Here is a 96,447-nt window from a genome sequence, read left to right on the forward strand (position 1 = left end):
CCCTAATTTATAAGACATTCCCCAGTGTCTTGAACAACTTCCATCCCTAATTAAATTGACATAAATTGTCCCCTTCCCTAGACCATCCTGTGTGATGGTCTATTTTGTTTTCTAAATAGTTTATTTAGCTTTTTCTGCTTACTTTCGTAAAAGCAATCTATATTTAAATAGATACTTTTCATGCAAAATATTCAGAAAATATTGTCAAAATAGGTAGTTTTTCGGTACAATTAATGTAGAAAGTAATTTCACAAAAATAAGGAGGGGGTTTTATTGAAACAAACAAAAGCAATCTTAATTGCATTATTTCTCGGTTTAGTTGTCGGACTCACTTTAAATTTAGCTGCACCATCCATTTTTGAACCATTAAATCAATATGTGTTCAATCCACTTGGTCAATTGTTTATTCGCCTCATTAAAATGCTAGTTGTCCCTGTTGTATTCATTTCTATCGTACTTGGAGCTGCTGGTCTTGGGGACCCGAAGCAACTTGGAAGAATCGGTTTAAAATCAATTTCATTCTTTCTTGTAACTACAGCCGTTGCCATCTCTATTGCAGTTACATTTGCACTGATTATACAACCAGGATCTGGTGGTAATTTTAAAACCGAAGGGCTTAAATATGAAGGTGCAAAAACCGAAACATCTTTCGTCGATACATTGCTAAATATCGTACCAGATAACCCAGCAAAAGCGATGGCTGATGGAAACATGTTACAAATTATTGCCTTTGCCGTATTAATTGGACTTGGTATAGCTATTTTAGGAAAACGTGTCCAAAGTATTCATTCATTACTTGAACAGGGCAACGAATTAATGATGTATCTCGTTAATCTCGTTATGAAATTAGCTCCAATCGGAACATTTGGGTTGCTTGCTTCATCCGTCGGTAAAATGGGTCTTGCAGGCGTCGCTGCGATGTTCAAGTATATGATTGTCGTTATGCTAGTACTTATTATTCACGGCGTCTTCGTATATGGTGGCTTATTAAAAGTATTAGCAAAAGAAAGCATTGTCCGTTTCTTTAAACATTTCGGACCAGTAATGGCGATTGGATTTAGTACATCTAGCTCTAATGCATCTCTTCCATTTGCAATGAAAACCGCACAAGAGAAGCTTGGTGTTCCAAAAGCAATCAGCTCTTTTGTACAACCACTAGGTGCAACAATTAATATGGATGGTACTGCCATTATGCAAGGTGTAGCAACTGTATTTATCGCTCAAGTATACGGCGTTGAACTTACTATTTCCCAACTAGCTGTAGTCGTATTAACTGCTGTACTAGCTAGTATCGGCACTGCTGGTGTACCAGGTGTTGGCCTTGTAATGCTGACGATGGTTTTAAATCAAGTCAATCTACCGGTAGAAGGTATTGCCTTAATTATCGGTATTGACCGCATTCTAGATATGTCAAGAACAGCTGTAAATATTTCTGGTGATGCAATTTGTGCAATGATTGTCGCAAAATCAGAAGAAAAATATAATACAGATCAATCTGCCGCATCTTAAATCAAAAAAAGGAGTGAAATGATTCACTCCTTTTTTGATTTACTTCCCTTTTTCGAACGATATTCTTTTCCTTTATTATCGTTACCAGTTTCAAATTCTGCACTAAACTCTTGTTGAAATTGCCCTGATTTCGGTGAGCTTTGATTTCCGCTCCCTTTACTACCATTTCGATTTGTCATATTTCTGCCCCCTTCCTTTATTAGTAGTATGTTACATATTTTCTTTTTTATAATCTTTTACATACGAAAAAAGACCTTCCTCATATAAGGAAAGTCTTCTTTTTCGGAGTGTAAGCGTTTTCTTACTTATAATAACTTAAATAAGTTTTTTAGAAATAGATATCATTATATTCATTTCTTCTTCTGAGAGCGTAGAAAATCTTTCTTGCAAATATTGTTTTTTTGCACCTTCCATTTTTGCAACTAAATCTTTTCCTTGTTCAGTAATCTCCAAATATACAACTCGGCGATCTGACGTAGAACGTGAACGAGTTACAAAACCTTTATTAATTAATTTTTCTGTAACAGCTGTAATATGACTATTCGACACATTTAACTCATTCGCCACACGTGATACCATTTCTTTATTCGTACGATTCAATATTCTAAGAACGATGAACTCATTCCACGGTATGTAACCACCAAATATTTTTCCAATATCATTACGCAACGTGCGGAACATAGCAAAAACATTTGTCGATAGTTCTTCCATTAATTGCTCTCGATTTTGAGACAACTTTGACAGCCCCTTTTATTTCATTTGATTAAATAAAAACCTTATTAATAATTTTACATGAAATCTTACTTTTTGTCACCTTATTTTCCCATAATTCGTAGTTTTTTAATAGATATTTCATGATAAAATGAAGTTGAATTTCCAAAAAAAGGAGTTAGGATAATGGGTGAAGAAGACAAATTTTCGAATTTCAATCTAAAAGATAAAACTTTGATTATTGGTTTTGTTATTCTGTTCCTCATTGTAATTTTTGCATTTATATTTTTTGTATATGTAGGAATCTTTCATATTACTGGTGTAGAGTATAGGTCGCGCACTGCCTTACTTCTATTTTTTTTATTAATTACTTTCTTAGACGGTATTACATTTTTCATCTTCGGTTTCTTCAAGGCACTGCTATATCCAATGACACAAAACATGCCAAATTGGCTTTCTATTACTCTTTTCGCAATCATTGAAATTACGCTAGATTGGTTCGTCATTCATACCGCTGACGATTGGATAGAGAGCGTGCAACTATCCAACATAGCTGAATTATGTGTCGTACTATTCTTTTTCCTATTAAGTAAATTATTAAGTGACAAGAAAGAGTAAGAATACAAGCTTTTCTATATAAAAATTGGTACAATGAAAACAAATCATACGAAAGAGGTGTTACTTATGAACTTACAAAAATGGGCTGATAAAGGTATGTCCTTTGATACATATGTGAATGAAATGAAAGTAAATCAATACGAGCTACTGCACATTTACAATAACTTTTTAATTCCAAATGAATTACTTCCTGTATTAGAAGAACGTCAAAATGATGGCTGGCGTGTTATCGTATTAACAGCTGATTGGTGTGGCGATGCTCTTTTATGCGTGCCTGTTATGAAACGAATTTCTGAAGTTGCAAATATTGATATGTCATTATTAATTCGCGATGAAAACTTAGAATTAATGGATCAATATTTAACAAACGGAACAGCACGTGCGATTCCAATCTTTATTTTCATTGATAAAGATGGAAACGAACAAGCCGTTTGGGGACCACGTGCTCCAAAAGTACAAGAGTTAGTAACTTCAATGCGCGCTACATTGCCTGAAAAAGAAGATCCAACATTCGAAGAGAAACAAAAAGAAATGTACGCTAATTTCCGTGCCACATTAGCTGATGACACTTCTCTTTGGGAACATGTAATGGAAAGTATGATTGAGAAAGTAGTAAAATAAAACCTGCCGATTTCGGCAGGTTTTTTATTAAGCAAAATTACAATCCTTTTTCTGAGAATATGCAGCATCTACGCACTCTGCTAACCGTTCCATTTCACCCATATATACTGCACGGGTCATCCATCCAGTCAACTTATACATAATCTTATATAAAAAATTCTTCGGTTCAAATTCTATAATTAAAGTAAGTGATGTACCTTCCTCATCCTCTTCTAACATATAAGTTGCGGCTGTATAGCCTTGCTTCATTTCACATCCAATTGATACGATATAAGGTGCTTCACACTCTAAAATTTCTGCCTCAAGCTCATATATTTTCTTCCCCATCTTTTGCACGGATATATATTTATCACCTTCACGAGGATTATTTACATCTACATGTGGAGGATACCTATTTTCCACCATAAAGGTACTCCATTCCATTATTTTCTCGTCATTATTTACATAATCAAATACAACATCAATTGGTGCTGGAATTACTATTTCTATTGCAAAACTCACTAAACTGCCCCTCTCAAATACACTATCGATTTCCTTAAAATTATTATATCGACATCATTATGTCATATTTCATATGGTGAAATACAAGTATATGAGAGTAAAAATTTTCTCTCACGATAAAAAACACCCTATAGAATAGACTTTTTTCAAATGTCTATTCTATAGGGTGTTACCAAGAATTTATTTCTTACATAATGAAGAAATAGAATACCGCAGCTAAAATGAAACGGTAGTAAGCAAACGGTGTTAGTTTTACACGAGATAATAATTTTAAGAATGAAACAATTGCAAGCATTGCAACAACGAACGCCGTAATAAATCCTGTTGCAAATAGCGGTATATCAGCCGCACTTAATATATCCCAGCTTTTAATTAAATCTAAGCCACTTGCAGCTACCATCATTGGTACTGCTAAAATGAATGTATATTCAGCTGCCGCTGTATGTGACACGCGAGCTAATAAACCACCACTTATTGTAGAACCAGAACGAGAAAATCCTGGCCAAAGCGCTAAACATTGGAACATTCCGATTGTAAATGCTTGCTTATATGTGATTTCATCTAATGTTCTTGCTGTACTTGGTTTTGAAAACTTCTCAGCAACAATCATTAAAATACCACCAGCCACTAAGCTAATGACAACTGGGCCTGGCCCAAATAAAACTTCTTTAATCGCACTATGGAACAATACGCCAAGTACGCCGGCAGGAATCATTCCGATAATAATATGTAATAAATTTAACGATGGTCCGTCTGTTACTTTCCCTATACCTACTAAAGACCATAGACGCTTCCAAAATATAACTACAACTGCTAAAATCGATCCCAATTGAATAACAACTTCGAAAACTTTCGCTCTCTCATCGTCAAATCCAAGTAAATGACCTGTTAAAATCATATGCCCTGTTGATGAAACTGGTAAAAACTCTGTTAAACCTTCAACAGCACCCATGATTATTCCAATTAACCAATCAGCCACGAGTAGTGCCTCCTTAATAACTAATAATATGTAATTTTTTCATACCTTACCATAATACCTTATCCCCTTTCAAAGTGCATCCTTTTTTATAGTCAAACCGTAGTTTTAATAAACTTATTCCTTTTCTATTTTTTGATTAAATTGTATGATAGTAAGAGTTTTCTTTTTTACGTAGAAAGGGGATTTTATGAAAGAAACTAGTACATTCTCACAAAAATTAAAACAATTTGTATTACTATTTTTCCCGATTTTTGTTACGCAAATGTCATTATTTGCAATGAGCTTTTTTGATACAACAATGTCAGGACATGCAAGCCCTATTGATTTAGCAGGGGTTGCTATCGGAACGAGTATATGGATTCCAGTTAGTACGGGATTAACAGGTATTTTGATGGCTACAACTCCAATTGTTGCGCAACTCGTTGGATCCAAGAAAAAAGAAGATGTTCCCCAAGTCGTCATACAAGCAGTCTATTTAGCAATTTGCGCTAGCTTCGTCGTTATACTTATTGGATTTTTCGCTGTTACACCCATTTTAAATGGCATGCGATTAGAAGAACCGGTAGAACGTATTGCAGCACAATTTTTAAGTATTATTGCAATTGGAATTATTCCTTTATTTACTTACACTGTTTTACGTGGATTTATTGATGCATTAGGAAAAACTCGCACAACGATGATTATTACGTTACTATCATTACCTATTAACGTAATATTAAATTATGTATTAATTTTTGGGCATTTCGGTTTTCCAAAACTCGGTGGTGTCGGAGCAGCAATTGCTTCTACAGCAACCTATTGGTGCATTTTAATTATTACCGTTATGATTATTCGTACGAAAGAGCCTTTTGCATCTTTCCATATTTTTAAACAGTTATATCACCCTTCTCTTTCTAGTTGGAAAGAGTTCTTAAAACTTGGCGTCCCTATCGGATTTGCTATCTTTTTTGAAACGAGTATTTTCGCTGCAGTAACACTTATGATGAGTAATTTTAGTACGACAACAATCGCAGCTCATCAAGCAGCTATGAACTTCGCTTCCTTGCTATATATGACGCCTTTAAGTTTAGCAATGGCAATGACTATCGCTGTTGGATTCGAAGTTGGAGCGAAACGATATAATAACGCAAAACAATATGGGTTTATTGGGATTGGCTTAGCACTTGCATTCGCCCTATTATATTCCATTCTTCTTTACTTCTTTGATGATGAAATTGCTTCTATTTATACGACAGATATACAAGTTCATCATTTAGCAAAAGAATTTCTTATATTTGCGATTTTATTTCAAATTTCAGATGCAATTGCAACTCCTGTACAAGGGGCACTACGTGGCTATAAAGACGTAAATGTTTCCTTAATTATGACATTAATCGCTTATTGGGTAATCGGTCTCCCTCTCGGTTACATATTAGCAACGTATACGGACTGGGCAGCAAAAGGATATTGGATTGGTCTTATTATCGGTTTAGCATTTGGCGCCACCTTCCTTCTTATCCGTCTCTTTCAAGTTCAAAGAAAATATACAATAGAAAACCGCCGCTCACGATAGAGGGCGGTTTTCTTTATGCATATTTTTTCTTTAAACGTATAACATAATGAAAAAGAAAGGTGGATACATATGGACGAAAAAGAAAAAAAGCAATCATTCGACGAAGAATTCGCCCCTGAAATTTCACCTGGATATCGGCAAGATGTACATAAGCCACCTAAATATAAAAACACTTCGTTTTTAATGGGTATTACCATTTTTGCTGCTGTATTACTCGTGCTTATCATTTTCGTTTATTTTTGATGAAAGGTGGTTTATTATATGAAGAAACAAAATTCCAATCGTTCAAAAAGAATTGTGAAAACAGAAAAAGGGTATGCAGGTGATTCGGTTCTTACTCAGAAACAAGTCGAGCAAGGAAATTTATATATTGCTCAAAAAGAAATTGGTCAACAAAATGAAAACCTTTAGAATCCCTCGAAGAACTGAGGGATTTTTTTATACCGCTATTTATGGTACTGGTTCATATTTCTCTTTATTGTACGTACTGTTTTTGTTCTAACACTTTAAATATATGATTAACCTTTACAATTTTCATTTCATAATTCAATTTCATTTCGCTTCTCTTACCATTTTCAGTACCCGCCACGTACGCTACAGTTTGATAGAGAAAATTTTCATCCGTCACTTCACGTATCTCCTCGTTTGTAAATTTATACTCTAAATCCTGAAAACGATTTGGATAATAATTTTTTATTAATTGCTCATACCCTCTATTTACAAATATTTCTTCACCTTTTCGTTTCACATCTTCTTTATTATGAATTTCAAAAACTGATAGTTGTTCTGCCGCAAAATGTTCTCCTACCTTTTTCATTTCATTATGAGTTAAAACTTCTATGCTTTTGTTCTTTAATTCCTTATTTAATCCGTACTGATCAATCGGTTTATAGCTAGCAAAAACTTCTTCTTTATATGACCAAAACAGTCCAAAAACGATACATAGAGAAATGATTACTATTCTTTTCTTCGTAATTCTCCCGCCCTTCTTCATAATGATAGTTATATTTTAACATATAGAAAGAAAATTCTGATATCATGGAGTGGAATAACTTAACTTAGAAACGAGGAACAATTATGGACTCTTACAAACAATATATTAAAGAAGCTCTACCTAATCTTTCTATACATTCCTATAAACAAAATGAGGAAGGATGGGATAATGTAGCGATTATAGTAAATGATGAGCTACTGTTTCGTTTCCCGCGAAAACAGGAATATGCAATGCGAATTCCATTAGAAAAAGAACTATGCACACTTCTCTCTTGTTCACTACATGAAATTGAAGTTCCAAAGTATCACCTATTCTATGAAAAGAATACTGATGCTATTCCGCTTTGTAGCTACTATACTCTCATTCATGGTGAACCTTTAAAAACAGAAATAGTTACTACACTAGAAAAACAAGAACGAAAAGCACTTATTACACAATTAGCAACTTTCCTTGCTGCTCTACATAGTATTCCTTTAAAAAGTGTTACAGCGTTAGGATTCCCTATTGAAAAAACACTTACCTACTGGAAAGAGCTACAAGCTAAATTAAATGAGTATGTTACTAACAGTCTAACTTCGTTCCAGAAATCAACCTTAAACCGTTTATTCGAGAATTTCTTTGCCTGTCTAGCTACATCTAAATTTCAAAATACAATCATTCACGCCGACTTTACACATCATCACATTTTATTTGATAAACAAAATAAAACCATTTCAGGGGTTATCGATTTTGGTGATGCTCAAATTGGAGATCCTGCCTTTGATTTTGCTGGGCTATATTATGATTTCGGACATAAATTTACTACATCAGTATATGAACAATACAGTACACTTACTTCACACCATGATCCATTACTCATTCACCGCATCACAAGTTTTTATCAATACAGTCCTTTACTACATAATATGATTTATAACTTTGAAACAAAGAATGAACTTGAATTTCTAGCAAGTATAGAACAACTGAAAGTAATACTGCAGGGATGAGATTACATTCTCTCCCTATATTCCCTCTCCTCATACATCATTAACTTTTTATCCATTTCAACAATGACTTTATATAGTTGAAATGCTTGTAAAATTTGCAGTTGAATCCCAAAAGGAGCATTCTGTTCTTTTAACCATTGAAATACTTGCGTTTCATCTTTCATTGATTATTCCTCCCTTTATTAAAATCTGCTACAAATATACGGTACATGATGAAAAGCTTTTCATGTCAATAACAAAAAAGAATGCAACATTGCATTCTTTAATGTACGATATTTTTCTTCTGTTTCGCTTCTTTCTTTACTTCTTCCCCTTGGCATTCACTACGAAATGCACAACTTATACACTCAGAACGAAAATGACGCTCTGTATAATGCTCAGGTTGCTGTAACATTTCTTTCATTCTAGATAAATGAGCCATTCCAGTTACAATATCTTCCGGTTTCGGAATGTAGTCATACGTAGTTCCTTCTATTAAATTAATAACTTCAATTTTCCCTGGAAGAATGCCGAAAGCTTTATAACTAAATACTGTCATTAACTTTTGACAAAGAGCAAGCATTTCCTCATCCGCATCGACAACATACTTTTTAATTACAAACGACTCAGTACTCCACTCACCAACTTCTAATGTCAATGACATGTGGACACCTAACTCTTCCATATATGTTTGAAATTTTTCATATAAAAATAACGGCGGTGTCTGACTATCATCTCTTTCAACAAACTGTAATAAGTGATCCGTTAGCTTCGCTAACACAATGTAATACTCCATCTTCGAAGCAAACATATTAATCCTTACTTTTTTCCAATACTTTTCTATTAATATTAAAAGTACAATTTTCGTTTGTTGGCCTGCCGGTAGTGTGTAATATTCGTTAATAATTCGATTCACAATCATTTGTGCGATTTGTTGCCATTCAAACGAAGAAGGTTCTCTTCTTTTTATATGACGAAAATAAAATTTATGCGGACAACGCATAAAATCATACAAATGATAATCTGTCATCGTTTTAATTGCGATTTTCTCATGCACTTGCTCTTCATCTCCCTTCTGCCATTAAGAAAGGTGTTTTACAAATTCAGCTCCAAACTGTAAACATTTCTCTACATCTTCATCTTCTGGCGTTAATTCTACTTTTAATCCTTCTAACACAACTTCTGCCCCGCGTTCTTTTAGCTTTTCTATTAAAATGTCAACTGCCACGCCATATTTTGGATAAGCCGAATCACATGATCCGAATACTGCCGCTTTTTTCCCAGTTAAATCAATAGAATCCATTGCGTCATAAAAATCTAAGAAATCATCAGGAAGGTCACCATCTCCCCAAGTGTATGCACCTAAAATAATTCCATCATACTGTTCTAACATAGAAGCTTCTGGTGAATCCATAATATCAATCACTTCAATTTCATTTTCAGTTTCACGAATCACGCCGGCAATATGATCAGCCATTTCCTCTGTATTTCCACTCATACTTGCAAAAATCATTACTAACTTACTCAACTGAACCTCTCCCTTTACTTTGTATCTCTTGTTCTGTTTGAATGCTCTTCTTCTCATCTACATATTCAGAACGAATTACATTTCGTTGCCATTCCATATGCTGATCAACTTCTTTATTTTTATCTTTTAATTCCCTCCGTAGAAGGTGAAATTTTTTTCTCATTAACATGTCGCATCCATCCTATTGATAATAATTATCAATTTCAACTACTTTTAGATTAATTGACATTGATTATCACTGTCAACAACTTTTTTAAAAAAAATGATTAAAATGTACAAGCTTGTCCGTTAGCTATTCATATACTATAAATAAGCATAGTTCTTTCTCAGCCCTCTCTGACGGAAAGAAATAAAAGCAACTGCGATAGAGCGCAGTTGCCTTTTTTTATCCCACTTTAATGGGCAGTAAAACCCCCACTGATTAAAGTTTCACTTTATACTTTTCTATGATTTCAATAATCTCATTGTTGTCTCTAAAAATAATTCCACTCCATAAATGAGAGCTGATTCATCTACATCAAATTTTGGATGATGATGCGGGTAGCAAGTATCTATCTTTTTATTACCAGTCCCTAATTTAATAAAACAACCAGGTGCTTTTCTTAAATATGCCGAAAAATCTTCTCCTCCCATAGAAGGTTCAAGCTTCACAACACGCTCATTTCCAAACAAATATAGTGCACTTTCTTCTACTACTTTCGTAATATATTCATCATTAATAACCGGATCATATCCATATCGATACGAATATGTATACGCCCCTCCATGTGCTTCTGTAATTCCTTTCACGATTTTCTCAATTTTCTCTTCGGCTTCTATCCTTAATGCTTGATTAAATGAACGAACAGTTCCCATTAAAGTTGCTGCACTAGGAATAATATTATCAGCCATCCCCCCATGAAACTGCGTAACCGAAACGACTCTTTGCATAAAAGCACTTGTATTTCTTGATACAATATGTTGTAAATTTGTAATAATCTGTGCTCCGATAGCAATAGGATCTATCGTTTCTTCTGGCCTCGCCGCGTGCCCTCCTTTCCCTTGAATTTCAACTGTAAATACGTCTGGTGCAGCCATCATCGGCCCATACGCAATGCCTATCTTCCCGCTCTCAAGTCCTGACATAACATGTAAACCTATTACATAATCAACACCATCCATTACGCCTGCTTCAACCATTTCTTGTCCCCCGCCGGGATACACCTCTTCTGCATGCTGAAAGAATAGACGAATCTCACCTACAAAATTTTCCTTTATATTTGATAGTACTTCTGCTGTACCCAACAAAATAGCCGCGTGAGCATCATGCCCACATGCATGCATTACACCTTTATTCACAGACGTATAAGATTTACTTGTCTCCTCTTGAATTGGCAACGCATCTATATCAGCTCGAATCGCAATCACTTTCCCTTGTTCGGTTCCTCTTTTAATTGCTAGTACACTATACTTCGTCGGTCTCGTTACTTCAAAAGAAGAAAATGAGCATACTGTATCATATATAAATTGCGAAGTTTCTTTTTCATGAAACGATAATTCTGGATACTTATGGAAATACCTTCTCCATTTCACGATATTTTCTTCCGAAATTAGATTCTTCCACACTCTATCCATGATAATTTCCTCCTTTTTAAAAGGGCTAAAAATGTAAAAGTTTACTTCGTCTCGAATGACTCATAAGCACAAATACTATATTTTACGTATTCTTCTAGTCCACTTTTATGTATTCACACAATCCACTTCCTATTTACATATCAAATCCATTACAAATTGATGCTGAATGTAATATAATTGCTAAGTTAGGGATTTTCTTTTTTAGTATTTAGTGCTAATATCAGAAAAGAGCCTTTTGACTTATTTTTACCTAAAATGTGGAATTTTGTTTTTTTCACAATAATGTAGGACATGATACCTACAAAGAGCTATTATTTCATTAAGAGAGGGAAAGACATGGAAAGATTAAAAGAGATATGGTCTCGACCACTCACACAATGGGTTGCAAAGACGGTTTATTACCTTGCAATTTTATTTGCATTACTTTGGTTGTATGGATTCCATGATACAAACACAAGTACATTTATTTACAATGAATTCTAGGGTGGGAACGTTATGAAGTTATTAGAACAAATTGAAAAGTGGGCTATTGAAACGCCTGATCAAACTGCTTTTGTTTGGCGAGATGCGAAAATTACGTACAAACAATTAAAGGAAGATTCTGATGCGTTAGCACATTGGATTTCTTCTGAGTATCCAGATGATCGTTCACCAATTATGGTGTATGGCCATATGCAACCTGAAATGATTATTAACTTTTTAGGATGTGTAAAAGCTGGACATGCTTATATTCCTGTAGATTTATCTATCCCAGCTGATCGTGTACAACGTATCGCTGAAAATTCTGGTGCGAAACTACTTTTATCAGGAACTGAAGTAACTGTAACTGATTTACCAGTTCGCATTGTAAGTGAGGACAACTTAAAAGATATTTTCTTTACTCATAAAGGGAACACTCCAAATCCTGAACATGCGGTAAAAGGTGATGAGAACTTCTACATTATTTACACATCAGGAAGCACAGGTAATCCGAAAGGGGTTCAGATTACTTATAACTGCCTTGTAAGTTTTACAAAATGGGCTGTAGAAGATTTCAACTTACAAACGGGGCAAGTATTCTTAAACCAAGCACCTTTCTCATTCGATTTATCTGTCATGGATATTTACCCATCATTAGTAACAGGTGGTACACTTTGGGCAATCGATAAAGATATGATTGCACGTCCAAAAGACTTGTTTGCTTCTTTAGAGCAATCGGATATACAAGTATGGACTTCCACACCATCTTTCGCAGAAATGTGTTTAATGGAAGCATCTTTCTCTGAGAGTATGCTACCGAACATGAAAACATTCTTATTCTGCGGTGAAGTGTTACCAAATGAAGTAGCTAGAAAATTAATTGAGCGTTTCCCAAAAGCAACAATTATGAATACGTACGGTCCAACAGAAGCTACTGTCGCTGTAACAGGTATTCACGTTACAGAAGAAGTGCTTGATCAATACAAATCACTTCCAGTTGGCTACTGTAAATCAGACTGCCGCCTTCTTATTATGAAAGAAGATGGAACGATTGCACCTGATGGTGAAAAAGGTGAAATCGTAATTGTCGGTCCAAGCGTAAGCGTTGGATATTTAGGAAGCCCTGAATTAACAGAAAAAGCATTTACTATGATTGACGGTGAGCGCGCCTATAAAACAGGCGATGCTGGCTATGTTGAAAATGGTCTTCTATTCTATAATGGTCGTCTTGATTTCCAAATTAAGCTGCATGGTTATCGAATGGAATTAGAAGAAATTGAGCATCATCTTCGTGCGTGTTCTTACGTAGAAGGAGCAGTTATCGTTCCAATTAAAAAAGGTGAGAAATACGATTATTTATTAGCGGTTGTTGTTCCTGGAGAACATTCATTTGAAAAAGAATTCAAATTAACATCTGCAATCAAAAAAGAACTCAATGAGCGATTACCAAACTACATGATTCCACGTAAATTCATGTATCAATCTTCTATTCCAATGACACCAAATGGAAAGGTAGATCGCAAAAAATTATTGAGTGAGGTTACAGCATGACCGCATATGGATCATTTTATTTTTTCGCTATAGTGGGCATTTTATTAATACCTACTATCATAGCTGGATTAAAAGGTAAAATGTTGCGTAAATATAATGCAGTATTAACATTAGTCATGATTGCTATTATCTTCTCAGATAAACCGAAGCAAGCGATTATGTTAGCCGCATTTATTATTTGGCAATATGCCCTAATTAAAGGCTATTTAATTTTAAGAAAACAAAATAATAGTACATTCATGTTTTGTATAGCTGTTATTTTATCGATTTTGCCACTTATTTTGGCGAAAATCGCACCATTTGTACCTGAATTGCATTTTATTGTTTTCGCAGGTATGTCTTATGTAACATTTAGAGCTGTACAAATGGTCTTTGAAGTTCGTGATAATTTAATTAAAGAACTTTCCTTCTTTAATTTCTGGGAATTCGTTTTATTCTTCCCTGCGATTTCAAGTGGACCTATCGATCGTTATCGTAGATTCCAAAAAGATATCCAAAAGCCACCTAGTGCTGAGGAATATCAAAATTTACTATATACAGGGCTTAATCGTATTTTCCAAGGTTTTCTGTATAAGTTTATAATCGCGCACTTGATAACAACATACCTTGTAAAGGCAGTATTCGCCAATCAAGATACACTTTTATCTAATGTGATTTTTATGTACGCTACTAGCATGCAGTTATTCTTTGACTTTGCAGGTTATAGTGCGTTCGTAATTGGTATCAGTTATATGATGGGAATTAAAACTCCTGAAAACTTTAATAAGCCATTCCTTAGTCGTAATATTAAAGACTTCTGGAACCGCTGGCACATGAGTTTATCATTCTGGTTCCGTGATTTTATTTACATGCGTTTCGTCTTTTTTGCAACGAAGAAAAAGTTAATTAAGAACCGTTACACTATTTCGTATATCGGGGCATTTTTAAACTTCTTCATTATGGGAATTTGGCACATCCAAGGAAGCGCTGTTGCGCAGTATGTTATTTATGGTCTATATCATGCCGCGCTGTTTATTTTATTCGATATTTTTGAACGAAAAAACAAGAAGCATAAGTTTTGGCCAAACAATAAATTTACACACGTCCTTGCGATTGTAATTACGTTCCACGTTGTATGTTTCGGTTTCCTCATTTTCTCTGGACACCTTAACAGATACTTTTAATGCACCCTTCTTATACCATTAAGAAGTTGCACATATAATATATTTCGGATATAAAGGAGATTTTAAAAATGGCAGAATTCAAAGAGCAAGTATTAGATATTTTAGAAGAAGTATGTGAAAACGATATTGTAAAAGAAAACTTAGATGTTCAATTATTTGAAGAAGGTATTCTTGATTCTTTCGCTGTAGTATCTTTATTAGTTGAATTCCAAGAGCGTTTAGATATTGAAGTTTCTATTTCTGATTTTGACCGTGACGAGTGGGCTACTCCAAACATGGTTATTAAGAAGTTGGAAGAAATCCGATGAACAAAGCAAAATTTGGTCCGATGCTTTTAGCATTGGCCCTTTTTGCTGTATTCTTACTTATTCCAACGCGCTTCCTACTTCCACTTTTAAGTGATGAAAAAGTAGAACAAGCTGCCACTTCTTTAAAAGAAGAAAAGATTCAAAGTATGATTTTACAGCAAAAGATGTTAGCAGACTCGAAATACCTTCCGATGTATGGTTCATCGGAATTCGCACGTATGGATGCTTACCATCCATCAAATTATTTCAAAGTAAAGCCTGAAGGATTCACACCATTCCTACTTGGACGTGGCGGAACACAAGACCTTGTACATGTATTAAACTTTGCATCTACGATGGATCAATTGAAGGATAAGAAAATGGTATTCGTTCTTTCTCCGCAATGGTTTGTGCCACAAGGTATTGATGAAACACACTTTGCACCTAACTTTTCAAAGCAACAAGGTTACCACTTCATTTTCAACGATGATGTAAAACCTGAAATGAAAAAGCAAATTGCAAAGCGTTTATTAAACTTTGAGATCGTTAAGAAAGAAACTTTACTTAAAATTTCGCTTGAAGGTATCGTTTACGATGATACAAAGCATAAAATAAAAGCACTTGCTGCTAAACCTTTCGCTTATATTTATCGTAACATTTTAGATCGTAAAGATTTATTTACAGCTATGTTTAATATTAAACCGCATAAAGAAAAACTTGACCCGTCATTAAAACAAATGAGCTGGGAAGAGGCTCGTAAACATGCAGATCAAACAGGTGCAGCAGAATCTGGATCTAACAATTACGGTATTGAAGATGGTTACTTCAACAGCAAAATCAAGAAGAAATTAAAGCAACGTGAAGGTTACTTAAAAAATGATGCTTATGATCAATCGCCAGAATATGAAGATTTACAAATTGCACTTGATTTATTAAAACAATCTGGTGCAAAACCACTCTTCATTTCTGTTCCTGTAAAAGGTCCTTGGTACGATTACGCTGGCTTCCCGAAAGAACGCCGAGAATTGTACTATAAGAAAGTTCATGAGCAAATTGAGAAAGCTGGCTATCCAATTGCCGACTTCTCAAATCATGAGTATGATAAATACTTCTTAAAAGATCACATGCACTTAGGTTGGAAAGGCTGGGTTTATATTGATGAAGCCATCCAACAATTTTATAAAGCAAACTAAAGAAAAGACCGCTTGAATTATTCAAGTGGTCTTTTTCTATATACATTTTGCAATTGTTCAATTACGTTATCTGCTTCTTTCATCACTCGCTCCACTACATGCTGAGCTGATTCTATTCTTGCTAATGATGACGCTTGTCCTGCCCAAAGTGACATATATTCTCCATTATTTTGCTTTGCTGCTTGTTGGCGTATTTTAGAGGTTAATACATTTTGCACCGGATACATCGGAAGGTCTTCTTCTTTCCCTTCATGCTTCTCTATAAATTCATTACGAATACCTCGTGCATATTTCCCGGAAAACGCACGAGTCACAGTTGTACTCGTATCTGTACTACGTAAAACCGCTTTTTTATACACGTCATGTGTAATACTCTCTTCACTCGTTAAAAAGGCTGATCCCATTTGAACAGCTTCTGCTCCCAGTGTAAATGCCGCAACAAGCCCTTGCCCGTTCATTACACCACCTGCTGCAACAATCGGGATATGCGGAACTGCTGCTACTAACTGCGGAATTAATGCGAACGTCCCAATCATAGCGTCCTGTTCTTTCCCGATAAACGTTCCTCTATGGCCCCCTGCCTCACTACCTTGACCGACAATAATATCTACTCCTAATTCAGCAAGTACTTTCGCCTCTGCCACATGAGTAGCTGTTCCGATGACTTTTATTCCGCTTCTTTTCAAGTCATTTATTTCTTCTTTTTCTAACGTTTGAAATGCAAAGCTAACGACTGGCACGTTTTCTTCTACTAATACTTGTAATTGTTCTTTATAACTTTTTGGAAGCTTTAACTGTTCTTCTTCCTCTATACCGAATTCTCTATTCACTCCGCTAAGTAATCCCTTGGCCAAGTTTATCTTCTCTTCTTCTATTTGTATCTCTTTCGTTAATAGTAAATTAACACCGAAAGGCTTATCTGTTCGTTCCCGTATTTTATAAATCGCTTCACGAATTTGTTCTGGGCTCATATAGCCTGCTCCAAGCGTTCCTAATCCTCCGCTATTACTCACAGCTGCAACGAGTTCTGGCGTCGTAATCGCACCCGCCATACCGGCTTGAATGATGGGATACTTAATTTGTAATGTATCTATAACTCGACTTGTAAACATCATTTCTCCTCCTATTCCCTTTATATCTTCTTTATTTGACAAACTTTCCCCTTCTTTTACAAGGATTGAACTTCCTATGAAGCGAATATATTGAAAGTGAAGGAGGCTGAAAACAATGATATATCCAAATGCATTACAACAAGGTGATACAGTAATGATTATTGCACCGTCCGGCCCACCAACAATTGAAAATGTATTAAAAGGTGTAAAGGTATTACAAGAAATGGGTTTATCTGTAGTAATCGGGAAGAGTGTCTATGAGAAATATGGATATTTAGCTGGAAGGGATCAAGTCCGGCTCAATGACATACATGAAGCATTTTCAAATCCTGAAGTAAAGGCTGTTTTCTGTGCACGAGGTGGTTACGGTAGCGCTCGTCTCCTCCCTCACATTCAATATGAAATCATTCGGCAAAATCCAAAAATCTTTTGGGGATATAGCGATATTACAGCTTTACATACTGCCTTTTCACGTTATGCAAAGCTTGTTACTTTTCATGGCCCAATGGTAGAAGAATTAGGGAAAGGTGTAGATTCTCTTTCTTTATCTTCTTTCAACCAACTATTTCACCCATATTCAACCATCTTATCTGCTTCAGAATGTATCGTACCTAGCTCTTCCCGTACAGTTACAGGTCAGTTAGTTGGAGGCAATTTAGCGGTGTTAACGAGTATCATTGGCTCCTCCTACGAGATAAATACAGCCAATAAACTTTTATTGCTTGAAGACATTGGGGAAGAACCATATCGCATTGACCGTATGTTAAATCAGCTACTTTTATCTGGAAAGTTTCATGAATGTAGTGGTGTTATTTTTACAAGTTGTCATGACTGCACTCCTTCTAAACCATCTCAATCATTGCAAACAATACTATATGAATATTTCACTTCATATGCTATACCTGTCCTATTCGGTTTACCGATTGGACATATAAGCCCAAACATTGGGATTCCTCTTGGAGCTACAGCGACAATAAATACAAATAATAAAACACTCTCTATTTCTTCTGGCATAGCCACTCCGTGTTCAAATTAAAAAGGAAAAGCGATTATGCTTTTCCTTTTATCCCGCTTTAATGGGCAGTAAGACCCCCACCTCAAAATGCAGCGAAAGCAAAGAAGTTAGGTGGGGGTCGGGCTGCCCATTAAAGCCCGATTGGTTCAACTAATAATCAGTGGGGGATGAAGAAAACCCCCACTGATTAAAGTTTCACTTTATTTATAATAGTTAAAAATTCGTCCAGATGCGATATCTGCAATTTCTTCTGGAATAAATGTTTTACTTATATCAGTACCGACATTTAATACTGCTGTAGCATCTTTCTCAATGCTACTAAATAATTCTTTCCCACGTATCGTAATAAGGGGTGTTCCTTCTGGCAACACGTCTTTTACAAATTCCATTTGTGTAAAGAACGGAACGATCCATCTACCCTCTCCTTGGAAATGACGCAAGCGAAGTATTCCTTCTGTTGCCCCTTCCTCTGCTTCTAGTGAGCCAGCAACATAAAACTCAGTAGATAAGAGCAATTCATAAAATTCCTTTTGCTTTTGTTTGTCATCCCCTGCTACAACAAGTACTTCTTCTATTCTCTTTACCGGAATTTGCTCCATATGATGCCACCCCTATTTTCAAAATGATTGTACTTAAATTATACGAAATATTCTTATTTTTTTCTACATAATTCGCAATTATTTTCTTAAAATAATTTTAATGCTTCGTTTGGCTGTAATTGAAATAGAAAACCAAGTTGTTGCGATGCAGTAATAAAACAAATATAAGCGCAAAGCTCTACAATTTCTTTTTCCGTCCAATATTGTTTCAATACATGAAACATATTATCATCTATCGCCTTTTTGTCATGAATAAATGTATGCGCAAAAGTTACTGCTACACCAATTTCTTCTACCTTTTGCATATCATCAGGCCTTCCCTTTGCCATACAGTACGGGCATTCATTCCCGTACGCTAATGTTCTCCTCACTTGTTCCTTCAGCTCTGCTGAAAGAGTTCCTTTATTGTACAGTGTATTTTCTAATGTACTCCACGAATGTAATATTTCCGGATTATGACCTAATAACTTTTGAAACTTTGTATCTCCTACATTTGATAATGAAATTCTCTCCATTATTTTCCCTCCTATTCCCTTCAGTTTTATTGTAAAATAAATAAAGTTCTCTTTACATTTCATATGAATCTTAATTTATATTTTTCCTTTACAAAAATTATCATTTTACTGGAGGTATATTTACAAATGCAACTAGACCGTGTTGATCGAAAAATTTTAAATGAATTATATAATGATAGTCGCCTTTCCATGCGTGAATTGGCGAAACGAGTAAACTTATCTGCTCCGTCTACTGCAGAGCGTGTTCGTAAACTCGAAAGTGAAGGCGTGATCCAAAAATACACAATCGATATCGATTATAAAAAAGCAGGACTTGTTTTAGACTGTATTTTAGAAATCACTTTAAAAAACGGGGATACAACACGTATGCAACAGTTTATTCAGTCCTATCCATCTGCAAGTTTTTGTTACCGCGTAACAGGAAGCTTATGCTACATTGTAAAAATTTCTGTTCCTTCACTCGTTGAACTTGAAGAATTTATTAATGATGTCTCTTCATATGCAACGACTGTTTCTCATATCGTATTATCAGAAATATCTCTTACCCCTGATATTGAACATATCTTCCCAGAAGATTAATTAATTTTTATTCATAAAATATATAAAAACCCCTTACAATAAGAATAAAAATGATATATTATGTATTAAAATACATAAAGTTCGAGAAAGGGGCTTTACATTGAAAATCTGGTTTTATGAAAAAACGGGACAATTAGATGACTTGCTTGGCATTTGGGATAATGTTCCGACTATCCCTCGAATTGGTGAAAAAGTTGAGATTTTAAAAGCAGTTCGTACTGTTACAGATATTAAATATGTAAAGAACGGCAATAATTTTCGTGTGGAAATTATTACAAAGTAAAAAGTAGCTCACAAAGAGCTACTTTTTACTTATCTATTATGTGCTTTCTTTATAACGATTTTATCGTCTTCTACAGATACTGTTACATAATCATTTTCTTCTAATTGGAGCTTATTTACAGCCTCATCTGGTAGCTCTACAGCCATCAATCTATCTGTTACAATCACTTGACTATACACTTCATTTCCTTCTGATGCACTCACTACTTTTTCCTTATTTATGAAGCGCACTGGTGGCACACCCACTTCTTTTACCATACGCCATTGTTTCCAAACGTAAGGAATTAACCAAAGTAATCCAACGACTGTAAGACCGATACCGATCCATAAATTACTTTGCGCTTGTAATTCAGGAATTGAAATGGCGCTGCTCTCTTCTCCGCCGACAAATTGCATACTTGTTGCAATGAAATTATTTAGAGCGTGTACAGCAATATTCGTCCATATATTTTTCGTCTTTATGTATAAAAGACACATTACAATACCAAACATGAACGCACCAATAACATCAAAATGCCCTAAGCCAAAAATAACGGAAGATATAATGACAGCTTTTTTAATACCCCATTTATAAGCCATTCGCTGTAAAAAGAAGCCTCTAAAAATAACCTCTTCCATAATAGGTGCTAACACACATGCTGAAATGAAAGTAAATATCGTCATATATATGTTACTCGTATTAATAACATTTCCATCTTCTAACATAGTAACTAAGAAATTCGGTAACGTATGTGCTAATATGTAAAATTGAATATGAGATATACCAACTGAAAAAATCATTCCCATTATCGTTGCTAATACAATTAACCCCCACGGTAAACGTCCTGGTTTATCAAAAAAACTGTTAAATATAACATTATTTTTATTGGTTTTTACGTATAACCAAAATAACGGAAATACAAAAAACACAGTTATTTGTGAAATAACCTCCGTCGTATTCTCAGAAACATTTGATAGACCTAATGGGATCATCGTAAGGAAGAGTCCTATAATCATCCATCCAAAAAAACTGCGTAGTCTTATGCGTGAAAATGCATCGTGCATATCGAACACCTCCAAAGATAGTAAAAGTACATGTTCAGATAACTAAATTATAATATGAATATAGTTGAAATTCTTCCTATTTTTCTCAAATACTTTTGAACACCATATATAGTAATCATTCTTTTCTTTCGGTTGAAATATACGAGAAAGTTATGTAATAAAAATCCCCGTTTTTACAAGCGGGGATTTCTTTTATTATAATACGTCACGTTTTTGGAATAATGCACTTGATGCTACAAGTAATACAACAAAGTATGCAGCTACAAGTAATAATGAAGTTGTAAATGTAAACTCTGTAAATGTTGGTTCTATTCCGCCACTTACTAGCTTATTGCTATCGTACACACTTAAATTTAAATGGAAGAACACTACAAACTTCGCTACACCTTTTGCAAACATCATCAGTACCATATTAATTGGTCCTTGTAAAAAGAAGAGGAACATCGTAATAATTAATGGTAAGACAGACTTTCTAAATACGTTTGCTAAGAAAAATGCAAGCGTCGCAAAGAAGAACGGTGAAAGTACTTGATATAAAGTAGATTTCATTACGATTCCTATCGTTAATTCTGTTTTACTACCATCCATTGCAATTCCGCCAATAATCATTGAAATAATCGTGTTAGCAAATATGATAAATACTATAGTAAGTAACACTGTAATATATTTAGAGAATAAAACTGTCATTCGTTTTCTTGGACGAATTAATAACTGCTTAATTGTACCTTTTTGGAATTCATCCGTAATTATACGAGAAGCAATCGTAATGCCAAAAATCGTTGCAAACAAAGTAATTAAACCAATCTCTGAACTTGCAAAATCTAAATATGATCCTTTAAATTCAGTTCCATCTCCCCATTTCAGCATCGCTAAAACTCCCAAAATTTCCAATACTGCAATAACACCAATTAAAATATACATACCTTTTTTCGCATGCAACTTTAAAAATTCATTTTGAATTAATTTAAACATTACGCTTTCACTCCCCCTGTAATCGCTAAGAACTCATCCTCTAACGTTTTATTTTGAACGGTAACTCCGTATACAAGCACATCTTCATTCACAAGTTTCTTTACAAGTTGTGGAATTTCTTCTTTCTTTACAGATACTACAATGACATTTCCTTGCGCCTTACCTGTAATGATTTCATTTGCTTTCTGAACTTTATCTACTTCAAACGCTACAACTACTGTCTCATCATGTTTTGCTTGTTCATGTAAGTTGTATTCTTGTACAAACTCACCTTGCTTAATAATAACGACGCGATCACACATAAGTTCAATTTCACTTAATAAGTGACTTGATACGATTACAGCAATATTCTCTTCTTTCGCTAAACGTTGTAAATAATCACGAATTTGGCGAATACCAGCTGGATCTAATCCATTTGTCGGCTCATCTAAAATTAAAATTTTCGGCTGATGCAGTAATGCCTGTGCAATTCCTAAACGTTGTTTCATACCAAGTGAATATGTTTTCACCTTTTTATGAATTGCATGCTCTAATTCAACCAGTTTTACAATTTCAGCAATGCGCTCTTTACTAATTGGTGTAATTGCCATGTTCGCAAAATGCTTCAAGTTTTGCATTCCTGTCATATAATCATATAGTTCAGGATTTTCTACAATCGCTCCAATTTGCTCTAGCGCCTTTTCACGCTCCGTACGAATACTATGACCACAAATTGTAATATCGCCCTCTGTCATTGAAATAAGACCTGTCATCATACGAATCGTTGTTGTCTTACCGCTACCGTTCGGTCCAAGGAACCCGTATACTTCCCCTTCACGAACTTCAAATGATAAACCACGAATAATTTCCGTTCCACCAATCCTTTTTCGAACATTCTCTAACTTTACTACTACGTTTCCCAATGCTGATTCCTCCTTTAGACTTCTAGTTTTTTATCGATAATGCGACCTGTTATATAAACAAGTAAAACAAATATACCGATTGAAAAAGCAATACTATATAAATTTATAAAATTTTCTGGATATAGTATAAGATTCATATCCACCGTTTCATCTATATAAACGATTTTTTTAATAATATTAGGTATAGGCGCAAGTCGACCCAGCATTTCATATATCAGATTGATTACTTTCGTTACTAGTAAAAATAAGAAGAAAATAATTACATACTCCATTTTTTTCTTTTTCAAAGAAAATACTTTCACACCAGCTACTGTAAAAAGTAAAACTAACAATATACTTGATAAATTAAATACATATAACACGCTACTAAATAACTGCTTTACCATATCTAGTGTAAGTGTACTTTCGGTGAATAACAATTCATGGAGTTCTGTACCTTTTATTACTTTCATCGAAATACCATAGAAAAACATAGCACCTATTAATTCAAAACACATTAAGCTAATTGCTGCATATGACAATATTGCTAAAACAATTTTTTTACCAGATATCGGTGTTAACCGAAATAATGTACTTTCAGTCATTTTCCCAAACGCAGACATCGCCTGCAGAAATACTAATACCGCAAAAATTAAATAAACTAAGAATACTAAAGCAATTGTAATCATTTGCCTTACTTCTCCTGATTCTTGTTTAATATAATTCCCCATACTTACAAAAGCGACAGCCGCAATAAATATGAATGACAATAACGAAATGAAAATTTGTTTTTTATTCGCATTGTACATATATATTAAACTGGCCTTCATCTACTAAACACCTCCTTAAACAAATCCGTAACAGCTTTCCCTCGTTGGAAACGTAATTCCTCTACATTTTCATGCAGTACACTTTCACCATCTTTTAAAAAGATTACTTCGTCAAAAATATTTTCCACTTCTCCAATTAAATGTGTTGCAATTAAAATGGTACAATCTTCGCGATAAAACTGTAAAATAAGTTCTAATATGTGTTCTCTAGAAACGAGATCAATTCCGCCCAGCGGTTCATCTAGTACGTATAACTTCGCTTTCCGAGAAAACGTTAAAATAATTTGTAGCTTTTCAACCATCCCTTTTGATAAAGCTGTAATTTTTTCTTCTAACGGTATTTTAAATTCCGCAACCGTATCTACCGCTTTTTGAATGTCGAAATCTTTATAAAAATCTCGATAGAAAAATAAAGAATCTTTTACCGTCATCCAATCATCAAATACTGGTTTATCCGACATAAAAGAAACAATTTCTTTCGTTTCTAATCCTACTTTTTTACCAGCGATTGTAATACTCCCTTCGGAAGGATGCTGCAAACCAGCAATCATTTTCAATAACGTCGTTTTCCCGCTCCCGTTATCTCCAACGAGTCCAACAATTTTCCCTTCCGTAATCTCAATGCTTAATTCACGGATTACTGCTTTTAACCCGTATCTCTTCCATAAGTTTTCTATTTTTAATAGCTCTGTCATTCGCTCTCCTCCCTTTTCTCATGTAATGAAGAACGAAGGATTGTAAGAATTTCTTCTTCTGAAAACCCTAAATTGTCCATTCCATCTATAAAAGAATGAAGTAATTCTTTCGCCATCTCTTTTCGCAGCTCCATAATTTTCTCCCCTTCATTCGTTACATATCTTCCCATTCCTCTACGTGTTACAACAACCCCATCTCGTTCGAGCTCTTGAAATGTACGCTGGATCGTATTTGGATTTACTTGTAATTCACTCGCTAATTCACGCACAGAGGGAATTTTATCACCAGGCAACAAATGTCCTGTTACAATTTCTTTTTTTATGTATTCCATTACCTGAATGTAAATTGGTATATTTGGAGAAAACTCTATTTTCATTTCTTCCCTCCTTTTGTATTGGTGTACTAGTTAAATAATACACTGATACAAAAGGGTTGTAAATACCCATTTACTTACAAAAAAATTCTATCCAGCTAACGGATAGAATTTTTCAACAGAAATCGTTATACGAAAATAATAGTGTTATGTAAACAAAACCATAAAGAAAAGCTGTCTTATCAATGAATAAGACAGCTTTTCTTTATGATCATATATTAAAAATTAAACACGAAATCATCGTCCGATAACTTTTCGACGTTCGTTGCTTTTACGTAACCATTTCCTTTTACAGAGAAGAAATCATGGTTTTTCGTATCTGTACGTAAACCATTTAAAACGATCGGGTTAATTTCTTCTTCTTCAAACTTCGGCTCAAGTCCTAAGTTCATAAGTCCTTTATTCGCATTGTAACGAACGAAACGATTTACATCCTCTACAAGACCGATAGAAGTGTAAATTTCTTCTGTGTATGCCATTTCGATTTCATATAGTTCCATTAATAACTCTTGTGTTTCTTTTTGCACTTCTTGTTGATCTTCTGCAGAAAGTTCCGCGAAGATTTGTTGTGCTAAAATACCAACGAATACGCCGTGAATTGACTCATCCTTTACCTTCACATAGATTCGCTACTCCTATGCCGTTTACACAGCTTACAGTTTCCTGCAAGAAGAGACTATATCATCTACCTTCTCAGGTAGCCCTCCATTTCGATTTAAGGGATTCTCACCCACCGCTTGGCCCTACTCCTATTGCGGAATTTCACCGCCATTGGGATAGTCGTTGAACGTTCCTTTATCTACGTATCGCACCCACCACTGTTTATACAGTTTTCGGTGTCTAATACTTCCGTACATGTTATCGCTAGATAAAGGCTTCGCTGCTGATTGCCCTATCAGCTATTCTCCTTTCCATCTATTGATAGTTAGAGAATAACCTGAATGTATATATTCATCAATAATAAAACAGATAAATTTACAATAGGGGTTCCCAGCAATTAAAAGGGTTTTTCAATTGGTATCTCTACCAAAAGCCGCTATTAGTTAACGGATAATAAGGTTAATAATCTCACCACTTGCTGTCAGTTTTCCTTGACCAGCTAAGTAAAGTGGATAAAAGAATCCACTATAGAATAGGTAACTTTCTAAGAACACACTTGCTACCATTGCCATATATAACTCTTTTTTCGTTACTTCAGGCTTTAATAAACGACGATAGTAACTTGTAATAATACCAGCCTTTTTCTCAAGTAACGGATGGTTGTCTACCCATTCGAAAATATCATCGATTTCTTCTTCAGTAGCTAACGTTGTGAAAATATGACTGTAACTCTTCGCATGTACTTCTTCCATAGCACCCATGAAAGCTAATACACTTTTTGCTTGTAAATTTTCAAGATGAACAAGTACAAGAGGCATACCTTCGCCACCTTGTTTCGTATCTAAAAGTGTTAAACCACCTAATACACGCTTATAAGCAATTTGCTCTTCTTTCGATAATTGCACCCAAGTATTTTTGTCAGACGAAACCGCAATTTCTTCTTCTGTCCAAAACTGAGCGATGTTTTGCTTCCAAAACATTAAACTGAAATCGTCTTCTTTTTTATTCCAGTTAACAGCGCGCATTGAATCACCCCTATATCTATTATTGTTCTACTGAACGGTTAAATTTCCATCTAATAATGAAAAGCTAACCGTTTAGTAGAACAAACCAAGTATGAGCAGGGTTCATAACCCTGCTCATACTGTTGGGTTATTCATTTAGTATGGCAATATGCCATTAAACGGTACAAGCCACGCACTCTTCCACGCTTAATTTACGCGTTCTCGTATAATACAGACTCTTTAAGCCTTTTTTATGTGCATAGATGTAGTAACGCGCTAATTCACGTGTTGAAATATCACTATTAACGTAAAGAATTGTACTAATTCCTTGGTCAATATGTTCTTGAATTTCTGCGATTAAATCAATTAATTTAAACTGATTCATATCGTAAGAAGATTTATAGTACCAGAACGTATCTTTTGATAAATATGGCATTGGATAATATGTTGTCGCATTCGCATACGTTCTTGATTCGATTTGACTTACAATCGGCATTACGCTTGAAGTTGCATTTTGAACGTAACTGATCGATTGCGTAGGAGCGATGGCAAGACGATATGAGTTGTATAAACCATTCTTCTGCACTTGCTCTTTTAAACTTGTCCAATCTTCTTTTGTTGGAATATGAATTCCTTTAAATAATTGCTGAACTTTTTCAGTTACTGGGCTGTAATCTGTCGTTTCATACTTTTCAAAGTATGTGCCATTCGCATAATCAGATTTATCGAAGTCTTTAAATGTTTCGCCTTTTTCTTTAGCGATTTCCATACTTTTCTCAATAGAGTAGTAATTTAACATCATAAAGAATGTACGAGCGAACTCTTTCGCTTCTGCACTTTCATAAGCGATTTTATTTTTTGCTAAATATCCGTGTAAGTTCATTGCGCCAAGCCCTACTGAATGAAGCTCATCATTTGCTTTTTTCACAGTTGGTGCATTCGGAATAATCGTCATATCAGAAACAGCTGTTAAAGCTTCCATTCCCGCATGAACTGCTTCACGAATTTCTTTATTTTCCATTACATTTACAATATTTAACGATCCTAAGTTACAGTTAATATCACGACGGATAATATCATCTGTACCATAATCGTTAATTTCAGAAGTTTCTTGAAGCTGGAAGATTTCTGTCTCGAATGTTCAACCGAGTTCGCTATTCCTCAGTCCGTTGCTCATGCAACTGCTGTATGTCACCATACAGGACAGACTATATCATCACCTACAGCATTACCTGATTAGGTGCTCCGCTTTTCGAACGCCAATCGCTTGCGCTCTACTCCCATAAGGGATAGTCGTTAGGCTTTTACTTATCTTAATATCTTTCAGAAAGTCTCTTATTACTTTATGTTGTCCCATAACTCTGCTATACAAAATAATAAGATACATTCTGAACTTTTATATTTTCATTCTAAGATAAGATTTAGCACGGTAGGTTACCTCAAATTTGAGGCTTTCCCCGTTTAACGGAGTTTTCGACTAGCATTTCTACTAGAAGGTGCTACATATTTAACACAAGTTCGACATCTTCACAGTTCCAATATCCTTCAATGGATGTTGGTTATTTGCATTTGATTTAAACATTAAGTACGGATAACCAGACTCAAGCTGAATCATAGCAATTTTAATCAGCATATCACGCGCACTAATATCTAGCGGCTTCTTCTTCACTTTCGGATTACTCATTAATTCATCGTACATTTCATCGATATCAATGTCATCTAAATGCTTTCCATATTCTTTATACACCGTATAAGGCGCGAAAACATGGAAAGGCTCGTTTTTCTCAGCAAGCTCAAAGAACTTACTTGGAACGATAATTCCGATTGATAGAGACTGAATACGGCTCTTCTCATCGGCATTTATTTTTTTTGTATCAAGGAATTCAATAATATCCCAATGGAAAATGTTTAAATATACAGCTCCGGCACCTTTTCGTTGGCCAAGCTGATTCGCATATGAAAACGAATCTTCAAGTAACTTCATAACAGGTACTACACCACTTGCAGCGTTGTCGATACCTTTAATTTGCTCACCGCGTGCGCGTAGCTTAGATAAGTTTAAAGCTACTCCACCGCCGATTTTTGATAATTGCATTGCAGTATTAATGTTAAAGCCAATTGAATTTAAGCTATCATCCATCTCTAACAAGAAACAAGACACCATTTCTCCTCTTCTGCTTCTTCCCGCATTTAAAAAGGTTGGTGTCGCTGGTTGGTAGTTTTGTTTGACAATCATGCTTGCGAATTGTTTTGCCTTCGCAACATCACCGCGTCCTAAGTATAATGACACAATTGCTACACGATCTTCATAGCTTTCTAAGTATTGTTTTTGATCATTTGTTTTTAACGCATAATCTTTGTAGAACTTAGATGCTGCCATATAAGATTGGAACTCGAAGTTTTCACCATAAGCGATGTTATATACCTCTTCTACTTCCTCCAAGTTATACTCGTCCAGAACGTTGTAATAGTAATCATGTTCTTTCATATACTCCATTCGCTCTGCCACGCTATTAAAATGAACGGTATTCTCTCTAGCTTCTTCCATAAAGACTTCTAATGCCTCTTTATCTTTATGAAGCTGATAAAAACCGTCCTGCATTTGCGTGATTTCATTATTCAGTTCAATGTGTCGCAATCTCCCGCACCCTTTCCTTAAAATATTCTACATCGTTATTTGTTCCTGATAACTCAAATTTTGATACAATAGGCACTTCATATTTAGCAGAAATTTTGTCAGCACTTGCACCGAACATGTCTCCCCAGTTACGATTGCCGCTTGCAGATACGCCTTTTAATTTTTCATTATTGCGCTCTAAAAATTCTAAAACACGTTCTGGTACATTGCCAAAACCTGTTGTATACGTAATTAAAATAAAGTCTTCATCTATTACTAGATCTTCACCAATTTGAACGGCCGGCATATTTAATTTGTGGATGAAACGCTTCACGTTTCCTGTCATAGAATCATATGCAACTAACATTTCCGACCCTCCCTTTTCAATCTATACTCTCTGTATGTTGTTTCTTGATTTCTCTATATATTGTATTACGTTTCAAAATAAGACACAAGATATATGTATAAATTCTTTCTTTTTTTAACTTTTACTTTTCGACAAGACCGTCGATTTTTTTCAATACAATGACTATGAAACAACATTCTAAAACTCATGTCAATAAAGTGCTTTTCAAAAAAGTTGTCAACGAATTTAACCTTATTTTTAAAAAAGTTACCAATATATTTTGTCATAAAACGGCAAATGCTGGAGGAATATATTTCTCCAGCATCACGCAAAAAAGAACAGACATGAAACGATAATCTGTTCTAAAAAACGATTACATTTATCAATTTTACTTTATTAAATATTATACATATACTTTCGGTTCGCGTTACATACTAAAAGATAACTATTATAGAAAAAGATTATTATTATGGAAATTCAGCTTATTTATGAAAAGATTATGCAGAGTGCTCAATACGCAAAATATCTTTTACAAATATATGATGTGGATTTTCATCTTTATCAATCATTGTACATACAGGAGCTTCTTCATCAAAGTATACAATCATTCCTTCTATGTACTGATACGTACGTTGAACTTGTACAGTTATTTTAATTTCTACAGCCTCTTCATATGCTCTTTTTATTTTCTGAAGCATTTTGGCCGAACACTTTCTTTTCTCTGGATATATGACCATTCCCATAAATCGGTTGCCGGCTCTATCTTTCCACATATAATCCCAATGCGGTAATATGCCTTGTTTAAAATCGCCCATAAGTCTCCTCCCCTATATTCTTCTAGTTACGAACGTGGCGTTTCTGAGTATGTATAAATGACCTGTCCGCCGCGCTGTGCGTTACCAATGAAATGTTTAAAGTCTTCTCGATTTACTAAAACTTCTCTGAACGTATAAAATACATCTTTCGTAACAACATACTCCTTTATTTCACCATTTTTCAGCTGATCCAAAATTGTATTTGCTAATTCTTTATCCATGTATTTCACCTCTATGCAATATTTTATTTTAACTTATATTCTATAGGTCAACAACTGTAAAATTATCCAGATGCTATACCTTCATTTCATTTTCATTATTTTTCAAAAGATATCTCTTAATTATATGTCCACTAAATATCATATACTAACATAGCTACTTCTCTATATCAAACATTTCGACATTCAATTATGCAAAGTTCCATACCACTATGCTACAATATATAAATAGAACTAGGAGGGATACTATGATTCGGAAAGCAAAAAAGACAGATGCGAAACTGGTAGCACCTTTATTGTATAACGCTCTGCACGAAATTGCTGAAAAAATCACAGGTAGCACAGTTGAGACAGAAGTATTACTAGGACTTGAAACATGGTTCTCAAAAGAGAGAAATCGACTGAGCTATGAAAACTGTTTTGTATATGAGCAAGACGGGGATGCAGTTGGAGTTATTGTCGCTTATCACGGTAGTGAAGCAGCAATGCTTGATGCACCAATTGTACATCACTTAAGAGAATTACATAAAGATGAATCGATTACGTTAGAAAAAGAAGCTGAACTTGATGAATATTACATTGATACATTATCCGTTTCAAGTGCATATGGCGGAAAAGGAATTGGTTCTAAATTAATTGAAGCTGCTGAAATTTATGCAACTGAAAAGAAGCATGAAAAAATCGCATTACTTGTTAATTTAGAAAACAAACGTGCCTATTCATTATACGAAAAACTAGGTTACAAAAAAGATCAAATCGTTATGCTTGTAGGCGAACCTTATGCGCATCTCGTAAAACCATTGAACATCAAAATTTCTATATCTTAAAAAGAAAGCACACGATTTATATAAATCGTGTGCTTTTATGTTAAATTCGTATTTAATACAGTTCCATTCATCGCCTCATGAAACGTATATGTTGTACATCCCCATGGCTCTCTGTGCAAAATAGGAGAACCAGACCATCCCATCGCTCTCAGTTCGGCACCAATCATTACATTCACATAATTATGACCTACAAGAGCAATACTTCCATGTACGAGAGCGTAACGATGTAATAAGTAAGCCGCTTGTCTTGCCCTCTCTCTTACTTCCTTATAAGACTCAACATCTTTATGGTAACCAAGTATCCATAATGTTCGTCCGATAAACATCCATACGTTAGGTTTACACTTCAACCATTTTGGAGCATAAAAGCTCGTCGGAACTGTAGCTTCTCTAAAGAGAGGATTTTGTATAAACGATAAAGAATCCATTAATTCAGCTGCTGACTGTACAGCACACTTTTGATCACTCGTTACAATCAATTTTGCCGCTTCAACCGCTTCCCTTGTTTCCGTTGGTATAGGTGCTTTTTTTGCTATAGTATGTAAGTCATACCCTTTCATCCATTCACGAAAGGATGTAACCGTCATTGGTTCTATAGTACGATCTAAGCGACCATGACGAATAAAAGAAATCTTCATTCTTTCCACTCTCCATTCATCACTTACGAACTCTATTATGTACTATTTTTACATATCATACCACGCAAAAAAAGAAAGTTATACACCTTTACATATCCCCGCCACTCTCATGTGTGCCCCCAGCATGTATACCATCCATCCCATCAAAATATGTAGTCGTTTCATGATGACGAATCTTTTTTAAATGTGTATAAGAAAATACAAATAAAATTAATGCTATAACACTCCCCATAAATTCAAACATCATTTTGCCGCCTCTAATTTCTCCCACTTTAGTAGGTTATTGTATATTTTTATTATACCCCTATATAAAGATGCACGCATTTAAACCTTTCTTTTTTTCAAAAAACATGGGATTCTTTCATATTTTCTTACAAAAAGTGAATATTTTTCGAATTTTTACTTTGAAAACATTTACAAAACAGGAAACATAGTTCAAAATAAAGGAAAATAAAAAATCCCAAATTATTCTTTTTTGGAAAAACTGTAACAAGGAGAGTTGCTTATGCAGATCGCAGAAACTGGAGATATCATTGAATTTAAAGGTGGAATGCAAGGCCGTGTTCAAAAAGTAAATCAAAACTCTGTTATTGTGGATATAACAATTATGGAGAATTTTAGAGAACTAGATATGGAACCTCTTACAGTTGTTAGTCATAAAAACTATACTGTCATTAATCAAAATGCATAATATAATAGAAAGAAAGGATCTGTATGTTATACAGATCCTTTCTTTCTATTATATATTAACGATTATCAATTGTTTCTGGATATAAATCATGGTTCATCATGCGGTAGTCAGCCATTTGTTCATACTTCGTTCCTGGGCGACCGTAGTTACAGTAAGGATCAATTGAAATCCCTCCACGTGGTGTGAATTTACCCCATACCTCGATGTAACGTGGATCCATTAATTTAATTAAGTCATTCATAATAACGTTCATACAATCTTCGTGGAAGTCACCATGATTGCGGAAACTAAATAAATATAGTTTTAAAGATTTACTCTCTACCATTCTTTGTTCTGGAATGTAGCTAATATAAATTGTCGCAAAATCTGGTTGGCCTGTTTTCGGACATAAGCTTGTAAATTCAGGACAATTGAATTTTACAAAATAATCACGGTTTGGATGATTATTATCAAAAACCTCTAAAATTTCTGGGCTATATTCAAATAAATATTTTGTATTTTGATTTCCTAATAATGTTACATCTTTTAAATCTTCATCTAATCTTCCTGCCATTTTAAACATCCCTTCTCATTATACTCCGCGTTTATTTCCCCATACTAACGCATGAAGCTGCGGCAATACTTTTGCATTATTCATTTCTTTACGGTTAACCGCTTTTTCAATAAGCCACTCATACTTATCTAATAACTTTTTAATCAACATCGTATCATCCACAGTTTTTGTATCATCATTCCCTACTTGTAAGAAAAATGGCACATCTGGATAACGTTCGTGCATCTTAACTGCATACTCGAAATCATAATCGTCAAATACTACTACCTTTAAACTAATATCTTTTCCTGATAGTTTCTGAATCATAGCATCTAACTTCTGAAAATCAGTTTTCATTGTCGAACTTGGTGGTTTTGGAGAAATCGTTATCTCATCAATTTGAAGTAACCAATCTTGCCATTTACTCCCTTGCGTTTCGATTGCCGTTCGCATTCCATTCTCTTTTAATATAGAAAGAAGAAACTCAATATTTTTCAGCAATGCCGGATTTCCACCTGAAATCGTAACATGAGAAAAATTTTCGCCGCCAACTTCTACAAGCTCATTCCAAACGTCTTCTGCTGTCATCTGTCTAATTTGATCTTTAGCAGATCCATCCCACGTAAAAGCAGAATCACACCAAGCGCAGCTATAATCACAGCCAGCTGTACGGATAAACATCGTCTTTTGTCCTACAACCATTCCTTCACCTTGAATAGTCGGACCAAATATTTCTAAGACCGGAATTTTACTCATCGAGCATCCACTCCCGTCTGACTTCCGCATAACTAGTTGGCGTCTCAAATAGACGAACAAATTCAACACGAGCTCCTTTATATTCGTTCGCACGATTATCTTTTGTTAACGCCTCTGCCATCTTTTCATAAATCCAAACGACCATATTTTCAGCAGTTGTATTCATCGCTGGTAACGTTTCGTTTAAATAACGATGATCTAAATAAATTTCTATTTCATTCTTCCAAATTTCTTTTATATCTCCAAAGTCAATTGCAAGACCTATTTCATTTACATATCCACTAATCCCAAATACAACTTTATATGTGTGACCATGTAAGTTTTTACATTTCCCTTCATAACAGTGTAAATGGTGTGCTGCATCAAATGTAAATTCCTTGCTGACCATTACTCTTTTATTATGATATTTGAGCTGTTTACGCTGAATATCCTTGTCCATTTTTTGCAAATTTTCTACGATGCGAAATCCAAAGAAATTATCCATTAGTTGCTCGCTCCTTCGCGTTCTTGTAGGTACGTATCTAATCCTGCTTTACGAAGTTGACATGCTGGACATTCACCGCAACCATCACCAATGATTCCGTTATAACATGTTAATGTTTTTTCTCGAACAAACTCGAATGCTCCAAGTTCATCTGATAATTTCCATGTTTCCGCTTTATCAATCCACATAAGTGGTGTATGAATCACAAACGGATAATCCATGGATAAATTTAAAGTAACGTTTAACGATTTCACAAACACGTCACGGCAATCTGGATAACCACTAAAATCAGTTTCACATACACCCGTTACAATATGACGTGCTCCAACTTGTTTTGCTAATACAGCAGCAAATGATAAGAATAGTAAATTTCGTCCATCTACAAACGTCGATGGTAATTCCCCTTCTTCATGTGTAATCTCCATATCCGTTCTCGTTAACGCATTTGGAGCAAGTTGATTTAATAGACTCATATCTAGTACTGTATGTTTAATTCCTAGCTCTTTTGCAATTTCCGCTGCACAATCAATTTCTAACTTATGACGTTGATTGTAATTAAACGTTACAGCCTCTACTTCTGCAAACTGCTCTATTGCCCAAAATAAACATGTCGTACTATCTTGTCCTCCACTAAAAACAACAACTGCCTTTTCTTTTTTCATTTCACTCATTCTCCTTCTCTACTACGAATAAGAAGAAAGAACGTTCTTGAACTGTCACAATAAAAAAACAAAACAATACCTAAAGATATTGTTGTTTCCATAGTTTTTTATAGAGGGAGTTCGCGAACCTCTCCCGTGCATTGCACGGAATTCCTTCTTTCATTGACAAAGCTTATTGTAACATATTGTATACTACCAGAAAAAAATTCTGATTTTTCCGCTATTTCTCATTTCATTTCTTTCATTTTATAGTATGATTAATTTACTATAAGAAGAGAGGAGGCATCCCACTGAAATCCTTTATTATTTATCTCTTTCTAAATATATTATTCATCCTTGTTACAATGCTCGTATACCATTTATTTTGGAATCAAAAAGGGAAACGCTCTCCTAAATTAAATTCAGCTATATTTATTGTATTATGCTGCCTCGTTACTATACTATGTATCACTTTCGCAGCAAAAACAAATTATGGATTTCAATTTGATATGCGTCATATCGTATTAGTTGTCGGTACATTAACCGGAGGTCCTATTGCTGGTGGATCAATATTAGTTGTATTAAATATATATCGCTTCTTATTAGGAGGAATAGGTGTTTTCCCATCGCTTATCGGTTCTATCCTTCTATTTATTGTTCTACTATTTACATATAAATTTTTCAATCGAACTTCTAATCGTATAAAAATAATACTCGCTATTATATACAGTCTCACATACGGATTGAGTTGGATACCTTTCTTCCTTTCAAAGGTTACAAATAAGACTGATTATATACCACATATTATTGTGTATGAATTATGTACGATACTTGGTACGATTCTTATTTTATATTTACTACACATATTACAAACTCAAGTTCGTCTCCAAAACGAACTTATGAATGCTGAAAAATTTCATTTAATTGGTGAAATGGCAGCGTCCATCTCTCATGAGATTCGCAATCCGTTAACTTCAACAAAAGGATTTTTACAACTTTTGCAGTCAGGTACATGCACTGAGCAAGAGCGAAAATTATATATTGACATAGCCATCAACGGAATCGAACAAGCAAATCACGTTCTTACAGATTATTTAACCTTTGCAAAACCAAGTATTGAAAAAGAACAAACATTACAGTTAGAAGAAGAATTACTGCATGCATTATCGTTAATTACACCGCTTGCTAATTTAACAAATGTGCGTACACATTATATAAAGCAAAGTACTTCTTTTTTTATCGCGGGAGAAAAACAAAAACTAAATCAATGTTTGTTAAATATTTTAAAAAACTGCATTGAAGCCATGCCAAAAGGCGGTGATCTTTATTTCACATTAGTTCCTGATCATAAGCATATTCAATTATATATAAAAGATACAGGAGTTGGTATGGATCAAGAACAAGTAAAACGTCTTGGATCCCCTTTCTATTCAACAAAAGAAAAAGGTACTGGTCTTGGAATGATGGTCGTATTCAGTGTTGTGCAAGCTATGAACGGAAAAATTGATATTATAAGTGAAAAAGGTACAGGTACAACTTTCTTATTAACTTTTCCACTCATACAAAAAACGTGATGAAATACTCATCACGTTTTTTCTGTTCCTTCAACTAATTCAGCAAAAGCTTTCACTTTTCCATGTGGTTTTTGATTTTCTTTACGTGCTTTCCAAGCGCGCTCTTCTTCTTTCTTTTTATTGGACATACTTTTCAACTCCTTCTTTTCTTTCTCTCTGTAGTATTCCAAAATAAGAAGTAAAACTATGCACATATGAAAAAGAAGTGGTCTCCCACTTCTTCCTAATTATCGCTGTAAAATTGCGTGTTTCGCTTCTTTTAACTGCGTAAGATGTCTTTGTTCATGCAAATCAAGAAATTGAACCCACTGATATAAATTCAGATCATTAAAAACAGGATGCTTTAACCCATTTTCAAATAGGTCTTTTTCATCTATAACGCTATGAAGTGCATGTAATAGTTCTTGTCGTGAATGTTCTAGTAATTGGATTCCTTGCTGTTTTTTCATTAGCGTTTCTGTTGGTTTCATCTGCTGAGGAGCTTCTCGTTTATGTGTGCGATCCAGCGTAAGTTGGAGGTCTTTAAATGGAGTCGTGTTTCTTTCATTTTTTTGTAAGGCATATACAAGGGCAGACGTGACAGATTGTTCAACTAAATGCAAGTGATGCAAAATTTGAATAATACTCCATTTATCACGACGTGGCTTTACATTCACTTCTGTATCATTTAACATTTCAATTTCTGACAATAGCGTGCTTCGGGTAGACTGTAATGAGTTCACCAAACTTTCTAAACTCACATCCATATTAGATTGAAGCATACTTCTTTCCCCCCTTTTGTTGGTGAAAAGAGGCGCTCCTTATTAGAAACACCTCTTAAGTATTCTGAATTTTCTTTTATTATCTCATCATTTTCTCGTTATGTCGATGTTAAACATGTGAAAAAAAGCGCATGTTTTTTACAATTTTGTGTCGTCAATTGCTTGTAGCCATGCTTCAATTTCTGTAATAACACTTTTCACACAGCCTTCAGCAAATGGTGATGTCAAATTGGCAACTTCTACTAATTCCAAGAATGATTTGCTTCCACCTTGTTGGCACAGATTCACATAATCTTCCCACGCCTCTTGTCTATTATCTCTTGCACGTTTCCAAAATTGCAGTGCACAAATTTGTGCTAACGTGTAGTCAATATAGTAGAACGGCGAGCTATAAATATGTCCTTGACGTTGCCAGAATCCACCGCGCTCTAAATAATCATTATCTTCATAATCACGATGCGGTAAATACTTTTTCTCTATATTACGCCATGCTATCTTACGATCTTCTGGTGATGCTTCAGGATTTTCATATACATAATGTTGATATTCATCAACAGATACACCATACGGTAAAAACAGGAGTGCTGAACTTAAGTGAGAGAAGTAATATTTATCTGCATCTTCTTCAAAGAATAACTTCATCCATGGCCATGTGAAGAATTCCATACTCATAGAGTGAATTTCACACGCTTCATATGTTGGCCAATTATATTCTGGAATTTCAAATTTACGACTTTCATATACTTGAAAAGCATGGCCTGCTTCATGTGTTAATACGTCAATATCACCAGACGTTCCGTTAAAATTCGAGAAGATAAACGGCGCTTTATAATTCTCAATATATGTACAATATCCACCGCCAGCTTTTCCTTTTTTCGCAACTAAATCTAATAAATCATTATCTAACATGAAATTGAAAAATTCATCTGTTTCAGCCGATAACTCTTTATACATCGTTTTTCCATGATTAACAATCCAATCCGCATCTCCTTTTGGAGTTGGGTTACCTGTTGGAAATTCAAAGTTTTCGTCGTAGTACGCTAACTTCTCTACACCGATACGCGCTTGTTGACGTTTTCTTAATTCCGTTGTAACGGGAACGATATAATCTAGCACTTGCTGACGATAATTCGCTACCATTTCCGCATTATAATCTGTACGGTACATTCTTGCATATCCAAGTTCAACAAAGTTTTTGAAACCTAAAGATTTGGCGATTTTCGTTCTCACTTTAACAAGCTCGTCATAAATACGATCTAACTCTTCTTCATTCTCAGCTAAAAATCCGTAATACGCCTCACTTGCTGCTTTACGTTCACTTCTCTCTTTCCCTTGCATAAATGGAATAAGCTGTGATAACGTTCTTTCTTCTCCTGCAAAATTAATTTTTGCAGATGCTAATAATTGTGTATATTGTGAAGACAATTTATTCTCTAATTGTAAATCCTTCACGACTTCATCAGAATATGTTTTTAAATCACACTCCGCAAGAGCAAATAATTGCTTCCCATAATACGCTTCTAATTCTTCACGGAATGGAGAATGAATTAACGCATTATAATACTTTGTACCATATCCTTGTACAACTGGAGAGAATTCATCAAAGAAATCTTGCTCTTCCTTATAAAAAACATCTGTTGTATCAACAGAATGACGAATGTAACAAAGATTCCCCATTGTACCAAAATCGTTACGAATTTCGTTAATTGAATGAATGACTTGTTTTTGTTCCTCTACAGTTTTTGCGTTATCAAACTTCTCTAAAGCAGCTGTAAACTTCTCTTTTAATTCTTCAATATTTGGCCTTTTATATTCATAGTCTTTAAATGACATGAACGAGCCTCCTCTCCATTATATGCATCCTTACTATAATTCAATGCTTACTTCCAAATCTCCTCTTATTCTTCAACAAAATATGGCATATACTGCCATCATTACATGTAAACAAAAAAGCTTTGGATTTCTTTATCCAAAGCTCCTTTGGAACATATTATTACTTTTCATACTTTCCAATCTTTTTTAATAGATCAAGTAATTCGTCCTTTTCCTCTTTCGTTAACATTTCAAAAGACTGATGAATAACTTGCTCATGCCCTGGAAAAATAGAAGAAATAAAGTTCTCTCCAGATTCAGTTAATTGTGCATAAATAACACGTCGGTCATTCGGGCATGGAATTCTCTTTACTAGTCCCTTTTTCTCTAACTTATCTACAACATATGTAATGCTGCCACTAGCTATTAAAATACGCTCACCAATTTGCTGAAGTGGTTGACCGCCTTTATGATATAGCAGTTCTAATACAGCAAACTCAGTTGGATTTAAACCGTTACTTTGTATAGACTTATTTGTAGTATCCATAACAGAACGATGTACACGAGATAATGCAATAAATACTTTTAAAGATTGAGAAATATCTTCTCGTTCATTATTTGATGTCATACAACTTTCAACCCTTCACTTAAATTCTCAGTAATAAAAAGAACAAAATAGTACTTCATATAAATTCCGAATGAGTATTCACTCATTCATTACCTCTCCCCAAATATATTATGAATGATTCTTGAATAAAAACATGACAATTTTAACATAGTTTATATATAATGATAATAAAAAAGAAGGAGTACCAAATTTGAAATTCAAATTCCACAGCATAGTTATATATATATTGCTTGTTATCCTACCAACAATAGGGATTGGTGCTACATTTTATTCATATCATTCGTATAAAATGAAACAAGAAAATAAACAAGTTGCCCATACGGTTCTCTTTTTATATAGAGACTATTTAGATCACCACCTTGGCGAAGCAATTTCTGCCCTAGAAATGCTCGCAAAGGTCGTAGGAACCGAAACTGGAAATATTAATGGAATGAAAGAAATTGTACATGATACGGATGGAAACGATGCACATTTTTCTGGTCTATATTACGCTACACCAGAAGGTATCATTACAATCGCATCGGAAGGTGACCGACCACCTGTTGATGTCTCAGATCGTAAATATATTCAAAACGCATTACAAACTAAGAAAACAACTGTATCATCCGTCATTACAGATCGTGTTCTTGGCCATCAAGCTATTATGATTGCTTCCCCCATTTTCAATAAACAGAAGGAGCTCTCAGGCTTATTGTTAGCAAGTTTACGCTTTGACTACATTTCATCATCTTTAAATGCCATTAAGCCACAATACCATTTTGAAGTAACTGATAAGTATAATGTAGTTTTTCTAAACGATGATAATAACGAAACAAGTGATGCTCATTCTAATATGCTTACTACTCCACTCCAAAGATTAGATTGGAAGGTCTCTGTTTCTCCGTTACCTATTCATCAAAAAACTTTAAACCAGTGGGTTGCCATAGAATGTATAGCTACTTTATTTTTAATGTCAATTTTATTTTTACTCGCTCAATATATGTTGTTAAAACGACAAACAAAACTGGAAAGACAACAAAATGAACTACAAAAAATTGAATTAGTTGGAACTTTTGCAGCTAGTACAGCCCACGAAATCCGTAATCCACTTACCGGAATTAAAGGGCTCGTCGCTCTATTAAAAGAGAAATATAAAGATGAACAAGATCAGTTCTATTTTTCCATCATCGAACAAGAAATAGAACGAATTAATGAAATTGTAAGTGAATTTCTTATTCTTGGAAAGCCAACTGCAATCATCGAACAAACATATGATGTAAGAACCATTCTAAATGAGGTAGCATTAATTATTCAATCTGAGGCGAATCTACATAATATTGTATTCCATTTACATTTGCCAGACCGCCCTGTTCATATCCGGTGCTCAAAAGACCATATGAAACAAGTGGTTTTAAACATTACAAAAAATGCAATTGAAGCTATGACTTCTGGCGATACACTAACTATTTTCGTAACAAACAATGAAACACACGCACAATTGCAAATTATAGATACTGGAAAAGGGATTCCAAAACATATTCAAAAACACCTCTTTCATCCGTTCTTTACTAATAAAGATACTGGAACAGGTCTTGGACTTGTCATATGTAAACGAATTATAGAGATGTACAACGGGCATATTTTTATTAACAGTATAGAAAACGAAGGAACGACAGTTCATATCGAAATTCCGTTACACATAGTATAATTATCCTTATCCCTAAAGGGTAATTATACTTATTTCATAAAACCAGCCACAAGCATTCGCCAAAAATTACTTGATTTCCCTTCATACCCAATTTGAAAAATAGGTACCTTTATAATTGATAACCATTTTGGTGTTTGTTTTTCTTTATAACACTGGTACTGTAAAATAAGCTTGTCCAATTCTTGACTCACTTGAATCGTCTCCGTACTATTTAACCCACTCGTTAAACCTAATTGAATCATCTCTTCACGTTTCATATGAATATCACGTGAAAGCTTTTCTAATGTGTACTTCCTTTTTACAGTAAACATTCATATCCCCCTTATTATACTTCCATGCTCTCTACTTCACTTCTCCATTGAACTTTTAACTGCTTATCATATTTGAATTTGAAGAATCAGAAAATTTAACATTTTCTCCCTGTAATTTACAAATCTTTACCCTCACTTTGAGAATTATTACAAATTATTCTATCTTTGTAAATACATTCGCAATAATAGACAATTTTTTCATCTTCTTTTTTTACAAACACCAATTAAATAGCGGATTCCCTATTTTCCATATACTTTTCTTCGACATTTTTTGTTTAATTTATATAAAAACGCAAACCATAATGGTGATTGATAATATAGAAAGGAAATAGTTATATGCGCAAATATACGATTGCATTGCTTATTTTGACTATGTTTTTACCATCTTTCTTGTTTCCTGTTGAGGCCAAGGCTCATACAAATAAAGTAGCTATTGTCATTGATGACTTCGGCAATAATATGAAAGGAACTGATAAAATGTTATCACTTCCTATTCCACTAACTGTTGCTGTTATGCCTTTTCTTCCTTCCACAAAGGAAGATGCGATAGCGGCTCATAAGAAAGGACACGAAGTTATTATACATATGCCAATGGAACCGATTAAAGGTAAAAAAGAATGGCTTGGACCAAAAGCAATTACAACTGATTTAAGCGACGAAGAAATAAATAATCGACTCGAACAAGCGATTCAAGAAGTGCCACATGCAATTGGGATGAATAATCATATGGGATCAAAAGTGACTGCAGACGAAAGAATTGTACGACTTATACTTGCAGCTTGTAAAAAACACGGTTTATTTTATTTAGATAGCAAAACAAATCCTAAGAGTGTCGTCCCAAAAATCGGGAAAGAATTAGGAGTGCCAATTATTGAAAATCAATTATTTTTTGATGACGTGTACACAGCGGCACATATTTCAAAACAAGCCCAATTACTCATTAAAAAACTTCAAGAAAAACCGATTATGGTAGCTATCGGACATGTTGGGCCTCCAGGTGAAATTACATCACGTGTTATAGAAACCTCTATTCCTAAAATTCGTGAACATGCAGATTTTATTTTTTTATCCGATTTAGCATTATCTCCGCCTCCTGTTTCAAAATAAGATTCATGACTCAAACTAAAAAAGAGAGCAATCTGCATATAGCAAATTGCTCCCTTTCCTTTTCATCTTAAATATAATCTACATGACTCACCCTGAATCCTTTTTTCTCTATTTTTTCGATTAATTGCTTTAATCTTTTTTCATTTAACTCATCTGTTATATTGACAATAACGCGGCGAATATATTGATCGCCGTTATCTAGCGTAAATAGTCCACCGATATGAAATGCTTTCAACAATGTCCCAAGTTCTTTAATCGTTCCCTTACAATCTTGTGTTGCAATCGTTAATATATAACCACCCGTCCGCATACCAAATGAATCCTCAATAACATCAAATATATTGGAATGAGTTAAGATGCCAACAAATTCATTATAATCATTTAGTACCGCTAAAAACGGCAAACGACGAATAACATAAAATGCTCTGAAAAAAGAGTCCTTTTCAAAAATAAATGCAGCGGAATCTTCTAGCATATGTTCCGTACTTAATTCCTCTAATCCACCATTACACTTCTTTTCTAAAAGATCCACTTTATAAATAATCCCCATGAATTTCTTTTCATCTTCTGCTAATACAGGGATTGCTCGAAATCCCGTTTCATTCATAATTTGCAGAGCCTTCTTACCTGAATCGTTCATTTTGCAAAATGTTACTTGCTGTTTTGGCAGAAAATGATATTTAACTCGCAAAATATGTTCCTCCTTACATGTCAACATGTAATCTATATATAATAAGGAGACCTATATTTTATGAGTAAAATTATTTTTTAAAACGCTTTCATTCATTTGTGGATTTGTAACGAAATCACAAACATTTCATATAACAGAACTCTTTGCGCCTTTTATCATTAACAATTTTACATGGTAGTTCATTAAATATTCTATACCCTCCAACCATTTTTTCGCGTATTCTGGAGTTTTTCCCCACACAATCATGCCATAATTATGAACGAGAACTACTCCTCCACCTTCACTAAAATTCGGCACATTATTTTCTAATAAATCAGCGAATTTTTTCTCATCTTCTACAATGGGAATTGTCATTTCTGTTATACCTTCTTTTCCAAAAACACGTTCCACGCTACGTTTATCGAATGTTACTTCCCCTTTTTCTCCATACAACTCTGATATTAAATGACTATCTACAGTCTGTACTTGTAAAATACATTCTGCACTACTTTTTTTATAAATATCTGCATGCATAAATGATTCCGCAGCTGGTTTTTCTTCATTTTCAAATACTGGTTCACACATACAGTTTACAACAATAAAATCTTCTTCTGAAAATAACCCTTTATCTCTTCCTTCAACATTTACTAAAAAAGTTAACGGCTCTTTTGACGTACAAAGTGATAAGCTAATTTTTGTACCATAAAACCAATCACGAAGTGCTAGTTCAGATTTCACATCTTTTAATTCATTCCATTTCTTTAGAAAAAATAACATTTCGTCACCCCCGGCGTAATATTCATATAATGTTCGAATCCTTTCTATGTAAAAGGAGTATTTTTTGATTATTCTAAAAATTTAATTGAATTATCACATGAGAACGCCTTTTTGTCAATATAGTTTCACGTCTCTTCTTTAAAAAGGGCTATTCATATGTCTATACTCCTGTATATTGACTATTTCATTTTATACATAAAAAATACGTTATTCTTTTTCAATCAAAGAATAACGTATTTTCTCATCTTTTATTTCGTCATTGCGTTATATAAGAACTGTGCATATTGTTCACGTGTTACAAAATCATCACCTAAAAAGTTTCCTTTTCCATCACCTTTTGATATGTTATTGTCCGCTAACGCTTTCACATATTCTTCTGCCCAATGACCAGTTGGTACATCATTAAAGTTCACTTTATTATTTTCATCTTCTTTTAGCTGAAATACTTTATATAATACTACAGACATTTCGTATCGAGTTAATACTCCATCTGGACGAAACTCCCCAGTACCATCTCCTTGCATAATTCCAGCTTGCGCAACTGTAGCAATATCTTGCTCAAACATATGTCCTTTCGTATCTGTAAATCTCTCTTTCTGCTCTACTTTATTTTCTAATTTCAAATACCTTTGTACTAAAGACGCAACTTGTCCACGAGTAATACGATCCCCAAATCCAAATTGTCCATTTCCATATCCCTTGAAAATATTTTCTTTCGCTAAATAATGAATTGCTTCCTCTGACCAATGTCCTTTTGGTACATCTTTAAATTCTACTACTTCTACTTTTTCATCTTCTTTAGAATTATTGTCTTCTTTACTTTCTACCACATTTTGAATCACAGATCCTGTGAAGAAGATTCCTGTATCCGCAAATGGATCTTTTACACCAAATTCATATACTTTCTCACCTGGTGTACTCCACTTAACTGCATCATTACTATACGTACCACCTTCGCTCTTTAAACGAATTTTTGTAGAGATTTTACCATCTTTCTCGTATATAGGTACTTTTACTTCTTTATTTACTTCTGTTTCCTCTAAAAATACTTTTTGATTTTGAACATTGATATAGGCTGTTTTACTTAGTTCTATAACTGGTCGAACATCACGAATTTCATTTGCAACAAAACTTAAGAATACTAACTTTTTCAAATTGCTAGCTGGTGTTAAGTCTGAAATATAATTCGCTTCTAAATCAAGCTTTTGTAAGTTTACTAGACTTGATAATGGAGTAATATCCTTTAACTCATTGTTAGGTAAGTGTAATTGTTTTAACTGTGTCATCTTACTTAGAGGAGTAACATCTTTTATTTCATTTTTCCCGATCCACAATTCTTCTAATTGCTTCATTTGCTCAATACCGGATAAGTCTTTTACTTTATTACGTGTTAATACTAAGTCTTTTAAAGGTAATGAATATAACGGTTTAATATCTTCAATTTGATTACCTGCTAAAGTTAAGTATGTTACATTTTTCAACGCGCTTAATGGCGCAACATTCGTAATTTTATTATTTGCTAAATTCAAGTAATCTAGTTGTTCCATTTTCGCTAATGCTGTTACATCTTCTATTTGGTTGCCTGATAAATATAAACTTTTTACATTTTTCATTTCAATTAGTGGTGCAACGTTCGTAATTTTATTATTACTTAAATCAAGAGAATCTAAATTATCCATCTTAACAATTGGTGTTACATCTGAAAATTCATTACCACGTAAAGCTAAATGTTTCAATTGTTTTAAGCTCGTAAAGAATGATGGATCTTTTATCTTCGCATTCGCAACTGTTAAAGATTTTAAATTTGGCATATATTTTAATGCACTATAATCCAGTATCTCATTCGTATTTAAAAACAAATCCTTTACTTGTAATAACTCTTCTTTCGTGATTGGTGTATTTAAATCTTTTCTATTAAATACCTTTTTATTAACAAGTTCTCTTAATTTATTATCTGTTATCATATTTTGATTATCAACTGGATGATCCGTCTCCGTATTGCCGGAATTAGATTTATCATCTGGTTTCTCTGTTTCTTTGTCACCTACAGTTGGATCTTTAATTTCAAATTGAACTTGATATTTGTGATCATATCCAATAGCCGGAATAAGTATATGCATTTGCATATTGTGCTTCTTCTCAAACTCGCCAATTTCAAATTGAACTACTTTCGTTCCATTCTTCCTCTTATCTTCTGACAAAACTTTTACATCATGAAATACGCCAGGTTGGTTTTTATCCTCTATTCTAAGGTATTGAAAATAATCGCTATCTTGCATTGTTATAGTTACAATTTTTTTCCCGTCCGCAATCGTTACTTTAGGATCTTTTATATATTGAGAAACCATAGATGGCTCATCTTTTTGATCCTTATATATTTTAATCTCAGTATCGTATGTACGTTCACTAGCTGCCGCTACCGATTGGTTTGCTTCAATTTTTATTGCTGCTAACGCTGGAGTAGAGTATGCAGCAAATGGAATTGCTAATGTTGTCGCTACTACTAGCGCCTTCATATAATTTTTTTTCAAAATAATATCCCCTATCATATATAATCTTTATAATTGATAAACATTATCAATTACTCATAAATAAATGATAATGAATATCATTATCGATGTCAACGAGAATATTACATTAAATTTATATTTTTAAAGGTAAAAAATATAAAAGCCCTTTATTCAAAGAGCTTTTTTACCTATCGTATGAAGAATTTCATTTTTTTCCTTCTCATTGATGACACCAATTTTTTGCAAAATATTTGCATACAAGACAAGTTTATTATATATCCGTTCTGACATACTTCCCCTTCTTTCCTTCGACCAACTTTTTTTGTATTGGTAAATTATATGAAAGAGATGGGAAAATGTGTCCACTTTTTTTGCATAAATACAAAACTTTTATCCCGCTATTTGCAGGCAGTAGAACTCCCACCTCACAATCAGGTGGGAGTTCTACGTATTTAACAAATTGTCCATTGAATATTATGCCTTTTAACTTCCTCTTCAAAACTATAGGGCATTTTCTTATCACAAATTACATGTTGAATGCGCGAAAACGCTGCTATTCGGTAATTTCCTTTTACGCCTACCTTTGTATGATCACATAAAATATATGTTTTCTCTGCTAATTTCATCATCGCTTCTGACAGTTTCGCCTTTTCTAATTCAAAACTAGAAACTCCAAAACCAGGTAATAATCCATCAATTGAAACAAATGCTTTATGAAAATGAAATTGCTGGATAACTTGCTGCGAAATAGATCCTGATACGCGTGAATGTTTTGGAGAAACTTTTCCACCAATAAATAAAACTTCACCGTGAAACATCTTTTTATTAATAGAAGAAATTAATTGTGTCGCTACTGGAAATGAACTTGTTACAATCGTTAAATTTTTGCGATGTACAAGATATGGTACCATTTGAAGTGGTGTACTTCCGTCATCAATCGCAATAACATCTCCATCTTCTACAAATGTTGCTGCTTTATACCCAATTCGCTTCTTCTCTTCTATATGTAGCATCTCTCGTTCTAACATTGGTGCCTCTATTCCAGCTCCCGGAAGTTGGACGGCTCCACCATACACTTTCTTCAACTTCTTTTCACGATCCAATTCTTCTAAATAACGACGAATCGTCTCTGTTGATACAGCAAACTCTCTCGCTAATTCTGAAACTTTTACCTTCCCTTTAAACTCTACCTTCTCAAGAATGGTTCGCTTTCTTTCTTCACCTACTACAGACATAACCTCACCCCATTGATTTCTACCTCATACACTGCCTTACTTATACAAAGTTATAACTTTCCTTTTCAACGAAAACTTCCTCGTGAATATGAATACCACGCTTTTTTAGTTCATCAAAAATAATTTGTGGTTTGACAAAAGCTTCCTCGGGTGTCACAACACCAACTTTATTTACATTCCCTTTTGCGATTAGCTCTGTAGCAATCCCAAATGGAATACCGACGTTTCTCGTATAAGCTCTTAATTTTTCCCATCCTACAACAGATCCATCAGATAACGGGTGTGTATGATATAATACACGTCTTTGTTTCTCATTATTTTTCATACCTATTACTTCTACATGAAGTGCATAACCGTAAATCTCTGTTTCTTGTCCTTCTTTCGATTGCAATAAATACTTCGCAATACAATCCATTATGCCGATTCCTTTTCCATTTATTTCAACTGGATCATTACGCAATATACCGTAATCATACAATGCACGTACGAGCTGCATATTTTGCTTTGGCCAAGTTCCTCTCGTCTCTATTAGTTTAACGCCTTTATTTTCTAATGCTTTTGCTAACGTAATCGTTTCAGAATGCGGTATGATATACTGCGTTGTCTTACCATAAGGCGCCGGTAATTCAATTTCTCTTGGACGCGCAAACGGAGGCACTTGCTTAAACTCACCATCTTCATACACTGTACGCGATGGCAAATGTGGATCATATTCATATGTCGTTGTTTCTGTAATGGATGCAGAAAAAGCAATGGAACGATACGAACCATGACTTACACGAACTGACTCTACAGCATGTAACTGATTTGCCGCATACATCGCCATCATTTGCGTTACACCTGGCGTCATACCAAACCCAGGTAAACATGTTTTTCCGTTTTGAACAAATATAGAATGCGAATCATTTTCTTCACCAAATCCATTTAAATTCACACCGTGACAACCTGCTTCTGCAATACATCGAGTAGATAATCCATTTAACTTAATTGTTGTACCATCCATTACAATGTCATAGCCCTTCATTTTTGCAACCGTATCCTCATGATTCGTTACATCTACTTTCACAAAATCAACGCGAGGATCGTTGAGCCATTCTACTACTTTAAGCCCCTCTTCTTCGTTAAAATCTGCTACTGTAATCGTCTCAAAAGATGAAAATTGCACTAAATCTAAAATTGCTTCACGACAAATTTTACCTGCTCCACCTAAGCAAAATACTTTCAACCTATAACAACTCCTTTAGCGATACTATCAACTAAGCGATGAATATCTGCCTCATGTACATCACCGATATTTCCAATGCGGAATGTATCTACCTTTGAAATTTTACCTGGATATATAACAAATCCATCACGCTTTAATTCATTGTATAATTGCTCAAAATCAAACCATTCTTCTGGATAAATGAAAGATGTAATAATAGGTGATTGATATTTTTCATCTACTAGTGGCTTAAATCCGATTTCTCTCATTCGATTCACTAATACTTTTTGATTGTTATCATATCGATTGTAACGTGCTTTTACTCCGCCCTCTTTTTCTAATTCAAGTAGTGCTTGATAAAAAGCGTGTACAACATGTGTAGGTGATGTAAAACGCCATTTTCCATTTTGATTTTCCATCGTTTCCCATTGATCGTATAAATCTAAAGATAATGAACGTGCCTGCCCTTTACATTTCAACAATTCATCGCGCTTTGCAATAACAAATCCGAACCCTGGAACCCCTTGAATACATTTATTCGCACTACTAATTAGAAAGTCAATTTGCAACTCAGCGATATCTATTTCAATACCACCAAAACTACTCATTGCATCAACTAGTGTTACTTTTCCGTATTGCTTCCCTAATTTACATACGTCTACAATTGGATTAATAATACCTGTCGTTGTTTCACAATGGACAATTGCAATATGTGTAATCTCTTTATCTTGTTGTAATATCTTTTCTACTTCTACAACATTAGTAGGCTCCCACTCTTCTGTTTGACTTACCACCACATCTATATGTAACATCTCTGCCATTTGTACAATTCGCTTACCGTACGCACCATTTGTACAAACAAGCACCTTTCCATTTTTAGGAATAACAGAACCAATTACTGCTTCAACTGAAAACGTACCGCTTCCTTGCATAAGAACAGTCGTATATTTCTCTTCTTCCTTCGTTGCTAACGATACAAGTTTAGCTCTTACATCTTGCACCATCGTGTTATATTCAACATCCCACGTACACCAATCGTATAGCATAACTTCTTTTACTGTTTTTGTTGTCGTTAATGGTCCTGGCGTTAATAATAAGTAGTGATTTTCAGTCATGATCCTCTTCCCCTTTTATGAAATAATAAGTTGTTGTTTCTCAATATGTTCCATTACGGTTTCAAGTTCTTGCATCGTTTCAATCGTAAAGTGCGCTCCATTTTCAACAAAGCGATTACGAACTACTTCTATTTTTTCACGAAGCTCTACTGGATCCATATTCTCCACTTCCTCTTCACTTAAGCCGAGTTCGCTACTACCAAGAATTACACCAACTGTCCACATACCAGCATTTCTTCCCTCTTTCATATCTGATACCGTGTCTCCAATTTTTATCATATGATTCATCGGGTATACACCAAGTTCCATCGCATTTTTATAGCACATCCACGGATATGGACGCCCAGCAGGAACATCATCTGGTGTTACAAGAAAATCAGGTTTATATCCTTGTAGCGCTGCTTCTTTTGCTACAATGTCCATCATCTCTCTCGTATAACCAGTCGTTGAACCAATTTTAATTCCTCTTTCACGCAAAGAAGCAATCACTTCCTTTACTCCATGAATTGGCGACGCATAGCGCGGTAAAATAGTGAAGAGAATCTCTTCAAATTCTTCATACATCTCCTGAATGTCTGTTTCTGTTGGTAATTGTCCAAAAACGCGATTCCACTCACTCGCAATACGAGGCATTTCTGTTAGCGCCCTTACATGATCAATTTTTAATAATCCCATTGGTTTACGGGCTTCTTCTGCTGTAATTACCACACCGCGTTTATGGAAAATCTCCATAAATACTTCCAGTGGTGCAAAACATCCGTAATCAACTGTCGTACCTGCCCAATCAAAAATAACTGCTTCTATTTTCATACAATCCATCACCCTTCTTATTTATCCCGCGTTAACGGGCAGTAAGATTTCCCCCTCAAAATTCGGCTGGAGCAAAAAAGTTAAGTGGGAGATCAACTGCCCGTAAACGCCCGATTGGTTCAACTAATAATCAGTGGGGGAGGAACCCCCCCCACTGATTAAAGTTTCACTTTATCTTTTTTGCCATTGTGAAGTTCGGTTACGAAGTGCTTTCGTTCCCCATTCATATACAACTCTTACTACAATATTTGTAACAACAATAAGTACACTCATTGCAGCTGCTGGCGCTACATTTCCTGCATCATCCATATTTACGATTGATACGGCCGCTAGTTTAAAATCAGCTGCGTATAAGAATACAACCGCTGACACAGTTACCATCGAATTTACGAAATAGTACATGACCATTTCTAAAATTGCTGGTAAGCACATGGGTAACGTTACTCTAAAGAATGTTTTATAAAACGGAATGCCCATCGACTGCGAAACAAGCTCAAACTCTCGGTCTAATTTCTTTAAAGCAGTCGTTGCCGTAACGAATGTTACAGAATAAAAATGAATGATATTGACTAGTACTAACACAGCGATTGTTCCGTATAAAGAATGAAACGGATTCGTTACTGATAATCCAAGTATTTGAATCGTTGGTTGACTAAAGAAAAAGACGTATCCCAATCCAAGTACTAGACCTGGGATTGCTAAAGGTACAATTGAGAAAAAATAGCCTGTTTTTCGGAAAAACTTTAGCTGATTTATTTTTTCAATCGCATATGCGAACATAAATGTTAAAATTGCCCCAATAACTGCTGTTACCGCTGATACAACTACACTATTTTTAAATGCTTCAAGTCCATCTCCTGTTAAACTCGAAAAATTAAAATGTTCAAATGTAAAACTCATATTATATGGCCATACTTTCACACTTGCCGCAATACCAACTGCCACAAATAAAAGAATAATCATAAATGTAATCACACTACAGTATATGAACGAGGCTACATCTCTTTTCTTATTAGCCGTTATTCTATATGGCACTGCTTTTGAAGATAAGAAATTTGCCTGCTTTCTTTGCGTAATACGATCAACTGCAAACGCAAATATAGCTGGGATTAATAAAATCATTCCGACAGTTGCACCCATCGGCATATTTTGTTGTCCAATTACTTGTTTGTATACATCAGTAGCAAGTACATTATATTGCCCACCAACAATTTTTGGTGCACCAAAATCAGTAAAACTAAGTGTAAACACAACAAACATCGCACTAATTAATCCATACTTTACACTAGGTAAAGTAACAGTGAGAAATTGCTTTGTTTTACTCGCTCCCAACATATTAGAAGCTTCGTATAAACGATAATCAGAACCTTGGAAAGCAATTAATAATATAAGAAATGCTTGCGGAAATGTATACATGACTTCAGCCATTACAATTCCTACTGGTCCATATAAAGGGATTTGTATGCCTTCAAATAAACCAAACATCCCTTTCGTTACTAATCCTTGATTACCAAATAAATATGTAAGTGCGATACCATGCATCATCGTTGGTGCGAATAACGGTAACAATGCGACATATTGAAATACACGCTTTCCAAATACATTCGTACGAGCGATCGCATAGGCGTAAGCGAAAGCAAGTGTCACTGCAATAATTGTTGTCGCGCCCGAAATCCATATCGTATTTTGTAATGATTGAACTAATGTTGGGGTTGTGAAATATTTACTGAAATTCGCAACACCAATGAAAGCTCCATCTTTATCATAAAACGCTTGTGTAAACAATTGTAATAGTGGCAATACAAGCATAATCAAAAAGGCAAGAATCATACCAATAATTAATAGTCTTTGTATCCATTCTTCTTTACCGATACGTCTCTTAATCTTTTTTTTCGTACTTTCTACCTTTAAATTTTCTAACATCTCCATCTATACAACAACCTTCTTTCCATATGACAACATATGATTTTCTGAGAAAGAGATTTGAATCGGCTTTCCTTTCCTAATAGCTGTTTTTTCTACTTCTGATGCCAATATATCTACAACGATTTTCTCATTATATAGATGCGTTTCCTCATCTATAACGCGCACTTCTGTCCGGTATACAGATCCGCGAAACTCCATGCTTTCTACAATTGTTTTCATACCATTATTTTGTACGACTGTTACATGTTCCGGACGAATTGCATGTTCTTCGTTATTTTTCGAAAAGAAATTAATAGAACCAATAAAATCTGCCACAAATGGATTGGCTGGCCTTTGGTAAATCTCCTCTGGTGTGCCAATCTGCATAATTTCCGCATGATTCATTACAACAATTTTATCAGCCATCGTTAATGCCTCTTCTTGATCATGCGTGACCATAATAGTTGTCACTCCTACTTTTTCTTGCAAATCACGCATTTCTCTACGTAACTTTTCACGTACTTTTGCATCTAAAGCAGATAACGGCTCATCGAGTAACAAAATATCCGGAGACAGAGCGAGTGCACGTGCAAGTGCTACTCGCTGCTGTTGTCCACCAGACATTTGAGCAGGATATTTATCTTTTACATTCAGTAAATCAACTAGTTCTAACGCCGATAGCGCCTTCTCTTTTACTTCTGCTTTTCCATACTTTTTTGTCTTTAAGCCGTATTCAATGTTTTCAAGTGCTGTTAAATTCGGAAATAACGCATAGGATTGAAACACCATTCCGAAATTCCTCTTTCCAGGAGGTAATGCTGTAATATCTTTTCCATTCACAGCTATACTACCTGTTGTCGCCTCTTCTAGCCCTGCTAAAATTCGAAGCAATGTTGTTTTCCCACAACCACTTGGGCCTAATAAACATACAAACTCATTTTTTTTCACAGTAAAAGAAATATCTTTTAACGCTGTAAATGCATCAAACTGTTTTTGAATGTGTTGAATTGATAAATATTCGCTCATTTTTTCTCTCTCCCACTCACTTACTTTTTCGGTTCTGCTTTTTGGCCAAACTCTTTTTCCCATTTTTCTAAAATTTTGTCGCGATTTTCTGCTGCCCACTTAAAGTCGTTCTTTTTGTATAACTTTTCCGTCACATCTTTAGGGAATCCGTCTGGAAGTTTATAATCATTTTTAATTGTCGCAAATCCATTTTTCTCGAAGTATAACTTCATTACATCATCAGTAATTGCCCAATCTAAAAATGCTTGCGCTAATTTTTCATTTTTTGCATTATCTTTTTTAATAAGTGCGTTCGCTTCTACTTCCCAACCTAATCCTTCTTTTGGCAATACAACTTCAACTGGTGCACCTTTTTGTTTCTCTTTCAAAGCACTATAAACCATCGATACACCAACTGGATATTCACCCGCACCCGCTAATTTCGCTGGTTTTGAACCTGAATGAGTATAAGTTGCCATATTATCATGAAGTTTCTTCATGTAATCCCAGCCTTTATCTTCACCCATAATTTGTAACCATGCAGAAACTGTTAAAAATCCTGTTCCAGAAGATGCTGGATGTGGCATAACAAGCGTTCCTTTATACTCTGGTTTCGTTAAGTCTTCGTATGATTCTGGCATCGGTAAATTTTTCTTCTTTAATTCTTCTTTATTTATAGCAATCCCCGTCATAAATGCAGTATTTCCTACCCATTTTTCTGGTTGTTTATCATCTTTAAATTGCGGTAAAACGCGATCCGCTCCTTTTGGAGAGTATCCTTTTAACATATCTTTTTTATCTAAAGCTAATAGACTTGAAGCTGCAGTTCCCCATACAACATCTGCTTGTGTATTTTTTCCTTCAGCTAGCAATTTCGCTGTAATAACTCCAGTTGAATCACGAACAATATTCAGCTTCACATCTGGATATTTCTTTTTAAAAGAATCAAGATAAATTGGTACAAGTTCTTCTTCAATTGCTGTGTAAACAGTTAATGATCCAGATAATTTATCATCTTTTACTTTTGCCCCAGCACTTTCTTCTTTCTTTGCACCACACCCCATTAATAACGAAAATACCATTCCAGTTGCTACAGCTTTAAAGATTGTTTTTTTCACTGTCTCTCTCTCCTTTTACAAATCTTATGTACAACTCAAATATAAACAACTAGTGTAAAAGCAGTATTAAACCAACATTAATCTTTTGTTTGTTGTTTGTTTTTGTGTAATACGTTGCTACTTCTATGTTTTTTCGCATTTTTCTGCTAATAATGAACACTAAATTTACAAATAATTAAAAAAACCTTTATAATCCCACAAAAAAGTGAGGCGTTTGTAAAAAACGCCTCACTTTTGTTTACCTTTTTTTGAATTACGATTTGCATACTTCGCGCTATTTTCTCCTTCATACTCTAATGCAAATTCTGCATCTGGTAAGCTTTCTTTCGGAGTTTTATTATTGTTGATTGCCGCATTTTGTTTCACTTTTCTTTTTACCAATACATTCACCTGCTCTCAAAAATTCACTTTCTACTCTAGTTTGAAGCAAGCTAAAATAATTATTACTGGCAAGTGTTAACAAGTACATAAGAACTGCTAGATGGAAATACTACATATGAAGAAATCATAATAAAAAGGAGCTCTTATTTTGAAGAAGAAAGATAAAATCCAGTCACCCATTTTAGATGAAACGCTCCCGCATCAAATGAATTTCCCATCTTTTAAAGGAACAGGAAAGAAGATGCAACAACCTTTCATAAATCAATATGACGTCGTAATCGGAGATAGTAAATATGATTCCGAGAACAGTCCACTTCACAATTGGAGTGATGATGTAGACCCTGCCATTATGGCTGGAGAAGAATGGATCCATCCTACAAATGATATTGGGTGGATTTCAGAAGAAAATCAAGAGTTACTAAAAAAAGAAGGAGATAATAAGAAGGATACTTTTATGCATCCGCAATTTGGCATTAACGACTAAAAAACCATTCTACCTAACATAGGTAGAATGGTTTCATACTATCCAATAATAATTCTCTCTTTCGGGTATTTATAGCGAGGTGGCTGTTCTCTTCCACCACTAGCTAGTATAAATGTTAAAATACCTACACGCCCGATAAACATAAGTACAATGAGTACAAGTTTACCAACAGTTGTTAAATCTGGCGTAATACCTGTCGATAGTCCTGTCGTCCCGAAAGCAGAACAGACTTCAACAATTAAACTCATAAGCGGTACATTTTCCGTAATAGATAAAATAAATAGTGCTGTGGCACATAATAAAATCCCCATTGTCATAACGACAGATGCTTTCAGCACGTCCTCTTCATGTAGCTGACGTTTGAAGACTCTAACCGTTCTCCCGCCTCTTGCAAAAGTGTATAGTGACAATATACTAACAGCAAATGTTGTTGTACGTATCCCGCCCCCAACCGAACTTGGAGATGCTCCTATAAACATTAATATACTCATAAATAAAAGCGTCGGTTGTGACAATTCAAGTATATCCATTGTAGCAAGTCCCCCACTTCGCGTCGTCACAGATTGGAATAGTGTATAGAAAACTGTTTCATGCCATGACTTTCCTGCTAAAAAATGATTTCGTTCTAGTAAAAAAATCATAATCGTTCCAACGACCACGAGCGCAAAAAATGTTGTTGTCGTCAATTTTGTAAATAACGAAAAACGAAATAGTTGCTGTCTCCTTTTACTAAGGAATTGTTTCACTTCCATTAATACAGGGAAGCCGATTGCTCCTAAAATAATAAGTAACATATGAATCATTTGAACAATGTAATCTTTTTTATACGGAATTAGCGATTGTCCTGTTAAATCAAATCCGCCGTTCGTAGTTGCACTAACAGCTGCAAAAAAACCGTGAAAATAAGCTTCTTGCCAAGTTGGAAAGTAAAGTAAGAATCTTGTACCTAATAATATTGCTCCAATAAGCTCTATTGAAATAATTACAATTAAAATAGAACGCATCAATTCTACAAGACCTGATAAATTCCCTTGGTTATGGTCTGCCATAATCAGTCTTCTTCTCTGCAAACCAATCTTTTTTCCTGTTATAATCCAAACGAATGTACCTAGCGCCATAATTCCTAAGCCGCCCAATTGTAAAATAAGGGCTAAAATAATAATTCCTGCCGTAGTAAATGTATCTGAAATCGTAACAACAGACAGTCCCGTAACACTTACCGCACTAACAGATGTAAAGAGGGCATCGATAAATGTCCATTTCACATCAGCCTTTGTAACAAACGGTAAACTAAGTAATATTACCGATACAACTACTGCTAATAAATAAAACAAAACAATGAGTTGTACAGGACGCAATTTTTGTAAAAACTTTTTTATATCTCTCATTCCATCACTTCGCTACCTTTTTTTCTATCGATTAAATAAAGAAAAATCTTCACTTTCTTTATTTGTAAATAACTGCTCAAATATTTTAGCAAATACCATTCCATACACAGTTCCGTTACCTCCATATGGCAATGCATAAAATAAATTATGTATCTTATTATCTTCTTTTAAAATAGGGAGACCATCGTGACTACCGCCAAATGCCGCCGCCCAATAATACTCCGCCTGTATATCTTTATACTGCGGGAACATCTCTTTTATAATGTTAATAAGGACGTCACGCTTATGCAATAATTTCGTATCACCGATTGTTTGAATTTTCATTACTTCATCCAATCCACCTACAATAATACGATTTTCATACGTCCTAAAATATAAATAAGGCCTTGCTGTTTCCCAAATTAATGATTGCTCATACCAGCCTTCAAATGAATCTACCTTATTTGTCACAACTGCATATGATGTTTCCACTGTTGTATTTTTTTCTTTCTTTCCGAAAAGTGCTTCATAACCCGTCGCTATAATAATATTCTTTGCTACAATTTGATTTCCTGTTTTCGTATAACAAATTAAATCATTTTGACGTTTTTTTATATGTATGGCCTCTGTATATTCATATATAGTAGCACCCATTTGATTTGCTTTATGCAAAAGGCTATGCGCTAATAAATACGGATTTACCTCAGCATCACCATGTGTATATAATGCCGCTTGTCTTGTAAAAGGATACCGTTCCTTAATATCAGATGCTGTAAAATACTCAACTGGAAACTCATAATTCTGTAACGTTTTGTATTCTTCTTGTAAAAATGAGACATCTTCACTTTTACTTGCATAATATAAACTACTTCGCGGAATAAACTGGGGATCAATATCGAGAGTCGGTACAACTTTCTCCATTGTTCGTAACGCTTCGTAACAAAGCTTATATGCTCGCACCCCTTTTTCTTCGCCAAATGTATGGATAAGTGAGGTTAACGATTTATCATGAAGAAATTGTAATAACCCTGTATTAGCAACTGTGCTACCACATGAAATCATATTTTTTTCAATAAGTGTAACGCGCATTCCCATTTTCGCTAACGAATACGCTATTTGAGCACCTGCTTCGCCACTTCCAACTACAAGCACATCACATATCATATCATTTTCTAACGATGGATAACAAGGCATAGAAGCTCTTGTATCCCAAAACAACTTACCAATCATAAGCTTCATAATTATACTCCTAAAATATAAATTTCTCCTTCCTATGTTTTGTTATTTTACATAAAAAAATCCAACTAACATATGCTAGTTGGATCTTTTTATTTTTACTTAGAGCGCTCGTCAAGCCAATCTCCAATCGTCGGATACGTTTGTTTTACCGCTGTTCCACCGTAAACAATCGACATATGTCCCGTTGGTAAACATACATATTGTTTATCTGTGCTAGAAATATGATCTAGCAACGCTTCTACTTGGCATGGCAGGGCGATATGATCACGTTTCCCTGAAATATTTAAGACATTCGCCTTAATATTTGCAAGGTCTACCTTTTGTCCGCGAATAACGAGTTCACCCTTAACCAATTTATTGTTTTGATAAAAATCACGAATCCACTGTCTGTATGATTCACCTGGGAACGGAATGCCATCGCCAACCCACTTTTGAACTAACCTCCAGCTTTCAACGAAGCGCTCATTCTCTGAACGATCTACTAAAGCAACATATGGACCAACAAAGTTCGTAATTGGTTTTAACATTTTGTTTCCGAAATCAATCATTTCTGGCGGAATATTTCCAAATGTATCAACCGCTTTATCTAGATTGAAGTATTTCTCATCTAATAAAGGACCATATAATCCTGTTTCAGAGAAATCAAAAGGACTTGTCATAAAGATTAGGTTACGAATTGGCATATGTGGATGAAGTGCCGCATAAATAGAAGTTAGCGTTCCCCCCATGCAATAACCAAGTAAAGAAATCTCGTCCGATTTTGCAGTTCGCATTACTTTTTTCACTGCTTTTGCAATATAATCAAACACAAAATCATCAAATTTCAAATGACTATCTTCTAAACCAAATGTGCCCCAATCAAGCATATACACATCAAAACCACGGTCCACTAGATATTCCACTAAACTATTTCCAGGAGTTAAATCCATAATATATGGTTTATTAATAAGAGCATATATTAATAGAATTGGAACTCTTTGTGTTTTTTCTTGTTTTGGAATGTAGCGATAAAGCTTCGTCTTATTCTTCGTCCAAATAACCTCTTTCGGCGTTAATCCTACTTGTGGCTCTGGTTCACGTAATAAAATTTCACTCGCCCTTTTCACTCGGCGATATGCTTTTCGGTACTCTTCTGGGTATAGCTCTAATTGCTTTTCCCATTCTGTTGCGAATGTAGTCATTTTTCTATCTCCTTTTTGGTCAATTTCCTTCTAAAAAAAAGAAGTGCATTCCTGCTATGGATATGCACTTTTTTCTTACTTCATTACATATATAATCCGCCGTTAATGTTTAATTGCTGACCTGTGATATAAGCACCGTCACGGCATAGGTATACTACACCTTTTGCAATTTCATCAGCTTGACCAAAACGTTTTTTCGGGATTTTAGCGACGATTTTTTGACGTACTTCTTCTGGCACTTCTGCTACCATTTCAGTATCAATAAATCCTGGGCAAATAGCGTTTACAGTTACATTTGTTTTTGCAAGCTCTAATGCTAATGATTTTGTAAATCCTAGCATACCTGCTTTCGCTGCTGAGTAGTTTGTTTGTCCAAATCCACCCGCTTGACCAATAATAGAAGAAATGCTAATAATTCTACCTTCTTCCGCTTCCGTTATGTATGGAAGTACCGCGCTTGTCGTATTAAACACACTGCTTAAGTTCACGTCAATTACGCGTTCCCAATCTTCACGATTTAACTTTTTGAATGTACGATCTCTTGTAATACCAGCATTATTAACAAGAATATCAACTTTACCAAAATGATTCACTGCTTCTTCCACAAGTCGGTTTGCGTCTTCTACTTTAGAAACATCTGCTTGAACTGCATAAACGTCATGTCCTTCTTTTCCTAGTTCATTTACTAAGTTTTCAGCTGCCTCTTTACTGCTGTTATAGTTAATAACAACTTTTGCGCCCTCTTGTGCTAACGCTACTGTGATCGCTTTTCCAATTCCTTTTGCCCCACCTGTTACGATTGCTACTTTGCCATTTAATTGAACCATTTCTTTTCCCCCTTAAATGAATTTGTGAACGACTATTATGAATCATTTTGGTACTCATACTATGGAGTCCCTATATAATTATGTTTCGCTGTTTATACATAGAAAAGAGATTCTCCCTTTCTCTTTCATATGTTATAAACAAGCGCTATTATCACTTTTTATTTTCTGGCTTATTCGTAGGTTTTACTTCTTCTTTTACAGGTTCTTGTAGTTTTGCTAGTACTGCGTTTTGCTTTTCTAGCAATTCTAAAATTTGATCAACTTTCGTTTCTAATGTGCGAATATCTTGTTTTACTTTCGTAACATCGCGCTTTAATGTAGGAGCTTGTCCTACTGACTCTACCTTATCTTCTAGAAACTCCTCAATGTTATCCACTTTATTTTCTAAGTTAATAACAAGCGTAGCCACTCTAGCGATATCCTCTTTCGTAGGCATATTCACCTGCTCTAAATAATTTTTTGTCGTATCATTTAATGCTTTTTGATAAAACAAATTCAAATCTAGAACGCTGCCCATCCAAGCAGAATATTCTTCTGTTTTAATTGTTTCATTGAGCGCTTTTCCCCAAAATGTTTCGGTTTGTTCATAAGCATTTTTCCATGCTTGTAGTGGATCGAATTTTTGATCAATCACTTTACCTACACTCCCTTTTTCGTTTTTGAAACAATTCAACCTATTCATTATTTTCTAATATTCTGAATAAAACTTCAAGTCTATATTTTATTTTTTTCTATTTTCTAACAAATGTATTGACTTTAAAAACAGATAGGTGTAAATTGCACTTATAAGCAAAAAATTCCATCTAACTGATTCATGAGGTGATGCACAATCATGCTACATAATGAACCAGAACAACGCGAAAGTTTGGAGAACAACCAAGCAAAACAACCAAACTCCATGCCAAAAAACTTCTTAGTTCCCTTCTTACTTCTATGTCTAAAAGACTGGAGTCTTCATGGTTACAAACTTATTCAAATGCTAATGGATATCGGCTTTTCTTCTGTTGACCAAGGTAATGTCTATAGAACACTACGCAAATTAGAAAAAGAAAACCTCATTTCTTCTACTTGGGATACAAGCGAAGGAGGGCCAGCAAAAAGAATTTATTCTTTAACTGAATATGGAGAGAAATATTTAGCAACATGTGCAACTTCTTTTGAGCATTACCAAAATATGCTGCGAACGTTTTTCACGTTATATACGAACGCATTCTTTCCATTTGCCACTTCTCCAGAAAAGGATGAAAAGGATTCTTCATCTTCACCTGGTGGTACAGCAGAGTAATCTGCGTTCACAATATGCAAAAAAACATTTGGGGGTCAAACAATGGAAACTAAACCATACGAATTGGTCGATGCATTTTGGAAAAACTGGTCTCAATCTCTTTCCCTTTTCTCTTCAGCTGGGAAACAATTAGAGCAACTTACTTTAGAAACATTAAAACAACAACAAGACGCTTTGCATAAATTAACATCAGGAGTAGATGAACTGGAAAAAGAACTGCAACAATTTACTACTCAATTCAATAATCAATATACAGATTATGTGAAGCAATTGACTGGAAACTCCTTAAATGATCAAATTAACGAGTGGCAAGACAAGTGGAAAGAACTTTCTGCTCATATGCAACAGCTAACTGTTTCTCCTACAAAAACATCTTTGTCTATCCTTACTCAAACAAGCGGTCAATTTGAAGAAACAACGAAGCAATTTATTGAACAGCAGCAATTACAACGTGAAGAGGCTCAAAAACAGTTAGAAGGTTTTTTGGAAGATTTCAAGACAAAACAGTTGGAACTCGCAAAAAAGTTCGAGGAAAACTCAAAAAATCTATTTACTTCCATCAAGTAAGAAAAATGTGGGAGCTAACTGCAGCACAAACAAAACTCTTTCTTCCTCCTACTACATCAAGATGGCTAGCATTTTTCGATATGGAAAAGAAGGAGGACAAAATGAATCCATTTCAAGAAGCACAAACCGTCCCGGAGCTTCGTTATGATGAGATTCAAGTCGGTGATCAAGCATCACTTACAAAAACGATTACGGATGAGGACGTTATCAATTTTGCAAAATTGACTGGAGATGTGAATCCTATTCATATTTTAGACTCTTTTGCAAAAACGACAATGTTTAAAGAACGTATTGCTCATGGTATGCTCGTTTCAAGTTTTATTTCTACCATCCTTGGAACGAAACTCCCGGGTAAAAATACGATTTATTTATCTCAAAACGTTTCATTCCGCGCTCCTGTCAAAATCGGCGATACACTTCGCGTTGTGGCAGAGGTCATCAAAAAACGTGACGATAAAAAAATCATTACGTTGCAAACAAATATATATAATCAATCGGATGATATTGTCGTGGAAGGTACAGCGACAATACTAAAAAAAGAGTAGCAATTTTTGCTACTCTTTTTTCTATCCAATAACTTCTAATCACACCGATTACTTCCGCGTATGAGCACGCCGGTTCCACATAAAATAACGGTACCAGTTCAGATATATACTTAGCTGAACTGGATTACTCATAAGGATGTGTATCATCATGGCAAAAACAAACAAATTACTAGTTCCAGGTGCTGAACAAGCACTTGATCAATTTAAATATGAAATTGCACAAGAATTCGGCGTAAGCTTAGGGTCTAATACAGCATCTCGTTCTAACGGATCAGTTGGCGGTGAAGTAACAAAACGTCTTGTTTCTTTAGCTCAACAACAATTACGTGGATAACAATATAACATATGGCTTAGAGGCAGATATTCTCTGCCTCTTTCTATTTTTAACATACATAATGGTGCTTTTTCACATACTAGTAAAAGCAAACTGAAAGGAACGATATGTAACATGAAACGGATTAACATTCACATGAGTCCTCCCCGTGTTCTTACTTTGTCTTTTATTATGTTATCAATTATCGGTACATGCTTATTAAAATTGCCAATTGCTACAACGACGTCTATTTCATGGCTCGATGCTTTATTTACAACCGTTTCTGCTTGTACGGTTACAGGGCTTGGTGTTGTGGACACAGGGAAAGTATTTACCTTATTTGGCCAATGTGTCATTTTAACACTTATACAAGTGGGCGGACTTGGCATTATGAGCTTTGCCGTTTTAATTGCGATTATGCTCGGCAGAAAAATTGGCCTTCAAAACCGAATTTTACTGCAACAAGCATTAAATCAAACGAATATAGGCGGTGTCATTCGTCTGGCCAAAGCATTATTTTTATTCTCTTTTACAGTCGAATGTATCGCTACTTTCATTCTCTCTTTTGAATGGGTTCCGAAATATGGGATTGCTAAGGGGATCTATTATAGCTTTTTTCATTCCATCTCTGCTTTTAACAATGCAGGTTTTTCTGTTTGGAGCGATAATTTAATGTCCCACTCTCACAGCATTCTTGTCAATCTCGTCATTTCCTCCCTCATTATTTTAGGTGGGATTGGTTTTACAGTAATCGTAGATATAAAAAGAAAGAAAAATTTTAAAAACCTTACATTACACTCAAAACTTATGCTCTCTTCTACTCTAATCGTCAATATTATTGCGACTGTTTTTATTTTTATATTCGAGTTTCACAATTCTCTTTCTATGAGAGGCTTTACCCCATTTGAAGAAGGCATGGCCGCTTATTTTCAAGCAGTTTCAACGCGTACTGCCGGTTTCAATACAGTTGATATTTCTGCTTTATCGAAGCCTTCCCTACTATTAATGATGCTCCTTATGTTTATTGGCGCTGGTAGTGCTTCAACTGGTGGCGGGATTAAGTTGACAACATTTTTAATCATGTTTTTTGGGGTATTTAAATTTTTACAAGAACAAGATGATATTGTCGTGTTTAAAAAATCCATTAAAGATACCCTCATTGTCAAATCATTGACCATCGCTATTATTTCTATTTCATTTATTTTTTTTGCTATTTTAATTTTAAGCATTACTGAGCGAGTTCCTCTATTGATGAGTGCTTTCGAAGTATTTTCAGCATTTGGGACTGTCGGTCTCAGTATGAATTTTACACCACACTTAACGATGATTGGAAAAGCTATTATTATCTTTATGATGTTTTTTGGGAAGATGGGACCTTTAACATTAGCTTTTTCATTTGCACGTAAAAAGAACCGGAAAATAAAATATCCGAATGAAGACATTTTAACAGGTTGACAACCGTATAAATTATCCATATAATGAGAGTACAATAGCATATCTCCAAAGGGGAGTAGCGTCCAAGAATATTTCTTGGAAACAAAGTCGTCATTACGTAGAACTTAGTTCTTCCGGCTTTGTTGGCATTTTTATTACATATGTCTAGCAAGACCTTTGCCTATTAACGGCAGAGGTCTTTTTTGCATCCATTTCCAAATTCTTCCAAAGTTAATAGGCAGGAGTATGGGGAAACTAAATAGTGGGGATTTCTTCACTTATTTAGTACTTATAGAAATGAGAGGAGAATGTACATGGATGTATCATTATTATTGGAGTATGGTTGGGTATTACTCATTCTAATTGCACTAGAGGGGATTTTAGCGGCTGACAACGCTCTTGTTCTTGCAATTATGGTAAAACATTTACCAGAAGAAAAAAGAAAGAAAGCACTATTTTATGGATTAGCAGGGGCATTTGTTTTCCGTTTTGGATCGTTATTTATGATTTCGTTCCTAGTCGACGTATGGCAAGTGCAAGCAATCGGTGCCATTTACCTTATGTTTATCGCTGGTAATCACTTATTTAAAACGTATGTTAAAAAGAATACAGATGAAGAAACAGAAGAAAAAGAAGCAAAGAAAAAACAAGAGAACTTTTGGTGGACTGTATTTAAAGTTGAAGTTGCAGATATCGCCTTCGCAGTTGATTCTATTTTAGCTGCTGTTGCATTAGCAATGACTTTACCAAAAACAGGATTAGGTACAATTGGTAGTCTTGATACTGGGCAATTCGTTGTTATCTTTGTAGGTGGACTTATCGGATTAATCATTATGCGATTTGCAGCAACTGCTTTCGTACAAATTTTAAAACGTAAACCAGGACTTGAAACTGCGGCATTCTTAATTGTAGGTTGGGTTGGTGTGAAACTAGCAGTTTATACGTTAGCACATCCTGCATTAAATGTAATTCCGCATTCATTCCCAGAATCTACACCATGGAAGCTTACATTCTGGATTGTATTAGTTGGAATCGCAGCTGGTGGTTGGTTCTTCTCAAAAGAAGTAGAAACAAAAGTAGAAAAGAATTTAGACGAAAAAGCGCTGTAATTACAGCGCTTTTTCTTTTTACCCTTCCCCCACTCAATGTCCAGAAAAAATTCTATTATACTATTTTTTGTAAACGTTTTCTTAATATATGTATGTCCTTTTTGTGAAATATTGCACAAACTTATTGAAACTAAGACAGAATCGATGTACTTTATTCATATAAGGAGTATTTATCCCGCTTTAATGGGCAGTAAGACCCCCACCTCAAAATTCAGCGAAAACAAAGAAGTTAGGTGGGGATCAACTGCCCATAAAAGCCCGATTGGTTCAACTAATAATCAGTGGGAGATGAAGAACCCCCCCACTGATTAAAGTTTCACTTTATAGATGATGTACTAAAGGAGCGTATTACTCATGCTAGAACAAGGATTAGATTATGTTGTCAAACTGGCTAAGAGCAAAAAACAAATGCTAGATACAAACCCGATGCAATATTTCATACGTGCCACACTTGCGGGTATTTATATCGGTTTTATTATTGTACTATGTTTTAAATTAGGTAACTTTTTTCACATTGCAGATTCACCAGCAACTTATTTAGCTGCTTCTATGTTTTTCGGAATTGCCCTTGTACTTATTATATATGGTGGTGCTGAGTTGTTTACTGGAAACACAATGTACTTCACTGTAGCAACTTTAAGAAAAGAAACAACAATTGCTGATACACTTCGTAATTGGATCGCTTGTTATGCAGGGAATTTAGCTGGTGCTTTATTCTTTGCCTTACTATTTTATGCAACTGGCATTTTTGAAGCAATTGATCACGGTCATTTCATGAATAAAGTAGTAGAAGGAAAAATGAATACACCTACAATGCAACTATTCTTTAAAGCAATTTTATGTAACTGGCTTGTATGTCTTGCTTGTTTCTTACCTTCTCAAGTTAAAGGTGATACAGCAAAAATTATGATGATGATGATGCTCGTTTTCACATTCTTCTTATCTGGTTACGAACATAGCATCGCAAACTTATCGCTGTTTGCTTTATCTTTAGTTTCACCGCATCCGGAGACAATTTCTTTTGCAGGTGCTATTCATAACTTAATTCCAGTTACAATTGGTAACATTATTGGCGGGTCTATATTTGTCGGTATGGTATACCATTACTTAACAAAGAAAGTACCTGACGTGAAACAAGAAGAAACTGAATTAGGAGCAGCTCAACAAGAAGAAATCATTCCGTTGCAAGCGCATATGAAACATTAAAAACTCCAAAGTTTTACTTTGGAGTTTTTAGCTCCCCACATATTTAACAACAAGATTAGGGTTAATCTCTCCTTCTTCCTTTCCCTTATTCATTCTCTGTTTCATCTTATGCATACCGATGACATCATTCGTATGAAAATGTATTTCATTCACATATAGACCCTCTTTACAAAAAGCCTCTACAAAATCTAATCCACTTTTTTCTCCCCATCCCATATTGAAATCAAGGGAAAGAACATTCACCTCATAATCTCGTACCATTTGCAAAGCACATTCTACTGTAGTTGCGAGCACGTAACCGTACGGACAACTTCTTTGATCATCCATATATACATTCATTTTCTATCCCCTCTCTATTTTGCATACGTGACCAACATGTAACATATTGCTCCAAGACTAATAAAAGGACCAAACGGTATTTGAGTCCTCATTTTCATACGTTTTAATACGAGACCAGCTCCAAAGAAACAAAGACTAAAGCAAGATGCTAAAAATAAAACGATAAAAATCCCTTTCAGTCCCACTATAAATCCAAGTAACGAAAGTAATTTTATATCACCTCCCCCAAGCCCTTCTGGATATATCTTTTGCATGCAGTATAACAAAATGAATATAACGCAACTACCAACTATACTATCTATCCAAGTGACTAACGGTACAAAAACACATTCTAAAATGAGTAAACAAGCAAACCAAGCTAAAATACGATTTGGAATTAACATATATATGTAATCTGTAACTGAAATAATAAGAAGTAACGAAAAAAGTGATAAAACGATAATAAGCTCTCGTTCCACCCCAATCATATATACAGTAAGAAGACATATCATTCCAGTTATAAGTTCAAATACTACGTACAAAATTGAAATTTTCCTCTTACAATTCGTACAACGTCCTCTTTGTATACAAAAAGAAATGATTGGAATCAATTCTTTTGGCTTTAGCACATACTTACAATAATGACAATATGAACGCGGGGTTATGATAGACTCCCCTAGCGGAACTCTCATCGCAATTACCATAAAAAAAGAACCAAACACCATCCCCGCTAACAATGCATATACATAAGTGAACATCCCTTCCTCTCCTTTCCAGAAGAACATAGCAAAAAAAGGAGAGAACTTCTACTTCATGTTATCTCTATTCTATTAAAAAAGCAGGCCATTTTCTGGCCTGCTTTCCCCTATTTTATACGATGAAATATACTGCTTTTAATGGTCCATGTACTCCGACAACAAGATTCATTTCTATATCTGCCGAGTTACTAGGTCCTGTAATAAAGTTAATACAAGATGCCACTGTCTCGCCATTTTCTACACGCTTGTTCATATCCTCAACTGCTTGTGTAATACGAGGCACAAGTGTTTCACGTGGAATAATAGCAAAGTATACAGTCGGTAAAAAGTGTAAAGAACGACCTTGGCCTTTATGACTTTGTACAACGATCGTACCAGATTCAGCTAAAGTATAATCACTAAATACAATTCCAATATTCGCTCTTTCCGCGATACGCATATTCTCTTCTTTTTTCTCAGAATCCCATACGTTCACTTCAACATTTTGCTTTGGAAGTTCTTCTTTAAATAAAGAAGTCAACCCATAAGAATCAAAACGTTCATCTGCCGATAACATAATAGGTCCCCCGCCGTTTTCAACGATTACTTTTTGAATATCTTCACGTAAACGGTCGTTTGTCGTTTCCACAACAGTTGTATGAATGTTTGTACATTGATTTTTAAATACTTCTAACAATTCTTCTTGTGAATAATTTTTTAACGTTTCTTTATTCACATTATTTTTCCATACTGGACGTTTTACACCATCCGTTTTACGCGCGCGTCCAAGTTCTTTTGCAATATTCTCTAGAAAGGAATCACGGTTTTGAATTAATCCTGTCATTATTTGTCCCCGCCTTTCTTATGATCTTTATACCAATCACGGAATCGTTCTTTACTTGGAGCCGGGAATTCACGAATATCTGTCCAGTTTTTAAGTGGCCCAACACCTTTTGATACACGGTTACCAGATGTAAATGGACTCATTGCTGCTGGCGCCATCTTTGATCCCATTTTATATAAAGCTGCTGAAGATGCACCCATACTAAACATTTTCATTGCTAATTTTTCTGCAAGTGGAGCACGCCCTTCTTGCTCAACAATAACTTGACGATGTTTTAATAATAAATCATGCAATGGAATTTTTACTGGACAAGCTTCTGTACACGCTCCGCATAAACTAGAAGCATAAGGAAGCTCTTTGTAATCATCATATCCACCTAAAAGTGGTGTTAATACCGCCCCAATTGGTCCTGAGTATATAGAGCCATATGAATGTCCACCAACATGTCGATATACAGGGCATACGTTCACACAAGCAGCACAACGAATACATTGCAACACTTGACGGAATTCAGATCCAAGAATTTGAGAACGACCATTATCAACCACAACTAAGTGGAATTCTTCTGGGCCATCTACTTCCTCTTCTTGAGTTGGTCCCGCTACCGTTACATAACTTGTTAACTTTTGACCTACTGCACTACGACATAGTAAACCAACTAAAACATCTAATTCTTCCATTGTCGGAACCATACGTTCCATACCCATAACCGCAATTTGTGTTTTTGGAATCGACATAACAAGGTCAGCATTACCTTCATTTGTTACTAAACAAAGAGAGCCAGTATTTGCAACAGCGAAGTTACAACCTGTCACACCAATTTCTGCATCCATAAATTTTTCACGAAGTTGTTTACGAACAAACTTTGTCATTTCGTATGGATCATCAGAATTTTCATAGCCAAGCTTTTCTTTAAATACATCACGAATTTGCGTTCTATTTTTATGAAGAGCAGGCGCAATAATATGTGAAGGTGGATCGTTATCTACTTGCAAAATATACTCTCCTAGATCACTTTCTAACACTTCACAACCGATTTCTTCAAGCGCATGGTTCATACTAATTTCTTCTGTTACCATTGACTTTGATTTTACTACCTTTTTTGCCTGCTTCTTTTTTGCAACGTCTTGAATATACTTTGCTGCTTCCTCCTTCGTTTTCGCAAAGTACACATGTCCGCCTCTTTTTGATACATTTTCACTTAACTGCATTAAATAATAATCAAGATTTTCTAACGTATGTTGACGAATTTCTTCACCGAGTTCACGCCATTCTTCCCAGTTTCCTAATTCATCCGCTGCTTTTAAGCGATTCGTATATAAGCGTGTTTGTGCAGAAGATACTGCTCCGCGCATAAACGAATCTTGAATTCCATCGCCAACGCGATCATTAAATTTTTTCTCACTGATTTTCATAGACATAGCTTATGTTCCCCCTTCATGAGCGACTATTCAGTACCTCAGCAATATGCATGACTTTTATTTCTTTTCCTAAACGCTCAATACGTCCGCCAATGTTTAACAAACACCCACAATCTGCACCGATTAAATAATCAGCGCCTGTTTCCATTGCACTATCTACCTTTTCATCTACCATTTGCTCAGAAATTGGAGTCATCTTCACTGAAAACGTTCCCCCAAACCCGCAACAATTTTGTACATTTGGTAACTCTCTCACTGTTAACCCTTTTACATTAGATAATAAAATTCCTGGTGCCTCTGTTACTCCAAGCATACGTGTCATATGACATGATTTATGAATAGTAGCAATCCCTGGTAAACTTGCACCAACATCAGTAACCTTTAAAACGTCTACAATAAATTGTGTAAATTCATATGTTTTATCAGCAACTTTTTGTGCACGTTTAGCCCACTTCGGATCATCTTTAAAAACATGCGGATACTCATGAAACATTGTCGCACAAGAACCAGATGGCGTAACGATATATTCTGCATCTTCAAAAGTTTCAATCATATGTTTCATCGCTTCTTTTGCCGCTTCTACATGGCCGCTATTATAAGCAGGCTGGCCGCAACAAACTTGTGCTTCTGGAAATTCAATTTCACAACCTAAACGCTCCAACACCTCAACTGTTGCTTTGCCGACATTTGTTTCAAACATATCGACTAAACAAGTAACAAATAAAGTAACTTTCATAATTATTACTCCCCCTTTTTACAACTCCACCAACAAAACATATGGTCATCAGATGACTAAGGAGAGAAGAAATAGGCTCAACCATAGCCTATCCTCTCCCTCTTCTAAAGAAAACGCTTACTTAATCTCTCTCTATTTTATCAGAAAATTAGATTTTTAAAAGATTAAATTAAGAATTTATATCGTTTCTACCTGTGACAATATGTTCTACATTTGTTAAATGATCTAGCATTGCTTGCTGCGCTAATTCTACATCTTGCTTTAACACTGCATCATATATAACTTGATGCTCTTCTATAAGTCGTTCTGATGTTGTTTGTTCACCATATAAAATAATGCGTCTTGATTCACCAATCGTTTCAGCAATCATCTCTGAAACATGATTCATAAGTTCAAGCAAAATGTTGTTATGCGAAGACTCCGCAATTCCCATATGGAACTGAAAATCTGCTTTTTCACCAGCTTTTTCATCTCCAACGCTCTTTGCCATTTCATCTAACCAATGCTTCATATTTTGCAAATTATCTTCCGTACGTTTTGCCGCAGCTGCTCGAACTGCCCCCACTTCAAGCACCTTTCGTACTTCTAATAAATTCAAAATATCTTCTTTCTTCATCAATAATCTATTGTTTAATGATTTTGTTAATGAAGAAGAATCGAAGTTCTTCACATATGTACCTTCTCCTTGTTTCATCTCAATTAAGCCCATTGCTCTTAGCGCACTTAGCGCTTCACGAACAGCAGATCTACCAACTTGAAACTGCTCAGCTAATTGATGTACAGGAAGTAGTTTGTCACCAGGTTTTAACGTACCATTTTTAATCATTGTTAAAATAGCTTCAGATACTTCTTCGTAAATCTTTTTCGGTTTAATAGATTTGTACTCCAGTTAAATCACCTCAGTATCTTCCAAACAACAATTGAAACGATTTATAAGAACTTTGCATCATAACTATTTTAGAACGAATTAGTAAGAAGTACAAATGTTTTGTTCATAAAATCGTCAAAATTCCGATATTTATTACATATTAATTTATATCTTACGTATAATTATTGTCTTCCATATAAAGAGCATGCCCTAAAAATTAGAACATGCTCTCCTCATCCTGTACTTTCAATTTAATACTAACCGTCGTACCGTTCCCTTTTTCACTTTCAATCCGCCACTGTCCGTCATGTATATGAACAATTTGTCTTACAATTGCCAGGCCTAAACCTGTTCCACCATGTTGACGACTTCTCGCTTTATCAACTCGGTAAAAACGCTCGCCAAGGTTTTCCAAATGCTCTGTATCAATACCGATCCCCGTATCTTTTATGTTCAATTCACAATAATCATCTATCTGTCTGAGCGTTACCATAATATCCCCGTTTTGATTCGTATACCGTATCGCATTATCTAACACGTTATGAAGCACTTGTTGCATACGATCCTCATCAATCATTACAATGATTTCTGGATTTAAATTTGTTGAAATACGAATTTTCTTTTCTATAAACTTAATCTCATACGTATCTAACACATCTTCAATTAGTTGTGAAAAAACGATAGGTTGTTTCTTTAACGGAAAATGTTCCCCTTCTAATTGTGCCAAATCTAATAAATCATGAACGAGACGCTGCATACGATCTGCTTCTTTATGAATAAGCTGTGTTACTTTTTCCTGCTGTGGTCCCTTCGCTACACCATCTAAAATAGCCTCGCTATATCCTTTTATATAACTAAGCGGTGTTCTTAGTTCATGCGAAACGTTAGCTAAAAACTCCTTACGCTTTACGTCTTCTGTCTCCAAAGAATTTGCCATTTTATTAAATGCTTTTCCTAATCGCCCAATTTCATCTTCAGAAGAAATTGTAATTCGTTCTGAGAAATCCCCCGTAGCCAAATGATTGGCAACTCGTTCCATTTGCGAAAGTGGTTTCGTAATAGCAATAATAATTTTTCTACCAATCCATATTGTCAGTAAAGTTATAGCAAGTGCTAACGGTGCTAAAATAAGACCCATATCATATATTAAGTCTTTTATACTTTTTAAAGGAATATAAGAATATACAATACCAACTAATTTTTTATTTTCTAAAACAGGGATGACAACCCCCATAATATTACGGTCAAAATGTTCCTCGTATCCTATCTTTGTCACAGTTTTTCCATCTAATAATGTTTGCCTGTCCCCTTCACTTATAAGAGAATGATGGTGCACATCAAATGGTAAACATGCGCTTAAATCACGTGGGTTTGATACGAAAAGAACGTCTGAACTAGATATTTGATCAAATGCTCTTACTTTCTCTTCAAAAATTGATATTCCTTCGCGCTTATCATATTGCGCAGAAAGACGCTTCCCTTCCATTACTAATGAATCTTTTAAATTATCAACGTATAGTTTTTCATACGAGTATAAAGATACGAAATAAAGAAAAGAAACTGTTACAAATACTGCACATACTACTGTCAGCCAAAGCTTCTGTACCATCGTAAACATACATTACACCTCAAATTTATAGCCTACACCCCAAACAGTTTGAATGTAGTTTCCACTTTCTCCAAGCTTCAAACGCATCGTTTTCACGTGCGTATCTACGGTTCTTGTACTTCCGGCATAATCATATCCCCATACCTTTTCTAGCAATTGTTCTCGGCTAAATACTTGTCCCGTATGTTGACAAAGAAAATAGAGTAAATCAAACTCTTTTACTGTAAGAGAAATTGGCTCACCATCCACCTCAATTTTCCTACTTTTTTCATTAATACGGATCGGTCCAAACTGAAATTCCTCTTGTTGCTCTTGCTTTGTATAACGCCTTAATACAGCTTCCATACGAGCAATTAATTCACCAGGACTAAATGGCTTTACAATATAATCATCTGCCCCCATACGTAAGCCGTTCACCCTATTCCACTCTTCACCTTTTGCTGTTAAAAATATAATTGGTACATCTGACGTTTTTCTAATTTCTTTGCAAACTGAAAGTCCATCCATCTCTGGCATCATAATATCTAATACAACGAAATCATAATGGTCCTTTTCTAATTTTTTTAGAGCCTCTTTTCCATTTTCAGCTTCTCCCCACTCGTATCCGAAATTATCTAAGTACATTCCAACAAGTTGCCTCATATCACTTTCATCATCTACAACTAGCACCCTATATTTACTCATTGTCCTTCCCTTCTCTCTCTATGAGTTGAAACGGTCCTTTTCCGACTTTAATTGTTTGTTTTATTTTCAAATTCTTCATATCCATGACGCACACTTCATCACTATCATAGCTTGCTACGTATCCTTCTGCTCCGCTCTTCAAAAATGCAAATGGGTTTGATCCTACTTCTACAGAAGCCACCTCTTTATACGTGCTAACATCAAACTTTCTAAGCATATTCGAACCGTGACTTAATGCATATACATACTTATTATCCTTCGTAATATTCACAGGCATAAACGGAGCGTGTAAAGAACGTACCATTTCTCCGCTCTGCAAAGAATACACTAATACTTTCTCATTTACCTGATTTCCATCACCATGTCCGCCAATCCATATTTCTTTCCCATCTGGACTAATTGTTGCTCCCGTTGACGCTGGTGGAATCATAAAGGATTGTATTACTTCTTTTTTCTTTGTATCAATTGTCGTTAGCTTCGTATCATAAAAGTTTAATACAGATAACTGGTTATGGTACTCTACCATCGTTATTGGTCCTTTTCCTGTCGAAACATTCCCTGTTTCTTTTCCATTAATCGTAAAGAACCTTATCTTTTGGGCATTTTGATCGGCAGCAAATAATTGCTTTTTATCTTCTGATACGACTACATTTACAATGCCTTTTCCTGTTTTATATTTTCCCACTTGCCTTCCTTCTGCTAGTGAATATACATACATGTACTCTAACTGCTTACCATATACAAGTATGTCCTCACCATTTGGAAGTAGTGCAATCCCTGCCATTGGTTCGTTAAGTTCCCATGTCGTAATTAACTTTTTAGTATGTTTATCTACAAAACTAATACTACCTTCTTTTATATTCGTTGTTATAATAACACTTTTATCTTTAGCAATCGATGTATAGGAACTTCCTTGACACCCTACTAATAGAAATAAAAAACAGAGAAGAAAAACATACTTTCTCAAAAGATCCCCTCCATCTTCGGATGATTTCGTTATAATTGTAAAATAACAAATAAATGTGTGGAAAGTGTGAAATTTCCCTTTCCTACTTCATTTACATATATAATGTACAACAAATAGAATTTGAGGTGTGCCAATTATGCTTTTTCCTGATTTAGCGAATAAAATTGTACGAGAAGTACGCAGGCTAATTAAAGAAAATATTATTATCATTAATATACAAGGCGTTATTATCGCAAGTACAGATATAGAAAGAATCGGCCAATTTCATGAGGGCGCACTCCGCTGCGCAAAACAAAAGAAAACTGTCATTATTACAAAAGAGGATGAACGACGTTTGCAAGGCGTAAAGGCAGGTATGAATCTCCCTTTACTATTCCATGACGAAGTAATTGGTGTCATTGGAATCACAGGCGAACCTGAAAATATTTCACAATACGGAGAAATATTACGTAAAATGACCGAACTACTCATCCATGAAAACTACTTTTTAGAACAACTAGAACTTGAACACCGTTCTTATGAGGCATTTGTCTTTGATTGGCTTCAAAACACAGACTGGTCTCCAAGCTTTCTCGATCGTGCCAAAACACTTGGTATTGATTTATATAAGAAAAAACAACTTATTTTGTTCTCTATCGATCAAAATGACACGATGCTTCAGCGTAAGATTTGGCAACATGTACGCAATCTATTAACAAAGGAGCATCTATTTATTCGCTGGGGAAATGATCGATTCATTTTATTTACAGCCACGAACTCCAAAGAGCAAACGTATCAATTTTTAAAACGATTAAAACAAGACTGTGAAACTTTGTTTTCTGTTCCTTTATATATCGGGATTGGACAATCCGTTACGCCAAGCAATATGAACTTATCATACGAACAAGCATTACAAGCTCTTTCCGTATCACTTGAAACGAAAAACATTGTATTTAATGAAGATTTACGTTTAGAAATGTGCTTACAAGATATTTCTGCTGAAACGCGGGAACAGTTTCTAAAGCGCACCATCGAAAACTTACTATCATCGCCTGAACTTATGCACACTTTACGTTTATTTATTGATTATAACCAATCCTATAAACAAACAGCGGAGCAATTACATATCCACATTAACACATTGCATTACAGACTAAAAAAAATTGAGGAGTATACAGGACTTGATCCGAAACAATTCAAAGACTTAAACATTTTATACTTCTCGCTCCTCTTATTAGATAATCATACAAAAAAGAATGATAAAATAGATTAATCTTTAGATGATTATACATAGAAAGAATCCTCCAACTTTTTTATCATTATAACGAAAGCACTGTGACAACGTTTTTTATGATGACTAATTACGTTAACAGTTTGAGGGGGATTTCCAATGTTAGAAAAACAAATTATTGATTCATTCGTATCCATTGTTGGCGAAGATAATGTGGATACATCCAATATGGGGCGTTTAACGTATAGTTATGATGCCACTCCAAACTTCCAAGCAATGCCTGATGCAGTCATTGCTCCTCGTAATACAAATGAAGTAGCTGAAGTGTTAAAAGTATGTAACACTCATCATATTCCTGTATATGTTCGTGGTTCTGGAACAAACCTTTGTGCAGGGACATGTCCACTTGAAGGCGGTATCGTCCTTATCTTCCGCCATATGAATAACATTTTAGAAATTGATGAAGAAAATTTAACAATTACTGTACAAGCTGGTGTTATTACCCTTGATATTATTAAAGCGGTGGAAGAAAAAGGTTTATTTTATCCACCAGATCCAAGCTCAATGAAAATTTCTACAATTGGCGGTAACATTAATGAAAACTCAGGTGGATTACGTGGATTAAAATATGGCGTAACACGTGATTATGTGATGGGTCTTGAACTTGTCTTACCAAATGGTGATATGATTCGTACTGGTGGTAAATTGGCAAAAGATGTAGCTGGTTACGATTTAACTCGTTTATTTATCGGTTCTGAAGGAACACTTGGCGTCGTGACTGAAGCGATATTAAAACTTGTTCCTATGCCTGAAACGAAGAAAACGATGCTAGCACTATATGAAGATATTAATGAAGCTGCACGTGCTGTTTCTTCTATTATTGCAAATAAAATCATTCCAGCGACACTTGAGTTTTTAGATCAGCCGACCATTGAAGTAGTAGAAGAGTTTGCACAAATCGGTTTACCAACTGATGTAAAAGCAATTTTATTAATTGAACAAGACGGCCCGCCTGAAGTTGTGAATCGAGATATTGAAAAAATGGCTAACGTTTGTCGTTCTATGAATGCAGTTGATGTTCGCGTTGCAAAAGATGAAGCGGAAGCCGATGCGCTTCGTACAGCTCGCCGTAGTGCACTGTCAGCACTGGCAAGATTAAAGCCTACTACAATATTAGAAGATGCAACGGTACCACGATCACAGATTGCTCCGATGGTTGAAGCCATTAATGCCATTGCTAAAAAATATAATATTCCTATTTGTACGTTTGGACATGCTGGCGATGGTAACCTACACCCCACTTGTATGACAGATGCTCGCAACGAAGAAGAAATGCACCGAGCTGAACAAGCTTTCGCTGAAATATTTGCAAAAGCAATCGAACTTGGTGGCACGATTACTGGTGAACATGGTGTTGGTGCAATGAAAGCTCCGTATTTAGAAATGAAATTAGGTAAAGAAGGTATTGCTGCTATGCAAGGAATTAAACACGCCTTCGATCCAAATAACATTATGAATCCAGGAAAGATGTTCGCGAAGGACACTCGCAAAAGAGTGGTGGTTGAGCGATGACAACATTAAATAAAGAAAACATTCAAAAAGAATTTAAAGAACGATTAAGTGAAGATGAACTACTAAACTGTATGCGATGCGGTTTCTGCTTACCAACTTGCCCTACCTACATTCAATCTGGATATAAAGAATCACATTCACCACGAGGACGTATCGCATTAATGAAAGCGGTCGTTGATGGTTTAATTGAGCCAGATGAAGATGTTGAAAACACATTAAATGTTTGCCTCGGTTGCCGTGCTTGTGAGCCTGTTTGTCCATCCGGTGTAAATTATGGACATTTATTAGAAGAAGCTCGAGATATTATTAATCAAAATAAAAAATTCTCAGTGCCAGTGAAAGCTGTTCGAAAAGTCGTTTTTGAAGGATTATTCCCGCATCAAAATCGAATGAGAACATTAACCGGACTAATTGGTTTTTATCAGCGTTCTGGTTTACAAACGCTAACACATAAAACAGGGATTATGAAGTTATTCCCTGAAACACTTGCAACAATGGATCTCGTTTTGCCTAAGGTTCCTAAAATGAAAGCAATGAAAGATCGTCCTGAATTTTTACATGCTGAAAGTACGAAGAAGAAACAAGTTGCATTCTTCACAGGTTGTTTAATGGATACAATGTTTTTAGAAACAAATAACGCAACGATGAAACTGCTTCAGTTAGCTGGTTGTGATATCGTTATTCCGAAAACACAAAGTTGCTGCGGAGCATTACATGGGCATGCTGGTGAGAAAAATGGAGCAAAAGAATTAGCAAAGCGCAATATAAAAGCATTCGAAGACTTAAACATCGACTATATTATTACGAATGCTGGTGGTTGCGGAGCTTACCTCGTAGACTACGATTACCTGTTAAAAGATGATCCACAGTGGGCTGAACGTGCAAAGCAGTTTGTTTCTAAAATTAAAGATATTACTGCTATTCTAGTAGAACTAGATTTCCATAAACGTAATGACTTACGACTCACGCCGCAAATTATTACGTATCAAGACTCTTGTCACTTACGCAATGTTATGCGAACATCTTCAGAACCTCGTATGTTACTAGAAGCAATTCAAGGCGCAACATACCGTGAAATGAAAGATGCGGATCGCTGCTGTGGTTCTGCTGGCATTTATAACATTGTTCATTCAGAACTATCCATGGAATTTCTAGATTACAAAATGGACCGTGTGCATGAAACAGAAGCAGCGACCATTGTTACTACAAATCCAGGTTGTTTATTACAAATGAAATTAGGCATTGAACGAGAAGGTCTTTCTCATAAAATGAGAGGAATTCACATTGTTGATTTATTATTAGAAGCAATTGAAACCAACTCGTAATAACTCGTAACATACGTAATAATAGGAAAACGGCTATCTCCTTCGTCTATGTAAAGAGATAGCCGCTTTTTTGTCCGCTACAACATTAAAAATATGTTACTTTATTATAAAAAAGAACAACAGAAACATTACAGTTTTGTAAAAATCAATCCAGTATATTCCTCAAAAAAACGCTCAAACCATTGATACAATAGGATTCTTCATTTTCAATATAGGTACATTTATCCAAAAACCCCCTCTTATAACCACGTATAAAAATGTTGAAAATTCCTTTTATACTCTATGTTTCTCTTATTTTTCCCCCTTTCCCTTCTTAGGATAAATTAGGTAAATTTTAAGTCTATGAATTTTTTTCCATCTTTTTTCTCACAAAATCTATGCTACGATGAATTTGTCAGTCAGACAGGCTGTCAAAAACAAATCGTGTGAAAACAAATTAAAACTTTATATAGGGGGACACACATCATGAAAAAGCGTGTTTTATTATCTGTAGCTGCTGCAACGGCTCTTACTTTAGGAGTATCTTCTCTAGATGCACAAGCTGCAACAGTACAACCATCTAACATAAAGGTTCAAAATATTCAGCATTCAAAAGTGATGATGAAGCAAATGAGCCAACAAGAATTACAAGCATTCTTACAATCTATGGGTGTTGAGTCATTAGCACAATGGCAACAAGGAAACTTCCAACCAAATTGCATTATTCCTGGTCAACAACCTACTGAAAATGTTGTAACTGAGCAACCAACAGCTAAGCCAGAAACTCAAAAGCCCGCTGAGCAAAAACCTGCCGAGCAAAAGCCTGCTGAAGAAGCTCAAAAACCAGAAGCTCAAAAGCCTGCTGAAAACAATAATACGCAAAAACCGGCTGAACAAAAACCAGCTGAGCAAAAGCCTGCTGAAGAAGCAAAATCTTTAAGCGAGTTCGAACAACGTGTTGTTGAATTAACAAACGCTGAGCGTGCAAAACAAGGTTTACCAGCTTTAAAAATCGACACTGAATTAAGCAAAGTAGCACGCATTAAATCTGAAGATATGCAAAAAAATAACTACTTTGATCATAACAGCCCTACATACGGGTCTCCGTTTGACATGATGAAGAAATTTGGTATTTCTTATACATCTGCAGGTGAAAACATCGCCCAAGGTCAACGTACACCTGAAGAAGTAGTACAAGCTTGGATGAACAGTGCTGGACACCGTGCAAACATTTTAAATAACGGCTTCACTCACATCGGTGTTGGCTACGTAGAAAGCGGCAACTACTGGACACAACAATTTATTACGAAGTAAATAGATTAAAAGAGTCTTCTCATAATGAGAAGACTCTTTTTTACGTTTCATAACTTTCTATTATGTATGAGTATAAAGCGTAAAACATAAACAAAATAGAACCACTACTTATTATACTAAGTAACAAATAAAATCCCCATTTCAAGTTCAAAAACAATGAAAACAATATACTACATGCCATCACTTGAAAAATCCGTCTACTCACTAAACGGATCTTTGTTAATTTGATTGAGTCTTTTTCCATACTCTGAACTTTTTTAAACGCCTTACTAAGCATAAAAAGAAACATACTAATCCCTATTGTTAGTCCTGTTTGAAAGGATATCACGCTTCCAAAATTAATAAAGAGAATGAGCATATGGATAAACAACATAAATAAAGTAATCGTCTTTAGAAATCCACTTATAATGACATGCTCGTCTTCATTAAACTTATATATATTATGTGAAATAATATACATCAATCCATGTAAGAAAATAATAAGACAAGGAATAAGTGCTATAACAACTTGTTTACTCATAAACTCGTTTGGCCGACCATTTACATCCCAATGTACCGCCAAATGCTCTGGTAAATATGGATAGAGACATAGAGTCACTAAAAGACAAGCAAAAAATATTCCTAGTATATATTTATATTTGATCAAGTGATTCTCACCTCTCTTTTCTCTTAACGGCTTCGCTTCTTTTAGAGAAATTCCTGCAAAAATCTACTTTTCTCAAATTTAAACTTACACTTTACGCATTCACTCTTTGAAATTCTTTCATTGTGTCATTTAATTTTGTAGGAAATGGTACATCAACTTCAATCTCTTCTTTCGTAATTGGGTGTAAAAAGTTTATCTTCATCGCATGTAACGCTTGCCTAGACATATATTTCGTTCCTCCACCATATAAAATATCCCCAACTAACGGATTACCATTATAGCTCATATGAACACGAATTTGATGGGTTCTACCAGTTTCTAATTGTAACGTTACGAGCGTAACATTTTGTTTTTTAAAATACTTCTCTACTTTATAATATGTGATTGCTTGATCCCCCTTTGGAGAAACACGTCGTCTCGTCGCATGATGGCGATCTCTTCCGATAGCCGCGTCAATTGTTCCTTGCTTCTTTTTCACTTTCCCTTCTACAAGAGCCGCATATGTTCTTTTAATTTTTCGTTCCATTAATAAACGATCCATAATTGCACCAGCAATTCTATGTTTAGCAAACACGACACCACCTGTCGTATCTTTATCTAACCGATGAATATGACGAACCTTCGTCTCTAAACCTTGCATTTGAAAATGAAAGGCAACAAGATTTGCAAGTGTTCCCATCCCGCCTTTTTCAGCAGGGTGCGTATCCATCTTCTCAGGCTTATTGACAATGAGTACATGATCGTCTTCATATACTACATCTAATTCACCATATTCAGGCTCTACACCGTATTCTTCCTCCATAAACATATGAACTTGTAACTTTTCGTCCTCTTTTAAAAGCTCATTCCATCTTCTCTGTTCTCCGTTAACAGTAACACCTTTTTCCATACGAAGCTGATGTAACAACTTTTTCGGTATTTCCCATTCTATTTTTAATAACGACTCAATGCTTATACCATTCCATTTCGCTGGCACAGTAATTTCGCACCATTCGCCCTTCTTCTTCGTTTCCATACTGTATCACCTTATTTCTATTGATTCTCTCATTGTAACGGAAAATACACTTTGATGCACCGTCAAAAATAGAGGACAGTCTTATAATAGACTGCCCCTCACGCTCTACGCCTTCTCATTTCCTGCAACACTTCTTCCGCTTTTTGTTCATACGATAAATCTTTAAAGAAATCCGCCAATCTCTTATAATCGTTATACGTATCTAATAAGTCATCCATCTTTTCTGTTTTCATCACTTGTTGTTTTTGCTTCATTTTTACCGGATAACGATATCCCGATACTTCTTGTATTTTGTAATACTCATCCTCTACTTGAATGACCTTTACAAGTTCCTCTTCTTCCGCATCCATCGTATACCCATCAAAATCTCTAAGCAATTCATAAATGATATGAGTCCACTCATCTTTTGGATAAAACCCTTTTTCTAACCGATAACCGACAATGCGATACATATGCCCATCATTTTCTGCAAACTGTACTGTATCATTTAGCTTAAATTTAAAATAACGAAACATTGTCTTCACCTACTTATATGTAATGTTCTTATCACATACTATTTGCAAAATGTAGGTCTTGCTATTCATAAAAAAATACTCATCTTATAGATGAGTATTTTTTACGATGATTTTTCTCTTTTCTTTCGAAATGGTAACCACCAGTTCCAGTCTCCAAACAATTTCATTAAACTTGGTACGAGCATAAGACGAATAATTGTTGCATCAAGAAATATCGCTAATGCAACGCCAAGCCCCATTTGCTGTACTGGTAAAATATCAGTAAAGGCGAAAGCACCAGTTACAACAATCATAATTAATGCAGCTGATGTAATAATTCTACTTGTTGAAACAAGTCCTTCTAACGTCGCTTGATCGTTATCCCCTGTTTCTTCATACAGTTCATGGATACGCGAAATAAGAAATACTTCATAATCCATGCTAAGCCCAAAGACGAGGCCGAAAATGAAGATTGGTAAAACAAATAGAACTGGACTTGCTTCTAAACCAAAATGACCACCTTCGAATAGCCAAACAACAATTCCAATTGTTGCGCTTAAACTAAGTATATTCATAATAATCGCCTTAATTGGAATGAGTATAGATCGAAATGCAAATAATAATATAACAAACGTCGATCCAAATATAACAGACATACCAATTGCAACTTTATCTTTAATTTCATCTTCTAACTCTTGTTGGAACGTCGTCATTCCACCTAGATAATATGTAACGTTCGTTTCTTTATAATTTTGTTTAAAATCACGAACCCACTGTTTCCCAATTTCTGTACGTGGTTTTGTATCTAAAAAGACTTCGATTGTTGTCTTATTTCCTTTCGTATACGCTTCAAATACCGGAGCTATTTTAACAGCTTCTGGCGACTGTAACATCCCAGCAACTTGATCTGATTTCATTCCATTTAAACTGTCGTATAAACTTCTTACTTCATATACTTTCTTATCATCTTTTAACTTTTGAACGACTTCTTCTACCTTTCGTAAACTTTCCTTTTCTTTCATATCTTTTTTCGTCTCTACGACTAACGTAACATCGGCATGTGTTTTTGCAGTTTCATTAAATGCCTCTTCGTACTTCTCATATGCAATTCTTGTATCACTTTGTTTAGGTAAAGCCTCCACATCAGGGAACTGCAAATTAGCTGTACGTAATGGTAATAAGCAAATCACAATACATGTTGTAACAACAATAATCATCACAATTGGATGTTTCATTACAAATTGTGCAAATGTACGCCACGCCTTTGCCGGTGTATGTGCTACTTGATTCTTTTTTAATATTCGTTTACCGATTAACGATAATAACGCTGGAAGAAGTGTGAGCGAGAATAAAATACTCATAATCACAACAATCATTCCACTAATTGCGACAGACTGAATATAATCGATTTTAAAGAAAAACAAACCGGATAGGCCAACGAATACACATAATCCTGAAAATACGATTGCCCGCCCTGCTGTTTGATATGTAATTGCTATTGCTTCTTTTACCGTTCGCTTTGCAACTTCCTCTCGAAAGCGATTTACAAATAATAGCGCAAAATCAATAGATAATGCAAGTCCAATCATCGGTGCAACATTTAACACAAAGATAGATAGTTCCTTATCGCTACCTATAAAATATAGTATGCCCATCGTACTAATAACACTAAGTGCCCCATTTACGATTGGTAAAATAGATGCCAAAAGGCTACCGAATGAAAATAGTAATACGAGAAATGCAATTGGTAACCCAATCATCTCTGCTACTTTTAAATCATTTTGCGTTCTTTCATTAATCTCTTTGTTAATTTTCGGAAACCCTGTAGGTGTTACTTTTAATGCTGCATTACTTTTCTTTTCGATTTTATCAGCAAATTGTAATGTCTTTTCCATTCGTTCTTTATTTGTTTTCCCGGAAAATAAAATTGTCGCATAGCCGATATCATCTTGTAACATTTCTTTATTTTGCACTGGATGATGGAAAGATTCATATGTCTCTTTCTCTTGTACATTTTTTACAATAACCTCTACTTGCTTTTGAAATTCCTCATGTGAAACGCCCTTATTTTTTTCAAAAACGAGTAGAAGTGTATCTTGAGACCTCTTAAAATCTTTATCTAAAATTTCTTTCGTTTTTTGATAGTCCCCTTCCGTTTGGAAGCCATCACCACCTAATACGCCTGGTAGCTTTGGTGCGAATATACCGAGTGCTATCGCAACCAATAGTAAAGCTACAATTACTGTATAACGAAACTGATATAAAAAAGCTCCTAACTTTCCCCACTTATCTACTTTATGTACATTTGTTTTCATACATTTTCACCTACTTTACATCATTCAATTGTCACTTATACTGTATCACATCTTAATGGAAACAAAAAACGTCTAGAAAAACTATAATAATAGTTTTTCTAGACGTTTTTATCTCTCTTTATTAAGACCAAGTCTCTCAGTAAGTAAACGATGGCAATAAATCACCATAATTAACAAAATACCACCTACGCAATAACCAGCTAAAATATCAGTTGGATAATGTACATTTAAAATAACTCTACTTAATCCAATCGACACAATTACTATTCCCATCAAAATTGTTATAACATATTTCCCTGTTACACTCTTCAAATTTGCTGCAATGATATAAGCGAGAAACCCGAATGTCATAATAGATAACATTGCATGCCCACTAGGGAAACTATATCCAAGTGCATCCAATGCTTCGTTTAACGAAGGACGATCTCTTTTCACAATTTCTTTTATCCCTTTATTCACAAGATGTGTGATTAAAATGCCCATTGGATACACGATCATCGCGGCATAATAACGTTTTCTCCAAAAAACAAATAAACTTATAACGAGCACAGTTACAATTCCAATGGCAGACCCTAATTTTGTATAGTGTGAGAAAAATGTAAGCGAACTTTCTGTTTGTAATCCTTTTACTAACCCTCTGACATATGTATCCATCACTGTAACACCACCAGCATGTACGCGCCAAGCAACAATGCCAAATACAGCAAATAATAAACCGATACACATTACCTCATATTGATGCAACTTTTTCAAACGATTTCCTCCTACTATGAAAAAATGCGATTTCTACTTTAGAAACCGCATTTCCTTACTTATTTACCTTTTGTTTTTAGCTCTGTCCAGTAACGATCATAATCTTTTAACTTATCATCTACATCAACAAGCCATTCCGTACGATCTAATTCTTCTTTCGTTAAAAAGATCATGTGGTTATCACGATATTCTTTACTATGAAGAGGATGAGCTTTTTCATTTGGATTACTGTATCCAATTGACTCGTAGTTTTTCACACTTACTTTCTCATCTAGTAAGTAGTTCATAAACTTCTCTGCAAGCTCTTTGTTTTTTGCACCTTTTGGAATTGCTAACGTATCAGCCCAAATTGTGCCGCCTTCTTTTGGTACAACGTACTCTACATCTTTATTATCTTTTGCGATAAATGCTGCATCCCCAGACCAAACTGTTCCGATCCAAGCATCTTCTGTAATGAATTTTTGTTTAATATTATCTGTATCAAATGCTAATAAGTTTGGAAGTAGCTTCTGTAAATCAGTTGCTGCTGTCTTTAACTGTGCATCGTCTTTCGTGCTGTTTGAGAACCCATGCTTCTTAAGACCCATTCCTAACACTTCACGAGAATCATTTAATAAAGTTACATGCCCTTTATATTTCTCATTCCATAGATCAGCCCAGCTTGTAGGTGCTTCCTTCACATACTTTTTATTGTATGCAATACCTGTTACGCCCCAAGTATATACTAAAGAATATTTATTTTCCGGATCAAATGCAGGTGTCTTAAAATTAGAAATCATGTTTTCGATATTTGGGATATTCTTTTTATTTAACGGCTCTAATAAATCCATTTTCGCCATTGTTTTAACCATGTAATCAGACGGCTGAATTAAATCATACTTCGCGCCACCTGCTTGTAATTTCGCAAGCATTTCTTCATTACTTGCATACTTATCATAGTTAATTTTCACGTTATATTTCTTTTCAAAATCTTTTAGCACTTGCTCATCAAAATTGTCAGCCCAGCTATAAATGTTTAATTCTTCTTTTTTTTCACCACAACCAGCAAGTACACCAGCAACAAGGCTAAAGCTAATTGCTGCGCCGGCTAATCTTTTCATTAATTTCATCGGTTTATTACCCCCTCGTACTTTCTAGATCGTTCGTATTATAAAGGAAGGTGTCCTCCAGAGTTTTCTTCACCATCTGCACCTTTGTTACGGAAGATTTCAGATAGAACCATTAATCCTACGATAGCTACAATTAAAATTGTAGAAAGTGCATTAATTTCTGGTGATACTCCGCGCTTAACCATACTGTAAATGTATAATGGCAATGTTGTTGATCCTGGTCCTGATACGAAGAAACTAATTACAAAATCATCAATTGATAATGTGAATGTTAATAATGCAGCTGAAATAACTCCTGGTGCAATTGCTGGGAACGTTACATAACGAAACGTTTGCCACGGCGTTGCTCCTAAATCATTCGCAGCCTCTTCTAAATCACGTCCCATACCAGAAAGGCGTGCTGCTAAAATAACGACAACAAATGAAATACTAAATGTAATGTGTGCAATAATAATTGTTGTTTTACCAAGTTCCATACCTAATTGACTAAATAATATAAGTAAAGATAATCCCATTAAAATATCAGGGATTAAAATTGGTAAATATACAAGACCGTTAATCGCACCTTCATAACGATATTTATAACGATGTAATGCAATTGCGAAAATCACACCAAGAACAGTCGTTACAATCGTCGTTACGACCGCAATCGTCATACTATTTACAAACGCATCAATAACATCTTGTTTTTGAAATAAATCTGTATACCAATGGAATGTGAATCCTTCCCATTCCGCATTAATGCGAGAATCATTGAAGGAATACACCATTAAAACCATCATTGGAAAATACAAGAACAATAAAATTAACCAAGAATAAGAAACTAAAAACTTCTTCATCTTTGCCTATTCCCCTCCGTTCCCATCATATTTATATACTTTCGTTGCACGATAATATAAGTAAATTAACAGAACAGAGAATAGAACAACAATCATAGATAACGCAGATCCAAACGGCCAATCACGCGCTCCTAAGAATTGATTTTGAATTACGTTTCCGATTAATGCTACTTTCGATCCACCCATAACGTCTGATACAACAAACATTCCGATAGAAGAAACAAACACTAAAATAGAACCGGTAGCAATCCCTGACATCGTCATTGGTACTGTAACATTCCAAAATGCCTTTACTGGTGTTGCCCCTAAATCATAAGCTGCTTCTAGCTTACGCTTATCAAGCTGCTCAATCGCTGCATACACTGGTAAAATCATAAATGGTAATAAAGAATATACCATTCCGAGTATGACAGAAGGTGTATTATATAGTAAATTTAAAGGTTCACTAATAATACCTAGCTTCAATAGCAATGTGTTTACAAGACCTTGTGAACGTAAAATAACAATCCATGCGTAAGAACGAACAAGGAAGTTAATCCAAAACGGGATCGTTGCCAATAATAAAAGAATCGAACGATATTTGCGATCAACAATTGTAATTGTATATGCAAATGGATAACCGATCAGTAAACATATTACTGTCGTAATAACCGCAATTTTCACTGTTTCCCATAACGTCCCCATATATAATGGGTCAAATACACGTGCTATGTTCTCTAATGTAAATTGCATTTCCACTGTCCCATATGCTCCGCGCTGCATGAAGGCAAATGCCAATACAAACAGAAGGGGAATTAGGAAGAAGATTAACAGCCATGCGACTGTAGGTAGTGCGAGTAATTTCCCTTTTTTCAATTTAAGGTCACCTCGTCCTCTTGCTCCCAGCCTACGTATACATTATCTCCAATGCTCCACTGTGCTGCTTCTTCAGCAGTTTGATATGCCATTAGTAATTCTGATGTTTTCTCATCACGTACATAAAGCTTTTCCATATTTCCAACAAACTCAATGTCTTCAATATGTCCAAGGTGGTATTCTTTTAAAATTGGCTCTTCAACCGAACGCACTTTTACATTTTCAGGGCGAATTGCTACATAGCCTTCCCCGTTTTTCACAATATTATTTTCACCGATAAATGTCGCAACGAACAACGTTTTCGGCTTATTATAAATTTCTTTCGGCGTTCCGATTTGTTCAATATGGCCTTTATTCATAACAACGATACGATCACTCATGCTCATCGCTTCTTCTTGATCGTGCGTTACGTATATGAACGTAATTCCTAAATTACGTTGTAAGTTTTTCAATTCACGTTGCAAGTCTTTTCTTAACTTAAAGTCTAACGCCCCAAGTGGCTCGTCTAGTAATAATACACGCGGGTTATTTACAATCGCTCTCGCAATTGCTACACGCTGCTGCTGTCCACCAGAAAGCTTTGCAGGTTTACGATTACGGAACTCAAGTAACTGCGTTAAACGCATTGCCTCTTCAGCACGCTCTTTCTGCTCTGCTGCCGGTACTTTCTGCATTTTCATGCCGAAACAAATATTTTTCTCCACATTCATATGTGGGAATAGCGCATAATGTTGGAACACTAAGTTCATATGACGCTTATATGGTGGCAAATCGTTAATCTTTTCATCATCTAATAAAAGATTCCCTTTAGTTGGAGTTTCAAATCCTGCGATCATACGAAGTAACGTCGTTTTCCCGCAACCACTCGGTCCTAAAATAGTTAAAAATTCCCCTTCTTTAATATCTAAAGAAAGCGGTGGGATAATCACTTGATTTCCAAAATGTTTTTCTACTGCTTCAACTTTAATAATCTTTTTCATTTTCCCGTCCAATCTACCTTAAATTTTAATTTTTATATTCATGAATAAATATTTATGTTCTATAGACTATTTTTTGTTTCGATCCAAACAAAAATGGTTATTTAGCAAGCGTTCACTTCTATTCTTTATGTAGTATGTTTGATTCATTTTCGCATGATACATAATGTCGAACAGAAAAACCCCTTCCATTGCGAAGGGGCTATTATCATACGGCTACGCCTACTGATAAACACCATCATCATTTTAACAACTTTCGTATGAATTTTAAAGCACTTTTTGTAGAAGAGTAACGAATTTTCATATCGAATGCCGTAGATTGGGCTAAAATGCTTTTATAATGTGAAAAAGTCCGAAAACTTTCTTCCCCATGATAACTCCCTAATCCACTACTTCCGACGCCCCCAAAAGGTAAATATGGCGTTGCAAGATGATAGACGACATCATTAATACAACCTCCACCATACGAAATATTACTCGTTACTTTCTTTTGCACTCCTTTATCTTCAGAAAATACATATAACGCTAATGGCTTCGGATGTTGTTGAATCGTGTCAATTACATCTTCTATGTTTTCATATTCTATAATTGGTAAAATCGGACCAAAAATTTCATCTTCCATAACGGAACTTTTCCATGTAACATTAGTTAACACTGTTGGTTCTATATGTAAAGTTTCTTTTTTATAGTTCCCGCCAATTACAGTTTTACCATCTTTCAAAAACGTACATAAACGTTCAAAATGACGTTCACTCACAATTCGTACGTAATTATCATTATGCAGTGGCTCTTTGCCATACTGCTCCGCAATTTCATGTCGCAGTGCCTCAATTAACTGTTCTTTCACTGAAGCATGCACATACATATAATCAGGCGCTACACACGTCTGCCCTGCATTTAAAAACTTCCCCCACACAATTCTTCTTGCTGTTACATCTATTTTTGCATCTTTATGTACAATACATGGACTTTTTCCGCCAAGTTCTAACGTAAGCGGCGTCAACTGTTTTGCTGCTGCTTCCATGACAACTTTCCCAACGCCCACACTACCTGTGAAGAAAATATAATCAAATGGTTCCTTCAGCAAAGCTGTACTCTCTTCAACCCCGCCTTCTACTACCGCTACAAGCTCTTCTTGGAATAATTCCTCTAACATCCTTGTAAGCACTTTGGAAACGTTTGGCGTTAACTCCGACGGCTTTAAAACGATTGTATTTCCAGCTGCCAGCGCTCCTACAAGCGGTGCAATTGCTAATTGAAACGGATAGTTCCACGGTGCAATAATAAGTGTCACACCGTATGGTTCAGGCACTACTTTCCCCTTTGATCCAAAATGAGTGAGCGCTGTTCGAACACGCTTCGGTTTACTCCACGATGAAATATGCTTCAATTGAAAGGAAATTTCTTTTAATACATATCCAACTTCCGTTGTAAACGATTCATGAACTGACTTATTTAAATCTAATTTCAACGCCTGAAATATTTCTTCTTCAAAACGCTGAACGCCTTCATAAAGCTTCTTCAAATTATTCTTTCTCACTTCTATACTTCTCGTATAGCCATTATAAAAATATGCCTTTTGTTTATTTACAATAGAAGAAACACTCATTCGTTCACCTTCTTCCACTATTTTTATCCAATTCTTTCATTATTTATATAGACTTCATATATAATAAATTTCTATTCGTAAAGTTACATTATATATAATTTCTTCTTTTATATAAAATTCATTGCTCACAAAAAAACTACCGAAAAAAAATCTCTCGGTAGTTTTACTGTATTAACGATATAAACGAACAGCACCTGCAGAATTATCATCAGCTTGTCCTACTACTTCAAACTTCAGACCAAGATTCGGTAAAATACGTCCTGCATCTGGAATCTGTTGGTTAATATACGTTTTCGAATCGTCAAATTTCGGTACACCCGCTAAGCCATCATACGTAAATGTTCCACGCGTTGGAGATACAACTTTCCAAGCTGGTGTTTTGTCGAATGAGAACGCTGCATCAGCGATTTGGAATCGTGTACTACTCTTAACTGTCGGTTTACCATTTAAAGTTCCTACAATTGCTTCTGGGTGAGAGTCAACTACGCCAAGGAAACCATGTCCTGGATGTACGCCAACCCAGTTATCTGTGTAAGCAGAGTCCGCATACCATACGACCATACCAGTGTTAAATACTGGACCGCGTGCAAATTTCAATGCGTTATCTGCACCAGCATAGTTTCTCCACTCTACATAATAGTTATGTTTTTTCTTCTCAGTTCCGTTAGATACAACAAAGCCATCTAATTTTAATTGCGGTGTACCTTCTGCATCATCAGAGAATACTACTTTACCATCTACTGTTAATGAAGCATTATCAAGAGCAAATCCATTTAATGCTAAACCACCATCAGTAATGTAATCAAATGTTAATTTTACTTTCTTGCCTTTGAATTGACTTAAATCATATGATTTGTCAATCCATTTTCCATTTGTCGAATCGGCATTTCCACTATTTGCTTTCTCACCAAGTCTTTCAATTAACGTTTGTTTACCATCTTCTGTTACAGCGTGTACTTCAAGGAAATCATAACCTGCTTCAATCTCATATAATGACTTGAAATCAAATTTTGCATTCGTTGCATTCGTTAAATCGAACAACGGTGTTTCCATCTTCGTATGAAGATCGTCACCTTTTGTGCTGTAATAATATTGTTTACCAAATGCTGGCTCAATTGTTTTAACATCTTTATCCGGTAAGTTAACACGGATCATGCCTGGTCTTGCTGATTTCGTAACACTTTGATCCAAATATGTCGCTAAACCGATACCTTTATTTAATTTCTCGTAATCTACTTCTACGATATTTGCCCAGTTACCACCGATTGTTTTTTGGAAAAACTCTTTATTTTGTGGCGAGAAACTCGTTGGCGTCGTTCCAGCGATTTTACCAGCCCAGCTTCCGCCACTCATAATAGACCAAGCTTCAATCGGCTCACCTTGACCACTATATTGTGTATCGTACTCATCTGGAAGACCTAAATCGTGACCATATTCATGTGCGAATACACCAACTGCTCCATCTTCTGGTTCAATTGTGTAGTCGAATGCTGCCATCTTTCCACCCCAATATGGTACTTTCGCTTGTGTACCTTCAATTGGGAATGGCTTTGGTCCAACTGTCCAACGGTGCGACCAAATTGCATCATCGCCTAATTTACCACCGCCTGCTTCTTGTCCAACACCCGCATGAATAATCATTAAGTGATCGATTAAACCGTCTGGTTGATTTTTATTTCCATCACCATTTACATCGTATTGATCAAATTGGTCGAACTCTGATAAATCAATACCACTATCTACAGCTGCTTTTAATGCATCTTTTACTAAATCACGTGGCCCTTTTGGTCCTTTATTATCATGGCCTCCGCCCGGAGCATCTGCACCGTAATCAGCAGCTTTACCAGGAACTGTTAACCATTTTGTAACTGTTCCATCCACTGTGTAACTACCACCAGATTGCTCTTCGTAATATTGTTTAAACGTTTCAATTTTACTTCCATCATCTAATGTGAATGGCTCGTTGCCGAATAACATTTTTTCATAATGTTCTTTATTAAAATCGTTAGAATACATATATCCAGGCTCTTTGTCGATATTATTATGTTTAAAGTCAGCGTACTCTACAAGTAAAACGAGTACTTTGTCTTTACGAACTTCACCGTTATAGTCTTTTTGTTTCGCTGGAGAAGTTGGTACTTTACCATTTAGACCGCCTTTAACTGGGCCTGTCGCTGCAGGTGTGCCTGTTGCTGGTTGATTTAATTTTTCTTTCGTTTCTGCTTTCGCATCTTTCACTTTCTTTAAAAAGTCAGATGCATCTTTCGTAAGTTGGTCCCCATTCGCTGCTTCTTTTCCAGGATTTTCACCCTTTTTGTTCTCTACATATTTTTCGACAGCTTTCTTTGTTTCTGTCTCTGAAGCCTTCGAATCAATTACCCCACGTTTTTTTAGCGCATCCGCTAAACGTTCTTCCGGAATTAAATGATCATCAACTGGGCTCGTAGCTGTCTTATTTACAGGTGTTTCAGCATATGCAGACTGGCCACCTGCTCCGAATGAAAGACCTAATACAGCTGTCAAAGCGATTGATGATAAAACTTTGAACGGTTTCTTGTTCATCCCTTATTTCCTCCCCTAATAAATAATATGTATTACAAATTGAATTTTATTAAAAATTCAATATTTTTTCAATATTTAGTCATATTATGTAATGTTTTTAATATATTTGTAAAAATTCCATAGTTAGCATACGAATATATCACAATTCAACAATGTTTTCTGAAAATATTGAAAATATTTGTCAGAAACTTTATAATCGCCATAGAGGGAATTTAATGGGGATTTTATCTTTGTTTTATCTACAAAATATTTGATAATTCACTACATAAAAATACAAAATCTGATTGTATTATCACGTATTCTGTAGCAGCAGTTATGACCGATAATTAGGGAGGAATTACATTTGTACAAAGATAAGACTGACGCACTGGACCAAGAATGGATTGATTTAATACTTGAAGCTCTAGACGCTGGTATCGCCCTGCAAGATATCGAACATTTTTTCCAACGTATGAAGCCATCCACTCAGGCTCAATAGGTTTGTTCTTTTTAACGAAGTTTATGTTATAATAATGACATCATAAGACGACGACATATTGATAGAAAGGTGCGCAAATATGATTGGAGAACGTATAAAACGCCTGCGTTTACAAAAAGGTATTTCATTAACTGAACTTGCCGAAAAAGCTGGTGTTGCTAAATCTTACATTAGTTCTATAGAACGAAATTTACAAAAGAACCCTTCCATTCAGTTTCTTGAAAAGATCGCAGCAGTTCTACAAATTCCAGTTGATACTTTACTTCATGATGAAACAACAAAGGAAGCTAACCTAGACTCCGAATGGACACAGCTCGTCAAAGATGCAATGAACTCCGGCGTCTCCAAAGAACAGTTTCGTGAATTTCTTGAATTTACAAAATGGAAGCAAGATCAAAAATAATAAATATATGAAGGAGCCTATAAAACTAGCGCTCCTTTTTTCTTTATTAAAAAAAAGCGGGCATCTCCCGCTTTTTTTATATATTATTTTTCTTCGCCATCTGTTTGGCTCGCATTGAATGTCCATTCTAAGTTCAATGAATCGCCTTGGAATTTATTTTGATCTTGACCATCATCTACGAATTCAAACTGTACCCATAGATAGTCTTCTGATTTTGGTGCTAGACCACCATTCTCTGCCCACTCTGGAGCAAAAACGTCTTTAGCTATAACGTCAGGATCTAAATTTTGTAATTCCGCTAAAGTTGTTTCATATACAGGCTCACTTGCTTTATCCCAGTTCCAAAGGAATTTCACTTTAATATGCTTACCGAAGTCTTCACCAGCATTATCACCTTTTGCATCTTTCACATTATACTTTGTCGCTAATTTAACGTCTTTAATCGGTAACGTACCGTCGTTCTTTAATAAGAACTCTTTCTTAACAGAATCCCCTGGTTTTAAATCTTTAATATCCACAAGCGTTTTAGGGTTTAATGTAAGATCTAACGTCCCAGCTGCAAATGTATTATTTGAAACCTCTTTATCGCTAAAGTATGCAAACGTTCCTCCACCAATTAAAGATAACCCCAATGCTGCTGATGCAACTCCCATACCTAATTTCTTTTTCAGACTCACAATCAATTCCCCCTAGCTGTTTTTTATATTTTTATTGCTATCTCTTATTTAAAATAAGAGATGTAACTAAAACTATATTAGCTTAGCTAATATTTGTTCTTTTTTAAAAACCTTATGTTCATTATAACGAACATAACTGTAGAAATACAACACATATTTATTAATATTTTCAGTTATTTTTATTTCTCAATATTATTCCGAAATTTCGGAATAATATTGAGAAATAAAGAAAAACTTTAATTAATATTCCCTATCTATACTAATTATTAATCTTCACCATCATATTGCCAATTAATTTTCTCATATCTTTTTTTTGACGTAGATTGTTAAAATAAAGAGGGCACGCCGAATAGGTGAGTCGCAATATTCTCTCACCTACTCGGCTTTATAACCACTATTCGCTCTATATGTTACTGCATTTTAATTGCTATTCTTGTTTCTTACTCTCTTCTTGCTTTTTTGCTTCCTCTTGTTTCTTCTTCTCTTCTAGCTTTCTCGCTTCTTCTTGTTTCTTCTTCTCTTCTAGTTTTTTCGCTTCTTCTTGTTTCTTACTCTCTTCTAGTTTTTTCGCTTCCTCTTGTTTCTTACTCTCTTCTAGTTTTTTCGCTTCCTCTTGTTTCTTACTCTCTTCTAGTTTTTTCGCTTCCTCTTG

At 35.1% G+C, this 96,447-nt stretch carries 106 protein-coding genes, 4 pseudogenes and 2 riboswitches; of the genes and pseudogenes, 34 read left to right on the plus strand and 76 right to left on the minus strand.

What is annotated here, in order from left to right; genetic code table 11:
* The first annotated feature begins 273 nt into the window (after positions 1 to 273).
* Entirely contained in the window at positions 274 to 1,509 is a 1,236-nt protein-coding gene (locus tag PDK19_RS19870; protein WP_000814819.1) for a dicarboxylate/amino acid:cation symporter, read from the plus strand.
* A 23-nt stretch (positions 1,510 to 1,532) separates the two neighbouring features.
* Here the strand turns inward: PDK19_RS19870 and PDK19_RS19875 are convergent, their stop codons facing one another.
* Both PDK19_RS19875 and PDK19_RS19880 read right to left on the minus strand, forming a co-directional pair.
* Complete coding sequence (locus PDK19_RS19875) at positions 1,533 to 1,688, minus strand: hypothetical protein (protein ID WP_014893188.1); 156 nt, start codon at positions 1,686 to 1,688, stop codon at positions 1,533 to 1,535.
* A gap of 136 nt (positions 1,689 to 1,824) precedes the next feature.
* Complete coding sequence (locus PDK19_RS19880; RefSeq protein ID WP_000081439.1) at positions 1,825 to 2,244, minus strand: MarR family winged helix-turn-helix transcriptional regulator; 420 nt, start codon at positions 2,242 to 2,244, stop codon at positions 1,825 to 1,827.
* Between the two features lie 162 nt (positions 2,245 to 2,406).
* Here PDK19_RS19880 and PDK19_RS19885 point away from each other — a divergent pair, with 162 nt between their 5' ends.
* Together PDK19_RS19885 and PDK19_RS19890 are read left to right on the plus strand one after the other, a co-directional pair.
* The gene (locus PDK19_RS19885) at positions 2,407 to 2,838 is read left to right on the plus strand and encodes a regulatory YrvL family protein (protein ID WP_000503436.1); all 432 of its coding nucleotides are present in this window, start codon (positions 2,407 to 2,409) and stop codon (positions 2,836 to 2,838) included.
* 33 nt (positions 2,839 to 2,871) lie between these two features.
* Positions 2,872 to 3,459 (plus strand): thioredoxin family protein, encoded by a 588-nt coding sequence (locus PDK19_RS19890; RefSeq protein ID WP_116733374.1) that lies wholly within the window; start codon positions 2,872 to 2,874, stop codon positions 3,457 to 3,459.
* 27 nt (positions 3,460 to 3,486) lie between these two features.
* Here the strand turns inward: PDK19_RS19890 and PDK19_RS19895 are convergent, their stop codons facing one another.
* Together PDK19_RS19895 and uppP are read right to left on the minus strand one after the other, a co-directional pair.
* Positions 3,487 to 3,960: an SRPBCC family protein gene (locus PDK19_RS19895; protein ID WP_014893189.1), complete on the minus strand. Its 474-nt coding sequence runs from the start codon at positions 3,958 to 3,960 to the stop codon at positions 3,487 to 3,489.
* A 187-nt stretch (positions 3,961 to 4,147) separates the two neighbouring features.
* Positions 4,148 to 4,939 carry a bacitracin resistance undecaprenyl-diphosphatase gene (gene uppP, locus PDK19_RS19900; RefSeq protein WP_000796248.1) on the minus strand — a complete coding sequence of 264 codons (792 nt, stop codon included), beginning with the start codon at positions 4,937 to 4,939 and terminating at the stop codon, positions 4,148 to 4,150.
* A 187-nt stretch (positions 4,940 to 5,126) separates the two neighbouring features.
* Here uppP and PDK19_RS19905 point away from each other — a divergent pair, with 187 nt between their 5' ends.
* From PDK19_RS19905 to PDK19_RS19915, 3 genes are all read left to right on the plus strand, one after another.
* Positions 5,127 to 6,491, plus strand: coding sequence for an MATE family efflux transporter (locus PDK19_RS19905; RefSeq protein ID WP_000665525.1), 1,365 nt, complete (start codon positions 5,127 to 5,129; stop codon positions 6,489 to 6,491).
* A gap of 69 nt (positions 6,492 to 6,560) precedes the next feature.
* Positions 6,561 to 6,734 carry a hypothetical protein gene (locus PDK19_RS19910; RefSeq protein ID WP_000343559.1) on the plus strand — a complete coding sequence of 58 codons (174 nt, stop codon included), beginning with the start codon at positions 6,561 to 6,563 and terminating at the stop codon, positions 6,732 to 6,734.
* Between the two features lie 18 nt (positions 6,735 to 6,752).
* Positions 6,753 to 6,902 (plus strand): hypothetical protein, encoded by a 150-nt coding sequence (locus tag PDK19_RS19915; protein WP_000744619.1) that lies wholly within the window; start codon positions 6,753 to 6,755, stop codon positions 6,900 to 6,902.
* 64 nt (positions 6,903 to 6,966) lie between these two features.
* Here the strand turns inward: PDK19_RS19915 and PDK19_RS19920 are convergent, their stop codons facing one another.
* On the minus strand, positions 6,967 to 7,485 hold the full coding sequence (locus PDK19_RS19920; protein WP_270707897.1) for a biotin transporter BioY: 519 nt from the start codon (positions 7,483 to 7,485) through the stop codon (positions 6,967 to 6,969).
* Between the two features lie 83 nt (positions 7,486 to 7,568).
* Between PDK19_RS19920 and PDK19_RS19925 the strand changes: the two genes are divergently transcribed.
* Complete coding sequence (locus PDK19_RS19925) at positions 7,569 to 8,471, plus strand: aminoglycoside phosphotransferase family protein (protein WP_270707898.1); 903 nt, start codon at positions 7,569 to 7,571, stop codon at positions 8,469 to 8,471.
* Positions 8,472 to 8,473: 2 nt separating this feature from the next.
* Here the strand turns inward: PDK19_RS19925 and PDK19_RS19930 are convergent, their stop codons facing one another.
* From PDK19_RS19930 to PDK19_RS19950, 5 genes are all read right to left on the minus strand, one after another.
* Positions 8,474 to 8,635 (minus strand): hypothetical protein, encoded by a 162-nt coding sequence (locus PDK19_RS19930; protein WP_049110980.1) that lies wholly within the window; start codon positions 8,633 to 8,635, stop codon positions 8,474 to 8,476.
* A 98-nt stretch (positions 8,636 to 8,733) separates the two neighbouring features.
* A complete protein-coding gene (locus tag PDK19_RS19935; RefSeq protein WP_000544549.1) occupies positions 8,734 to 9,507 on the minus strand; it encodes a hypothetical protein in 774 nt (257 codons plus the stop codon).
* A gap of 24 nt (positions 9,508 to 9,531) precedes the next feature.
* Positions 9,532 to 9,978 (minus strand): flavodoxin, encoded by a 447-nt coding sequence (locus PDK19_RS19940; protein ID WP_000041158.1) that lies wholly within the window; start codon positions 9,976 to 9,978, stop codon positions 9,532 to 9,534.
* On the minus strand, positions 9,971 to 10,147 hold the full coding sequence (locus tag PDK19_RS19945; protein WP_049110982.1) for a hypothetical protein: 177 nt from the start codon (positions 10,145 to 10,147) through the stop codon (positions 9,971 to 9,973). Before PDK19_RS19945 ends, PDK19_RS19940 begins: the two co-directional genes overlap by 8 nt.
* Positions 10,148 to 10,422: 275 nt before the next feature.
* Positions 10,423 to 11,592 (minus strand): amidohydrolase, encoded by a 1,170-nt coding sequence (locus PDK19_RS19950; protein ID WP_000376383.1) that lies wholly within the window; start codon positions 11,590 to 11,592, stop codon positions 10,423 to 10,425.
* A gap of 336 nt (positions 11,593 to 11,928) precedes the next feature.
* Between PDK19_RS19950 and PDK19_RS19955 the strand changes: the two genes are divergently transcribed.
* From PDK19_RS19955 to dltD, 5 genes are all read left to right on the plus strand, one after another.
* The gene (locus PDK19_RS19955; RefSeq protein ID WP_000440293.1) at positions 11,929 to 12,075 is read left to right on the plus strand and encodes a teichoic acid D-Ala incorporation-associated protein DltX; all 147 of its coding nucleotides are present in this window, start codon (positions 11,929 to 11,931) and stop codon (positions 12,073 to 12,075) included.
* A gap of 12 nt (positions 12,076 to 12,087) precedes the next feature.
* Positions 12,088 to 13,602, plus strand: a complete 1,515-nt coding sequence (gene dltA / locus PDK19_RS19960; protein ID WP_000770525.1) for a D-alanine--poly(phosphoribitol) ligase subunit DltA — start codon at positions 12,088 to 12,090, stop codon at positions 13,600 to 13,602.
* Positions 13,599 to 14,765, plus strand: coding sequence for a D-alanyl-lipoteichoic acid biosynthesis protein DltB (gene dltB / locus PDK19_RS19965; protein ID WP_000127924.1), 1,167 nt, complete (start codon positions 13,599 to 13,601; stop codon positions 14,763 to 14,765). The genes dltA and dltB overlap by 4 nt, the downstream gene beginning before the upstream one ends.
* A gap of 68 nt (positions 14,766 to 14,833) precedes the next feature.
* Positions 14,834 to 15,073 (plus strand): D-alanine--poly(phosphoribitol) ligase subunit DltC, encoded by a 240-nt coding sequence (dltC, locus tag PDK19_RS19970; RefSeq protein WP_000807310.1) that lies wholly within the window; start codon positions 14,834 to 14,836, stop codon positions 15,071 to 15,073.
* Positions 15,070 to 16,245: a D-alanyl-lipoteichoic acid biosynthesis protein DltD gene (dltD, locus tag PDK19_RS19975; RefSeq protein WP_001030280.1), complete on the plus strand. Its 1,176-nt coding sequence runs from the start codon at positions 15,070 to 15,072 to the stop codon at positions 16,243 to 16,245. Before dltC ends, dltD begins: the two co-directional genes overlap by 4 nt.
* A 17-nt stretch (positions 16,246 to 16,262) precedes the next feature.
* Here dltD and PDK19_RS19980 read toward each other — a convergent pair whose 3' ends face one another.
* Complete coding sequence (locus PDK19_RS19980) at positions 16,263 to 17,357, minus strand: NAD(P)H-dependent flavin oxidoreductase (protein ID WP_000495255.1); 1,095 nt, start codon at positions 17,355 to 17,357, stop codon at positions 16,263 to 16,265.
* Positions 17,358 to 17,472: 115 nt separating this feature from the next.
* On the opposite strand from PDK19_RS19980, the gene PDK19_RS19985 reads away from it, so the two are divergent.
* Positions 17,473 to 18,393 carry a S66 peptidase family protein gene (locus PDK19_RS19985; protein ID WP_074567994.1) on the plus strand — a complete coding sequence of 307 codons (921 nt, stop codon included), beginning with the start codon at positions 17,473 to 17,475 and terminating at the stop codon, positions 18,391 to 18,393.
* A 179-nt stretch (positions 18,394 to 18,572) separates the two neighbouring features.
* Here PDK19_RS19985 and PDK19_RS19990 read toward each other — a convergent pair whose 3' ends face one another.
* Both PDK19_RS19990 and PDK19_RS19995 read right to left on the minus strand, forming a co-directional pair.
* The gene (locus PDK19_RS19990; protein WP_000435209.1) at positions 18,573 to 18,971 is read right to left on the minus strand and encodes an SseB family protein; all 399 of its coding nucleotides are present in this window, start codon (positions 18,969 to 18,971) and stop codon (positions 18,573 to 18,575) included.
* 86 nt (positions 18,972 to 19,057) lie between these two features.
* Positions 19,058 to 19,549, minus strand: coding sequence for a carboxymuconolactone decarboxylase family protein (locus PDK19_RS19995; RefSeq protein ID WP_124878256.1), 492 nt, complete (start codon positions 19,547 to 19,549; stop codon positions 19,058 to 19,060).
* 63 nt (positions 19,550 to 19,612) lie between these two features.
* On the opposite strand from PDK19_RS19995, the gene PDK19_RS20000 reads away from it, so the two are divergent.
* Positions 19,613 to 20,065, plus strand: coding sequence for an Lrp/AsnC family transcriptional regulator (locus tag PDK19_RS20000; protein WP_001175495.1), 453 nt, complete (start codon positions 19,613 to 19,615; stop codon positions 20,063 to 20,065).
* A gap of 100 nt (positions 20,066 to 20,165) precedes the next feature.
* On the plus strand, positions 20,166 to 20,348 hold the full coding sequence (locus tag PDK19_RS20005; protein WP_000708112.1) for a DUF3913 family protein: 183 nt from the start codon (positions 20,166 to 20,168) through the stop codon (positions 20,346 to 20,348).
* Between the two features lie 29 nt (positions 20,349 to 20,377).
* On the opposite strand, the gene PDK19_RS20010 is transcribed toward PDK19_RS20005, so the two are convergent.
* The 14 genes and pseudogenes from PDK19_RS20010 to PDK19_RS20070 form a co-directional block, all read right to left on the minus strand.
* Positions 20,378 to 21,391 carry a CPBP family intramembrane glutamic endopeptidase gene (locus tag PDK19_RS20010; RefSeq protein WP_000543562.1) on the minus strand — a complete coding sequence of 338 codons (1,014 nt, stop codon included), beginning with the start codon at positions 21,389 to 21,391 and terminating at the stop codon, positions 20,378 to 20,380.
* 195 nt (positions 21,392 to 21,586) lie between these two features.
* Positions 21,587 to 22,363, minus strand: coding sequence for an ABC transporter permease (locus PDK19_RS20015; protein ID WP_000475446.1), 777 nt, complete (start codon positions 22,361 to 22,363; stop codon positions 21,587 to 21,589).
* A complete protein-coding gene (locus tag PDK19_RS20020) occupies positions 22,363 to 23,265 on the minus strand; it encodes an ABC transporter ATP-binding protein (RefSeq protein WP_000528823.1) in 903 nt (300 codons plus the stop codon). Before PDK19_RS20020 ends, PDK19_RS20015 begins: the two co-directional genes overlap by 1 nt.
* A 14-nt stretch (positions 23,266 to 23,279) precedes the next feature.
* Positions 23,280 to 24,074: a hypothetical protein gene (locus tag PDK19_RS20025; RefSeq protein ID WP_000647932.1), complete on the minus strand. Its 795-nt coding sequence runs from the start codon at positions 24,072 to 24,074 to the stop codon at positions 23,280 to 23,282.
* Positions 24,071 to 24,769 carry an ABC transporter ATP-binding protein gene (locus tag PDK19_RS20030; RefSeq protein ID WP_000137753.1) on the minus strand — a complete coding sequence of 233 codons (699 nt, stop codon included), beginning with the start codon at positions 24,767 to 24,769 and terminating at the stop codon, positions 24,071 to 24,073. Before PDK19_RS20030 ends, PDK19_RS20025 begins: the two co-directional genes overlap by 4 nt.
* Positions 24,766 to 25,146: a GntR family transcriptional regulator gene (locus tag PDK19_RS20035; RefSeq protein WP_000687504.1), complete on the minus strand. Its 381-nt coding sequence runs from the start codon at positions 25,144 to 25,146 to the stop codon at positions 24,766 to 24,768. Before PDK19_RS20035 ends, PDK19_RS20030 begins: the two co-directional genes overlap by 4 nt.
* A 215-nt stretch (positions 25,147 to 25,361) precedes the next feature.
* A pseudogene (locus PDK19_RS20040) lies at positions 25,362 to 25,757 on the minus strand (ribonucleotide-diphosphate reductase subunit beta); the annotation flags it as partial.
* A gap of 135 nt (positions 25,758 to 25,892) precedes the next feature.
* Positions 25,893 to 25,988: pseudogene (locus tag PDK19_RS27330) on the minus strand (nuclease); the annotation flags it as partial.
* Between the two features lie 201 nt (positions 25,989 to 26,189).
* Positions 26,190 to 26,768 (minus strand): annotated as a pseudogene (locus tag PDK19_RS20045) (ribonucleotide-diphosphate reductase subunit beta); the annotation flags it as partial.
* A 154-nt stretch (positions 26,769 to 26,922) separates the two neighbouring features.
* The gene (locus tag PDK19_RS20050; protein ID WP_074567991.1) at positions 26,923 to 27,873 is read right to left on the minus strand and encodes a ribonucleotide reductase; all 951 of its coding nucleotides are present in this window, start codon (positions 27,871 to 27,873) and stop codon (positions 26,923 to 26,925) included.
* A gap of 384 nt (positions 27,874 to 28,257) precedes the next feature.
* A pseudogene (locus PDK19_RS20055) lies at positions 28,258 to 29,385 on the minus strand (ribonucleotide reductase N-terminal alpha domain-containing protein); the annotation flags it as partial.
* On the minus strand, positions 29,372 to 29,731 hold the full coding sequence (nrdI, locus tag PDK19_RS20060) for a class Ib ribonucleoside-diphosphate reductase assembly flavoprotein NrdI (protein ID WP_000959450.1): 360 nt from the start codon (positions 29,729 to 29,731) through the stop codon (positions 29,372 to 29,374). The pseudogene PDK19_RS20055 and the gene nrdI, both read right to left, overlap by 14 nt.
* A gap of 476 nt (positions 29,732 to 30,207) precedes the next feature.
* Positions 30,208 to 30,525: a hypothetical protein gene (locus PDK19_RS20065; protein WP_014893192.1), complete on the minus strand. Its 318-nt coding sequence runs from the start codon at positions 30,523 to 30,525 to the stop codon at positions 30,208 to 30,210.
* A 26-nt stretch (positions 30,526 to 30,551) separates the two neighbouring features.
* On the minus strand, positions 30,552 to 30,746 hold the full coding sequence (locus PDK19_RS20070) for a hypothetical protein (RefSeq protein ID WP_000356683.1): 195 nt from the start codon (positions 30,744 to 30,746) through the stop codon (positions 30,552 to 30,554).
* 245 nt (positions 30,747 to 30,991) lie between these two features.
* Here PDK19_RS20070 and PDK19_RS20075 point away from each other — a divergent pair, with 245 nt between their 5' ends.
* Positions 30,992 to 31,570 (plus strand): GNAT family N-acetyltransferase, encoded by a 579-nt coding sequence (locus tag PDK19_RS20075; protein ID WP_000619536.1) that lies wholly within the window; start codon positions 30,992 to 30,994, stop codon positions 31,568 to 31,570.
* 35 nt (positions 31,571 to 31,605) lie between these two features.
* Here PDK19_RS20075 and PDK19_RS20080 read toward each other — a convergent pair whose 3' ends face one another.
* Both PDK19_RS20080 and PDK19_RS20085 read right to left on the minus strand, forming a co-directional pair.
* Positions 31,606 to 32,208 carry a phosphoglycerate mutase gene (locus PDK19_RS20080; RefSeq protein WP_014893193.1) on the minus strand — a complete coding sequence of 201 codons (603 nt, stop codon included), beginning with the start codon at positions 32,206 to 32,208 and terminating at the stop codon, positions 31,606 to 31,608.
* An 88-nt stretch (positions 32,209 to 32,296) separates the two neighbouring features.
* Positions 32,297 to 32,479: a hypothetical protein gene (locus tag PDK19_RS20085; RefSeq protein WP_124878252.1), complete on the minus strand. Its 183-nt coding sequence runs from the start codon at positions 32,477 to 32,479 to the stop codon at positions 32,297 to 32,299.
* A gap of 234 nt (positions 32,480 to 32,713) precedes the next feature.
* On the opposite strand from PDK19_RS20085, the gene PDK19_RS20090 reads away from it, so the two are divergent.
* Positions 32,714 to 32,899: a YkvS family protein gene (locus tag PDK19_RS20090; RefSeq protein WP_001165081.1), complete on the plus strand. Its 186-nt coding sequence runs from the start codon at positions 32,714 to 32,716 to the stop codon at positions 32,897 to 32,899.
* 55 nt (positions 32,900 to 32,954) lie between these two features.
* On the opposite strand, the gene queF is transcribed toward PDK19_RS20090, so the two are convergent.
* From queF to queC, 4 genes are read right to left on the minus strand one after another with little or no spacing between them, the layout of a single operon-like run.
* Positions 32,955 to 33,452, minus strand: a complete 498-nt coding sequence (gene queF / locus PDK19_RS20095) for a preQ(1) synthase (RefSeq protein WP_000918895.1) — start codon at positions 33,450 to 33,452, stop codon at positions 32,955 to 32,957.
* 18 nt (positions 33,453 to 33,470) lie between these two features.
* The gene (gene queE / locus PDK19_RS20100) at positions 33,471 to 34,187 is read right to left on the minus strand and encodes a 7-carboxy-7-deazaguanine synthase QueE (protein ID WP_000036291.1); all 717 of its coding nucleotides are present in this window, start codon (positions 34,185 to 34,187) and stop codon (positions 33,471 to 33,473) included.
* Positions 34,180 to 34,671: a 6-carboxytetrahydropterin synthase QueD gene (queD, locus tag PDK19_RS20105; protein WP_000368412.1), complete on the minus strand. Its 492-nt coding sequence runs from the start codon at positions 34,669 to 34,671 to the stop codon at positions 34,180 to 34,182. Before queD ends, queE begins: the two co-directional genes overlap by 8 nt.
* Positions 34,671 to 35,333, minus strand: a complete 663-nt coding sequence (queC, locus tag PDK19_RS20110) for a 7-cyano-7-deazaguanine synthase QueC (RefSeq protein WP_000711596.1) — start codon at positions 35,331 to 35,333, stop codon at positions 34,671 to 34,673. The genes queD and queC overlap by 1 nt, the downstream gene beginning before the upstream one ends.
* A 93-nt stretch (positions 35,334 to 35,426) precedes the next feature.
* A riboswitch (PreQ1 riboswitch) is annotated at positions 35,427 to 35,470 on the minus strand.
* A gap of 207 nt (positions 35,471 to 35,677) precedes the next feature.
* Between queC and kinB the strand changes: the two genes are divergently transcribed.
* Positions 35,678 to 36,886 carry a sporulation sensor histidine kinase KinB gene (kinB, locus tag PDK19_RS20115; RefSeq protein ID WP_001993722.1) on the plus strand — a complete coding sequence of 403 codons (1,209 nt, stop codon included), beginning with the start codon at positions 35,678 to 35,680 and terminating at the stop codon, positions 36,884 to 36,886.
* Positions 36,887 to 36,897: 11 nt separating this feature from the next.
* Here kinB and PDK19_RS20120 read toward each other — a convergent pair whose 3' ends face one another.
* The 4 genes from PDK19_RS20120 to PDK19_RS20135 all read right to left on the minus strand — a co-directional run bounded on the left by PDK19_RS20120 (position 36,898) and on the right by PDK19_RS20135 (position 40,087).
* Positions 36,898 to 37,014 (minus strand): DUF6254 family protein, encoded by a 117-nt coding sequence (locus PDK19_RS20120; protein ID WP_000066280.1) that lies wholly within the window; start codon positions 37,012 to 37,014, stop codon positions 36,898 to 36,900.
* A gap of 99 nt (positions 37,015 to 37,113) precedes the next feature.
* Positions 37,114 to 37,647, minus strand: a complete 534-nt coding sequence (locus tag PDK19_RS20125; protein ID WP_000941973.1) for a DinB family protein — start codon at positions 37,645 to 37,647, stop codon at positions 37,114 to 37,116.
* A 138-nt stretch (positions 37,648 to 37,785) separates the two neighbouring features.
* Complete coding sequence (locus tag PDK19_RS20130; RefSeq protein ID WP_270707903.1) at positions 37,786 to 39,480, minus strand: M3 family oligoendopeptidase; 1,695 nt, start codon at positions 39,478 to 39,480, stop codon at positions 37,786 to 37,788.
* Positions 39,481 to 39,640: 160 nt separating this feature from the next.
* Positions 39,641 to 40,087, minus strand: coding sequence for a MarR family winged helix-turn-helix transcriptional regulator (locus tag PDK19_RS20135; RefSeq protein WP_000203341.1), 447 nt, complete (start codon positions 40,085 to 40,087; stop codon positions 39,641 to 39,643).
* Positions 40,088 to 40,277: 190 nt separating this feature from the next.
* Between PDK19_RS20135 and PDK19_RS20140 the strand changes: the two genes are divergently transcribed.
* On the plus strand, positions 40,278 to 41,774 hold the full coding sequence (locus PDK19_RS20140) for a DUF3149 domain-containing protein (RefSeq protein WP_016716946.1): 1,497 nt from the start codon (positions 40,278 to 40,280) through the stop codon (positions 41,772 to 41,774).
* A 29-nt stretch (positions 41,775 to 41,803) separates the two neighbouring features.
* Here the strand turns inward: PDK19_RS20140 and PDK19_RS20145 are convergent, their stop codons facing one another.
* Entirely contained in the window at positions 41,804 to 42,085 is a 282-nt protein-coding gene (locus PDK19_RS20145) for an aspartyl-phosphate phosphatase Spo0E family protein (protein ID WP_000495540.1), read from the minus strand.
* Positions 42,086 to 42,421: 336 nt separating this feature from the next.
* On the opposite strand from PDK19_RS20145, the gene PDK19_RS20150 reads away from it, so the two are divergent.
* On the plus strand, positions 42,422 to 43,192 hold the full coding sequence (locus PDK19_RS20150) for a divergent polysaccharide deacetylase family protein (RefSeq protein ID WP_001234123.1): 771 nt from the start codon (positions 42,422 to 42,424) through the stop codon (positions 43,190 to 43,192).
* A gap of 67 nt (positions 43,193 to 43,259) precedes the next feature.
* On the opposite strand, the gene cbpA is transcribed toward PDK19_RS20150, so the two are convergent.
* From cbpA to PDK19_RS20205, 11 genes are all read right to left on the minus strand, one after another.
* Positions 43,260 to 43,883, minus strand: a complete 624-nt coding sequence (gene cbpA / locus PDK19_RS20155; protein WP_001264217.1) for a cyclic di-AMP binding protein CbpA — start codon at positions 43,881 to 43,883, stop codon at positions 43,260 to 43,262.
* Between the two features lie 126 nt (positions 43,884 to 44,009).
* Positions 44,010 to 44,639 (minus strand): class II aldolase/adducin family protein, encoded by a 630-nt coding sequence (locus PDK19_RS20160; protein ID WP_000895997.1) that lies wholly within the window; start codon positions 44,637 to 44,639, stop codon positions 44,010 to 44,012.
* Between the two features lie 248 nt (positions 44,640 to 44,887).
* Positions 44,888 to 47,188: an NEAT domain-containing leucine-rich repeat protein gene (locus tag PDK19_RS20165; protein ID WP_074567586.1), complete on the minus strand. Its 2,301-nt coding sequence runs from the start codon at positions 47,186 to 47,188 to the stop codon at positions 44,888 to 44,890.
* Between the two features lie 413 nt (positions 47,189 to 47,601).
* Positions 47,602 to 48,384 (minus strand): DeoR/GlpR family DNA-binding transcription regulator, encoded by a 783-nt coding sequence (locus tag PDK19_RS20170; RefSeq protein ID WP_000117662.1) that lies wholly within the window; start codon positions 48,382 to 48,384, stop codon positions 47,602 to 47,604.
* A 40-nt stretch (positions 48,385 to 48,424) separates the two neighbouring features.
* A complete protein-coding gene (locus PDK19_RS20175) occupies positions 48,425 to 49,609 on the minus strand; it encodes a saccharopine dehydrogenase family protein (protein WP_270707905.1) in 1,185 nt (394 codons plus the stop codon).
* A complete protein-coding gene (gene phnW / locus PDK19_RS20180) occupies positions 49,606 to 50,703 on the minus strand; it encodes a 2-aminoethylphosphonate--pyruvate transaminase (protein ID WP_000138247.1) in 1,098 nt (365 codons plus the stop codon). The genes PDK19_RS20175 and phnW overlap by 4 nt, the downstream gene beginning before the upstream one ends.
* A gap of 15 nt (positions 50,704 to 50,718) precedes the next feature.
* The gene (gene phnX, locus PDK19_RS20185; RefSeq protein WP_000687378.1) at positions 50,719 to 51,513 is read right to left on the minus strand and encodes a phosphonoacetaldehyde hydrolase; all 795 of its coding nucleotides are present in this window, start codon (positions 51,511 to 51,513) and stop codon (positions 50,719 to 50,721) included.
* Positions 51,514 to 51,684: 171 nt separating this feature from the next.
* A complete protein-coding gene (locus PDK19_RS20190) occupies positions 51,685 to 53,442 on the minus strand; it encodes a putative 2-aminoethylphosphonate ABC transporter permease subunit (RefSeq protein WP_270707907.1) in 1,758 nt (585 codons plus the stop codon).
* Positions 53,443 to 54,444 carry a putative 2-aminoethylphosphonate ABC transporter ATP-binding protein gene (locus tag PDK19_RS20195; protein ID WP_000006185.1) on the minus strand — a complete coding sequence of 334 codons (1,002 nt, stop codon included), beginning with the start codon at positions 54,442 to 54,444 and terminating at the stop codon, positions 53,443 to 53,445.
* A gap of 20 nt (positions 54,445 to 54,464) precedes the next feature.
* Entirely contained in the window at positions 54,465 to 55,541 is a 1,077-nt protein-coding gene (locus PDK19_RS20200) for a putative 2-aminoethylphosphonate ABC transporter substrate-binding protein (protein ID WP_000750887.1), read from the minus strand.
* Between the two features lie 228 nt (positions 55,542 to 55,769).
* Positions 55,770 to 55,922, minus strand: coding sequence for a hypothetical protein (locus PDK19_RS20205; RefSeq protein WP_000240799.1), 153 nt, complete (start codon positions 55,920 to 55,922; stop codon positions 55,770 to 55,772).
* A 148-nt stretch (positions 55,923 to 56,070) separates the two neighbouring features.
* Here PDK19_RS20205 and PDK19_RS20210 point away from each other — a divergent pair, with 148 nt between their 5' ends.
* A complete protein-coding gene (locus PDK19_RS20210) occupies positions 56,071 to 56,406 on the plus strand; it encodes a DUF3905 domain-containing protein (RefSeq protein WP_000725962.1) in 336 nt (111 codons plus the stop codon).
* 38 nt (positions 56,407 to 56,444) lie between these two features.
* Here the strand turns inward: PDK19_RS20210 and PDK19_RS20215 are convergent, their stop codons facing one another.
* From PDK19_RS20215 to phaR, 5 genes are all read right to left on the minus strand, one after another.
* A complete protein-coding gene (locus tag PDK19_RS20215; protein WP_001204696.1) occupies positions 56,445 to 57,794 on the minus strand; it encodes a TrkH family potassium uptake protein in 1,350 nt (449 codons plus the stop codon).
* A 24-nt stretch (positions 57,795 to 57,818) separates the two neighbouring features.
* On the minus strand, positions 57,819 to 59,012 hold the full coding sequence (locus PDK19_RS20220) for an NAD(P)/FAD-dependent oxidoreductase (protein WP_270707908.1): 1,194 nt from the start codon (positions 59,010 to 59,012) through the stop codon (positions 57,819 to 57,821).
* Positions 59,013 to 59,107: 95 nt separating this feature from the next.
* Complete coding sequence (phaC, locus tag PDK19_RS20225) at positions 59,108 to 60,193, minus strand: class III poly(R)-hydroxyalkanoic acid synthase subunit PhaC (protein WP_000206335.1); 1,086 nt, start codon at positions 60,191 to 60,193, stop codon at positions 59,108 to 59,110.
* 83 nt (positions 60,194 to 60,276) lie between these two features.
* Positions 60,277 to 61,020 (minus strand): acetoacetyl-CoA reductase, encoded by a 744-nt coding sequence (locus PDK19_RS20230; RefSeq protein WP_000250412.1) that lies wholly within the window; start codon positions 61,018 to 61,020, stop codon positions 60,277 to 60,279.
* Positions 61,021 to 61,171: 151 nt separating this feature from the next.
* Complete coding sequence (phaR, locus tag PDK19_RS20235) at positions 61,172 to 61,654, minus strand: polyhydroxyalkanoic acid synthase subunit PhaR (protein WP_049111288.1); 483 nt, start codon at positions 61,652 to 61,654, stop codon at positions 61,172 to 61,174.
* 198 nt (positions 61,655 to 61,852) lie between these two features.
* Here phaR and phaQ point away from each other — a divergent pair, with 198 nt between their 5' ends.
* The 7 genes from phaQ to PDK19_RS20270 all read left to right on the plus strand — a co-directional run bounded on the left by phaQ (position 61,853) and on the right by PDK19_RS20270 (position 67,479).
* On the plus strand, positions 61,853 to 62,305 hold the full coding sequence (gene phaQ / locus PDK19_RS20240) for a poly-beta-hydroxybutyrate-responsive repressor (RefSeq protein ID WP_000903021.1): 453 nt from the start codon (positions 61,853 to 61,855) through the stop codon (positions 62,303 to 62,305).
* 42 nt (positions 62,306 to 62,347) lie between these two features.
* The gene (phaP, locus tag PDK19_RS20245; protein ID WP_000448589.1) at positions 62,348 to 62,872 is read left to right on the plus strand and encodes a polyhydroxyalkanoic acid inclusion protein PhaP; all 525 of its coding nucleotides are present in this window, start codon (positions 62,348 to 62,350) and stop codon (positions 62,870 to 62,872) included.
* 101 nt (positions 62,873 to 62,973) lie between these two features.
* Complete coding sequence (locus tag PDK19_RS20250) at positions 62,974 to 63,417, plus strand: MaoC family dehydratase (RefSeq protein ID WP_001067916.1); 444 nt, start codon at positions 62,974 to 62,976, stop codon at positions 63,415 to 63,417.
* Positions 63,418 to 63,565: 148 nt separating this feature from the next.
* Positions 63,566 to 63,751 carry an alpha/beta-type small acid-soluble spore protein gene (locus PDK19_RS20255; RefSeq protein ID WP_001140707.1) on the plus strand — a complete coding sequence of 62 codons (186 nt, stop codon included), beginning with the start codon at positions 63,566 to 63,568 and terminating at the stop codon, positions 63,749 to 63,751.
* Positions 63,752 to 63,865: 114 nt separating this feature from the next.
* Positions 63,866 to 65,185, plus strand: coding sequence for a TrkH family potassium uptake protein (locus PDK19_RS20260; RefSeq protein WP_000822322.1), 1,320 nt, complete (start codon positions 63,866 to 63,868; stop codon positions 65,183 to 65,185).
* Between the two features lie 38 nt (positions 65,186 to 65,223).
* Positions 65,224 to 65,389: riboswitch (yybP-ykoY riboswitch) on the plus strand.
* Positions 65,390 to 65,478: 89 nt separating this feature from the next.
* Positions 65,479 to 66,273, plus strand: a complete 795-nt coding sequence (locus tag PDK19_RS20265) for a TerC family protein (RefSeq protein ID WP_000383322.1) — start codon at positions 65,479 to 65,481, stop codon at positions 66,271 to 66,273.
* 354 nt (positions 66,274 to 66,627) lie between these two features.
* Positions 66,628 to 67,479 carry a formate/nitrite transporter family protein gene (locus tag PDK19_RS20270; protein ID WP_000893051.1) on the plus strand — a complete coding sequence of 284 codons (852 nt, stop codon included), beginning with the start codon at positions 66,628 to 66,630 and terminating at the stop codon, positions 67,477 to 67,479.
* A 27-nt stretch (positions 67,480 to 67,506) separates the two neighbouring features.
* On the opposite strand, the gene PDK19_RS20275 is transcribed toward PDK19_RS20270, so the two are convergent.
* The 9 genes from PDK19_RS20275 to PDK19_RS20315 all read right to left on the minus strand — a co-directional run bounded on the left by PDK19_RS20275 (position 67,507) and on the right by PDK19_RS20315 (position 75,663).
* Positions 67,507 to 67,818, minus strand: coding sequence for a cyclic-phosphate processing receiver domain-containing protein (locus PDK19_RS20275; RefSeq protein WP_001103780.1), 312 nt, complete (start codon positions 67,816 to 67,818; stop codon positions 67,507 to 67,509).
* 14 nt (positions 67,819 to 67,832) lie between these two features.
* Entirely contained in the window at positions 67,833 to 68,555 is a 723-nt protein-coding gene (locus tag PDK19_RS20280) for a prepilin peptidase (protein WP_074615355.1), read from the minus strand.
* A gap of 112 nt (positions 68,556 to 68,667) precedes the next feature.
* Positions 68,668 to 69,378 (minus strand): LutC/YkgG family protein, encoded by a 711-nt coding sequence (locus PDK19_RS20285; RefSeq protein ID WP_000147200.1) that lies wholly within the window; start codon positions 69,376 to 69,378, stop codon positions 68,668 to 68,670.
* Positions 69,378 to 70,799, minus strand: a complete 1,422-nt coding sequence (locus PDK19_RS20290; protein WP_000061915.1) for a LutB/LldF family L-lactate oxidation iron-sulfur protein — start codon at positions 70,797 to 70,799, stop codon at positions 69,378 to 69,380. Before PDK19_RS20290 ends, PDK19_RS20285 begins: the two co-directional genes overlap by 1 nt.
* Positions 70,800 to 70,815: 16 nt before the next feature.
* The gene (locus PDK19_RS20295; RefSeq protein WP_000869149.1) at positions 70,816 to 71,535 is read right to left on the minus strand and encodes a (Fe-S)-binding protein; all 720 of its coding nucleotides are present in this window, start codon (positions 71,533 to 71,535) and stop codon (positions 70,816 to 70,818) included.
* Positions 71,536 to 71,704: 169 nt separating this feature from the next.
* Positions 71,705 to 72,394: a FadR/GntR family transcriptional regulator gene (locus PDK19_RS20300; RefSeq protein WP_254912616.1), complete on the minus strand. Its 690-nt coding sequence runs from the start codon at positions 72,392 to 72,394 to the stop codon at positions 71,705 to 71,707.
* 226 nt (positions 72,395 to 72,620) lie between these two features.
* Entirely contained in the window at positions 72,621 to 74,021 is a 1,401-nt protein-coding gene (locus tag PDK19_RS20305) for a sensor histidine kinase (RefSeq protein WP_000494835.1), read from the minus strand.
* A gap of 3 nt (positions 74,022 to 74,024) precedes the next feature.
* Entirely contained in the window at positions 74,025 to 74,696 is a 672-nt protein-coding gene (locus PDK19_RS20310) for a response regulator transcription factor (RefSeq protein ID WP_000049875.1), read from the minus strand.
* On the minus strand, positions 74,689 to 75,663 hold the full coding sequence (locus tag PDK19_RS20315) for a YncE family protein (protein ID WP_014893198.1): 975 nt from the start codon (positions 75,661 to 75,663) through the stop codon (positions 74,689 to 74,691). Before PDK19_RS20315 ends, PDK19_RS20310 begins: the two co-directional genes overlap by 8 nt.
* Before the next feature lie 136 nt (positions 75,664 to 75,799).
* Here PDK19_RS20315 and PDK19_RS20320 point away from each other — a divergent pair, with 136 nt between their 5' ends.
* The 4 genes from PDK19_RS20320 (at position 75,800) to PDK19_RS20335 (ending at position 81,063) form a co-directional block, all read left to right on the plus strand.
* On the plus strand, positions 75,800 to 76,915 hold the full coding sequence (locus tag PDK19_RS20320) for a CdaR family transcriptional regulator (protein WP_000898629.1): 1,116 nt from the start codon (positions 75,800 to 75,802) through the stop codon (positions 76,913 to 76,915).
* Between the two features lie 117 nt (positions 76,916 to 77,032).
* Positions 77,033 to 78,445: a glycolate oxidase subunit GlcD gene (glcD, locus tag PDK19_RS20325; protein WP_000890737.1), complete on the plus strand. Its 1,413-nt coding sequence runs from the start codon at positions 77,033 to 77,035 to the stop codon at positions 78,443 to 78,445.
* Positions 78,442 to 79,770 carry a (Fe-S)-binding protein gene (locus tag PDK19_RS20330; RefSeq protein WP_000209643.1) on the plus strand — a complete coding sequence of 443 codons (1,329 nt, stop codon included), beginning with the start codon at positions 78,442 to 78,444 and terminating at the stop codon, positions 79,768 to 79,770. Before glcD ends, PDK19_RS20330 begins: the two co-directional genes overlap by 4 nt.
* A 465-nt stretch (positions 79,771 to 80,235) precedes the next feature.
* Positions 80,236 to 81,063, plus strand: coding sequence for a CAP domain-containing protein (locus PDK19_RS20335; protein ID WP_000747581.1), 828 nt, complete (start codon positions 80,236 to 80,238; stop codon positions 81,061 to 81,063).
* A 40-nt stretch (positions 81,064 to 81,103) separates the two neighbouring features.
* Here PDK19_RS20335 and PDK19_RS20340 read toward each other — a convergent pair whose 3' ends face one another.
* The 11 genes from PDK19_RS20340 to inhA1 all read right to left on the minus strand — a co-directional run bounded on the left by PDK19_RS20340 (position 81,104) and on the right by inhA1 (position 94,237).
* Complete coding sequence (locus PDK19_RS20340) at positions 81,104 to 81,709, minus strand: DUF1648 domain-containing protein (RefSeq protein WP_049111374.1); 606 nt, start codon at positions 81,707 to 81,709, stop codon at positions 81,104 to 81,106.
* Positions 81,710 to 81,800: 91 nt separating this feature from the next.
* On the minus strand, positions 81,801 to 82,724 hold the full coding sequence (locus PDK19_RS20345) for an RluA family pseudouridine synthase (RefSeq protein ID WP_000448336.1): 924 nt from the start codon (positions 82,722 to 82,724) through the stop codon (positions 81,801 to 81,803).
* A gap of 98 nt (positions 82,725 to 82,822) precedes the next feature.
* Positions 82,823 to 83,239: a hypothetical protein gene (locus PDK19_RS20350; protein ID WP_000490293.1), complete on the minus strand. Its 417-nt coding sequence runs from the start codon at positions 83,237 to 83,239 to the stop codon at positions 82,823 to 82,825.
* Positions 83,240 to 83,340: 101 nt separating this feature from the next.
* Entirely contained in the window at positions 83,341 to 85,533 is a 2,193-nt protein-coding gene (locus PDK19_RS20355; protein WP_074615354.1) for an MMPL family transporter, read from the minus strand.
* 108 nt (positions 85,534 to 85,641) lie between these two features.
* Positions 85,642 to 86,259 carry a phosphatase PAP2 family protein gene (locus PDK19_RS20360; protein WP_014893200.1) on the minus strand — a complete coding sequence of 206 codons (618 nt, stop codon included), beginning with the start codon at positions 86,257 to 86,259 and terminating at the stop codon, positions 85,642 to 85,644.
* A gap of 86 nt (positions 86,260 to 86,345) precedes the next feature.
* A complete protein-coding gene (gene potD, locus PDK19_RS20365; protein ID WP_000772496.1) occupies positions 86,346 to 87,395 on the minus strand; it encodes a spermidine/putrescine ABC transporter substrate-binding protein PotD in 1,050 nt (349 codons plus the stop codon).
* Positions 87,396 to 87,433: 38 nt separating this feature from the next.
* Positions 87,434 to 88,234, minus strand: coding sequence for a spermidine/putrescine ABC transporter permease PotC (gene potC / locus PDK19_RS20370; RefSeq protein ID WP_000714205.1), 801 nt, complete (start codon positions 88,232 to 88,234; stop codon positions 87,434 to 87,436).
* A gap of 6 nt (positions 88,235 to 88,240) precedes the next feature.
* Positions 88,241 to 89,089, minus strand: a complete 849-nt coding sequence (potB, locus tag PDK19_RS20375; protein ID WP_000715494.1) for a spermidine/putrescine ABC transporter permease PotB — start codon at positions 89,087 to 89,089, stop codon at positions 88,241 to 88,243.
* Complete coding sequence (gene potA, locus PDK19_RS20380; RefSeq protein ID WP_000720319.1) at positions 89,086 to 90,069, minus strand: spermidine/putrescine ABC transporter ATP-binding protein PotA; 984 nt, start codon at positions 90,067 to 90,069, stop codon at positions 89,086 to 89,088. The genes potB and potA overlap by 4 nt, the downstream gene beginning before the upstream one ends.
* 238 nt (positions 90,070 to 90,307) lie before the next feature.
* The gene (locus PDK19_RS20385; RefSeq protein ID WP_074567594.1) at positions 90,308 to 91,693 is read right to left on the minus strand and encodes an aldehyde dehydrogenase; all 1,386 of its coding nucleotides are present in this window, start codon (positions 91,691 to 91,693) and stop codon (positions 90,308 to 90,310) included.
* 153 nt (positions 91,694 to 91,846) lie between these two features.
* Positions 91,847 to 94,237 (minus strand): M6 family metalloprotease immune inhibitor InhA1, encoded by a 2,391-nt coding sequence (gene inhA1, locus PDK19_RS20390; protein ID WP_001035916.1) that lies wholly within the window; start codon positions 94,235 to 94,237, stop codon positions 91,847 to 91,849.
* 343 nt (positions 94,238 to 94,580) lie between these two features.
* On the opposite strand from inhA1, the gene PDK19_RS20395 reads away from it, so the two are divergent.
* Together PDK19_RS20395 and PDK19_RS20400 are read left to right on the plus strand one after the other, a co-directional pair.
* Positions 94,581 to 94,715, plus strand: a complete 135-nt coding sequence (locus PDK19_RS20395) for an anti-repressor SinI family protein (RefSeq protein WP_000276218.1) — start codon at positions 94,581 to 94,583, stop codon at positions 94,713 to 94,715.
* Positions 94,716 to 94,794: 79 nt separating this feature from the next.
* Entirely contained in the window at positions 94,795 to 95,118 is a 324-nt protein-coding gene (locus PDK19_RS20400) for a helix-turn-helix domain-containing protein (RefSeq protein WP_000578877.1), read from the plus strand.
* Positions 95,119 to 95,201: 83 nt separating this feature from the next.
* On the opposite strand, the gene calY is transcribed toward PDK19_RS20400, so the two are convergent.
* Together calY and PDK19_RS20410 are read right to left on the minus strand one after the other, a co-directional pair.
* The gene (gene calY, locus PDK19_RS20405) at positions 95,202 to 95,795 is read right to left on the minus strand and encodes a biofilm matrix protein CalY (RefSeq protein ID WP_049111370.1); all 594 of its coding nucleotides are present in this window, start codon (positions 95,793 to 95,795) and stop codon (positions 95,202 to 95,204) included.
* Between the two features lie 427 nt (positions 95,796 to 96,222).
* Positions 96,223 to 96,447, minus strand: a 225-nt coding sequence (locus tag PDK19_RS20410) for a hypothetical protein (RefSeq protein ID WP_270707918.1), incomplete at its 5' end; no start/stop codon positions are given.

Source organism: Bacillus cereus group sp. BcHK124, from assembly GCF_027712065.1.
GTDB classification, from domain to species: Bacteria; Bacillota; Bacilli; order Bacillales; family Bacillaceae_G; genus Bacillus_A; species Bacillus_A pacificus.

Excerpts from the sequence above, each read along its gene's own strand:
- queC (WP_000711596.1), bottom strand. The coding sequence starts at position 35,333 with ATGAAAAAAGAAAAGGCAGTTGTTGTTTTTAGTGGAGGACAAGATAGT.
- dltA (WP_000770525.1), top strand. The coding sequence starts at position 12,088 with ATGAAGTTATTAGAACAAATTGAAAAGTGGGCTATTGAAACGCCTGAT.
- PDK19_RS19915 (WP_000744619.1), top strand. The coding sequence starts at position 6,753 with ATGAAGAAACAAAATTCCAATCGTTCAAAAAGAATTGTGAAAACAGAA.
- PDK19_RS20350 (WP_000490293.1), bottom strand. The coding sequence starts at position 83,239 with ATGTTTCGTTATTTTAAATTTAAGCTAAATGATACAGTACAGTTTGCA.
- PDK19_RS20035 (WP_000687504.1), bottom strand. The coding sequence starts at position 25,146 with ATGAAAATAGAGTTTTCTCCAAATATACCAATTTACATTCAGGTAATG.
- PDK19_RS20015 (WP_000475446.1), bottom strand. The coding sequence starts at position 22,363 with ATGTTTAAATTAATTCAAAATGAATTTTTAAAGTTGCATGCGAAAAAA.
- PDK19_RS20265 (WP_000383322.1), top strand. The coding sequence starts at position 65,479 with ATGGATGTATCATTATTATTGGAGTATGGTTGGGTATTACTCATTCTA.
- PDK19_RS19885 (WP_000503436.1), top strand. The coding sequence starts at position 2,407 with ATGGGTGAAGAAGACAAATTTTCGAATTTCAATCTAAAAGATAAAACT.
- PDK19_RS20075 (WP_000619536.1), top strand. The coding sequence starts at position 30,992 with ATGATTCGGAAAGCAAAAAAGACAGATGCGAAACTGGTAGCACCTTTA.
- PDK19_RS20330 (WP_000209643.1), top strand. The coding sequence starts at position 78,442 with ATGACAACATTAAATAAAGAAAACATTCAAAAAGAATTTAAAGAACGA.
- PDK19_RS20065 (WP_014893192.1), bottom strand. The coding sequence starts at position 30,525 with ATGGGCGATTTTAAACAAGGCATATTACCGCATTGGGATTATATGTGG.
- PDK19_RS19930 (WP_049110980.1), bottom strand. The coding sequence starts at position 8,635 with ATGAAAGATGAAACGCAAGTATTTCAATGGTTAAAAGAACAGAATGCT.
- PDK19_RS20080 (WP_014893193.1), bottom strand. The coding sequence starts at position 32,208 with ATGAAGATTTCTTTTATTCGTCATGGTCGCTTAGATCGTACTATAGAA.
- PDK19_RS19985 (WP_074567994.1), top strand. The coding sequence starts at position 17,473 with ATGATATATCCAAATGCATTACAACAAGGTGATACAGTAATGATTATT.
- PDK19_RS20195 (WP_000006185.1), bottom strand. The coding sequence starts at position 54,444 with ATGAGCGAATATTTATCAATTCAACACATTCAAAAACAGTTTGATGCA.
- PDK19_RS20360 (WP_014893200.1), bottom strand. The coding sequence starts at position 86,259 with ATGTGTATCGGTTTATTATTTGCTGTATTTGGCATTGTTGCTTGGCGC.
- phaQ (WP_000903021.1), top strand. The coding sequence starts at position 61,853 with ATGCTACATAATGAACCAGAACAACGCGAAAGTTTGGAGAACAACCAA.
- PDK19_RS20030 (WP_000137753.1), bottom strand. The coding sequence starts at position 24,769 with ATGACAGAGCTATTAAAAATAGAAAACTTATGGAAGAGATACGGGTTA.
- phnW (WP_000138247.1), bottom strand. The coding sequence starts at position 50,703 with ATGACTGAAAATCACTACTTATTATTAACGCCAGGACCATTAACGACA.
- PDK19_RS20125 (WP_000941973.1), bottom strand. The coding sequence starts at position 37,647 with ATGCTTCAATCTAATATGGATGTGAGTTTAGAAAGTTTGGTGAACTCA.
- phaP (WP_000448589.1), top strand. The coding sequence starts at position 62,348 with ATGGAAACTAAACCATACGAATTGGTCGATGCATTTTGGAAAAACTGG.
- inhA1 (WP_001035916.1), bottom strand. The coding sequence starts at position 94,237 with ATGAACAAGAAACCGTTCAAAGTTTTATCATCAATCGCTTTGACAGCT.
- PDK19_RS20165 (WP_074567586.1), bottom strand. The coding sequence starts at position 47,188 with ATGATAGGGGATATTATTTTGAAAAAAAATTATATGAAGGCGCTAGTA.
- potD (WP_000772496.1), bottom strand. The coding sequence starts at position 87,395 with ATGAAATTAATGAAAAGATTAGCCGGCGCAGCAATTAGCTTTAGCCTT.
- PDK19_RS20255 (WP_001140707.1), top strand. The coding sequence starts at position 63,566 with ATGGCAAAAACAAACAAATTACTAGTTCCAGGTGCTGAACAAGCACTT.
- phnX (WP_000687378.1), bottom strand. The coding sequence starts at position 51,513 with ATGAAAATAGAAGCAGTTATTTTTGATTGGGCAGGTACGACAGTTGAT.
- PDK19_RS20320 (WP_000898629.1), top strand. The coding sequence starts at position 75,800 with ATGCTTTTTCCTGATTTAGCGAATAAAATTGTACGAGAAGTACGCAGG.
- queE (WP_000036291.1), bottom strand. The coding sequence starts at position 34,187 with ATGAGTAAAATTCCGGTCTTAGAAATATTTGGTCCGACTATTCAAGGT.
- PDK19_RS20250 (WP_001067916.1), top strand. The coding sequence starts at position 62,974 with ATGAATCCATTTCAAGAAGCACAAACCGTCCCGGAGCTTCGTTATGAT.
- PDK19_RS19920 (WP_270707897.1), bottom strand. The coding sequence starts at position 7,485 with ATGAAGAAGGGCGGGAGAATTACGAAGAAAAGAATAGTAATCATTTCT.
- PDK19_RS20345 (WP_000448336.1), bottom strand. The coding sequence starts at position 82,724 with ATGGAAACGAAGAAGAAGGGCGAATGGTGCGAAATTACTGTGCCAGCG.
- PDK19_RS20190 (WP_270707907.1), bottom strand. The coding sequence starts at position 53,442 with ATGGAGATGTTAGAAAATTTAAAGGTAGAAAGTACGAAAAAAAAGATT.
- kinB (WP_001993722.1), top strand. The coding sequence starts at position 35,678 with ATGCTCGTATACCATTTATTTTGGAATCAAAAAGGGAAACGCTCTCCT.
- PDK19_RS20275 (WP_001103780.1), bottom strand. The coding sequence starts at position 67,818 with ATGAATGTATATATGGATGATCAAAGAAGTTGTCCGTACGGTTACGTG.
- PDK19_RS20070 (WP_000356683.1), bottom strand. The coding sequence starts at position 30,746 with ATGGATAAAGAATTAGCAAATACAATTTTGGATCAGCTGAAAAATGGT.
- PDK19_RS20220 (WP_270707908.1), bottom strand. The coding sequence starts at position 59,012 with ATGAAGCTTATGATTGGTAAGTTGTTTTGGGATACAAGAGCTTCTATG.
- queD (WP_000368412.1), bottom strand. The coding sequence starts at position 34,671 with ATGGATAATTTCTTTGGATTTCGCATCGTAGAAAATTTGCAAAAAATG.
- PDK19_RS20160 (WP_000895997.1), bottom strand. The coding sequence starts at position 44,639 with ATGTTATTTTTTCTAAAGAAATGGAATGAATTAAAAGATGTGAAATCT.
- PDK19_RS20290 (WP_000061915.1), bottom strand. The coding sequence starts at position 70,799 with ATGTCTATGAAAATCAGTGAGAAAAAATTTAATGATCGCGTTGGCGAT.
- PDK19_RS20135 (WP_000203341.1), bottom strand. The coding sequence starts at position 40,087 with ATGACATCAAATAATGAACGAGAAGATATTTCTCAATCTTTAAAAGTA.
- potC (WP_000714205.1), bottom strand. The coding sequence starts at position 88,234 with ATGAAGAAGTTTTTAGTTTCTTATTCTTGGTTAATTTTATTGTTCTTG.
- PDK19_RS19995 (WP_124878256.1), bottom strand. The coding sequence starts at position 19,549 with ATGAAATGTAAAGAGAACTTTATTTATTTTACAATAAAACTGAAGGGA.
- PDK19_RS19875 (WP_014893188.1), bottom strand. The coding sequence starts at position 1,688 with ATGACAAATCGAAATGGTAGTAAAGGGAGCGGAAATCAAAGCTCACCG.
- PDK19_RS19955 (WP_000440293.1), top strand. The coding sequence starts at position 11,929 with ATGGAAAGATTAAAAGAGATATGGTCTCGACCACTCACACAATGGGTT.
- PDK19_RS19910 (WP_000343559.1), top strand. The coding sequence starts at position 6,561 with ATGGACGAAAAAGAAAAAAAGCAATCATTCGACGAAGAATTCGCCCCT.
- dltB (WP_000127924.1), top strand. The coding sequence starts at position 13,599 with ATGACCGCATATGGATCATTTTATTTTTTCGCTATAGTGGGCATTTTA.
- PDK19_RS19950 (WP_000376383.1), bottom strand. The coding sequence starts at position 11,592 with ATGGATAGAGTGTGGAAGAATCTAATTTCGGAAGAAAATATCGTGAAA.
- PDK19_RS20000 (WP_001175495.1), top strand. The coding sequence starts at position 19,613 with ATGCAACTAGACCGTGTTGATCGAAAAATTTTAAATGAATTATATAAT.
- potA (WP_000720319.1), bottom strand. The coding sequence starts at position 90,069 with ATGAAAAAGATTATTAAAGTTGAAGCAGTAGAAAAACATTTTGGAAAT.
- PDK19_RS19945 (WP_049110982.1), bottom strand. The coding sequence starts at position 10,147 with ATGTTAATGAGAAAAAAATTTCACCTTCTACGGAGGGAATTAAAAGAT.
- PDK19_RS20010 (WP_000543562.1), bottom strand. The coding sequence starts at position 21,391 with ATGCACGATGCATTTTCACGCATAAGACTACGCAGTTTTTTTGGATGG.
- PDK19_RS20215 (WP_001204696.1), bottom strand. The coding sequence starts at position 57,794 with ATGAGAGATATAAAAAAGTTTTTACAAAAATTGCGTCCTGTACAACTC.
- PDK19_RS20270 (WP_000893051.1), top strand. The coding sequence starts at position 66,628 with ATGCTAGAACAAGGATTAGATTATGTTGTCAAACTGGCTAAGAGCAAA.
- PDK19_RS20025 (WP_000647932.1), bottom strand. The coding sequence starts at position 24,074 with ATGAAGGCCAGTTTAATATATATGTACAATGCGAATAAAAAACAAATT.
- PDK19_RS20355 (WP_074615354.1), bottom strand. The coding sequence starts at position 85,533 with ATGAAAACAAATGTACATAAAGTAGATAAGTGGGGAAAGTTAGGAGCT.
- PDK19_RS20120 (WP_000066280.1), bottom strand. The coding sequence starts at position 37,014 with ATGTCCAATAAAAAGAAAGAAGAAGAGCGCGCTTGGAAAGCACGTAAA.
- PDK19_RS19990 (WP_000435209.1), bottom strand. The coding sequence starts at position 18,971 with ATGGAGCAAATTCCGGTAAAGAGAATAGAAGAAGTACTTGTTGTAGCA.
- PDK19_RS20305 (WP_000494835.1), bottom strand. The coding sequence starts at position 74,021 with ATGTTTACGATGGTACAGAAGCTTTGGCTGACAGTAGTATGTGCAGTA.
- PDK19_RS20145 (WP_000495540.1), bottom strand. The coding sequence starts at position 42,085 with ATGTTTACTGTAAAAAGGAAGTACACATTAGAAAAGCTTTCACGTGAT.
- PDK19_RS20310 (WP_000049875.1), bottom strand. The coding sequence starts at position 74,696 with ATGAGTAAATATAGGGTGCTAGTTGTAGATGATGAAAGTGATATGAGG.
- dltD (WP_001030280.1), top strand. The coding sequence starts at position 15,070 with ATGAACAAAGCAAAATTTGGTCCGATGCTTTTAGCATTGGCCCTTTTT.
- dltC (WP_000807310.1), top strand. The coding sequence starts at position 14,834 with ATGGCAGAATTCAAAGAGCAAGTATTAGATATTTTAGAAGAAGTATGT.
- PDK19_RS19905 (WP_000665525.1), top strand. The coding sequence starts at position 5,127 with ATGAAAGAAACTAGTACATTCTCACAAAAATTAAAACAATTTGTATTA.
- PDK19_RS20295 (WP_000869149.1), bottom strand. The coding sequence starts at position 71,535 with ATGAAAGTTACTTTATTTGTTACTTGTTTAGTCGATATGTTTGAAACA.
- PDK19_RS20400 (WP_000578877.1), top strand. The coding sequence starts at position 94,795 with ATGATTGGAGAACGTATAAAACGCCTGCGTTTACAAAAAGGTATTTCA.
- PDK19_RS20335 (WP_000747581.1), top strand. The coding sequence starts at position 80,236 with ATGAAAAAGCGTGTTTTATTATCTGTAGCTGCTGCAACGGCTCTTACT.
- PDK19_RS20260 (WP_000822322.1), top strand. The coding sequence starts at position 63,866 with ATGAAACGGATTAACATTCACATGAGTCCTCCCCGTGTTCTTACTTTG.
- nrdI (WP_000959450.1), bottom strand. The coding sequence starts at position 29,731 with ATGTTAGTTGCATATGATTCTATGACAGGAAACGTGAAGCGTTTCATC.
- PDK19_RS20170 (WP_000117662.1), bottom strand. The coding sequence starts at position 48,384 with ATGTCTGTAGTAGGTGAAGAAAGAAAGCGAACCATTCTTGAGAAGGTA.
- PDK19_RS20280 (WP_074615355.1), bottom strand. The coding sequence starts at position 68,555 with ATGTTCACTTATGTATATGCATTGTTAGCGGGGATGGTGTTTGGTTCT.
- glcD (WP_000890737.1), top strand. The coding sequence starts at position 77,033 with ATGTTAGAAAAACAAATTATTGATTCATTCGTATCCATTGTTGGCGAA.
- PDK19_RS20285 (WP_000147200.1), bottom strand. The coding sequence starts at position 69,378 with ATGACAGGATTAATTCAAAACCGTGATTCCTTTCTAGAGAATATTGCA.
- phaC (WP_000206335.1), bottom strand. The coding sequence starts at position 60,193 with ATGACTACATTCGCAACAGAATGGGAAAAGCAATTAGAGCTATACCCA.
- PDK19_RS19925 (WP_270707898.1), top strand. The coding sequence starts at position 7,569 with ATGGACTCTTACAAACAATATATTAAAGAAGCTCTACCTAATCTTTCT.
- PDK19_RS20090 (WP_001165081.1), top strand. The coding sequence starts at position 32,714 with ATGCAGATCGCAGAAACTGGAGATATCATTGAATTTAAAGGTGGAATG.
- PDK19_RS20130 (WP_270707903.1), bottom strand. The coding sequence starts at position 39,480 with ATGTCATTTAAAGACTATGAATATAAAAGGCCAAATATTGAAGAATTA.
- PDK19_RS19980 (WP_000495255.1), bottom strand. The coding sequence starts at position 17,357 with ATGTTTACAAGTCGAGTTATAGATACATTACAAATTAAGTATCCCATC.
- PDK19_RS20230 (WP_000250412.1), bottom strand. The coding sequence starts at position 61,020 with ATGGTTCAATTAAATGGCAAAGTAGCAATCGTAACAGGTGGGGCAAAA.
- PDK19_RS19890 (WP_116733374.1), top strand. The coding sequence starts at position 2,872 with ATGAAAACAAATCATACGAAAGAGGTGTTACTTATGAACTTACAAAAA.
- queF (WP_000918895.1), bottom strand. The coding sequence starts at position 33,452 with ATGGCAGGAAGATTAGATGAAGATTTAAAAGATGTAACATTATTAGGA.
- PDK19_RS20150 (WP_001234123.1), top strand. The coding sequence starts at position 42,422 with ATGCGCAAATATACGATTGCATTGCTTATTTTGACTATGTTTTTACCA.